This is a genomic window from Paenibacillus sp. NPDC058174 (genome assembly GCF_042883865.1).
Lineage (GTDB): Bacteria > Bacillota > Bacilli > Paenibacillales > Paenibacillaceae > Pristimantibacillus.
This window is the reverse complement of the sequence record NZ_JBHVUY010000004.1, coordinates 1-115,343: the sequence shown is the minus strand read 5'-3', so window position 1 is coordinate 115,343 and position 115,343 is coordinate 1. Positions and strand designations below refer to the sequence as shown.

Annotated in this window: 92 protein-coding genes, 8 tRNA genes, 1 rRNA gene, 1 other RNA gene, 1 pseudogene and 1 other annotated feature; of the genes and pseudogenes, 13 read left to right on the top strand and 90 right to left on the bottom strand. The window is 47.7% G+C overall.

What is annotated here, in order from left to right; genetic code table 11:
* Positions 1–43 precede the first annotated feature (43 nt).
* The 12 genes from ACFVVF_RS19765 to ACFVVF_RS19710 all read right to left on the bottom strand — a co-directional run bounded on the left by ACFVVF_RS19765 (position 44) and on the right by ACFVVF_RS19710 (position 20,118).
* Complete coding sequence (locus ACFVVF_RS19765; RefSeq protein WP_387813398.1) at positions 44–304, bottom strand: HPr family phosphocarrier protein; 261 nt, start codon at positions 302–304, stop codon at positions 44–46.
* Positions 304–2,040, bottom strand: a complete 1,737-nt coding sequence (gene ptsP, locus ACFVVF_RS19760) for a phosphoenolpyruvate--protein phosphotransferase (RefSeq protein WP_387813395.1) — start codon at positions 2,038–2,040, stop codon at positions 304–306. The genes ACFVVF_RS19765 and ptsP overlap by 1 nt, the downstream gene beginning before the upstream one ends.
* 3 nt (positions 2,041–2,043) lie before the next feature.
* Positions 2,044–3,201: a mannitol-1-phosphate 5-dehydrogenase gene (locus tag ACFVVF_RS19755; RefSeq protein WP_387813393.1), complete on the bottom strand. Its 1,158-nt coding sequence runs from the start codon at positions 3,199–3,201 to the stop codon at positions 2,044–2,046.
* Positions 3,198–3,632: a PTS mannitol transporter subunit IIA gene (locus tag ACFVVF_RS19750; protein WP_387813390.1), complete on the bottom strand. Its 435-nt coding sequence runs from the start codon at positions 3,630–3,632 to the stop codon at positions 3,198–3,200. The genes ACFVVF_RS19755 and ACFVVF_RS19750 overlap by 4 nt, the downstream gene beginning before the upstream one ends.
* The gene (locus ACFVVF_RS19745; protein WP_387814276.1) at positions 3,629–5,707 is read right to left on the bottom strand and encodes a BglG family transcription antiterminator; all 2,079 of its coding nucleotides are present in this window, start codon (positions 5,705–5,707) and stop codon (positions 3,629–3,631) included. The genes ACFVVF_RS19750 and ACFVVF_RS19745 overlap by 4 nt, the downstream gene beginning before the upstream one ends.
* 76 nt (positions 5,708–5,783) lie before the next feature.
* Positions 5,784–7,238: a PTS mannitol transporter subunit IIBC gene (locus ACFVVF_RS19740; RefSeq protein WP_387813387.1), complete on the bottom strand. Its 1,455-nt coding sequence runs from the start codon at positions 7,236–7,238 to the stop codon at positions 5,784–5,786.
* A gap of 710 nt (positions 7,239–7,948) precedes the next feature.
* A complete protein-coding gene (locus ACFVVF_RS19735; RefSeq protein WP_387813385.1) occupies positions 7,949–9,100 on the bottom strand; it encodes a response regulator in 1,152 nt (383 codons plus the stop codon).
* A 6-nt stretch (positions 9,101–9,106) separates the two neighbouring features.
* The gene (locus ACFVVF_RS19730) at positions 9,107–10,903 is read right to left on the bottom strand and encodes a sensor histidine kinase (RefSeq protein WP_387813382.1); all 1,797 of its coding nucleotides are present in this window, start codon (positions 10,901–10,903) and stop codon (positions 9,107–9,109) included.
* A gap of 192 nt (positions 10,904–11,095) precedes the next feature.
* The gene (locus ACFVVF_RS19725; protein ID WP_387813379.1) at positions 11,096–11,764 is read right to left on the bottom strand and encodes a response regulator transcription factor; all 669 of its coding nucleotides are present in this window, start codon (positions 11,762–11,764) and stop codon (positions 11,096–11,098) included.
* A gap of 15 nt (positions 11,765–11,779) precedes the next feature.
* A complete protein-coding gene (locus tag ACFVVF_RS19720) occupies positions 11,780–16,807 on the bottom strand; it encodes an AAA family ATPase (RefSeq protein WP_387813376.1) in 5,028 nt (1,675 codons plus the stop codon).
* A gap of 141 nt (positions 16,808–16,948) precedes the next feature.
* The gene (locus ACFVVF_RS19715) at positions 16,949–19,024 is read right to left on the bottom strand and encodes an S-layer homology domain-containing protein (RefSeq protein ID WP_387813374.1); all 2,076 of its coding nucleotides are present in this window, start codon (positions 19,022–19,024) and stop codon (positions 16,949–16,951) included.
* A 155-nt stretch (positions 19,025–19,179) separates the two neighbouring features.
* Positions 19,180–20,118: a GNAT family N-acetyltransferase gene (locus tag ACFVVF_RS19710; protein WP_387813371.1), complete on the bottom strand. Its 939-nt coding sequence runs from the start codon at positions 20,116–20,118 to the stop codon at positions 19,180–19,182.
* A gap of 466 nt (positions 20,119–20,584) precedes the next feature.
* On the opposite strand from ACFVVF_RS19710, the gene ACFVVF_RS19705 reads away from it, so the two are divergent.
* The gene (locus ACFVVF_RS19705) at positions 20,585–21,214 is read left to right on the top strand and encodes a YfbR-like 5'-deoxynucleotidase (protein WP_387813370.1); all 630 of its coding nucleotides are present in this window, start codon (positions 20,585–20,587) and stop codon (positions 21,212–21,214) included.
* A gap of 232 nt (positions 21,215–21,446) precedes the next feature.
* Positions 21,447–21,854 carry a DUF6855 family protein gene (locus ACFVVF_RS19700; RefSeq protein ID WP_387813367.1) on the top strand — a complete coding sequence of 136 codons (408 nt, stop codon included), beginning with the start codon at positions 21,447–21,449 and terminating at the stop codon, positions 21,852–21,854.
* 74 nt (positions 21,855–21,928) lie between these two features.
* Here ACFVVF_RS19700 and ACFVVF_RS19695 read toward each other — a convergent pair whose 3' ends face one another.
* Positions 21,929–23,446 carry an MDR family MFS transporter gene (locus tag ACFVVF_RS19695; RefSeq protein WP_387813364.1) on the bottom strand — a complete coding sequence of 506 codons (1,518 nt, stop codon included), beginning with the start codon at positions 23,444–23,446 and terminating at the stop codon, positions 21,929–21,931.
* A 282-nt stretch (positions 23,447–23,728) separates the two neighbouring features.
* Between ACFVVF_RS19695 and ACFVVF_RS19690 the strand changes: the two genes are divergently transcribed.
* The 5 genes from ACFVVF_RS19690 to ACFVVF_RS19670 all read left to right on the top strand — a co-directional run bounded on the left by ACFVVF_RS19690 (position 23,729) and on the right by ACFVVF_RS19670 (position 28,589).
* Positions 23,729–23,956, top strand: coding sequence for a glycine zipper domain-containing protein (locus tag ACFVVF_RS19690; RefSeq protein ID WP_042168622.1), 228 nt, complete (start codon positions 23,729–23,731; stop codon positions 23,954–23,956).
* 144 nt (positions 23,957–24,100) lie between these two features.
* Positions 24,101–25,849: a sulfatase-like hydrolase/transferase gene (locus ACFVVF_RS19685; RefSeq protein ID WP_387813361.1), complete on the top strand. Its 1,749-nt coding sequence runs from the start codon at positions 24,101–24,103 to the stop codon at positions 25,847–25,849.
* A 216-nt stretch (positions 25,850–26,065) separates the two neighbouring features.
* Positions 26,066–27,421, top strand: coding sequence for an SEC-C metal-binding domain-containing protein (locus tag ACFVVF_RS19680; protein ID WP_387813358.1), 1,356 nt, complete (start codon positions 26,066–26,068; stop codon positions 27,419–27,421).
* A 32-nt stretch (positions 27,422–27,453) separates the two neighbouring features.
* A complete protein-coding gene (locus ACFVVF_RS19675; protein ID WP_387813356.1) occupies positions 27,454–27,906 on the top strand; it encodes an ion transporter in 453 nt (150 codons plus the stop codon).
* Between the two features lie 119 nt (positions 27,907–28,025).
* Positions 28,026–28,589 carry a TetR/AcrR family transcriptional regulator gene (locus ACFVVF_RS19670; RefSeq protein ID WP_387814274.1) on the top strand — a complete coding sequence of 188 codons (564 nt, stop codon included), beginning with the start codon at positions 28,026–28,028 and terminating at the stop codon, positions 28,587–28,589.
* Positions 28,590–28,658: 69 nt separating this feature from the next.
* On the opposite strand, the gene ACFVVF_RS19665 is transcribed toward ACFVVF_RS19670, so the two are convergent.
* From ACFVVF_RS19665 to ACFVVF_RS19620, 10 genes are all read right to left on the bottom strand, one after another.
* On the bottom strand, positions 28,659–28,982 hold the full coding sequence (locus ACFVVF_RS19665; protein ID WP_387813353.1) for a hypothetical protein: 324 nt from the start codon (positions 28,980–28,982) through the stop codon (positions 28,659–28,661).
* 179 nt (positions 28,983–29,161) lie between these two features.
* Entirely contained in the window at positions 29,162–30,493 is a 1,332-nt protein-coding gene (locus tag ACFVVF_RS19660; protein WP_387813350.1) for an aromatic amino acid lyase, read from the bottom strand.
* Between the two features lie 10 nt (positions 30,494–30,503).
* Complete coding sequence (locus ACFVVF_RS19655) at positions 30,504–31,961, bottom strand: aromatic amino acid lyase (RefSeq protein ID WP_387813348.1); 1,458 nt, start codon at positions 31,959–31,961, stop codon at positions 30,504–30,506.
* A gap of 137 nt (positions 31,962–32,098) precedes the next feature.
* Positions 32,099–33,001 carry a glycine betaine ABC transporter substrate-binding protein gene (locus tag ACFVVF_RS19650; RefSeq protein WP_387813345.1) on the bottom strand — a complete coding sequence of 301 codons (903 nt, stop codon included), beginning with the start codon at positions 32,999–33,001 and terminating at the stop codon, positions 32,099–32,101.
* A 343-nt stretch (positions 33,002–33,344) separates the two neighbouring features.
* The gene (locus ACFVVF_RS19645) at positions 33,345–35,570 is read right to left on the bottom strand and encodes a sensor histidine kinase (RefSeq protein WP_387813343.1); all 2,226 of its coding nucleotides are present in this window, start codon (positions 35,568–35,570) and stop codon (positions 33,345–33,347) included.
* Entirely contained in the window at positions 35,548–36,240 is a 693-nt protein-coding gene (locus ACFVVF_RS19640) for a response regulator transcription factor (RefSeq protein WP_387813340.1), read from the bottom strand. Before ACFVVF_RS19640 ends, ACFVVF_RS19645 begins: the two co-directional genes overlap by 23 nt.
* Positions 36,241–36,928: 688 nt before the next feature.
* Entirely contained in the window at positions 36,929–38,065 is a 1,137-nt protein-coding gene (locus tag ACFVVF_RS19635) for an S-layer homology domain-containing protein (protein ID WP_387813337.1), read from the bottom strand.
* A gap of 188 nt (positions 38,066–38,253) precedes the next feature.
* The gene (locus ACFVVF_RS19630) at positions 38,254–41,391 is read right to left on the bottom strand and encodes a discoidin domain-containing protein (RefSeq protein WP_387814272.1); all 3,138 of its coding nucleotides are present in this window, start codon (positions 41,389–41,391) and stop codon (positions 38,254–38,256) included.
* Between the two features lie 707 nt (positions 41,392–42,098).
* Positions 42,099–43,436, bottom strand: a complete 1,338-nt coding sequence (locus ACFVVF_RS19625) for a hypothetical protein (RefSeq protein ID WP_387813334.1) — start codon at positions 43,434–43,436, stop codon at positions 42,099–42,101.
* A gap of 217 nt (positions 43,437–43,653) precedes the next feature.
* Positions 43,654–44,133, bottom strand: a complete 480-nt coding sequence (locus tag ACFVVF_RS19620) for a hypothetical protein (RefSeq protein ID WP_387813331.1) — start codon at positions 44,131–44,133, stop codon at positions 43,654–43,656.
* 60 nt (positions 44,134–44,193) lie between these two features.
* On the opposite strand from ACFVVF_RS19620, the gene ACFVVF_RS19615 reads away from it, so the two are divergent.
* Positions 44,194–44,571 (top strand): collagen-like protein, encoded by a 378-nt coding sequence (locus tag ACFVVF_RS19615; RefSeq protein WP_387813328.1) that lies wholly within the window; start codon positions 44,194–44,196, stop codon positions 44,569–44,571.
* Positions 44,572–44,650: 79 nt separating this feature from the next.
* On the opposite strand, the gene ACFVVF_RS19610 is transcribed toward ACFVVF_RS19615, so the two are convergent.
* The 15 genes and pseudogenes from ACFVVF_RS19610 to ACFVVF_RS19540 form a co-directional block, all read right to left on the bottom strand.
* The gene (locus ACFVVF_RS19610) at positions 44,651–46,555 is read right to left on the bottom strand and encodes a helix-turn-helix domain-containing protein (protein ID WP_387813325.1); all 1,905 of its coding nucleotides are present in this window, start codon (positions 46,553–46,555) and stop codon (positions 44,651–44,653) included.
* 59 nt (positions 46,556–46,614) lie between these two features.
* Positions 46,615–48,447, bottom strand: coding sequence for a glycerophosphoryl diester phosphodiesterase membrane domain-containing protein (locus ACFVVF_RS19605; RefSeq protein ID WP_387813322.1), 1,833 nt, complete (start codon positions 48,445–48,447; stop codon positions 46,615–46,617).
* Positions 48,448–48,549: 102 nt separating this feature from the next.
* Positions 48,550–48,975: a DUF3995 domain-containing protein gene (locus ACFVVF_RS19600; protein ID WP_387813319.1), complete on the bottom strand. Its 426-nt coding sequence runs from the start codon at positions 48,973–48,975 to the stop codon at positions 48,550–48,552.
* An 8-nt stretch (positions 48,976–48,983) separates the two neighbouring features.
* Positions 48,984–49,283: a hypothetical protein gene (locus tag ACFVVF_RS19595; protein WP_387814316.1), complete on the bottom strand. Its 300-nt coding sequence runs from the start codon at positions 49,281–49,283 to the stop codon at positions 48,984–48,986.
* A gap of 99 nt (positions 49,284–49,382) precedes the next feature.
* A pseudogene (locus tag ACFVVF_RS19590) lies at positions 49,383–49,493 on the bottom strand (TetR/AcrR family transcriptional regulator); the annotation flags it as partial.
* A 115-nt stretch (positions 49,494–49,608) separates the two neighbouring features.
* Complete coding sequence (locus ACFVVF_RS19585; RefSeq protein WP_387813316.1) at positions 49,609–49,851, bottom strand: hypothetical protein; 243 nt, start codon at positions 49,849–49,851, stop codon at positions 49,609–49,611.
* A gap of 79 nt (positions 49,852–49,930) precedes the next feature.
* Positions 49,931–50,923 (bottom strand): hypothetical protein, encoded by a 993-nt coding sequence (locus ACFVVF_RS19580; RefSeq protein WP_387813313.1) that lies wholly within the window; start codon positions 50,921–50,923, stop codon positions 49,931–49,933.
* Between the two features lie 224 nt (positions 50,924–51,147).
* Complete coding sequence (locus tag ACFVVF_RS19575; RefSeq protein ID WP_387813310.1) at positions 51,148–52,866, bottom strand: SWIM zinc finger family protein; 1,719 nt, start codon at positions 52,864–52,866, stop codon at positions 51,148–51,150.
* A gap of 165 nt (positions 52,867–53,031) precedes the next feature.
* Complete coding sequence (locus ACFVVF_RS19570; RefSeq protein ID WP_387813307.1) at positions 53,032–53,445, bottom strand: Na+/H+ antiporter subunit G; 414 nt, start codon at positions 53,443–53,445, stop codon at positions 53,032–53,034.
* Positions 53,429–53,710: a Na(+)/H(+) antiporter subunit F1 gene (locus tag ACFVVF_RS19565; protein WP_042168760.1), complete on the bottom strand. Its 282-nt coding sequence runs from the start codon at positions 53,708–53,710 to the stop codon at positions 53,429–53,431. The genes ACFVVF_RS19570 and ACFVVF_RS19565 overlap by 17 nt, the downstream gene beginning before the upstream one ends.
* Positions 53,707–54,186, bottom strand: a complete 480-nt coding sequence (locus tag ACFVVF_RS19560; protein ID WP_387813304.1) for a Na+/H+ antiporter subunit E — start codon at positions 54,184–54,186, stop codon at positions 53,707–53,709. Before ACFVVF_RS19560 ends, ACFVVF_RS19565 begins: the two co-directional genes overlap by 4 nt.
* A gap of 14 nt (positions 54,187–54,200) precedes the next feature.
* Positions 54,201–55,676, bottom strand: coding sequence for a Na+/H+ antiporter subunit D (locus ACFVVF_RS19555; protein ID WP_387813301.1), 1,476 nt, complete (start codon positions 55,674–55,676; stop codon positions 54,201–54,203).
* Complete coding sequence (locus ACFVVF_RS19550) at positions 55,669–56,007, bottom strand: Na(+)/H(+) antiporter subunit C (RefSeq protein ID WP_387813298.1); 339 nt, start codon at positions 56,005–56,007, stop codon at positions 55,669–55,671. Before ACFVVF_RS19550 ends, ACFVVF_RS19555 begins: the two co-directional genes overlap by 8 nt.
* A gap of 1 nt (position 56,008) precedes the next feature.
* A complete protein-coding gene (locus tag ACFVVF_RS19545; protein WP_387813295.1) occupies positions 56,009–56,431 on the bottom strand; it encodes a Na(+)/H(+) antiporter subunit B in 423 nt (140 codons plus the stop codon).
* Positions 56,418–58,829 (bottom strand): Na+/H+ antiporter subunit A, encoded by a 2,412-nt coding sequence (locus tag ACFVVF_RS19540; RefSeq protein WP_387813293.1) that lies wholly within the window; start codon positions 58,827–58,829, stop codon positions 56,418–56,420. The genes ACFVVF_RS19545 and ACFVVF_RS19540 overlap by 14 nt, the downstream gene beginning before the upstream one ends.
* A 124-nt stretch (positions 58,830–58,953) precedes the next feature.
* Between ACFVVF_RS19540 and ACFVVF_RS19535 the strand changes: the two genes are divergently transcribed.
* Entirely contained in the window at positions 58,954–59,640 is a 687-nt protein-coding gene (locus tag ACFVVF_RS19535) for a universal stress protein (RefSeq protein ID WP_387813291.1), read from the top strand.
* Positions 59,641–59,703: 63 nt separating this feature from the next.
* On the opposite strand, the gene ACFVVF_RS19530 is transcribed toward ACFVVF_RS19535, so the two are convergent.
* The gene (locus ACFVVF_RS19530) at positions 59,704–60,267 is read right to left on the bottom strand and encodes a tyrosine-type recombinase/integrase (RefSeq protein ID WP_387813288.1); all 564 of its coding nucleotides are present in this window, start codon (positions 60,265–60,267) and stop codon (positions 59,704–59,706) included.
* Between the two features lie 333 nt (positions 60,268–60,600).
* Between ACFVVF_RS19530 and ACFVVF_RS19525 the strand changes: the two genes are divergently transcribed.
* A complete protein-coding gene (locus ACFVVF_RS19525; RefSeq protein WP_387813285.1) occupies positions 60,601–62,355 on the top strand; it encodes a methyl-accepting chemotaxis protein in 1,755 nt (584 codons plus the stop codon).
* Positions 62,356–62,513: 158 nt separating this feature from the next.
* On the opposite strand, the gene leuA is transcribed toward ACFVVF_RS19525, so the two are convergent.
* The 20 genes from leuA to ACFVVF_RS19425 all read right to left on the bottom strand — a co-directional run bounded on the left by leuA (position 62,514) and on the right by ACFVVF_RS19425 (position 87,160).
* The gene (leuA, locus tag ACFVVF_RS19520) at positions 62,514–64,178 is read right to left on the bottom strand and encodes a 2-isopropylmalate synthase (RefSeq protein ID WP_387813282.1); all 1,665 of its coding nucleotides are present in this window, start codon (positions 64,176–64,178) and stop codon (positions 62,514–62,516) included.
* 75 nt (positions 64,179–64,253) lie between these two features.
* Positions 64,254–64,525: a binding site (T-box leader), on the bottom strand.
* 229 nt (positions 64,526–64,754) lie between these two features.
* Positions 64,755–65,285, bottom strand: coding sequence for a DoxX family protein (locus ACFVVF_RS19515; RefSeq protein ID WP_387814270.1), 531 nt, complete (start codon positions 65,283–65,285; stop codon positions 64,755–64,757).
* 666 nt (positions 65,286–65,951) lie between these two features.
* Complete coding sequence (locus ACFVVF_RS19510; protein WP_387813279.1) at positions 65,952–66,728, bottom strand: HipA domain-containing protein; 777 nt, start codon at positions 66,726–66,728, stop codon at positions 65,952–65,954.
* Positions 66,667–67,083 (bottom strand): hypothetical protein, encoded by a 417-nt coding sequence (locus ACFVVF_RS19505; protein ID WP_387813276.1) that lies wholly within the window; start codon positions 67,081–67,083, stop codon positions 66,667–66,669. Before ACFVVF_RS19505 ends, ACFVVF_RS19510 begins: the two co-directional genes overlap by 62 nt.
* A gap of 167 nt (positions 67,084–67,250) precedes the next feature.
* Positions 67,251–68,171, bottom strand: coding sequence for a ParB/RepB/Spo0J family partition protein (locus tag ACFVVF_RS19500; protein ID WP_387813273.1), 921 nt, complete (start codon positions 68,169–68,171; stop codon positions 67,251–67,253).
* Between the two features lie 25 nt (positions 68,172–68,196).
* Complete coding sequence (locus ACFVVF_RS19495; RefSeq protein WP_387813270.1) at positions 68,197–69,876, bottom strand: ParB N-terminal domain-containing protein; 1,680 nt, start codon at positions 69,874–69,876, stop codon at positions 68,197–68,199.
* Positions 69,877–70,357: 481 nt separating this feature from the next.
* Entirely contained in the window at positions 70,358–71,902 is a 1,545-nt protein-coding gene (locus tag ACFVVF_RS19490; protein ID WP_387813267.1) for a type I restriction-modification system subunit M, read from the bottom strand.
* The gene (locus ACFVVF_RS19485) at positions 71,899–72,492 is read right to left on the bottom strand and encodes a restriction endonuclease subunit S domain-containing protein (RefSeq protein ID WP_387813264.1); all 594 of its coding nucleotides are present in this window, start codon (positions 72,490–72,492) and stop codon (positions 71,899–71,901) included. Before ACFVVF_RS19485 ends, ACFVVF_RS19490 begins: the two co-directional genes overlap by 4 nt.
* 20 nt (positions 72,493–72,512) lie before the next feature.
* Entirely contained in the window at positions 72,513–73,331 is an 819-nt protein-coding gene (locus ACFVVF_RS19480) for a hypothetical protein (protein ID WP_387813261.1), read from the bottom strand.
* A 749-nt stretch (positions 73,332–74,080) separates the two neighbouring features.
* Positions 74,081–74,445, bottom strand: a transfer-messenger RNA (tmRNA) gene (ssrA, locus tag ACFVVF_RS19475).
* Between the two features lie 216 nt (positions 74,446–74,661).
* Positions 74,662–75,144, bottom strand: coding sequence for an SsrA-binding protein SmpB (smpB, locus tag ACFVVF_RS19470; RefSeq protein WP_042168797.1), 483 nt, complete (start codon positions 75,142–75,144; stop codon positions 74,662–74,664).
* 538 nt (positions 75,145–75,682) lie between these two features.
* A complete protein-coding gene (locus ACFVVF_RS19465) occupies positions 75,683–75,883 on the bottom strand; it encodes a cold-shock protein (protein WP_028609190.1) in 201 nt (66 codons plus the stop codon).
* A 276-nt stretch (positions 75,884–76,159) separates the two neighbouring features.
* Positions 76,160–79,216, bottom strand: a complete 3,057-nt coding sequence (rnr, locus tag ACFVVF_RS19460) for a ribonuclease R (RefSeq protein WP_387813257.1) — start codon at positions 79,214–79,216, stop codon at positions 76,160–76,162.
* A gap of 179 nt (positions 79,217–79,395) precedes the next feature.
* On the bottom strand, positions 79,396–79,632 hold the full coding sequence (gene secG / locus ACFVVF_RS19455) for a preprotein translocase subunit SecG (RefSeq protein WP_387814268.1): 237 nt from the start codon (positions 79,630–79,632) through the stop codon (positions 79,396–79,398).
* Positions 79,633–79,904: 272 nt separating this feature from the next.
* Complete coding sequence (gene eno / locus ACFVVF_RS19450) at positions 79,905–81,197, bottom strand: phosphopyruvate hydratase (RefSeq protein WP_387813254.1); 1,293 nt, start codon at positions 81,195–81,197, stop codon at positions 79,905–79,907.
* 43 nt (positions 81,198–81,240) lie between these two features.
* Entirely contained in the window at positions 81,241–82,779 is a 1,539-nt protein-coding gene (gene gpmI / locus ACFVVF_RS19445) for a 2,3-bisphosphoglycerate-independent phosphoglycerate mutase (RefSeq protein WP_387813252.1), read from the bottom strand.
* Complete coding sequence (tpiA, locus tag ACFVVF_RS19440) at positions 82,780–83,535, bottom strand: triose-phosphate isomerase (RefSeq protein ID WP_188889270.1); 756 nt, start codon at positions 83,533–83,535, stop codon at positions 82,780–82,782. It abuts the gene before it with no gap.
* A gap of 55 nt (positions 83,536–83,590) precedes the next feature.
* Positions 83,591–84,772 carry a phosphoglycerate kinase gene (locus ACFVVF_RS19435; RefSeq protein ID WP_387813249.1) on the bottom strand — a complete coding sequence of 394 codons (1,182 nt, stop codon included), beginning with the start codon at positions 84,770–84,772 and terminating at the stop codon, positions 83,591–83,593.
* Between the two features lie 245 nt (positions 84,773–85,017).
* Entirely contained in the window at positions 85,018–86,022 is a 1,005-nt protein-coding gene (gene gap, locus ACFVVF_RS19430; RefSeq protein ID WP_387813246.1) for a type I glyceraldehyde-3-phosphate dehydrogenase, read from the bottom strand.
* A 97-nt stretch (positions 86,023–86,119) separates the two neighbouring features.
* On the bottom strand, positions 86,120–87,160 hold the full coding sequence (locus ACFVVF_RS19425) for a sugar-binding transcriptional regulator (protein ID WP_387813243.1): 1,041 nt from the start codon (positions 87,158–87,160) through the stop codon (positions 86,120–86,122).
* 261 nt (positions 87,161–87,421) lie between these two features.
* On the opposite strand from ACFVVF_RS19425, the gene ACFVVF_RS19420 reads away from it, so the two are divergent.
* Positions 87,422–87,496: transfer RNA gene (locus ACFVVF_RS19420), tRNA-Arg, on the top strand.
* 996 nt (positions 87,497–88,492) lie between these two features.
* Positions 88,493–89,077 (top strand): ATP-dependent Clp endopeptidase proteolytic subunit ClpP, encoded by a 585-nt coding sequence (gene clpP / locus ACFVVF_RS19415; RefSeq protein ID WP_387814266.1) that lies wholly within the window; start codon positions 88,493–88,495, stop codon positions 89,075–89,077.
* A 193-nt stretch (positions 89,078–89,270) separates the two neighbouring features.
* Here the strand turns inward: clpP and ACFVVF_RS19410 are convergent, their stop codons facing one another.
* From ACFVVF_RS19410 to ACFVVF_RS19300, 23 genes are all read right to left on the bottom strand, one after another.
* Positions 89,271–89,540, bottom strand: a complete 270-nt coding sequence (locus ACFVVF_RS19410; protein WP_042168817.1) for an HPr family phosphocarrier protein — start codon at positions 89,538–89,540, stop codon at positions 89,271–89,273.
* 117 nt (positions 89,541–89,657) lie between these two features.
* Complete coding sequence (gene whiA, locus ACFVVF_RS19405) at positions 89,658–90,587, bottom strand: DNA-binding protein WhiA (RefSeq protein ID WP_387813241.1); 930 nt, start codon at positions 90,585–90,587, stop codon at positions 89,658–89,660.
* A gap of 7 nt (positions 90,588–90,594) precedes the next feature.
* Positions 90,595–91,560 carry a gluconeogenesis factor YvcK family protein gene (locus ACFVVF_RS19400; protein ID WP_387813238.1) on the bottom strand — a complete coding sequence of 322 codons (966 nt, stop codon included), beginning with the start codon at positions 91,558–91,560 and terminating at the stop codon, positions 90,595–90,597.
* A 33-nt stretch (positions 91,561–91,593) separates the two neighbouring features.
* Positions 91,594–92,478, bottom strand: coding sequence for an RNase adapter RapZ (gene rapZ / locus ACFVVF_RS19395; protein ID WP_387814264.1), 885 nt, complete (start codon positions 92,476–92,478; stop codon positions 91,594–91,596).
* A gap of 63 nt (positions 92,479–92,541) precedes the next feature.
* Positions 92,542–93,492: an ROK family glucokinase gene (locus tag ACFVVF_RS19390; protein WP_387813235.1), complete on the bottom strand. Its 951-nt coding sequence runs from the start codon at positions 93,490–93,492 to the stop codon at positions 92,542–92,544.
* A gap of 185 nt (positions 93,493–93,677) precedes the next feature.
* The gene (gene trxB / locus ACFVVF_RS19385) at positions 93,678–94,625 is read right to left on the bottom strand and encodes a thioredoxin-disulfide reductase (protein WP_387813232.1); all 948 of its coding nucleotides are present in this window, start codon (positions 94,623–94,625) and stop codon (positions 93,678–93,680) included.
* 248 nt (positions 94,626–94,873) lie between these two features.
* On the bottom strand, positions 94,874–96,652 hold the full coding sequence (locus ACFVVF_RS19380) for a tetratricopeptide repeat protein (RefSeq protein WP_387813229.1): 1,779 nt from the start codon (positions 96,650–96,652) through the stop codon (positions 94,874–94,876).
* A gap of 141 nt (positions 96,653–96,793) precedes the next feature.
* A complete protein-coding gene (locus tag ACFVVF_RS19375; protein WP_387813226.1) occupies positions 96,794–97,744 on the bottom strand; it encodes a ribose-phosphate diphosphokinase in 951 nt (316 codons plus the stop codon).
* A 409-nt stretch (positions 97,745–98,153) separates the two neighbouring features.
* Positions 98,154–98,870 carry a bifunctional phosphoribosyl-AMP cyclohydrolase/phosphoribosyl-ATP diphosphatase HisIE gene (hisIE, locus tag ACFVVF_RS19370; protein WP_387813223.1) on the bottom strand — a complete coding sequence of 239 codons (717 nt, stop codon included), beginning with the start codon at positions 98,868–98,870 and terminating at the stop codon, positions 98,154–98,156.
* A complete protein-coding gene (gene hisF / locus ACFVVF_RS19365; protein WP_387813220.1) occupies positions 98,867–99,625 on the bottom strand; it encodes an imidazole glycerol phosphate synthase subunit HisF in 759 nt (252 codons plus the stop codon). Before hisF ends, hisIE begins: the two co-directional genes overlap by 4 nt.
* Before the next feature lie 1,256 nt (positions 99,626–100,881).
* The gene (hisH, locus tag ACFVVF_RS19360; RefSeq protein ID WP_387813218.1) at positions 100,882–101,502 is read right to left on the bottom strand and encodes an imidazole glycerol phosphate synthase subunit HisH; all 621 of its coding nucleotides are present in this window, start codon (positions 101,500–101,502) and stop codon (positions 100,882–100,884) included.
* A gap of 1 nt (position 101,503) precedes the next feature.
* The gene (gene hisB / locus ACFVVF_RS19355; RefSeq protein ID WP_387813216.1) at positions 101,504–102,103 is read right to left on the bottom strand and encodes an imidazoleglycerol-phosphate dehydratase HisB; all 600 of its coding nucleotides are present in this window, start codon (positions 102,101–102,103) and stop codon (positions 101,504–101,506) included.
* 136 nt (positions 102,104–102,239) lie between these two features.
* On the bottom strand, positions 102,240–103,526 hold the full coding sequence (gene hisD / locus ACFVVF_RS19350) for a histidinol dehydrogenase (RefSeq protein ID WP_387813214.1): 1,287 nt from the start codon (positions 103,524–103,526) through the stop codon (positions 102,240–102,242).
* Positions 103,527–103,666: 140 nt separating this feature from the next.
* Positions 103,667–104,275, bottom strand: coding sequence for an ATP phosphoribosyltransferase (gene hisG / locus ACFVVF_RS19345; protein ID WP_387814262.1), 609 nt, complete (start codon positions 104,273–104,275; stop codon positions 103,667–103,669).
* Between the two features lie 32 nt (positions 104,276–104,307).
* Entirely contained in the window at positions 104,308–105,531 is a 1,224-nt protein-coding gene (locus ACFVVF_RS19340) for an ATP phosphoribosyltransferase regulatory subunit (RefSeq protein WP_387813211.1), read from the bottom strand.
* Positions 105,532–105,772: 241 nt separating this feature from the next.
* Positions 105,773–106,345, bottom strand: coding sequence for an acyltransferase (locus ACFVVF_RS19335; RefSeq protein ID WP_387813208.1), 573 nt, complete (start codon positions 106,343–106,345; stop codon positions 105,773–105,775).
* Positions 106,275–106,952 carry an HAD-IA family hydrolase gene (locus tag ACFVVF_RS19330; protein ID WP_387813206.1) on the bottom strand — a complete coding sequence of 226 codons (678 nt, stop codon included), beginning with the start codon at positions 106,950–106,952 and terminating at the stop codon, positions 106,275–106,277. The genes ACFVVF_RS19335 and ACFVVF_RS19330 overlap by 71 nt, the downstream gene beginning before the upstream one ends.
* A 45-nt stretch (positions 106,953–106,997) precedes the next feature.
* Complete coding sequence (gene lgt / locus ACFVVF_RS19325) at positions 106,998–107,984, bottom strand: prolipoprotein diacylglyceryl transferase (protein WP_387813204.1); 987 nt, start codon at positions 107,982–107,984, stop codon at positions 106,998–107,000.
* A gap of 69 nt (positions 107,985–108,053) precedes the next feature.
* Entirely contained in the window at positions 108,054–108,992 is a 939-nt protein-coding gene (gene hprK / locus ACFVVF_RS19320) for an HPr(Ser) kinase/phosphatase (RefSeq protein WP_387813201.1), read from the bottom strand.
* Between the two features lie 118 nt (positions 108,993–109,110).
* Positions 109,111–110,466: a DUF4179 domain-containing protein gene (locus ACFVVF_RS19315; RefSeq protein WP_387813199.1), complete on the bottom strand. Its 1,356-nt coding sequence runs from the start codon at positions 110,464–110,466 to the stop codon at positions 109,111–109,113.
* Positions 110,411–111,007 carry a sigma-70 family RNA polymerase sigma factor gene (locus ACFVVF_RS19310; protein WP_387813196.1) on the bottom strand — a complete coding sequence of 199 codons (597 nt, stop codon included), beginning with the start codon at positions 111,005–111,007 and terminating at the stop codon, positions 110,411–110,413. Before ACFVVF_RS19310 ends, ACFVVF_RS19315 begins: the two co-directional genes overlap by 56 nt.
* A gap of 132 nt (positions 111,008–111,139) precedes the next feature.
* A complete protein-coding gene (locus ACFVVF_RS19305) occupies positions 111,140–112,261 on the bottom strand; it encodes an ABC transporter ATP-binding protein (protein ID WP_387813194.1) in 1,122 nt (373 codons plus the stop codon).
* 89 nt (positions 112,262–112,350) lie between these two features.
* Positions 112,351–113,505 carry a PucR family transcriptional regulator gene (locus ACFVVF_RS19300; RefSeq protein WP_387813191.1) on the bottom strand — a complete coding sequence of 385 codons (1,155 nt, stop codon included), beginning with the start codon at positions 113,503–113,505 and terminating at the stop codon, positions 112,351–112,353.
* A 238-nt stretch (positions 113,506–113,743) separates the two neighbouring features.
* Between ACFVVF_RS19300 and ssuE the strand changes: the two genes are divergently transcribed.
* Complete coding sequence (gene ssuE, locus ACFVVF_RS19295; protein WP_387813188.1) at positions 113,744–114,292, top strand: NADPH-dependent FMN reductase; 549 nt, start codon at positions 113,744–113,746, stop codon at positions 114,290–114,292.
* Positions 114,293–114,485: 193 nt separating this feature from the next.
* On the opposite strand, the gene ACFVVF_RS19290 is transcribed toward ssuE, so the two are convergent.
* The 8 genes from ACFVVF_RS19290 to ACFVVF_RS19255 form a co-directional block, all read right to left on the bottom strand.
* Positions 114,486–114,561: transfer RNA gene (locus ACFVVF_RS19290), tRNA-Lys, on the bottom strand.
* 14 nt (positions 114,562–114,575) lie between these two features.
* Positions 114,576–114,660 (bottom strand) — tRNA-Tyr (locus ACFVVF_RS19285).
* Positions 114,661–114,671: 11 nt separating this feature from the next.
* Positions 114,672–114,747: transfer RNA gene (locus tag ACFVVF_RS19280), tRNA-Phe, on the bottom strand.
* A gap of 22 nt (positions 114,748–114,769) precedes the next feature.
* Positions 114,770–114,846: transfer RNA gene (locus tag ACFVVF_RS19275), tRNA-Asp, on the bottom strand.
* Between the two features lie 33 nt (positions 114,847–114,879).
* A tRNA-Met gene (locus ACFVVF_RS19270) sits at positions 114,880–114,956 on the bottom strand.
* Positions 114,957–114,981: 25 nt separating this feature from the next.
* Positions 114,982–115,057, bottom strand: a tRNA-Val gene (locus tag ACFVVF_RS19265).
* Between the two features lie 10 nt (positions 115,058–115,067).
* Positions 115,068–115,144, bottom strand: a tRNA-Met gene (locus ACFVVF_RS19260).
* A 104-nt stretch (positions 115,145–115,248) separates the two neighbouring features.
* A 23S ribosomal RNA gene (locus tag ACFVVF_RS19255) occupies positions 115,249–115,343 on the bottom strand; the annotation flags it as partial.

Below are 115,343 nucleotides of genomic sequence, written 5' to 3'. Positions count from 1 at the left end.
AAAAAAACGGCCGCCTCCGAAAGGCAGCCGTTCTCAAAAATGCTTATTCGTGAATTTGGACGAGCAGCGCGCCAATTGCCTGCATCGCTTCTTCCTCACGCTCGCCGTCAATCTCAAGCGTTACTTCATCGTTCATCTTGATGCCCAGCGTCAGCATGCTGAGCGAGCTTTTTCCGTTCGCTTTCTTTCCGTTGCTGAGAACGGTAATTTTACACGGAAATTCGCTGGCCGCCTGCACGATTGTTTTGATCGGGCGAACATGAAGCCCCGTCGGATTGAGTACGGTAAAAGATTTGGTGATCATTATTGATTCTCTCCTTTCAGTAATTCCTGAACGAAAGCCTGTACCTCTTGCTGGCTCCCGAGCGTCAGTGCATGTCTAGCATGCTCCTGCCACTGTGCATAATTCAGACTTGCGATTAACTCTCTAGTTTGCAGCAGGGAACCGGCGCTCATGCTGAATTCATGAAGGCCAAGTCCAAGCAGCAGAGGAACGGAAGCCAGATCGCCTGCCATTTCGCCGCATAATCCGACCCATTTCCCTTCCTGCCGGGCCGCTTCGATAACAAGACGGATCAGACGCAAAATGGATGGATGGCTAGGCTGATACAGATACGAGACCGTCTCGTTCATCCGGTCCGCCGCCATCGTATATTGAATTAAGTCATTTGTACCGATGCTGAAAAAGTCGACATGAGGCGCAAACAAATCAGCGGAGACAGCTGCCGAAGGAATCTCGATCATCATGCCGATCTCGATGCTCTCACTAACCGCAATTCCAGCTTCAATCAACTGCTGCTTCTCTTCGTTCAAGATTCGTTTCGCTTCGAATAGTTCGTCGCGAACGGCAATCATCGGGAACATGATCTTTAGATTGCCGTATTGGCTGGCCCGGAGCAAAGCCCGAAGCTGCGTACGGAACAAGTCATCGCGCTCCAGACAGAGACGCAGCGCCCGCTGGCCGAGAAACGGATTGCTTTCCTTCGGCAGGTCCATGTAAGGAAGCTCTTTATCCCCGCCGATATCCAGCGTGCGGATAACGACCGGTTTTCCTGCCATTTTCTCCAGCACATATTTATAGCTTTGGAACTGTTCTTCTTCAGAAGGCAGCTCCTGACGACCCATGTACAGAAACTCGGTACGGAACAAGCCAATTCCCTCGGCACCGTTATCCAAAGCTTTCTGCACGTCATCCAGTTTGCCAATGTTGGCAGCAAGCTCAACCGTATGCCCATCCTTCGTGACCGAAGGCTTATCGACCCATACGGCCAGCTCTGCTTTTCGCTGATCGTAACGGGCCTTGTTCGCACGGAACTGCTCCAGCGATTCCGCATCCGGGTTAATCCATACTTTGCCTTCAACAGCGTCCATAACGACCAGATCACCGGACTGAATTTCTCGGATGGCTGCACCCGCCCCGACAATCGCCGGAATATCGAGTGACCGTGCCATGATAGCGGAGTGGGAAGTCCGGCTTCCAATCTCCGTTACAAAGCCGCGCACCGCTTCCAGATTCAACTGGGCTGTGTCAGAGGGCGTCAAATCGCGAGCAATAATAATGCATTCCTCTTCATGCTGCGTATGACCGCTTACGGCTACGCCGCGCAGCTGGTCTATAATACGCCCCCGCACATCGCGAATATCGACTGCCCGTTCCCGCAGCATCTCGTCATCCAATTGGCTCAGCATCTCTATGAATGACTGCGATACTTCATAAAGAGCAAACTCTGCATTAACTGCGTCATTTTCTATATTTTCAACGACGACGTCGATCAGCTCAGGATCTTCAAGCAGCAGCAAGTGGCCTTCGAAAATTTCGGCTTTCTCCGCGCCAAGCTTGCGTTCTGTCGCTTCGCGAATACCCTCGATCTGCTCTCTAGCAGCTTCTATCGCTTGATGGAAACGTGCTACTTCCTGCTCGGGCTGCTGAATCGTTGCTTTCTGCGGAATATACTCTTCCAGCTCTATCGTAACGGCTCTTGCGATCGCGATACCCGGCGAAGCCGCAATGCCTTGGAGTTGTGGTTGTAATGGTGTCATCGCTTATGCCTCCTGCCTTTGTTGAAGCGTTTCGTATTGGCGGATGATGGCTGAATAAAGCGGATGCCCCTCCCCAATTCCTGTATAATGAACAACTGTGTGTCCGATCCCATTCTCCGTAATAGCGCGTTGAATTTCAACCGCCTCTGCATCTTCTGCAAAATCGAAGGATAATGCGGCCGCAATCGCCTTGATCAATCCCGGTGTCTCAATGCCAAGCTCATGAGCGAGCAGAATCGGACGAACGAGCCGGTCATTCGGCGACAGCTTGCGGATCGGAGAACGGCCAACGCGCACGACTTCATCCGTCAAGTAAGGGTTGCGGAAGCGGTCCATAATGATGTCGACATATTTGCTGTGCTCCGCTGCATCGAAACCATGCTCGCGAACGAGCACTTGACCTGTTTCCCCTAACACTTCACCAAGTATGGCTACGATTCCTTCATCCTTCATGGCCTCTTGGATCGTCTCATAACCTTGCAAATAACCAAGGTATGCGGCGCTGCAATGTCCCGTATTGACCGTAAACAGCTTACGTTCGATATATGGGCCAAGCTCATCCACATATTTCACATTCGTAATAGCCGGAAAATCCGCCGGAAGCGCCGAGCGGTCGATCACCCATTCGCTGAACGGCTCCACCGTCACTTGCAGCGGATCTTCATGCTGCTGCAGCGGAACAATCCGGTCGACCGCCGCGTCCGGGAAGGCCGCAGCGGACTCCGCACGCTCTCTTAATTCAGGAGACAGCTTGCCCAGCACATGGCCCTTGAGAGCCGTGCTGCCGCCAATCGCATTCTCGCAGGCGATGAAAGGAATAGGCTTCGCTCCGGCTTCAAGACGGAGCTCAATTCCCTTCGCTATGCTGCCTGCCAGATAAGGCAGCGCGCCTAAGCCAACGGCCGTAGTCACGATATCAGCTTCTGCAATGGCCTTCGCTACCTGCTCCTCATCGCGCCCATTAATCGCGGAGACGCCTTTTACAACGAAATCTTCTCCGGCCTCGTTCGCCAGCGTTACCTTATATTCCCCCCGTTCGTTAATAAGCGCTACCCGCTCTTCATTCACATCAACGAACTTAACGTCGTACCCCGACTCCGACAGCAGCAAGCCGATAAAGCCGAGCCCGATATTCCCTGCTCCAAAGTGGACGGCTATCATAGGTCCATCCCCTCTTCGAATATCGCGATCAGCTCCTCTTCGGTTTGTGCCTGGAGAATGCGCGCCATATCCTCTTCTTCCGAGACGAGCACAGCTACGCTGGAGAGCACTTCCATATGCTCATCGCCAACTGCAGCTAGCCCGATGACCAGATTAGCTGTCTCTCCGCCGAAATCAACGCCGCCCGGAATGACAAGGATCGACATGCCCGTCGATTTGATGAAAGGCTTGGAATCATTCGTACCATGCGGCATAGCGAGTCCCGCTCCCAGATAAGTGGAAGACAGATTTTCGCGCTCCAGCATTTTTTCTACATAGGTTGGTTCAACATGTCCCGCATCGACAAGCAATTGGCCAGCCATCCGGATAGCTTCGAATTTATCGGCTACTGCTACGTTAAGTTTAACTTTCTCTCTATTTAAAATGTTCATGTAAGGTCTCTCCCTCTCCATTTGGATTGAATATAGGCTTCTAGCTGCTGGGAAACGTACAGCTTAATGGCATCTGCTTCCGCATCTTCGAGCAAAGCCTCGAACTCCGGCTGCAGCAGCAATACGCTGATTTCACTTAATATTTCGAGTACAGGCCGACTCAGTTGAAGCGGTGCCAGCATGAGCAAGATCCGGCGCACTTCATACTCCCCGCCTGCGCCAAGCCACAACGGCTCTTCCAGACGATAAAGCTTTAAAATGGGTTTGCTAATGTAGTCACTTCGGGTATGGAACAACGCAAGCTGTGTACCGGCTATCGCCTGGCTGCTCGCCTGCTCACGCTCCAGCAGCAGCTTTGCAATTGCCCCAGTACCCTCTGGCTCCAGTTCCGACGCTAGTGGAGCAAGCATTGACGATACGACATCGCTAAGCGGCCCCGGTGAGGCATGAAGCTGATGAACGGCAAACGGCTCCAGCACTTGAATAATCGCTGACGTGTAAGCATTCATCTGCTTCATCCGTTCCCAGCCGCCTGCATCCTCGGGTTTTCCTTGCTCGCCCTTTGCGTCTTCATCTACAGACAGGCTGCCCATAAAGGCGCGCAGCTTTTCCGTCTCCTCGCCCGTCAACAAGGGACTAATTTTAACGTAGCGTCCAGCATCGATAGGCAAATCGACGGTTGAGACGATGAGATCATATTGCATTGGCGGAATTCGTGACGCCTCATACCAGGAATAATTGCCAATTAGTTCAATTCGGGGAAATTGCTTCGCAATTCGCGCAGCGAGCAGCTTGGAAGAACCGATTCCGCTCGTGCAGACGATAATGGCTCTAACCCGCTTGAGCTGATTCAGCCGTTCCATTGATGCGCCAAAATGCATCGCCAGATAGCCAATTTCCTCATCAGGCACGAGCTTGGCAATTGGCAGCTCATCTATAGCTTCCCGGATTGCCGTAAATAGTACGGCGAAATCTTTGCGAATCTGTGCGAGCAGCGGATTGCGGATCGCCTCTCCCCGGCTCAGACGATCCATAGCCGGAGCCAAGTGATTAACCAAGCCTTCCAGCAGAGAATGATCTTGATCGAAGGGCATATTCAGCTTTTCGCCAATGGCATGAATAAGCCGATCAGCAGCTTCTGCCGCCGCTGCCCCATTCTGATGAAGAAGATTTTCCTCCTGCTTAACGGCTTCCGCCATCGCATGGACGAATAGCTCCTGCATCGCTTCGAGCTCTGCCGCCGGCCATTCCCATGGGAAAGCATCAAGGAAGGGCTGCAAGTGCGGCGGCGGCAGATCCGCGGCATCCGCAGCGCCACCGTGACCTTGCTTTCCGGGCTTTCGGCTGGACAACCAGTGGCCGCTTCGCATGCGGGCAACTGCGATAGACAGCTTAAGAAGCAGCCGCATATACGCGCTCTCCGTCAACCGGCGCGGCCACTTCTCCTCCAGCTCCCATAGTATCCGCTCAATGAAGAGAAAATGATCTTTTCCCACCATATGAAGCAGCCTCCTGGATACCGTCCAAGGATTCGAAGAGATGGGACCGGGATCGAATAGATCGGATTCGTCCAAATATTCGCGAACGAGCCATTCGATTAAAGCACGCTTTGCACTTTCCACTCCCTTAATTTCTACCCCATATCCTCTTTTGCGAATAAGCTCAAGCTTATATTTGCTCAATTGCGGATCGATTTCGTCCAAATCACGGCTAATTGTCGGAATGGCGGCACGCATTTCATAGGCGAGCGAGAACAGCTTAATCGGTTCAAAGGCTTCAAGCAGCCGGCATAAAATTAACGTTTTTCGTTCTTCTGGGGCGTATGTGACCGTCTCGAAATGGGCGAGAACCTTATGGAACTGAGCCAGATTATCGTCAGAGCCTTGGATTGCGATCCCTTTTCCAGACTTCGTGGCCAGAAAGAGTCCATAATCCGACAGCAGCCCCTTCATCTCGCTAATATCGCGATGAACGGTTCGCGCGCTTATTTGCACTTCTTCCGCAATCTCATTCGCAGTAGCTTCCTTCCGCTGAAGCAGCACTTCGAGAATTCGCCGCTGCCTGTTCGACACCATCAAGACCGTTCTCCTCCTTCCCGGGAAATGGAGGAAACGCCGACGAAAATTACGTCAGCGCTCCACGATCATTCCGTTAATTTTTGCTCAAGCGTTCAGCCAAGCGATCATACTCGGCACTCTTGAGAAAATCATCAATGGAAATGTGTTCGGCTTCAGGTGCTTTTAGTTTTGCCCTTGCCGTCAATGTTTTATGGGTAATAACAATATCGGCATCCGTCGGAATTTCGCTGATTGCCGTATTAGTCACGGTAACGTCGACGTTTGCTTTTTGCAATTTTTTGCGAAGAATCGAAGCACCCATCGCACTGGAACCCATACCGGCGTCACAGGAGAATACGATTTTCTTCACATCCTCTACAGCCTTCTCAGCGCCGCCTTGCGGAGCTTCAACTGCTGTAGCTGCGGAAGCTGCTGTTCCTTTGGCTTCTGCCTTCATTTGCTGCACTTTCGAAGTCGCTGCATCGAGATCATCTTCAGCCGTCTGCTTGCTGCCCTTCAAGAACGCAGCGGCGACGAGGAAGGATACGACGGTAGCGACAGCAACGCCTGCCAGCATTGGCAGCAAGCCGCCCTTCGGCGTCATCGCGATATAGGCAATAATACTGCCCGGTGAAGGCGTTGCGACCAGACCCGCTCCAAGAAGCGAGAACGTGAACGTGCCTGCAACGCCGCCGGCGATCGCTGCAAGCAGCAAGACCGGTTTCATCAGAATGTAAGGGAAATAAATTTCATGAATACCGCCCAGGAAGTGAATGATGACTGCGCCAGGCGCGGATTGCTTCACCATGCCGCGTCCAAACAGCCAGTACGCGAGCAGAATGCCGAGACCAGGGCCCGGATTGGACTCCAGCATGAAAATAAGCGATTGACCGGTTTTTACCGCCTGATCCATCGCGATCGGTCCCAGCACGCCGTGATTGATCGCATTGTTCAGGAACAAAACTTTGGCCGGCTCAATCAGTATGTTCGCCAGCGGAATCAGATTATGATTCACGAGGAACTCGACGCCGTTCGCCAGCACTTTGCTAATGGCTTCGATGACAGGTCCAATTCCTTTGAAAGCCAGCAATGCAAGAGCACCGCCGATAATACCCGCCGAGAAGTTGTTCACAAGCATTTCGAAGCCGGAACGGATTTTTCCTTCAATCGACTTGTCAAACTTCTTAATTAACCAGCCGCCAAGCGGCCCCATCAGCATAGCGCCCAAGAACATTGGAATGTCAGAGCCTACCACGACACCCATCGTTGCTACAGCACCAACGACCCCGCCGCGCGTGCCGTGCACCATGTTGCCGCCCGTAAAGCCGATAAGCAGCGGCAGCAAATAAGTAATCATCGGTCCTACAAGCGATGCGAAGCTTTCATTCGGCAGCCAGCCTGTCGGGATGAACAGCGCCGTTATTAAGCCCCAGGCAATAAATGCGCCGATATTCGGCATTACCATACCGCTCAGAAACCGTCCAAAAGTCTGAATGGCTACTTTGGCTCCGCCTTGGGAGCCCGTATTTTCACGATTCACTTGACTCATTAATGTGAACCTCCCTCTATATATAGACCGCGACCGATTGACCGTGTCGCTCTTGCTTTATGATAAGTTGAAAGCGATTACAATACAACGAAATGAAAACCATGTTGCGTCATCATGCTTGTTGACAAAATGTTTGTTAACGTCCGGGGCGGCAGACAGCACATACTTTTATAGGCTGGCGGGATAGATAGGAGGTTCCAGTAATTTCAAAGACTGATCCGTCAGTCATTCGTTACATTGTGCAAACGATGCTGGTTTTAGAATGTACAGGTGAAGCCGGTTTTACTCGCTTGAATTGTGTATATTTGTGATAGGCGCAGCCTTAGTATCTATTAACCAAGAATTCAACGTTTGAAAAGGGAATCCAAGCAAATATGTTCGCTCGGCCGTCGTCTGGATAGCTCGCAACTGTCTAACTCTTACTAGTGGGTGAATTTATGATGGTCTATGCCACTGAATGTGGAGGATCAAAATGTAAAAATACATGTTGTCAGACGTTTTATCGCTGATATTACACATCAAAATGCAAAAGTGCAGGCTGATTGGCCTAAAAAGCTGTGCCGGGGCCGAATTCAAGCATTTCAAATGTACTTTTGCATTTTGAAGGGTACTTGGGGCCTTTTGGGGCTCGTCAAAATGCACTTTTGCATTTTGTCCCCCTGTTTAACACCGGGGAGGTGCATAGGAGCATATAAGGGGAGGAGGGTTAGTTATCTGCTGCTGTCAGACATACCGCTGACAAGCGAATCGTAGAGCAGAAGCATTTCCTGTGATGGACGAATACCGAGCTCTCTTTTGAGCAGCTTTACATAATCAGTATATTGGGCTGTCAGCCCCTTCTTGTCTCCGTCTTTCCCGTACTTCTTCATCAGCAGCCCGACGACGGACTCGTCAAGCGGATTCCGCTCGTGAAGCTTCAACAGAAGCTTCGATGCTGCTGTTGTATTCGGCAGAGTCAACAGCGTCTCCGCCAGATTTTTGACAAAGGATGCATACCGTTCAGAGAGACGGTCTGTCTCATGAATCGCCCATACATAGGCTTTGCTGCCAAATAAATCGCCGGTATAGAGCCGTTCGACGACCAGCGCCTCTTCGACATTCTCGGCTCCGATTTTACCCAGCTCGCCTGCCTGGCGTTCAAACTCCTCATAATCGACGACCGCATCGTCCAACTCCAGCACGTATCCGTCATTCTCCGAACGAACCGCTTCACGAAGGCCAACAGGCTCCAGTGACTTCCGCATCTGATAGACGGCCGTGTTGAGATACTTCTCGGCGTTAATGCTGGTCATGCCAGCAAAAATATCCGCCAACAGCCGGGAACGTGAAATCCGCCTGCCCCGGTTCAACAGCAGATAGGCGAACAGCTCGGCGCTTTTACTCGAAATCCATTTCACGCGTCCCTCTTCACTGCGAATATAAAAGTCGCCCAGTGCGGAAATGCTAGTCCGTCTGGCATTTGCCGATGCATGGCCCGAGGCTTCCAGCTGCTGCACTGTTTTCCGGCTCTCCAGCACGCGATGAATCGTCCGCTCCAGCCTCTCTTGCGTGACCGGCTTGACGAGATAATCAAGAACCGACAGCTCGAAGGCTTCCAAGGCGTAATCCTTATGAGAAGTTACGAATACGACCTGTGTCTTGCTGCCTGCCTTGTCCAGCTTTCCTGCAAGCTCCAGCCCGCTTCCGCCCGGCATCGATATATCGACAAAAGCCAGTTCAACATCGGTGTTGTCATTTAAAAATGAAGTCGCCGCCGCAGTATCTGCAAATGTTCCGGCCACTTGGATCTCCTTATATTTGACTAGCATTTTCCGCATGATCAAATGCATGACAGGCTCATCATCGATCAGTATCACTTTCATCGGTTTTCACCTCGCTTTTCTCTCGTTTCCTCCGTCACCGATGGCTCCCGGGAGGGTAAAAATAAAAGTTGTGCCTTGTCCAGGCGAGCTCTCAAAACGCAGACTGCCGCCATGCATACGAAGAAACTCCCGGGTCAATACGAGTCCGAACCGCATTTCGCCCCCTTCTTCTCCGCTTGCAAATCCAGGCTCCTTGAAGAACATCTCATCATGCCGCAGCAGCTCAGCCGTTCTCTCATCAATGCCGATTCCGTTATCGCTAACAGAGACTGTTATTAGTTCTCCCTTCATAACAGCGTCTACCTCGATGCGTCCTCCGATTTCAGTAAACTTGATTGCATTGGACAACAAATTTCGGAAAATAAGATCAAGCATCTCTTTGTCCGCATTCACTGCTAGCCGGTCATCGATGCGCTCAGTGATGCTGATTTTCTTCATCCCTGCTCTGGCCCCGGCGAGCGACAACGCCTGCCTCACGACCTGCTGCAAATTCCAGGATTGCGGACGGAAAGCGACCTCTCCGTTCTGACTGCGATACCATTCCAACAGATTATCTACGAGGTTATGTGTGCCGCGAACCTGCCGCCTGATCTCCTGAAACACTTCAGCCTTCGCTATGTCCGTGTCTGTCGGTTCTTCACCTAGCAGCTCAGTCAAACTGACGAGCAGCGCAATCGGATCACGGATATCGTGAGCCATTACAGTAAATAGCTTGTCTTTAAAAGCATTCAACTGAGAGAGCCGCTGTGACTTCTCGCGCAGCCGCTCTTCATTTTCTTTCAGCTCCGTAATGTCGTTGAACATGAGCATTTTGCCGATTGGGAATGTACCGGTATCGTAAATATAGGTCAAGCTGCAAATATAATGCCGAAGCCGGTCATCCAGTACACGCTGGAGAGCAAAGCGTTCATCCTGATACTCGCGATCCGCGATCCGTTCAACCAGCTCCGGACAAGCCGAGAGCGTGTCCTTGCCGGATGCGGGGAAGCTTTTGGCCCGTCCCAGCTCCGGAAATACGTCTTCTGCGGCACGGTTATGATTGACGATTTGCCCTTCATAGTCCAATAAAATAACGCCGTCACGAATCGTATCGAACATTTTGGCATAGGCAAGAGGGGTTAGCCGAAGCAATCGGATGCGGAAAATGCCCCAAGCATACACAAGTCCAGATACCGCAAAACCAAACGGCGTAAAATCAATCACCTTGCTGAACATATAGCCGATATTGAACAGCATTGGCGCTGCCGCCCCCAGAATGAGAACGAGGATCTGTTTCCGCACAATCGGCATTGCCCGCAGATACATCGGAACAAACAGCAGAATACCAAGCAGCAGAATAGTATAATTGTAGACGGCATGCACCGCGTACCAAGGCCCTTTAACCGTGTTGTACAGAGGCACTGTGCCATTCTCATTCAAGATGTATTCTTCATAAATCCAATGATGCCAATCGTTAGTGAGATGAAGCAGGAACGTCAACGCGGGGACGATAAAGAGCAGCACTGTGAGCCATTTCCGGTGACGAACGGCCAGCCCGGTAAACTGAATCACGAGCAGCAGCCAAAACGCCGAAACGAACGGAATGCCCAAGTATTCGAGCTGCAGCGACAGCTTCACGCCGTTCAGGCTCTCGCTCGTAATTTCGAACGCATAGCCAATCGCGTAGCAGGATGCCGCTACCATCGTATAGATCATCGTCCGCGCCACCTGAAGATGACGTTTCCGATAGGATAGAAAAGATACGAACAACATAATCGCCGTCGCGAAACATAGCAATATCGCCATCCATTGTTTTGTATCCACGACTGCGCCTCCCTTTTTCCGATTCGTCTATCATTCGACAAAATGGTCTAAAATCCTTGTCTGGACTATGATCGCACACAGCAAAAACACCCGAATGATGTAGTCGGGTGTCAAGCTCGTTATTCTTTGCAGCCGACGACAAAGGATGAATCTAAAGTAGAGATTTTGTTAGTTGCCTGAACTTTAACAGCTCTACAACAAATCCTGCAGCCGGATGATCGCGTGCGCCCTGTCGCTAACCTCCATCTTCCCGTACAGGTTGCTTATATAATTCCTTGCCGTTCCTTCCGCGACATGAAGAGCCTCTGCGATCTCGCGGTTGCTGAGACCCCGGATAATAAGCGCGGCGACCTCCTTCTCTCTCTCTGTCAGCTTCACATGAACCGCTTGCAATTGCGATTTAGAGAGGTTTTGCCACTGCTCGAAGTTAGACGTCACTTCATTCAATTTGGCTGCCAGTTTTGCGGCAACGACCGAAGGCAGGACAAATTGTCCGGAAGCAGTATCGCGAATGGAGGCAATCATTTTATCACCCTCCATATCTTTTAAAATGTAGCCTTTCGCACCGGATGCCATTCCTTCGATTATATATTCATCTTCGAGGAAGGTCGTAAGAATGAGCACCGCCGTCTCCGGACAGCTCAGTCTAATCCGCTTCAATGCTTCAATTCCATTCATGACCGGCATTCGGATGTCCATCAGCACCAAGTCCGGGCGAAGCTGCTCCACCAGCTCACAAGCCTCCTGCCCGTTCGTTGCCGTGCCTACTACCGCCATATCCTCTTCCAAATCCAATATAGTCCGAAGCCCTTCACGGGTAAGCATCTGATCATCGGCAACTACAATCGTTATCGGTTTCATCCTATGTCTCCTGTCTTAATTCGAGTAGGGCAATTCTATGGTTAATGTGCAGCCCTCGGAGGGTTTCGTCTGGATTCGAAGGTAGCCGCCTAACTGTTCTGCGCGCTCCTTCATCGTCTGCAGCCCGAAACCCATAACGACTTTGTCCGCTCCAGTTCCGCTGTCCTTCAGATAGAAATAGAGCTTGCTATGATCATGCTGCAAAGAAAACTGAAACGCCTTGCTCCCTCCATGCCGGATGCCATTGGTGAGCCCTTCCTGCAAAGCATGGTAGAGTACTTTTTTATGAGCCAGGGATATAGCAGGAACCTCTTCGATTTCTGCCTCCACAACAACACCAGTGTCGCGTATCAGCTTGTTTATGGCTTGTACAAGATTGAAATCCTGTCCTTCACGCAGCATATGGACTGAACCGCGAATTTCATTCAGACTGTGCCGGATCAAATCTTGAGCGCCCTGCAGCCTTAATACTGCACCTTCCTTATCCTCCTTATGAAGAAGCCGTTTCCCCGCCTCGATCTGCAAAATGGTCGAAGTCAGCCCATGACCCACGACGTCATGGATTTCCTGTGCAATCCGGTTCCGTTCCGCATAGACGGACATCTCCGCTAGAGCGGCGGAAGTCTCGCTCATGGATTGCCGGAGACTTCTCGTCCGCTGCTCCACCTGCTCTTCTAAATTAAGCTTCAGCCTTTGAATACCGGAATATAGCTTTGCATTTTCTATGGAAATGGCGCACTGGGCGCATAAAAGCTTCAACAAGTTCAGCCGTTCCGATGTGAATACGCCCGGGGAAAGATTATTTTCCATATACAGCAGGCAAATCAGCTTATTCTGATGGACGATCGGCAAGCATAACACCGATTTTAGTTTGTTCTCCCGAACGAAATGGTTGCGTATAAACATACCCTCTTCTGTTGCATGATGAAGTACGACTTCCTCTTGTGTTCTTGCCGTATAGCCAACTACCGAAAGAGGCAAAATGTCGGCCGCTTCTTCGAGGGGGATGGTCTCAATATTCAAATTTTCCTCTGTGCCGCAGGCTTCTACTGCCCACGACGAATCATCCTCGAATATAAGCGCGCCGAATTCCGCCCCTGCATTCCGGAGCATAATACGCAAAAGCGTCTTAAGGAGGCTGGACATCTCCATTTCACTAGATAGAGCTTGGGCAGCCATGACAACCGACAGGTAATCAACCTGTTCTATTCCTGAATTAGAATTCAAATTCAGCAGGTACCCGTACTTTTCAGCCATTTGGGATCGCTTGGCTTCCGCTCCCCACTGCCCGTACGCCTCATAAGCCTCCGCCATATAAAACTGAGCCAGCCGGTTCTTGCCGCGGTTTAATCCGAACTTCGCATAGCATTCAGCAATAATAGCACCATTATGAACATGTCCATAAAGACGCGCATCGTCGAGTGCCGCTTCATAGAGCTCCTCCGCCAATGAATCTTTTTGCATCATACGGGCGATCTCGGCTTTTACGATCAGATATTTATGCCGGTAGTTTTCTGGACAAGAGAAAGCATACTTCTTCAATTGAGCCAGGTTTTTGCGCATTCGAGACAGATAGCTCCTCTGCCGCTGCTTGGACACGTTGTCATAGAGCATAGACCAAGTGAGGCTTTGGAACATAATGAACATCGATAAATTTAAATTTTCTTCTTTTAAATCTCGTTGAATGGCCTCAGCAGCATCGAGATGCCGTTCGGCTTCCTCGTAGTTCTCAAAAAAGTAACCAATCATATAGTGATAAGTGCTCGCTGTAATCTGTACAAGCTGCTCTTGATGACCATACGCAGCAAGCGAAGACTCTTCCTTGAATGGATAATCCGGTGTCATATAATCCATTAATGTGGAGCTCAATTTGGCGATAACGCCTGCCTGAATCCATAGCAGACTGCCTCTATGTTTCTCTAAATCCGGAAATATAGAGGCGATCTTGTCATAAACCTCCCGGAGCGGATAGCCATATTGAAGCATTAAACCGCTGCTCACGATGACACTTTGATTACTAAGCCACACATCCCCGGATTCCAGGCTTATTTTCCCAGTATAGGCTACAAGGTTATTAACAAATTGAGGATCGTACTTTCGCCAGCTATCGAAGCAAAGCGAGAACGAGGTTAATGTCTTTGTGTATAGAGCCGGATAAGGCTTGGAAATGGCAAGTGCAAGCATTCCCCAGTCATACGCTGCTTTATGCTGCTGGAATTGAAAGCAGAGCAGCATGGCATAGCCGACACAAGAGATAGAGGATTCTGGAGCAATTCCGTAGTCCAGCGTCATCTCCAGCATCGTCAGAGTAGTAGATACCCAGCCGTTTTTCGCAAACATAAAGCATGCGTTGCCGACATGAACCAGCACGGTCATCGCCGCGTTCAGAGCTTCATCCTCCATTGGCGGCAGATGCAGCAGCGACTCGGGAGAACGGCCCTGCAGCTTTCGCCGCACACGCATCAATTGCATGGCAAGCTTAAGCTTGCTCGGCTGAAAGTGATAGGGGATACCGAGCAGTTCCAGCGCTTTCTGGCCAAGCCGGAGCACCTCTTCGTAATTGTCCTTATTTGATTCCAGTTGAAGCATCAGCGTATAGACAAACACTTTATCGAGCGGAGTTCCCGAACGCTCCAGCAGCATCGCGAACAATTGCTGCGCTGTTTCGTATTGACCGCATAAGTACTCCGACTCCGATCTTTCCTTATAACATTGAAAGACAAGACCGTAATCGTCCTCCCAATCATTTGCATCCAACAATCGGGTGGCCATGCGAAAATAACCCCGTGCCGTTTCGTACGCATTTGCTTGCTTCGCCTTAACGCCGGCCCGTAAATTCAACTCCGCTATTCGCTTCCGCTGTTCTGGATTTTCGCTGCCGATACTCTCCCATGCCTGATTCAGATGGTTAACCGCTTCATATATCTCACCGCCCTGATCAACAATAAGCCAACCGATCCGCCAATGCAGCACGGGACGCTGATCTCGGGTCACCAATTCGAATGCGGCTTGCTGAATGCGGTCATGCTGAAAGCGGTAAAGGCTATTCCCGTCTTCGATTGTCTTCCGCAATAAAGTCTCGAGCACAGCAAGCTCCAATGCATCATGCAACCGGTCTGCCGAGAGTCCGGTTACCGGAATCAATGCGGCTTCATTGAAGCTGCTTCCCAAATAAGCAGCTCTGCTTAACGCGAGCACCGTATCATTTGGCAGGTGCTGCAGTTTAACAGAGAGGTAAGTAGCCATATCATCAGATATATGCATCTCGTTAATACACTGCATGTCCCATTGCCAGCTTCGATTCCCCGGGTGAAACGTCAGATAGCCGTCACTGAACAAATCCTGAAGAAACTGTTTAATAAAGAGCGGACTGCCTGCCATCTTCCGCATAAGAATATCGGCGAGCTGTTGGACAGCACCCGGCTGTGCGTGCATCGTATCCTGCAGCATTTGCAGCAGATCAGGCATCTCTAGCGCCTCAAGCTCAATTTGCTTGATCGCAAGCGGCAACCCCTGGAGCTGAGCTTCGAATCTCCCTGCCGGTTGCTGCGCGTTCACTTCCGTATTCCTCAGTGCTCCGATGACCAGCAAATATTTGGAATTTCGCTGATCACCAAGCAGATGGACAAGATAATGCAGCGAAGCTTCATCAGCCCACTGCAAATCGTCAAAGAACAAAACAAGCGGCCGTCCTCTCTGCGAGAATAACGGTATGAACCGATTGAGAAGCAAATGAAACCGCTGCTGTGCTTCCGCCGGAGCAAGCGGAGGCACAGCCTGCTGCGGGCCGATCAGAAGCTCTAGCCGGGGGACTCGCTCGACCAGCAGCTGCCCATAGCCTTCTAATGCATCCAATATGCGCAGCTTCCATATTTCAGCTTGCAGTTCATTTTCCGTCAGCAGCTGGTCCGTCAATTTGCCGATAACCTCAACCCACATCTCATAGGGAGAAGCAACCTGGCCGGCGTTAAACTTGCTGTCGGCGAAAAAACTGCCCTCCGGCAAAATTTGCTGCAAGGTCTGCTGAACAAAAAAGGTTTTTCCGATCCCGCCATTGCCGCCGACTCTAACCAAAGCGGCCGTCCCATCCGATGCAAGACCAAGCGCTTCATGAAGCAGCTGCTGTTCCTTGTCACGCCCGTACAGCCGATCGCCAAGCTCCCATTTTTCCGGAACATCATGACTCGCAAGCGGGAATGGTTCAATCTCGCCATGCTCTCTCCATAAGCCTAAGCAGCGCTCTAAGTCCGACTTGATGCCAAGAGCACTGACATACCGGGCTTCCGGCATTTTTTCCAAACATTTGCCGATAATATTCGAGATGACGTTCGGCAGATCAGGGTTCCGGCTGCTGGCCGGCTCGGGTGTAAGTGCGATATGGGCATAGATTATATCCGCCGCCCTGTCTCCAGCAAAAGGCAAGCTGCCCGTAAACCATTCATACAGTATAACGCCGAAAGCGTAATAATCACTGCGATAGTCCGCCTCGGTACCTGTTCTGCCCGTCTGTTCTGGCGACAGATAGGCCAGCCGGGAGTCCGTGTTGTTTGCCGGCGGGCCCGCTAGCGATTCTGTCTGCATCACCGAACAATTTCTGAGCTCCAGCAGCTCAGCCAGACCTGTATCGGGATGAATGAGAAATTGATTCGGATTCAATCCATAATGGATAATTCGCTCTTGGTGAACCCGAAAGAGGCAATCTGCAAGGCCCACCGCCATTTCCAGCAGAAATAATAGGGTTGCCTCTCCGCGATCCCGCATTAAGCGGTCCATGGTAACAGCTCCGTTATCTCGAATGAGGAGAACTGGCCGTCCTTTGAACACTTCAAATTGGAACGGTTGAACCGTCCCGCTGCCGTTCAATCGCGTGAGCAGTTCGAACTCTTGACGGAGGCTGTCGATAACAGCCGTACCGGGATATTCATGGCTGGTTGTTTTAGCCAAGAGACGCAGGCCGTCCCGGGCCCTTGTAAGCCGATAGAGACTCACATCCCCATATTTCCCCATGATTTCCTCGGTTTCATATCCCGGCAGCTCGAACATTTGCGCTCTCCTCCAATTGACTCGTTTCGATATATATAAATTCATTATAAGCGATAGAAGACAGGTCCAATGAAATAGATTAAACAAGGCAATGAAAGAAGAGCTCTGCGGTTGTCTCGCAGAGCTCTTCTTTCTATTTGATTATTTCAATGTCTCGAGCAAAGCTTTGATCTGCGGATCCAAGTCCAGAACTCTCAACAGGATCGTAAGCGCTTCGGCTCTAGTAGAATTCACGTTAGGCTGGAACTTGCCATCGGATCGTCCCTGTACAATTCCTGCTGCCGCCGCTGCTTTAATTTGCGCTTCGTTCCAGGAACCGTTCGTATCGGTAAACCCTTTATTTTTGCCGCCAGCTGCCTTGTCCAGATCGACAATCCTGCTGATTATCGCGACAATCTCCGCACGAGTGATGGTCTGGTTTGGCTTAAAGCTTCCATCATTGTAACCGTTAATGATGCCGTTCGAAGCCAGCGCATCGATTGCGGCTTTCGCCCAGTGGCTGCCTGTGTCAGTAAAGCCGGCAGCATGATCAGCTGCTTGAAGATTAAATACCTGTGACACAATCTTAGCAAACTCCGCGCGAGTAATGCTTGCATCCGGACGGAAGCTGCCATCTTCATAGCCGGCTGCAAAGCCCAATTTCGTGAAGAGAATAATGGCGTTCTTGCTCCAATGATTTGCAATGTCGGATAATGAAGCAGGTGCTGAACCGGAATTAGCTTCCGTTACTTTTTTGCTCAAGTCATTTTTCCATTGGTCATATTGGATGCTGCCTTTAAATATCGAGCCTTCTGTTCCAGGCTGTGGAGTTGGCGTTGGTTTTGGAGTAGGTGTAGGAGTAGGAGACGGTGTTGCGACTGGACCGCCACCGTTACTGCCGTTACCGCCATTCCCTCCGCCTGAAGTGGATTCCGCCAGACGTGTAATATGAAACTCATAGGTCTGTACATGGCCGTTCTGTGCAATAATATCCAGGCTGATCGTGTTGATGCCTACTTTCAAGCTGATTGGATTGTTCACAGGCTCTCCATCCAGCTTCAATACAGCAGTTGCCTTACTATCGGTTGGCGTGTAAGTTGCTGATGTAACTGTCACAGAATGGGGTACTGTTGCGTTATAGACATATACGCTTTCGTTCACTGGACGATCCAGTGTAATATCGCTCAATTGAATAAAGCCCAGCCCGGAAGAGTAAACAACTGTAAAGCTTGAAATCGCAGATTGGGAATATCTTTGGCTTACTGCATTATAAGCATAGACTAACCAGTAGTAGGTGCCCTCCGGCAAACTGTCCAACGAATAGGAAGTAGCCGAACCTGCCTCTATAACCGCTGGATCATCGAATGACGGCTTACTATCAATTAGAATTGAATAATCCGTTGCGTCTGGCACGCTGCTCCAGCTTAATGTCAAGGAGCCGTTAACCGAAGTTCCTTTTGCGGGAGAAAGCTGCTCAGGGGAATTTGCCAGCAGAATATCTATTGTGAGGGCAAGCGACTCATAATTAGCATTAGCATTGATCGTGTAGAGGGATGAATCTTCGCTGTCTGGCGTAAAGCGAATGGCTTGCCCCTCTGCAACGGTATTTGCTTCGTCTATGGAATAATTCGTATATGCCTCTCCATCTTGCAGTCCGATCAGCAAATTATATTGATTTGCGTCTAGACTAAACAACGGCGGGTTTTCACCGTTATCGTCTTCATCTTCTTCTAGATTAAACTGAGGGTATTGGAACTGCACCTCACCAGTTGATTCGTACAAGATCACTTGAATCGTTGCATAACTGTTGTCATTATCAATATGATTTACATTCGTCCATTGCACAACAAATTTACGATTTGGCGCCTCCCCGATTGTGGCGTATAAAACCGTTGCGTTATCCACGAGCAGATCTGTAAAGTATGGCGCGATATAGTTGTTAGGCTCTGTAAGCGGAAGCGGTCCATTGTATCTATAATATGAATCTGGATCATGGAACATCAGATAGCCATTCGTTGTCACATAGGCTTCGTCATACTCGTTTCCAAAAAAGCTAAAATCAAAGCCGATTGGCAATGCCTCGGAAACCGCGTCGTCTGTGTCGTTAAAATCTACTTGTTGCCCTTCGTACAACCGATCTGCCATATTTCCTGCCGCATGCGCCATTGGCTGAACAAGCGAGAAAATAATAAACAGCGACAATAATAAGGATAATGATATTTTGTTGCCTTTTCTCATTACACTACCTCCAAAAGAATTAGATGACTATCTACATAAGTATATAGCCCTATTTCTTCCAGCTCTAGTGACCGGTGTCATCAATATTGTCACATGACAAAATAACAATCAGACTTCATTGCAGGGAACAATAACCATTACCTTCGCAAAACACACTACCCCTTAGCCGGAATGCGCATGCTCTGTATCTCTTGCACACCCGAAGCAAATCCCAAATTATAATAGACGGATTCCGCCTTATTGCCCTCCATCACATACAACCTTAGGATGGGATAATGATCTTTAAGGACAGTTAATGCCCTCTTCAGCATTAGAGTAGCCAGCCCTCTCCCCCTATAAGCAGGCAAGACACCAATACTATATACGGCCGCCACATTGTCTTGCAGGCAAAGACGGCAATTCGCGATTAAGCCGCCCGACTCCCGGTCATAGACAAGAGTTGATGCCTGCAGCAATCGTTCATTGGTCAGATTAGGATCCTCATTCGGAATAAAGTCCGCCAAAGAAGCTTTATTCCTTCTTACCGCTTCAAAACCTCCCTTAAAGCTATTAAAATCACAATGGGCGATTTCATCTTCATTGGTAAATCGTTTGCCATTCTTCGCATCATCCTCGATTTGAGGGCTTTGAATGATGACATTTGAATCCCAGTCGAGCTCAAAATAACCGGTAGGGCGCTGCATCCATCGGCATCTGAATTCGTCCGGCCAAAAGCCTGCTCTCGCATATAAAGAAACTTGGTCTGGGAGCACCTCAAACGTTCTAATTGGATTTGTCTTATCAGACCAGTGAATTAAAATCGCTTTCAATTGTTTCAACACTTCGAATTCATGACGAAACGGCGGTATGAAAAACAAATGGTAAATGAGATTAGGAGACATCCTGACCCCGCCGATTTTTGTTTCTCCTTTATAGATCCAGAAAGCGTTGTTCCTGGCCCTGTTATATAGCTCCTCTCTAAAAAATCCATTGTAGCTCGCATTATAATAAATCGAACAATAGATTCCCCACTCATCCACTCCCGCTCTTTGAATCGAATATCCATCCGTTAATTGATAAGTGTGAACAAGCTCCGACCATTCTTTTGTCTCCATCGTTCATTCCCCCTGACGTTTAATTTCATAAAGAAGCTAGAAAAGCAAAAAAGGCTGCAGATGAACATAGCTCATCTGCAGCCTGAAATCTCCTTCGTATGAATAGGCCATTGTTATCCCGGTTATCCTGGTCATAAATCGGCTTCTTCAATACTGACGGCGGAGATTGCGGTGTATGACTAAACTGTTGTTCTTTATCATAAGAGGCAGCGCAGCATAGCAAATCAAGCATTATAAATGCTTCATCTGCCTTTCATTTCACCTCTTATATTCAGTTATTAGATCAACTGATTAAGAACAACCATAATCATTACACCATTCGCTCCTATCGCATTAATTTCCCCTATTTTACCATTCATACAGATTATTTTCAACGAATTACCGACTTTATCATCCCTTAACAAATCGAAGCTATACTCGAACTGTACAGTAGCTTACACAACAACGAAGAAAGGAAATGCATATTATGGGAATTCACACTTACTTTCAATCCTTGAACGATCTCGAACGTATTATCCGCTGCCCTGGAAAATTCAAGTTCGAAGAACATAGCGTATCCGCTCACTCGTGGAAGGTCGTGCAGTATGCCAAAACATTGGCGGATATCGAAGAGAGCAATGGCATCGTCATTGACTGGAAAAAGCTCTATGAGATTACGAGCAGCCATGATTACGGTGAAATATTTATCGGCGATATTAAAACGCCCGTTAAGCATTATTCGATGGAATTGCGCGGTATGCTCCAGAAGGTTGAAGAAGGCATGATTGCTCTCTTTATAGAGGAGAACATTCCAGAGGAATTCAAGCCCATCTTCCGCAGACAGCTTCGCGAGGGCAAGGACGACTCCGTCGAAGGGCTGATTCTTGAAGTAGCCGATAAACTGGATCAAGTGTATGAGGCACTAACGGAATTGCAGAGAGGCAATACCGAGAAGGAATTCGTTGTCATGTACCGCGAGGCGCTCATCAAAATCAAAAAAATCAAGCTGCACTGCGTCGATTATTTTTTAACGCATATTTTGCCTGACATCGTGAAAGAAAGCCCTAATTGCCCCGTTGATATTCAAAAAATAACGAGAGAAGCTTTGGAGCTTTAAGCTTGCGGCTCGTTATGCCCATTCTTTCTAACCCTCCCGTCCCGACCCTGCTTTTCTCATCTACCGAAAACTTCTAAACTCCCTTCAATCTCAGCCCTCCGTTCCTTTCCCTGTCCCTTTCCCTCATCTCTCCTCTCTACATACGGCTTCCCTCCGCTTCCTCATGTCTTTTCTTCACCTCCGTATGCTATCCTATACTGGAGACAAACTAAGAAAAACAAAGGAGCGTCCTATGTCAGCAGATCAAGGTACAAAAGAACATCCATGGAAATTAAAAACGCCTCCTGGAACCTCTGAATACGAAATGTATAAGGATGAAAAGGATGGAAAAGAAATTATCGTGTGCACGGTAGGCAAAACCGTTCTTCATTATGACTATCGCTGTATCGCCGATTTGCATGACATGCTCAAGCAGCATGGAGATTGGATCGAGCTTGGCAGTGCGGACGAGCAGAAGCCCCCCAAAGAAGGTACAGTTGAAGCTTGGGCCCGCTCCTCGGACAATCCGATCGCAGGCTGGTACGGCCTGAAGAAAGGCTTCCGCGGCCGCTTCGGCATGTATGTCCCTCCTTTGATGGAAGCACTAGGCCTTGCAGAGGTTGAGCATAATCCCCGCAACAACCGGATGCGTGCGCTGTAAATTGAATATTCTCCCATAAAATAAACAAAAAACCTTTGCGCCATGCCAAAGGTTTTTTGCCGTATTGCCGTAAGTTATTCAAAGCTTCGCGGAGCTTCTGACTGGCCGCCTTGCGGTACTCTGGCACGGCCTAGCATGAGGATAAAGACGACTGCCAGAATCGGCAGCGCAATACTCCATTGGAACAGAAAGGCGATTGAATCCGCTAAGCCTACAATCATTTTCTGCAGCACATCCTGCGGGAACATTTGACGGACGGCAGGATTAAGCAGCGCCTGAGGATCTCCGAATTTCTCGGCCATGGAAGGGTCCGGAAGCACGGCTGTAATATTTGTCTTCAGTCTGCTCGTCTGAATGACACCAAATATCGTAATGCCAAGCGCGGAGCCAATCGTCCGGAAAAATACGACCATGGAGGTAGCAGCACCCTTATACTCTGGACTGATGCCGTGCAGCGTCGCAATATTAAAGATGACGAATGAAACGCCAATTCCGAGCCCTACAAAAATCATGTACACCGTAACGACCCAGCGATGCGTATCTGCATCAATTGATCCCAAGAGGAACAGCGCGATAATTAGAATCGCTGCAGATACCAGCATAATGCTGCGGAACATAAACTTAGTCGCAAAACGGCCACCAAGCACGGAGCTTGCCACGACCCCGAGCATCATCGGAGTCAGCGTTTGTCCGGCAGAGCTGGCTGAACCTCCATATACGCCCTGTACGAAGATAGGAATATAGGTCGCACCTGAAATCAGAATCGCGCCATACAGGAAGCTGCAAACTTGGCTTGCGGTGAACACTTTGTTTTTGAACAAATGCAGGGATATAACCGGATTCGATACTCTGCTCTCTACGATCAGGAAGATGATCAACAGAACAACGAAAGCAATGAACAATCCGATAATCTGCACCGAATTCCATGCGTATGTTTTGCCGCCAAGCTCCAAGGCGAACATTAGACTCAGAATTGTACCTGCAAGCAGCAGTACACCGCCCCAATCGATCACCTGCTTCTTCGTCTCCCCAGCTTCTCTATAGAACAGTACGATAAACAAAATAGCCGATATGCCGAACGGAATATTAATATAAAAAACCCAGCGCCAATGCCAGTAATCGGTGAAATACGCTCCGGCAAGCGGCCCGAATACACTCGACAAGCCAAATACGGCGCCGAACAATCCGTTCATTCTGCCCCGCTTCTCAATCGGGAAAATGTCAAAAATGACAGCAAAGCATAGCGGCATAATCGCCCCCCCGCCAATACCTTGCAGCGCCCGGAACAGAATAAGCTCCGTCATGCCGTTCGCTATCCCGCACAGGACAGAACCAATTAGAAATATACCGAGACCCAAGAGAAAAAAAGGTTTACGGCCATACATATCCGACAGCTTTCCGAAAATCGGAGTGGTTACGACACTGGCAATCATATAGGCGGAAAACACCCATACTAACTGCTCATAACCCCCAAACTCCCCTACTATTGTAGGCATGGCTGTAGACACGATGGTCTGGTCCAGCGCGGCCATAAACAAGCCAAGCAGCAGGCCGGCTACGGTCCATGTCGTATTGGTTCTCGCTCTATCCATCTGTTGCAGCCCTCTTTCCTGAAGTTTCATCCCATTTGACAGTTTCCGGGTAATAAAAGTCCGAGTTATTTTGCCAAATATGCTCATTAGTATTCCCGTTTGCATTAGACGCATTCAATGTGCCAGAGCTTAGAATAACCATTTTTATATATGAGAAATACGAATTGCTGCATTTATTTATGTAATAGATGAATTTCCCATAACGGATCGGGGCAATATAAATTTCGAAACTGCGCTGCAATGCAGCTGATGTTCACAAAAAAAGAGAGGGAGTGTAAATCGATGACTCAACATGATGACCGGGATCGAATCGATAATGACAACGATACAAGTACTGGAGAAGCTGTAGGAACAGTAGGCGGAGGCGCTGTTGGTGCTGTCGTAGGTTCCGCTCTAGGCCCTGTCGGCACCGTTGTAGGCGGCATCGTAGGCGCAGCGCTGGGCAACAAGGCTGGCGAAAATGTAGATGATGCTAATGATGACGACGATAATGATCACCGCAGAGATTAAAGTATAACGCTGGATAGCGTCGATATTCTTCCAAAAGCAGCACCTCCGACATAACGTTAGAGGTGCTGTTTTTTGTCTCCATTCATTTTCAAATGCACCTCTACATAGCCTAAAGTAAAACCTGGCAGAGGGTGTGTATCCGCTATGAATCAAGCTTCCGGATTGTCACGCAAGCTGGAGAGGCCCAACTTTCTCATTCTAATGGTCGACGAGGAGCGATATCCGCCTGTTTATGAAAGTGAAGAGCTGCGAGCATGGCGCAGACAAAATCTCGTAACCCAGCAGCTGTTGAAGTCTCACAGCCTGGAATTCCATAGGCATTATATAGGAAGCACGGCTTGCTGCCCCAGCCGGGCTACTTTATTTACAGGCCAGTATCCGTCGCTGCATGGCGTCAGTCAGACAGTCGGCATTGCTAAAGAAGCTTTTGATTCCGATATGTTTTGGCTGAACCGGAATACGGTGCCGACAATGGGCCATTATTTTCGCTCAGCGGGCTACAGCACGTACTATAAAGGCAAATGGCATATTTCAAATGAAGATATTATTTCGCCCGGTACTCATAACAGCGTTCCCAGCTACCATCCCCTGACAGGCGTGCCTGATCCGGAGCTGGAGCAGCTATATTTCCATGCGAATCGCTTGGAAGACTTCGGCTTCTCGAATTGGATCGGACCCGATCCCGTAGGCAGAAACCCTCGCAACTCCGCTTCCTCGGCAGCCTTCGGATTAAGCGGTAGGGATGAGGTATATGCTGCAGAGACGGTCCAGCTCATTGAGGCGCTTGACCGTTGGCATTCCCAAGATAACCAGGCACCACCCTGGCTCATCGTCTCTTCCTTCGTGAACCCGCATGATATTACACTCTATGGCGATCTTACAGCCCGGCTGCCTGCTTTCAAATTTGAAATCGATCCGGCAATACCTGCGGTCGCCCCTCCTCCCACTATCCATGAACAGTTGAACACCAAGCCGCGCTGCCAAGCGTCGTATCGCGATATATACCCGAGAGCTTTGCAGCCTATTAGCGACGATGCCTTTTACCGGCAGCTATACTATCAATTGCAGAAAAATGCAGACCAGCAAATGCTCAAAGTATTTGAGGCGCTTACCCGCTCTTCCTTTTACGAGAATACGATCGTTATTTTCACTTCTGATCACGGTGATCTGCTGGGCTCTCACGGTGATTTGCATCAGAAATGGTACTGTGCCTATGAAGAGTTTCTTCACGTCCCGTTAATCATCCATAATAAACATTTGTTCCCGGAGCAAAAGAATACCCGCGCGCTTACTAGTCATCTCGATCTTCTGCCAACGCTGCTGGGATTAGCCCATATTAATCAGGAAGAAGTTCGAAGCCGCTTGCAAACCAGCTTCAGCGAAGCTCGTCCGCTGGTCGGCCGCGACCTTAGCCCGCTTGTCCGGGACAACGGCCAGCCGGCACTAACCGACCAGCCTGTTTACTTCATGACCGATGACGATGTCACACGGGGACAGCATCAGCAAAATCCGCTTGGAGTGCCCTATCCGGCAGTTGTCCAGCCTAATCATATCGAGACTGTTATCGCTCCCCTTTATCATGAGCAGCAACGTCAGCTTTGGAAGTTCTCCCGTTATTTCGACAATGATCAGTTCTGGAGCCAGCCGGGGATCCAGGATGTCACAACCTATCCAATCGGGAACTCAGGCGAGTGGGCAACATCTGCAAAAACACAACCGGTGCCTGATGAGTATGAACTGTATAATTTGACCGATGACCCGCTGGAAACACGTAATCTAGCCCATCCGGGCCATACAACCCCGTATACGTTAAACGTCCAAAACTTGATGATGCGTCTGCTGGAGCAGCAGCGTGAACAGAAACGCTTATACCCTGTTCAACCTACGATATAGAACATAAAGGCGGTCCAGAAGGCTCTACACCGCACATGCCGGGCAGAGCCTTCTTTATGCTATGCAGAATAAGAAACATACAACAGAACCCAATGGTACCATTACTCATATTGTTTTATAATGAAATCATCAGAATACTAACGATATTCATTGTAATAATAAGCAAATGAGATCATTGTAAATAACAGTAAAGCTGAAAATTCGGAGGATTTTACCATGAAAAAGCTAGGACGAAATGATCCTTGCCATTGCGGAAGCGGCTTAAAGTACAAAAAATGTTGTATCGATAAAGACGAGGCCGGAAATGTAATACCACTAACTTCCTCGCAGCCGGCAGTACCTAAAGCTGCTGCTAAATCCATCTGGCTGAACGAGCAGCATGAGCTCATCGCCGATCATTTTGTTCATCAGACAAAACAATTATATTCACAAGAGGAAATTACCCGTCTTCTTAGAATCTGGAATGATTATGCCAGAACAACGGATCCGATTAGCAAGAAAATTGGGGTGTATCCTGCCGCACTCGAGTATATTCTATGCCAGATTCATGGATATGAAGTCACTCAGAGCGCATTGGCTAAAAAATATGAAGTATCCGTCGGTACGTTATCGCAGCGGGTCAACCAAATCTATGACTACTTGGATGAGGTTACGCCTGCAGATCTGGAGCCCGTTCATCAGAATTCCAAAATGGTTCCTAACGCAAGCGTGCAAATGGAAAAGGACCTGCTGAATATTCAGACGCTGCTGCAAGAGCAAAATTTCGAAACAATAGAGGAAGCGAATGACTTTCTTCAACGAAATCTAAACCAAATACCTGCCCGGACAAAAGAAGTCAGCAAAACCGAGCAAGCTGCAGACCTTATTTATGCGGCATGGGAAGAGCCCACTCCCCAGAGACGAGTCAAGCTGGCCCAGGACGCGCTTCTCTTAGACCCTAATAACGTCGATGCTTATAACCTTCTGGCAGAAAGCGCAGCGACTAAGCCGAAAGAAGCGGCTTACTTTTACAAGCAGGCTATGACTATCGCAGAAAAAGATTTCGGAGAAGCTTTTTTCAAGGAATATAAAGGGCACTTCTGGATGTACATGCCCACTCGGCCTTATATGAGAGCTAAAAAAGGCTATGCAGAGGTATGTGTGGAGCTGGATAAATTGCCAGAGGCCATTCAGCATTACCGTGAAATGCTGGAGCTTAATCCGATGGATAATCAGGGAGTCCGAGAGCTGCTGTTGTCCGCCTACATCGAGACGATGGATTGGAACAGCGCGGACAAGCTCATCCAGCAATATGAAGAAGACCATAGTGCAGCCTTTAATTATAGCCGGATTCTGGTCGAACACGCTCTGAACGGCAAGTCGTCCAAGCTGAACAAGCTTATTAAGGATGCAACCGCGCATAATCCCTATGTTCCGCCGTATCTGCTGGGCAAGAAACGGATGCCTCGTCAAGCACCGGAATACATCGGCTATGGTGATGACCGCGAAGCCGTTGTCTATGTGGCGCTAAACCACCACCTCTGGCTCACTCGTCCCGAGCTGCTGCAGCTTCTCCCGGCGGGCCGGAAATAGAACCACTTAATCTAAGTACGAAAGGGTCTGCTATGAGACTAAAATATTTTAAAAAGTGGTATCTCATTTTTTCCTTTATTCTCTCTTTATTTATCGTATTCGTCACCATTCTGGGCTTTACTTCCGTCTCCAAGGAAATTAAAGAGCCGCTCGATGCTGCTGCCCATTACATTCTATGGTTCTACGTTATCGAATTGGTAGCACTGTTCTTTCTCGCTAAAGACGCCCGCACCTTCTTCAAGGAACAGTGGCTCAGCTTATTGGCTGTCGGAACATCGATCTCCGCAACGCAAATTCTCGAAGGCGTCTATGGTATCGGTTCATTAACCGGTCTTAAAGCTCTCAAAGGAATAAAATCCTTTAAATCATTCAAATTGTTTAAAGTAACCAAAGGCGTGAAGCTGGTTAAGTCGTATAAGATCGGCAAAAAAGCTTCCAAAGCGGCTAAAGAAGTAAATGTCTTAGAAAAAAGTGCTAATAGCTAGAATGACCATAAAAAAGACACAACCAGTTTCTGGCCGTGTCTTTTTTTGTTTAATAGGTTATGCTGTAATTCCTCTTCCTTCACTATCCGTGAACTTGCCTGCAATAATCCCACCATCTTATTCGAGATGCCCTGTTGTCACTGATGGATTCAAAAGGCTTCGATCACGTTACGGTTCGGGACATTACGCAGCACGCCGAGATCAATCGAGCCACGTTTTATCTGCATTATGAGGACAAGTTCGATCTTTTGCGAAAAATTGTCGACGGCATGCTGGCTGAATTTGCTGCTGCGTTTCAGCTGCCGCCTGATTTCGAGGTCACTGATTTTGTTCAGGATGCGAATACGCCGCCTGAATCCTTCATTCGCCAGTTCCAGCATATCGCCGAGCATGCTGCATTTTACCGGGTGATGCTTGGCCCGAATGGCCTGCCCGGCTTCTCCTTGCGTATGGAAACCATCATCCGGGAATCCCTATACCGCCGATCCGTAATTGCGCAGCCCAACGACCAACAAGTCACGATGCCGCGGGATATTATCGTCCGGTATGTAACGTCGGCTCATCTGGGAATCATTATGTATTGGCTGGAAAACGACATGCAGTATTCCCCCAAATACATGGCAACCCAGCTCATACGTCTGCATGAGCGTGGCTCGACTCATTTTTTCAAAGGGAATGCTTGATGAAAATAAGTAAAGACCCATAACCTTGTAGGTTAAGGGTCTTTACTGTAAATGATGACTCTGTTTACCCTAGGACTGCTTAGGATAAATTCTTACTTTGCCCACCTGCTCGCCTTTAGGAATGCTTATAATCTCAGAAAAAGGTTCAATGCCTTCAAACGTATCACTGTCAATATAAGAGGACGCTGTCCCAATGATTTCACCTTGCGGATTGTACACGCTAGTTACAACATCGAGATCGCAGTTTAAATTACCAGACATAATCTCACCGATTACTTTAATTTCATCCAACTCCTCAAACTCATTGTATTCGAGGTAAGCCGTCGTATTGATTTCAACCCCATATTTCTGTTCAAGTACTTCTAACTTTTCTACCGATAGACGATTGCTCATAGGTATTCTCCTTTAATTGAGGACTTTAGGTAAACTACCAGTGAAATTCGACAACCTGCTGCTCATACAACTAATAAAATACGACAAAACTTCCATCAATTCCTTCTTGATATACAAACAAAATCCGACATCATGATGCCGGATCTGCATAGCTTGGAATGCGCCTTATTTGAGTTGACCTACGCGTGCAAAGTCAACGGCACCAGATTAAACTTTTCGGCCAAATACTCCTGAAGCTCAGCGGCCAGCTTGGCAGAAGGGCCTGCAATATTGGCGAACAAATCCGGGAACACTGCTGTCACTTGTCTGTCATTGTTGTGAGCCGCTTCCGTCTTTATGACTGCGCTAAAGAGATAAGACAATAAAGACTGATAGGCGCTCAGTGCCTTCATGGCTTTCCTTGCGGCTCCATAACTAAACTCGACATGATCCTCCTGATTCGCTTTGGTAGGAATCGAATCAGCGCTGGCAGGGATGGATAACGTTCGGATGAGTGCTGCTGTTGCCGCTGCAGCTTCCCGGATTGCACCGAGCCTTCCCCCTTCTGACTCCTCCAGCCTGTTGATAAATTCCAGCACATAGTTGGCCTTGTCCGCAATGAGGATAGTAAGCAGGTCCATCGTATAACCTACCTGCGTATTGCTGCAATTACAGCCCATTACCGCTTCGTACCCGTCCTCAGTCTCGAAAAGGAGCGGATTATCGCAAGTGATATTGTTTTCGAAGTTTACGGTATTCAAAATAAGGCTGAAGGCTTTCTCAACCGCCGTATTTACCTGCTCTTTCGAGTCGATATGAATCTCCTGCTCGTGACTCAGAAGACCCTCGATTTTTTGTTCAATATCCAGCAGCTGCTGCATGTTATGACAAGCAAAGATAGCAATAGCCTGCGTCATGGTCGAGCCATTCATTTGAGCAAGCGCTTCTTTGCATTCCAGCGGGAATTCCATCGCCAGACCCAGCGTATTAAAGCACGCTTGCGCAAGCATCTGCTTCCCTTTGTAGAAAACTTCGGCGTCTTCCAATCCGCTAACGACCATCGCATTGTGAGCCAGCGGTCCAAGGTCGCTTAGCCCCGTAGATCCTAACTCACGAATTGCCGGAGAGATACCATGGTTAAAAATATCAAGCATCCGGTCGATCAGCTCCGGCCTCACGCCGGAGTATCCCCGGCTCAGTACGTTCGCACGTATAAGCAGCGAGGCTCTAGTAATAACGGGATTCAAATACTGCCCCACGCCGACTGCATGCGGATAAGGTATCGTTTTATTCCACGCGAGATGCTCTTCTGGCGAGAGTACTGTATCCTTCAGATTGCCAAGCCCCGTATTCACCCCGTATACAACAGGAGCATCCGCCCCAAGCCAGTTCGTAATCTGTGTTCTGCTGCTCTGGCATTTTGCTCTCGCTTCAGGGTCCAAAGCTGCCTTGCCTAGCTCCCCGCGCCCGGCTTTTACAATATGCTCTATTGTTAAGCTATAACCATCGATATAAAAGTCTGCATCGTTCATAACCATCCACCTACCTTAACTGTCCGATCGCATTTTCCACTGCTTGCAGCACGATTCCTTCTGTGACTACTTTCTCCGCAGCCGCCATATCCGGTGAAGCGAAGCGGTTCGCTTTTACCGTCTGTACAAACCTTCTGAATATATGAAGTGCCTGGTTCGAGCCCGCTCCAAACGCGAAGTCCGTCAGCTTAGCCTTGGCCAGATCCATCCCCTGAGCCGCCATATACATCTCGATTCCCAGTATCTTATCAAGCAACGAGATCGCATTTAACGTTTTGAGAGAGGAAGCAAAGGTGGCGCACCTATATTTTTTCGTAATCGGATCATATTGGGCAAAAGCAGCATTCGGAACCGCTAGCAGCTTCAACTCTCCAAGCACACCCGCAGCAGAGGCCTGAATGACCGGAAAGCCATGATTGAAGCCGGGGTTTTCGCCAACAAGATTCATCGGCAGCCCGTATGACAGTTTACTGTCCAGGAGTCTGAAGCTTCTTCTTTCGCTTATATTACCGAGATCAATTAAGCCGATAACTAACAGATTCAATAAGTACCCCAATAGCGGATTTGATTGATGACTGATAGCATTAATCTCATTGTCCAGCTGCTCCTTCAGCCATCTGACGGTGTCCCGGACGCCTCCATGCGTTTGCGGTACAGCCCGAATGCTAATCGCATCCTGACAGCGTGGCCCATTATCTCCGCCGAAAGCTTCACGGCCTCTTTCCGTCGTAAACTCACTTCCCGAGATTAGCCTTCTTACGTTATCCGCTACTTCAATCTGACTCGCATATGGCCTGCCCAGCTCATGCAGCCGCCCGTCGAAGGCCCCTGTCTCCCCGCGGATCGCTTCCAGCTGCATCGCAACACAAATATCTGCGGTTTTTGTTAATCTGGAGGCCTCGAACACTGCATAAATAGCCACAGCTGTAGAAACACAGCATAGACTCGTAATGAAAGCCGCATCTCTAATCGTACAAGAAAGCTTGCTCAGACCCTTCTCCCGGAATAGCTCTCCGACCGTTATCCATTGTCCCTCATAGCGGCAGACCAGCTCCTCTTCGCCGTAAAGAATTAAGAAAAGCTCACTCATAGCCGATAGCTCAGTCCTATTTGCTTCATGCAAGCAGGGTTCGATACGATTGTTTATAAAAAACAAAACTCTATCGGTCCATTCGTCGCGGAGCGCGTCATCATATTTAACAGCATGGTTCAAAAGAAGATACAGGCTCAGCAGGCCTGATCCGGAAGGCAGCAGCTCACCGTCATACCGCACATAATCCCTTATAGCATCTAACAAGTTCCCGTCGGAACTACCAAAAGGACTCTGTTCCGGTTTATGCTGAAATGAATACTTCGAGGCAGGCTGAAGCGGCTTGATGAGGTTTACTGTAATTGCTTCCCCTGCCAGCACCGCATTCATATGTTCTATCGTTAAGTTCGATCCGTTTAATGGTAGTGGGGTACTCATAGACTATACTCCTCTTAATCATCTTCTTGTAAGCTCGCTTAGAATCAACATGCAATGAGTGGCCACACTCAAAAGCAAAAAAAGGCGTCCCTCAGTCATCCATGACCTTTGGGACAACCCCTTCCTGCTGTATTTCATTATTTAATTAGGCCCGAATCTTTCAGGAATTGCTTAGCTACATCTGTATATTCTTTCTTATTGATATCGACTTCGGCATTCAATTTTTGCAGAGTCTTATCATCCAGCTTCGCCGTGATTTTATTCAGAATCGTTGCGATATTCTCATCTTGATCCAATGTTTTTTGACGGATAACCGGCGCTACGTTATAAGGAGGCCACAGCTGTTTGTCGTCCTTCAATACCACCAGATCGGGATTGAGCAGCTCACCGTCCGTTCCGAAAGCAATCGTAGCTTGAGCTTCGTCATTCAGAACTACACGGTACTTAACACCGTAGTCGAAAAGCTTAAGGCTCTTAAATTTGAAATCACCATATACACGGTTCATTCCGAGCAGTCCGTCCTCGCGTTCCTCAAACTCAGGAACAGCTGCGAAGTTGATTTCACCTGCTTTGGCTTGCAGTTCAGAGAGAGTAGTGATGCCGTACTTCTCAGAAGCTGCACGGGAAATAGCAATCGCTTGCGTGTTATTCGCTTGGGAAGGGTCCAGCCAGATCAGGTTGAACTCCTTTTTGTAATAATCGGAGACCCGATCGTAGACCTCTTTCGGATCCGGGAGCGGCTTCTCATTCAGAATGTTCAGCAAGCCCGTGCCCGTATACTCTGGATAAACATCGATATCACCTTTTTTGAGCGCCTCATGAGCGATCAGTGTGCCGCCAAGGTTCAGCTTGCGCTCCACTTTAATCCCTGCATCCTCCAGCGCTAATGAAAACATTTCGCCCAGCAGCAGCGATTCTGTGAAGTTCTTGGAGCCAACGACGACCTTCTTCTTAGACGAGCCGTCTCCGCAGCCAGCAGCAACAGTCGCTAAGGCGATGATTAATAGAAGTACTAGCAAACTCGTTTTGTTCTTTTTCATAGTTACCCCTCCGTAATTACAATTCATTTTTTTTCTAAAACTGCTGCCTGATAAATGTTGAATCAGTTAACAAAGCTATATGTGTAAAGCCATAGATGTCAGAACTAGAAAGAGGATCAACACGCAAATACGTATTGAATTGGAACACCACTCAACAATACAATCTCCCCTTTATTATCATTTAATGATAATTGGTTATTACAATTAATTCTTATAATAGCATTCCGCCTAAACCATGTCAATCATATAAGGTTACTTGGTTTTAAAATTATTTTGAATTGCTTTGCTAGCGGACAAAAGCAAAAATCCACAACCTGATACGGTTGTGGATGAGCTCGCTGCTCTATTCCATTGCCTGTAAAGAAATACTCACCTTAAATAAATCGCCATCGACTTCAATATTGAGCTGGCCCCCATGAAGATCAACGATTGATTTAGCAATAGCCAGTCCTAGGCCAGAACCTTCTGTATGGCGCGAAGAATCTCCCCGCTTGAACCGTTCAAACAGCTCATCGATATTTTCGCTAATCTCATATTTGGATACATTTTTAAACGCAATAATCACTTGATTGCTGACGATCTGTACCGTAATATAAACGCGCGAGTTCTCCAATGAATATTTCAATATATTGCCGATTAAATTATCAAATACACGAAATAGCTTCTGCCCGTCAACAAAGGCATACACCGGCTCTTCCATATTAGGAAGCCGGATTTGAAGGCTGGAATCGTTAATCGTATCATCATATTCCGCCAATGTCTGCTGCAAAAGCTGAACAAGATCAACCTTTTCCTTGTTTAGCTCCACACTGCCGCTAGCCATTTTCGAAACCTCGAACAAGTCATCAATCAGCACCTTTAACCGCTGTGATTTTTGATCAATAATTTCGATATAAGCGATTCTCTCCTCATTCAACAGCTCTCCCTTTTTCAATAGCTCGGTATACGTAATGATAGAGGTTAAAGGCGTTCGAAGGTCATGACTTACATTGGTTATAAGTTCGGTTTTGAGCCGTTCGCTCTTTGCCTGTTCGTTCTGCAGCGTTCTAACACCAGCGTTTAATACATTAATATTTCCAGCTAGTGTTGCCAGTACCGAATTACCCAATACCGGCAGATCCTGTCCTTGAGCTCCAACAGCCAGTTCATTCGCCTTGAAGGCAATACGGTTAAAATATCCAATTCGTTTAGTAAGAAGCAGTATAATTGGAATCCCTACAACTACAAGAAGCAGCAGATACAGAAGAGTAAAATCAGAATCGATTGCCAGCATGATGGATGCAAAGCCTAGACCAAATATGAGCAACAACAATGCAAACAACTGCAATCCCATACTTTTATTCAGAAAAGAATCACTAAGGCTGCGCTTTATTTGCTGTAAGCCTGCCTTTATACGCAGCCCTGATTTATTTAGAAGCCCTCTTTCCCATTCTTTCTTTGCAAATGGCCATTCCTTTAATTGAGCCGCCGTAAAATTTGCCTGTGTTAGGGTTGCAACTACACAAATCGATGCCATTGCCAGGTTAATAAGCATGTTCCAGCCATATTCAAATGGATTACTGAACAGGTAACGGAATTGATCCTTGATCATGAACAGAGACGTCATAGCTCCCAGTCCTGTCAGCACGATAAACACGAATCGCACGTCAATTGGCAGCTTATTGTAATACGGCGCCCATCGTGCAATCCTTGCAGGAACTTCTTTCGCTTTTCTTATACAGATGAAGCATAAAACTAGAGCGAATAGACTTACCAGAGTATACGCCCAAAACGTGATCTGCTCCCGATGATATTTATTATATTCAATTGCAATGGGGCTAGATGGAGACAATCCTACCCCAATCTCTCCTTGAAACGTAACATTTGTCTTCTCTAATTGAGCGTGTCTTGGAATATAGTATGCTCCAGAAGGCTCGACAGGAATGGAATAACTCGTTTTGAATCTCATATTGCTGGCTCTCATTTGGTCTATCGCCGCTTCAATCCCAGCCGCATTCAAATTTGAATAGACTTTGTCGGATACGCTGCTTGTAAAATAATATTGAAACTCCCCTTTCAGTCTTAAAAACTCCGGATAATACTCCTCCCTCCCCTTATACAACGCTTCAAGTTCTTTCTCTTTTTCACCGATGGCCTTAGTCCGGGCATACTCATCGCTTGTGAAAACTTTTTTAATATCCTCGATTTTTTTATCTCGCTCAGCAGTGAGAATATCTACCGCTTCTTGTTTATTTCGTGACGTAGCTTCATCAATTCGAGATCCATAATCGCTATTAAGAGAAATAATTAACTGCGTTATATCTCCTAAGCGATACCGGTAATCATTAATTTCATCTTCAGACACCGTTATAGACTGTTTCGCTTCCTCCAATGTAATAAGGTTAAGCTCAAACATGTTTAAATATTGAGCGAATAAATTAAGTTCGTTTCGAAATTGCGAGGTATGAAAATAATCACGTTGAACGTAATTAGAGCCGAAACTTGATACGATGAAGAGCCCGCTTAGGCCAAAAGCAAACAGAGCGGACCAGACTCCAATACCTAATCTATTTCTCCATTTTGTAGCCAATTCCCCACACCACCTTTAAAAACGTTGGATTTTTCGGATCAATCTCAATTTTCTCCCGAATTTTGCGAATGTGGACGGCTACCGTATTTTCTGCGTTATAGCCAGGCTCTTTCCATACTCGCTCATAGATTTCACTAATCGAGAATACCCGGCCGGCATTCGTCATTAATAATTCGACGATCTTATATTCAATAGGAGTAAGCTTGACCGGCTCTCCATGGACGGTTACTTCTTTTGCCGCTTTGTCTAAGGTAAGCCCTCTCAAATCAATTACTTTCTTAATGCCTTCATACGTGCCCAGAGTCACATATCTTCTCAGTTGGGACTTCACTCGGGCAACGAGCTCCATCGGGTTAAACGGTTTGGTTACATAGTCGTCAGCCCCCATATGGAGGCCTAATATTTTGTCGCTATCCTCGCTTTTTGCGCTCAGCATAAGGATCGGTATGTTTTTCTTCTCGCGAATTTTGTATGTAGCGGCAATTCCGTCAAGTCTAGGCATCATCACATCCATAATAATGAGATGAATCTGATGATCGTTGATGATTTCCAGTGCCTCCATTCCATCCTTGGCTTTCAGCACGGTAATGCCTTCGTTTTTCAAATAAATCTCAATAACGTCCCGTATTTCTTTATCATCATCCACAACGAGCACAAAAAAGTTATCCATCGTTTACTCCTCTTTCCAGAAGTCATCTTTAACTATCTTAATCTTAACCGGAAGATATTAACATCTATTGATAATAATTATGAAGGACTTCTTAATATTTTGGCGGGTTGAAGTTTAATTGCAATAAGAAAACCGCCTCAGGGGAGGCGGTTGGCTAACGAGCAGCAAATCAGAGCACCACACTGCAACTGCAAGCTGGTACTAGAATTAGATGGTACTATTTTAAAATTAATGCTGTGATAAACTTATTTCCAATGGAGTACTGACAATATCTCATACTGAAAGAGAGGGAGAACTTTGAATATAAAAGGTCAAAAAATCTTAATTGCTGTCTTCGCACTAATTATTTCTGTGATCATTCCAATATTAGTTTTGAATGCATTCTTTTTAATATTTCCAGATTTCTATGAACGGGGTTTTTTGACTGGGTTAGGTCAAATGCTCGTATGTGGAATCATCATTTTTGTCCATGCTATACTAATTCCGAGTGTTGTTATTTTTTGTTTTAATAATTTAGTTGTTAAATTTGGAGTGGAGAAAGGAAGTAAACTGCTTATGAAAAGAATTCTACTCCTATTAACTTGTAGTGTAATTATACAAATAGTGTTGAATATCTTAATTGAAAATCCATTTAAAGAGCCTAGGCTCCCTGAGTTTCCGATGTAAATGTATTAATATATTTAAATGCTCACACCCTTTTAATTTCAAAAGTATGAACGCTAGTGAACGGTCCTTCTTTGCCAACTTCCCGGAATTTCAACAAAAAGTAAGTAGCCTTGTACGGTCCTTCTGTTGCAGACATAGACTTATTGCTGCCGTCCTTAAGCTCATTATCAATAAAACTTGAGAACTGATATTTTTCATAAAATTGTTTGCTTTTTTCTACGTCTTGAATTAGCGCATAGATCGTGCTTAATGCAATGTCTTTCACCTTTTCTTGTTCTTGAACCCACACGCTAACCCCATCGATCTCCCCTGATTGAGAGTTCGTTGTAATCGACAGGCTGTAGATAAACCTATGGGTTGAAGAGTCTCTGACAGACCTTGAGGTATTATAGACTCTATGATTAGAATCCTTGCTATACAAGGACTCATTCAATATCAAGGTTTCAAATACGGCATAATACGTAGAATCCAGTCCAGTCTGTCTCAAGCCATCATTAAAATAGTTAACCGCCTGCTGGAGTGACTCTATCGCTTTCGGATTCGTTATCTGTAATTCCTCGGTTTGTGCCAGAAGGAAATTAGGGGATTTTTCTTGCGGTCTTGTTCTCATCGTTTTACTTTCAGTCTTGTCCATTACATTTTTTATAAAAACAATTGCCTCAGCTCTAGTCAGTATACCTTGTCCTTCATAACCTTCAACGGTCGCGGAGGATTTCCCCTTTGACAGCCCTTTATTCAGCAGATAAGAAATCGCATCGTTACCCATAAAATTTACGCCGCGAGTACCCACGATCACCTCTGCCACAGTCTGACGGCTAATCGGAGAGATATAAGCCCATCGCACAGGAAGATTATGCTCAACTGCGACTCTGTAAAAGGGATCCGACCATCGCTGATTTACATTCGTACTCGGTGTAGCAATGCCAAAGGCTCGTATTAAAAGGACAATGAACTCCTCTTCCGTCACGATCCGATCCGGCCTAAACGTATCATCGTCATAGCCTTTGACAATATTTTGTTCGACGCCCCATTGGATCGCTTCATACCCCCAGAACGATGTATCGATATCCTTAAACGTTTTTGCTTGTGCGGTAGCACTGGATGCACCGAGTAAAACAGCAAGCAGTACAACACTCATAAAAAAACTTGCAAACTTCAAAATAACCCTTCCTTTCCATCTTGCTTCTCTCTCTTCAATTTAGCGTACATCAAAATACAAATGTTTCCTTTTTCATTCTAATGGAACCCTCGTACAAACGCTACTGAAATAAAGGCTTGAGTGTATACAAAAGAAAGAGGAAGAAACCGGCAAACGCGCCGGCTCCATCCCCTTCTCGTAGATCCTATTTATACATAAACGTTTAATTCACGAATCGACCACCAGCTTGTAGCCGTCCCAGTCTGCACAAGTTTCAAGTAACGGGCGCTTTGTCCAGCAAACTGCGCAGTTACGACTGGCCCTGAGCCATTACCGCTTGCAATAACTCCGGACCAGTTCATGCCATCATTCGAAACGTATACTTCATACCCGCGAGCGTAATCATTGTCGCTCCCGGTCGAGTCCATCACAATTTTATTAAAGTTTCGAACGGCAGCCATATCAACGATAAGGGTCTGACCCGGCGCCATTGCCGCACCTGTACTCCATCTTGTCGCCATATTGCCGTCAAACAAATTAGCCGCAACATCACCGCTTGAAGGTGTTGATGACGCTGTCCAGCCTGTACGGTCAAGCGCGGTAGTGCCGCCTGCCGAAGGTGTCGTCACCGAAGCCGTGTTGCTGTTTGCCGATACGTTGCCAGCTGCGTCCTTTGCTTTTACCGTATACGTATAAGAAGTAGAAGCTGCTAATCCCGTATCACTATATGCCGCGTGAGTTGTTGTACCTACAAGCGTACCGTTGCGGTAAACCTCGTAACCGGTAACGCCGACATTGTCTGTCGAGGCCGTCCAGCTCAAGTTCACCTGACTCGCTGATGCGGCCGTTGCTGTTAAAGCTTGCGGTGCGCTTGGCGGCTGCGTATCAACAGCTGTGCCTGCCGTACCAAACACATTCAACTCACGTGCTGACCACCAATTCGATACCGTTCCCGTCTGTACGATTCGAATATAACGCGCATTGCGTTCCGTGAAACTTATCGTCAATACCGGCCCCGTACCAACACCAGTTGCTGCCGCACTGCCCCAATTGGAGCCGTCAGTCGAGACATATAGCTCGTAGCCGCGGGCATAATCGTCATTGCTGCCGGTGGAATCGAGTACAACCTTCGAGATCTGATTAACCGCTTTCATATCAACTGTCAATGTCTGTCCGGGCTGCATCGCAGCGCCGGTGCTCCAGCGGGTAGCCATATTCCCGTCGAACAGGTTGGCAGCCGCATCACCGCTCGATGGAGAAGACTCAGCTGTCCAGCCGGAGCGGTTAAGCGCAGTCCCGGTTCCTCCGCCTTGCTGTGTAGTTGCCGTCGCAGCAGCGCTGACAGCAGATACGTTGCCTGCAGCGTCCTTTGCCGCCACAGTATACGTATAGGCTGTTGAAGCAGTCAGTCCAGTATCGTTATACGAAGCCTGAGCTGATGTACCGATAAGAGTACCGTTGCGATAGACATTATAGCCGGTTACACCGACGTTATCCGTCGAAGCTGTCCAGCTCAGATTAATTTGACTGGATGATACCGCTGTCGCCGTCAAGTTCTGCGGTACGCTTGGCGGCTGCGTATCAACAGCGCCGTTGCCTGCGAACTCGGACAACGTCTGACGCATTGCTTCCGCAGGCGAATTCGCATATACTTTTCCGCCGAGGTTGTTAATGATGTGCGTAATTTCGCTGCCGCTTGTGCCGGACAGCCAGATCGTTGTGGCATGATGAATTTTAATACCTGGTGTGTTTGGCACCTCAATTGCGCTATTCAGCTTCACTGCAGCGTCGCGGAAAAAGGAGTAGACGCCAAGACCCCATGCCTCGTGATTTGTAACCGTATCCGCAACCTTATAGGAAGCGTAGCCGTTGACCGTTCCTCCGTTGCTCATCCAGCTCGACTGGTTGGGCACATCATACGGAATTTCCGACTGATAGAAGTACAAGCGACCGTTATTGCCATTCCATATCGTCTGATACTCGTTATGATGCTCGTTGAACAAGCCGTATAGCGTAACATTGTTGCCGTTAACGATGAGGCCGTTCTTAGATACGTTTGTTGTCCATGCCGCTCCTGCTCCATGATCAGCCCGCCACAGCCAGAAATGATCGCCGATCACATCATTGCTGTTAATCTCAATACCAACATCATTTCGTCCAGCAGTTGCGCCCCCTGTTCTCACTGTAATATCATGCAGTGAGACTGGATTAGCTGCATGAGATATAGCGCTGCCTGCTGTGCCGATTTTGACCAGCGTTGCAGAATTGACTGGGCCTGCGTCAATCATCAGACCAGCAAGCTTTACCCCGTCAACATCAGCAACATTGATTGCCGCCGTTCCTTGATCTGGAATAAGCGTCGGCATACCTATTCCAAGAATGACGGTATTCGGGTTGTTGACCTGAATCGCCTGACTCAAGTGATAAACGCCCGGTGTGAACAGCACATGCTTGCCTTGTGCCAGTGCGGCGTTAATAGTCGCAGCAGTGGACTGGTCTGAGCGGGCGATATAGAACTGATCGATCGGAAGCGATTGACCCGGCGTCGAGCCATTCGCCCAGCTGACGCCTTGCGTATTCGTCGTTAGAGATGGCACGAACACGCGGTAGCCACCGGCATTATCTACATAAAGATAAGGCTTCTCCCGCATAACCGGAGTCTTTTCTACTACCGTATAAGGAGGATCAGGGAAGTTGCCAGTTGGCGCATTGTTGTTGCCTACAAACACCATATTCCAGACGCCGTTAGTCCAGTTGCCCCACTGGCTGTTTCGTGAGAACCATTGCTGCTGGGATGCCGGAACGATCGTTCCGTCAACGATCGAGTCGGCGAGAAAGCCCCCGCTCGCCCAGCCTGCGTTCCAGTTATTATCAAAGTCGAACAGATGCAGCTCCCCTTTGATATGCAGGCGGCGCAAAGGTGCAGCTTGCGAAACCGCAATCTGCGTGGTGCCGCTGGAAGGCGTGATCGTCAGGTTCTCCATGCTGCGCCAGAAATTCCGGGTTGCATTGCCGTTATCCCAATCAGCATTCACATTGACGCCGCCGTTAATGTTGACGTCGCCAGGATTTTGACCGAGACCCGCTACATGCGTGTAAAAGCCGACATTGAAATTTACATTATAAGAACCAGGCTTGAATAGAAACGCATACCGGTCGCTGGAGAATTCATTCGACTCCAGTGAAGTGAATGCCGCTCCCGTAACATTCTGAATTTCGGCAGCTGGCGTAGATGGATCAAATACATACACATTCGGGCCAAAAATCGTATTATTAGCCGAGGATGGCGGCAAGGCAGCCTCCGCCTTAGGCGCTGGAACGGTAATCAGCCCTGCAACGATAGCCATAGCCGAAAGTAATGCGATTATTTTATTCGTTTTCTTAATATTCAAACAACTTACCTCCTTATGAATTCTAGTGATTTTGCAAAACCGTGTTACAGTTAGAACAACTACGTGGTCCTGCCCGCTTACCGGTCATTTATCTTTCTCGTCGATCTCCTCCTTCCGTTTGTTCGGTTAGGCTGATCTCCCATGTGTATATCAAGTTGTATTGTAATCGCTTTCATGGAAATTATAGTCCATTTCCCGTTATTCCTGTTATGGGTTAATTTAGGAATTTTGGTTTGTTTTTTATAGTAAAAAGAGACTTATGCCGTTTTCCCCATCAGCAGGAGGAGCGGGTAAGGCCCTTTAGGCCAACGACTACTCCGTTCTGGGAAGGATCAACTTTTGCCCAAATCGAGCCTTCCATGGCTTTTCAATTCGGAATTCCAATATTATTAGTTAGAGAGAAAGGGACGGACGTCAGTAATGGAATCTGGGCTGGAGGAATCACACCGCTCAACATATTTGTTGATTGGGATTCCGATAACCAGTCTGTGGACGATTTCTTTAACAGTATTCAATGGAGAGAGGTTTTTGCGAATTGGGCCGCAGAGGTTAGAGGCAACTATTTGTTGCGAACGGAATCTTTGTTCAATAATCAACATTAATTAAAACCCGCAGCCTTAATGGCTGTGGGTTTTTTAAGAATGATGACCTAGCAAAATATATTAACCCGCAACACTAGCTTCCGAAGGTGCGCCAATCTTGTCTTTTAGAGTCTGACTATTATCCAAAGCAAGTTTCAATAAGCTCGCACTTGTAGGATTCAAGCGTACTTTTGTACCTTTTCCAAACTTTTCGTATAGATTTTTAATATCTATCTCCTCAAAATTAGTCCCTTCATGATTAAGTTTAAATTGGTTCATAGAAAATTGTTTATTGTTAATCAGCAGTAAGAATGATAGCTCATGTCTTAAAGTTACAAGATCAACTGTCGATCCTAAAAACTCTAAGTTTGCCTGGCCTTCTTTTAACCAAGTGCGTAAATCAACAACCTTTTTATGCTTATAAATATTATCAACAGGGTTTCCCGCAGTGTTATGTTCAAACTCAACTTCTCCAAAAATTTCTTCAACCATTTCTCGGTATAAAGCTAGTTCTACATCGAAATTTTTTCCTATGTTTATCTCATTAATCTCTTTTTCTTTTTCAAAAAACTCAAATCCGCCAGAGGGTACGAACTGATGATAACCTGGTCTAACTGCAACATCTTCAGACCTTTTTATAACTAAAACTTGATATTTATCATCTTCGGTCAAATAAACGACCAGCATTTGCACTCCTAGCAGAGAATATCTTCCTTTGCCAGTTACTAAAATTTCCTCTTCCCGCTGAGAGGTATGTATATTATGTCTCATCTTCAAACGATTAAGCATCTGATCTTTGGAGAACCTCAAAAATCTATCTTTATATTTCTTATATGCAAGATATAATTCAAATTCCAAAACATGACTGGTAGCAACATTAAGCTTATATGTAGCCATCTTAGCTACAAATCCAGTAATCTCGCCAGCTGCATTACGCTTCATAGTTGTTAAGACAAAACCCGCTAGATCCGGTCTCTTTATTGTTTTCCCCATTAACCTGTAGTACCTTTTGCTAATACCGCTTAGTTTTATACGATCTTCAATTTCAACACTTTCAAGTTCACCGATATTTTTATAAGAATCAGATATGCTTCCACTTGCAGAATAAACAGCAGTAACATAAGATATGCCAAATAAACTTACAAGATTTTGTTCTCCGTATAATTTTTTAATTACGTTCATTTGCCAAGTTTGAAATTCTTCAGCAGCCAGTGTTTTATAATATCTCTTTCGATTACGATCTATTTTTTGAAAAAAGATTACTTTCGCTAAGTATGTAACAAGTATGTGCAAAGGCTTATAGCCAGATATCTTATCTATTACTTCATTTATAGTTATAAGCACAACACAACCAATTAGAAATGCCCCCAAATAGGGTATAGAGATTAACCAAGTCCAAAACGTATTTAGATAATTCATAGTTGTCTCCTTAGCCTAAAGTCTCATACAATTTAACATATTTTAGCTTTCTGTTTAATAAAAATCAATACAATATCTGTATAAAAATAGCTTTTAGGTATCTTTTGAGTCCTATGCATATATAAATCAAACAAAAAAGACCCGGCTTTGAGAGGCTGAGTCTTTTCTGTTATTAGTTGAGGCGGGTGATAGCTATTACTCCAAGCACAACAACACACTATAGTGTAAAATCAGCAACACCCTTTTTATGAGCATATTTCAGCGTATAGGTTCCTTCTTCTCCGTAGGGCATTGTAGCAATTTTTATACGGGTATAGTCAAGCCTGCTTTCTCTTAACACTCTTTTTACCAGAGCTATACTCCGTTCTTCTTCCGACACGACACAAAATATATTAAGCGCATATTTCTTCGGGTCGGAAATGCATACGCCCATGTCAAAGCCGTCAACACATCCTAAGTCAGCATCTGCTAGAGACAGCTCCAAATATTCCATCACTTTATCTTTTAACCATTGATCGCGCTGACTGCCTTTTGCGCTTTTCAGAGGATATTGGACCACCAACCACAGTTTATTTTCACTCATTTTGAACTCACCAGCCCATATAGAGTTAATATAGCTATCATTATGGTTAATTATAGCAAATAAATTCAAAACAGAATATTCGTGCGCCATCCGCACTATGGTATAAACGCCCATTCCCTTTTCTCCGCTCCTACATACAATGCTTTAGCCCATCAATTAAGGAGTGACAAGATCATGTCATTTTTTCCGCCTTCAGGACCTCCAGGATTCCCTGGATTTCCAGGTCAACCCGGACAGCCAGGACCTCCAGGACCACCAGGACCACCAGGACCTCCAGGACAACCGGGACAGCCGGGAGCTATGGGACCAAGCTCGCCTCCTCCGGCCTTCACCCCGCAGCAGCCTGCGGTTACACCCTTTGCTGTCGATCCCAGGGCGATTGCTGGCTGTTTATTTCGGAATACGTACGTTTGGCTCGTCAATCGGAATCAATTTTGGTTTTACCCGGTTTTCGTAGGCCGCACCTCTGTCGCAGGGTTTCAATGGAACGGAAGGTTCTGGGTATACACCGGATTGAGTCTGCAGTCGATTCAACAATTTCAATGCTTCTAAACAAACGCAGAAAAGCTCCGTTCCGGCAGGAATGGAGCTTTTCCCGAGTTCTCACACTCAACTTTTCTGCAAACAACTTTTACTTATTGCTTTCAACTAGCAAATTTTTGATGATATCCAGCTGTTGTTCCACCGATATCGGATCACTGTAAAGAAATTGATCAAAATCAATATTGTATATCTTACCCGTTTTGCCTGCTGGCGTATGTTGAATTAGCTTTTCTACTTCCTTCAGCTCTTTCTCTGCGCCTTCATTTACAGCGAGGAGTATCCGGTCCCCTATAAAATCAGGAATAACCTCCGCGGATATTTCCCACGTTTCTCCGTTGATGACGTCAGCCTCTACTTTCTCCGTTGGCTTCAAACCGAGATACTTGTAGATGATGTTGCCTCCCAGGTTGGTATCACCATAAACATAAAATGCGCCAGGACGCACATTCAAAATCGAGAAGGTTTCATCAGCACCAATAAGCGGCCTAATTTTCTCCCTGTATTCGGCTACTTTTGCCGCAAATTTCTCATTCCACTGCTTTGCTTCCTCCTGCTTGCCGAGAATATCGCCAAACATTTCGACGTCCTTGACCGGATCATTGTACTGCTCCACAACAATTGTTGGGGCGATTTTGCTCAGCGCTTCGTACCCGCCCTCAAATACCTCCGCAAATGGTCCAGTTGTAACGATCAGATCTGGCTCCAGCGCCAAAATTTTCTCCGCATCAGGCGGAACTCCAACATCTCCAATATCAGATACATCGCTTAACAGCGGGTTTTTCAGAACGAAGCTAGTTGTGCCTACCGGCTTCACCCCAAGCGCCATTAGTTCCCCCAAATGAAATAGACTAACCACTCGCTGAGGCTTCACCGGAATTTCCGTCTGGCCCTTCAAATGCTCGTAGATACGCGTCTCCGCAGTTGTGCTATTCGCAGCAGCAGTATCATCTGTTGAAGCAGGCAAGGCGGTCGGCGTACCTGTATTGCTGCCTGCCTGGCATGCACTGAGTATCAAGGCTGTGCATAATAGCATCATGGCTCCAAACGTTGGTCTTGAAAATCTGAACATTGGTGTATCCCCTTCTCCAAGTAGTTGATAATAAATCTCATTCTCATTATGAGAAAGGCCCTTAGGAGATACAATAGGCGAATTTAACAAACGGAATGGATTATACTGAACCGATTGCCGATTGTCCTCGCGATACTGAAGCGGTGAGCTGCCGGTATGCTTCTTGAACAGGCGGCTGAAATAATAGACATCCGTATAGCCAACGCTGCTCGCTATTTCTTGAATTCGAGCCTCTGATCGCAGCAAGTATTGCTTCGATTTGTGGATACGGATATGAATCAGATATTCAATTGGACCTAATCCGATCTGGCTTTTGAACAAACGGAACAGGTAGCTTGCGCTGCAGTTGTACATGCCGGCCAGTTCCTCAACGGTAATCGGCTTGCTGTATTGCTCATGAATATACTGAATCGCTTCGGTTACGATATTAGGCTTACTGTTTTGCGCTGTTACCGTGCGGATTTGCCGCATGACCTCATACACAAATGGAAGAAAGACAGACTGCGCCTGCAGCTTGTCAATCGGAGATGATTGCTGCCATAGATGATTCATCGTTTGACATTTTTCCTGCAAAGGCAGCAGCGCATAAGGAGTGAATGCATAGGACATATGGAAAAAGCTTTCTTGCTCTTCCAGCGAAGCGCACTCGGCTTTATACAGGATCAAGTAGCAGCCAAAGTCATTACCCAGCGGCGTAAAGACCAGCTCTGCTCCCTTCCCTCCGTGCAAAATGTGAAGTCCTCGGGCCGAGTGGACCGTTCCCGATAAACTAACTCTTGCCTCTCCGTGGGTAGTAACTAGAAAAAAGCTGGTGTGCGCCACATAACGATCAGGCAACGTCCCATTGTCCGTACGATATTGTTGAATGTCCAGTAGTTTAGAAGCAGTTCGGCTCCACCGTTCGATATGGGCTTCCCAATCCATACTTTCTTCTCCTCTCCCTGTATCGGCAGCTAGAAATAGTTTAGCAGCCTGTGCTCCCATCAAAAACTCAAACTATTAAGCCACTGAGTCAATGCCGAAAGCGGCCCCATTCTAACTTCTTCTTCAACAGAAATCGCATCCTCGGGGTAGTCTGTTATGATACCATCGACACCCATACTGAAGAATCGTCCCATGCTGTCTGTGCTGTTCACAGTCCAGACATAAAGCGGCTTGTGATGCCGTTTGGCCGAAGCGATGACCGATTCCTTAACCATATATTCTTCCATCACGACAAAATCAGCGTTAATCTGCCCCATATCCGGGACACCAGCGAACATAATATACCCGACCTTAAGCTCAGGTGCCGCGGCTTTGACTTGCTGCACAATTTCATAATCCAGCGACTGCACAACACATTCTTGTTCAAAATGATTCTCGCGGACGATCCGGATAAAGGTATCCACCAGATTTTTTTCCATGCCATGTGTTTTGATTTCAATGTTGAGCTTGATTTTGCCTCTAGCCATATTCATTACTTCCGCCAGACTGCTGATTCGTCCTGTGAGGTCACCCTGCTTCACTTCCAGCTCCCGCAATTCATCCATGGTCAGGTCGTACACCTGTGCATGGGTACCTGTCAGACGCTTCAAACTGGTATCATGTATGACGGCAAGGTCACCGTCCTTCGTTTCTAATATGTCGATTTCCGCAAAATCCGCCTTCGCCTCAATAGCACCCTGTATGGCTTCAACCGTATTCTCCGGCCCCTTAGAAACGTATCCCCGATGGGCCATAATCTCGACCTTATTATCCGCTATCTGCACTTCATTAAAGGCAGGCAGCAGAGCAAGCGCCGCTGCAAGAACGGTAATGGAGCCCAGAACGATAATCTTCCTTTTATGCTTATGCAGCAGTCCTTTCCCCGTGAAAAGATCTTTCAAGCCTCTGGACTCCGGAAGCTGCAGCACAGCATGGCTCGGGTCCGCTTTCACCATGTAAAGCCGAGTAATCGCGGCCATATAAAGCGGCATAGAAAATAATGTGGCCAGATAGAAGGATAGTAAGGCACTCTTCAAAGCTACGATCCGTACAACGCCAGCAAATACCGTCTGCCGCTCCCATAGCGTGTATAGAAGACCAACAGCTCCCACAATAACGACAGCCAGCAAAAGGACAACGAGCAAATACAACAGCAACACCGACAACATGACGACTGATATGCGGATATGTCTTTTTTTGAGAAGTGCCGCACTTTTTCTCGCCGCCTTCCGAAAGCCCTTCACCCCTTCGATCACCACAAAATGAAGCAAGAAGGTCCAGCGAACATTAAAGAACAAAATAACCCCCAATGCGCCGATTAGCAGCAGCGTTCCTTTTCCTGTTTTCACCAGCTCGCCCGTAATAAAATTCGGAATGTCCAGGGAAGGCAGCAGCGAAGAGCCAAGTCCTGCACCAAGCGGAAGAAACAACAGCAGATACGCTGCCATCCCGAGAAAGCCATATTTGAACAGGGACGGAAGATAGGAAAGCGACTGTAAAAAAGCCGAAACCAGCCCGATCCGCTGCCTTTTGTGACCGTAATATGACAAGATAATTAGAACCGAGAATTCTATAAAAATGAGCAAGGTGGCGGTAGGAATCAGAATCAGCATGCATAATAGGCCATACTTGCTCATCGCAAATTGCAGCAGCTCGTAGTTGGTAGCTCCGGCAAACCCGCCTAAGCGGAGAAAGCCGCGAAATATCGAGGAAATAGCCGGAATAAATATAAATAACGTCAGCGTCTTATACAGAAGCTCGAATATTAGAATTTCCCGGTATGAAAAAGTAAGAATCCGAAAAATATCGGTAATCTGCTTATGTATGGGAACCTTTGAAGCCTTGTTCGTCATTGGACACCTGCTTATTAAAGAATTATCCATGAACCAGCAGAATACAAACTGGCAGGTCGAATTATTCTTTATTTTAGCAAAAGATCAAAGAACATTGTAATATCAACTGTTTACAACGAAAATCAAACCTATGCCGATAAAGAGACATAATGGGGAATACAATAATGTGTCCCATTTGGCAAACGAGGTTTCTTTCTGTTTCTTAAAGAAGCCAATCCAGCGAAAATCTCCAACGGTTCGCAGGAGGAATACGCCTGATAGCATCCAGCCTCCATATCGAAACAACCACTCGGGGAATATCAGCCTTTCCATGACTTCTCCAAGCTCTATCACAAACAAACCCGCTAAAGCCAATGCCCCCGCTACTACGCTTGTGGCTATTTTCGTCGGTTGAAACTTTATGTTTGAACCATCACTTGGAATCGCCGCCAGAAGCCCTCTGCGCCCGCCTGCCACCCAGTACAGATGAATTCCGCTCAATACAAACAGAATGCTGCCTATAATCCCAGCGATAACACCCGCCATCATATCACCCCTTATATCCCCAATAATTGCGATCGCAGCATGCTAATATGAAGATTTAGTTCCTCAGCTTCAACTTGACTCTGTTTGAATCGTTCATACCATCCCAAATAATAATGATATAAAATATGAGATTTTTGCTCGGCAGCTACGGAATCCATTCCAGCTTTTCTAAACAGTGCCGCAGCATAGCTCATTCTCGTTTGCTCTATCATCTCGAGCATGGAATGAAAGGCAGGAGCCTCCTCACTCAGCTTTCTTAAATAAAACAAAAAATCGCCTTTTCGTGTCACAGAGAACATCTGAATCAGCATTTTCGTAATTTGATCCTCAGCCTTCTCAGGCTCGGATGAGTTAAGGATAACTTGTTGTGTCGATAATTCGACCCACCGTTCTATCATCTGTGCTATAAACTCATTCCGGTTTTTGAAATACCAATAGAAGCTGCTCTTACTGCAGCCTAGCTCTGTCGCCATTTTTTCAATGACTAAGCCCTTTACTCCGCTTTCTGCAAATTGCCGCATCCCTAGTTCAATCCATTGAAGTTCCGTTACAATAACTTTCGGAATCCTGCTCGCCCCTTTTCTGTACGATATCGTCTAGAAAGAGTTTAGTCTACTTATTGGAACGTTGCAATATCTATACGTTAGCGTCCATAAAATCTTTCCCTTTCTTTTTCCACACAAAAAAGCCAGCCTCCTGCGGCTGGCTTTGATGTTCCTGCTTATTGCTTATTATATAGTTGCTTATCCAGCTCTCTGAACCGCTCGTTGTGAGAAGAAACATAAGCCATTCCGGGCGCTTCCGGATATTCGTCAACTCATATATGATAGCTTTCTGCCTATTGGTAATTTCTATCTTTTGTCCTTTAAGCAGATTCACAGAATCGCTCCTAGGTATATATTCCAATTCCAAATTACAAGACAGTAGCTATACCAGATTTGAGCGAGAAGCGATTGAACTATTGTATTTTAATCAAAGTAAATTTTGGAGGTGCCCATGCTTCTGGAAAATCAGCTTTAATCGTCTGTAATAATAGTGAAGTCAGATTAAAACTAGGCTTAACTTCTACTAATATAGATTCTGACCAGATAGCGATGATCGTCACTTCACTGGAATTAATAATTGACTTCCAGATCTTAACGAGAAGATCGTGAATACTCGCATAGGTTAACTCTGAATACGTAATGGGGTATAATCTTCTTCCCATAAGACTCTTTCCTTCTAATAGTAAACGATTAGCCAAAGTTCCCTTATGATCTTTAGTTCCAGAATTTACTGTCTTTAAATATTTAGCTTTAGAAAGATACCCTGAACCTTTAACACCGCTTTGGTACTCGTCTTGGTATTCCTTTGACTCCAAGAGATTTGCCCACATATACATAGATAAATCTTCAAACCTGCAAAGTTGTATATTTCTGCCTTGAAGATCCATTATAGAGGTTAAGGTTTCAGTATCTATTCTAAGTTTGTTAGATACTCTAGAGATAGCGTTTATTGGAGTGGCTTCAAAATAAAAATCAGGAAAATGGCCTTTACTTAAAACTTCTAACTTTTCAATTTTAGACTCCACAGATCTATAGTTGTTACAAAGCTGATAAAGCTCTGGATTTATTTTCTCTATTATTTTTGAAACTTGAGAAATTCTTTGTACATTGATCCCTTTGGAGATCGCATACATCTTTAAATCATAGGTAGAAAAACCTTCTTTGGCCCCTCCTATGATTTCGTTAATTTTATTCAGGTATCTTTTCCTTAGACTCTCGGTGAGGAAATAGAAGCTCTGCATCCGCATCTCTGACAATTTTATCGGCGTGAACATCATCCTTCTAAACTCATCAAATACGATTTTCAAATCAGCTCCCAAACCAAAGTTAGGGTCCAATTGCAATTTTCTTATTGGTATGTCATCAGGATAAAATTCGCTTTCTCCGAGGCTATCTATATGAGTCATATGGCAGCTCCCCTTTGTTTCACATCACTCAATATCCAATAAATTCCTATTAAGGATTCACCATTACTAGTAAATAATCCTCCCTATAGATGACTGAAAAAGAAAACTCCACAACCTCATGCGGTCGTGGAGTTATATGGTGGAGACGAGCAAGCTCGAACCCCTGTCCGAACACAACTTAACACAGGCTCTATAAAACTTTCGATCAGACGTCTGGAGAAGTTTTAGATTCTTCTAATTTTTTGCAGCTCGTCCAAGAGAGCAGGCCTATTCCGATAAGTGAGACACAACTGCTCAATGATTCTTTCCGCATGGTCTCCTCCGCCTGCCTTGATGAGGTGACGAATAATTCCACATACTTTACGGTACTCATTTCGATTCGAAGACTGGGCCGTTTGCTCCGATATAAACTGCGTAAACAATAGAAAAACTTCTTCTGCATGCTCACTGAGGAGATGAGGGTAGTAGTCTAATAAAGTCCGTTTGTACTTACCAACATACATCAGCAGTCTTAGCGTCTGTTTTTCTTCAACAAGAATTCGAGTGTATAAGGAAGAAATACTCCAACCGCCATCATTATTAAGTGCTAGTTCATCTAATAGTCCCTCGTAGCCAGCTTCCCATTCATCCCTGCTATATAATTGTTTTAATCGCAAGTAATAGCTATGCTCACCCGATAATAAAAATTCTTTTGCAAGTTCAATTTGTTGGTCCACTTGATGAGTAAGCTCATAAATTTCATAACGGTACTTTTTCCATTGATCAACAAGGCCCCTATAACCTTTACGCGTATCTTGTCGTTCTCCTTGCTCGATCAGCTCCAGCGCTTTGTCAAATTGGAGATTTTGGATTGCGCTCTCAATTGCCATTTTGCGAAAAGCCGTAATGTGGAGATGATCTTCTAAAAACAATAAGGCCTGACTGTCGCCTTCAAGCCTTTGAATGACTTGATATCGAAGCGCTGCTGCTTCCTCCGCAAAATAGGAACCGTATGAAGATTGGTTTCTCTCATGGCTCTCCAATTCTCCAATCAGCTTGCTCCACAAATCCTTTTCCGCTGCATTCGTTATTAAGCAAGCCGCGCTTTTCAGGAGAGACAACTGCCACTCATTCCAGCCCTCCAGGCTTTCATGAAGCACTTCTTTCAAGAGCAGTTGAAACAGAGCGGGGCGAGCCTTGGCGGAACCTTTTTCAAGCTGGCTAGCCGCAAGATGTATAATATGCAAGCATTCCTGGATTAAATCGCCCACATAGCCATTAGAATCATCACAAGACTGCAATAGATTCACCAATTCATGCAACACACAAAAGCTAATTTCAGCGGCACGAAGGTGACGGCCGTTTTCTAGCTGCTCCTCTGCCTTCTCCAATATTTGACTAGCACCCGCTATGGCGGAGTAAACATTACGATACGCAACAAAGCCATGACGATCCGAATATTGCTTAATCGAAGAACGAATGATTTTTTTATATTGATTTAACCCCTCTTTACTATCGGCATCTATGAATTTTAAAGAGAGTGCTTGCTTTACTTCCTCAATATCATCATAAAAATCAACGAGCATCGTGATCAGCTCATCCTTACTGAGCTTAGACAATTGGTCAGCGATATTCATTTTAGGAGCAGGCTTGTTTTTAGGGGAAGACTGCGTCTTTTCCTCACTGAAATATTCGTCTCTGATTTCCAAAAGCACAGCTGCTGCATGCTTGCATACAGGGCCTTTATCATAGGGACATTCACACCATATTTCATTGACTTCACCACGTGAATCAAGCTCAATCTCCACTTCGTAGAGCTCACTGCCCTCAACTTCAGCATGATAAACCCGCGGCTTAATTTCTTCTATAGAAAGGATATGGCCGTTTGCCCGATAGGCTTCCCCTCGCTCAAGAATTATGGGATCGATCCTATCCTCAATCTGTTTCAGCTTGATGCCAATCACCCTGCTTTCTTTGATTGTCTACCCCTATACTAACTAGCAGAACAAGAGTTGGGCAATGGCTATATTTTGAAATGAACCTCTGCAAAAATAGAAAAACTGCACCTCCAATTGCTAGACGCGTCTAACAATCGGGGTGCAGCTCACAACTTAGAAAGGAATGCTTTTTCATTTCGTCTGTAAATTAACGACTTCAGCTTTATCTTCTACCTCGACCTCGACAATCTCATTCTCCCTATAATAGTCCTGCAATTCATCCTGGACGCTCTGCTCGGCTAACGGCACCTTGTCACGGTAAGCGGCCCGAGTGATCACATGGGCGGCTACTGGAGCTGTCAAAAATACGAAGAAGATACCCAAAATAAGGCGGATGCTGAAGAAACCGTCTGATATGATGAAATACAGCAAAGTTCCAAGCAAAGCGCACAGTACACCAAGCGTAGAGCTTTTAGAGGCTGCATGAGATCTGGTGTACACATCGGGCAGCCGTACAATCCCGATTGCGCTGATCAAGCTGAAAATAGCTCCGATGAGAATGAGGACGGCTCCGACTACTTCACCTATTTCATCGCTTGCGTTCAATAACAACACCTCTTTCAATAAATCTGGCAAAGGCAACCGTTCCGATAAATGAAAGGATCCCGATCAGCAAGATGAGGTCAAAAAAGGCATGCGTGTGCAACAGCACAGAGAATACGGCAGTACTGGCAATCAAATTAATACCGATGGAATCCAGCGCTTGAACGCGGTCTGCACTGGATGGCCCTTTAATAATCCGATACAAATTGGCTAGTATGGCCAGCGTTAGGATACATAAGGCAATGACCAGCACCGTCTTGAATATCATTTTCTCGTCACATCCTTTATCGCTTTTTCAAAGACAGATTTAGATTTCAGTACAGAGTCCATGGATTCGGGCATGTTCAGACCGTGAATATACAGCACCTTTGAATCCGGGCTTACCTCCATAATGACTGAACCTGGCGTTAAGCAAATTAGTAAGGATAGAAGCGTAACCTCGAGATCTCCCTCCAAATCGGTCTCGACCTTGAAAATTCCCGGTTTCACATCGATTTTAGGACGGAGTACGTGCTTCATAACCATCATTGCAGAAATATTCAGCTCATGAATAAACAGAATGAACAGCTTGCCGACTGCGATTAGCGTAAACAGATAAAACGGTTTTTTAAAGAACCGACGGATGCACATGAGAATAAACAGACCAACAAGGTAACCGCTGATAAAGTTTAATATGCTCATTTCCTCTTGCAGAAACATCCACAAGTAGGCGATGAATATGTTGAGTAGCACCTGAACGGGCATGGTTGTTCCCCCCTTTATTCAAACACGGCTTGAATATATAAGCTTGGATTCAACAATTGTTCCGCAGCTTGGTCTACGTAACCCGTAATCGCCTCAGCGCCGATTCCCATAGCAACACTAGCCACCGTCAACAGAGCGATCGGAAACAACAAGCCTTTCGTCGTTCCCTTCTCCTCATCTTCATTCAGAATCGTTTCGCCCCAGAAAGCGTTCATAAACAATTTGATCATCGAATACAGGATAAACAAGCTGGCCAGCAACCCGATTCCTCCAAGCCAATAATAACCGGACTCAAAAACGCCTTGCGTCGTAAATACTTTACCAAGGAAGCCGCTTAACGGCGGAATCCCAACCATAGACAATGCTGCAACGAAGAACATCCAGCCTAATTGGGGGTGAAGACGAATCAAGCCGCTGATTTTCCGCAAATCGCTTGTACCCGTCAGATGAACAATCGTTCCCCCGATCATAAATATAAGCGCCTTAATCAGAATGTCGTGAAGTAAATAATAAATGGAGCCCGCTATGCCAGTCGTTGTAAAAGAAACCAGGCCAGCCATTATAAAGCCCACACTTATAATCACATTGTAGGTTAAAATTTTTCGCAGATCCCAGAACCCGATCGCTCCCAATCCGCCTAAGATCATCGTAATGGCGGCTAGTATGCCGATAAACAGATGCGTGATCTGCGGTTCATGGTAAAAGATGAGCGTAAACATTCTGAAAATCGCGTAAATCCCTACCTTAGTGAGCAGCGCAGCAAAAATGGCAGCGATTGCTGTTGGCGGCACGCTATAAGATCCTGGAAGCCAGAAGAAGAGCAGCAAGCCCGCCTTCATGGCGAACACGATCAAGAATAATAAGGCGACGGTCGTAATTAACCCGTCCTGACCAATCTCTGCGATCCGCATCGATAAATGAGCGAGGTTCAATGTACCCGTCATCGAATACAAATAGGCAATGCCGATCAAGAAGAATGCCGAAGCAATAATGTTTGTGAAAATATACTTCAGCGACTCACGAAGCTGCCTCTGTGTCCCCCCCAATGTGATAAGCACATAGGAAGCAACGAGAAACAATTCGAAAAAGACATATAAATTGAACAAATCCCCGGTCAAGAACGAACCATTGACACCCGTAATCAAAAACAAAAATAGAGGATAGAAATACAGCTTTTCTTGTTTGCGGCCAATCGATGAAAAGGCGTAGATTAAGCAGCCTACTGCGACAATTGAAGTAGCCAAGAGCAGCAAGGCGCTAAACATGTCACCCACAAAGCTAATGCCGTAAGGCGCTTCCCAGCCGCCCAGCTGTATCGACTGAATACCGCCTTCTTTGATCCAATTCATCAATAGAACGGCAATGACACCAGTGGCTAACAAGGCAGCCAGGCTAAGAATCCGCTGAAGCATTATATTTTTCTGGAATATAATAAGCACCATACCCGTCAGCAAAGGAATGATAACCGGTGCGATCAACAAATTATTCATTCTCATTTCCCCTTAATTGCTCCATGTCATCCGTCCCGAAGCTTTTATAGGAACGGTAACTTAGAACGAGTACTACTGCTGTCACGGCAAAATTAATGACGATCGCAGTTAATATCAAGGCTTGAGGAATCGCGTCCGCAAAGCCTGCGGCCTTCTCTCCCAGCAGCGGGGCGCTTCCCCGCTTCAGCCCGCCGGAATTAATGATCAGCAAATTGACGGAATGACCCATAATTGACGCTCCAAGCACAATCCGCAGCAGCTGCTTCGACAGAATCAAATAGGTTCCAATGGATACTAGAATACCAACGAGTATGACCATTAATGTCTCCATATTAACGATCCTCACTTATGCTTAGAATAATATTGACTGCGGTGCCTATGACAGCGAGAGCAACTCCAGTATCGAAAATTAGAGCAGATGCGAGCTCGGTTTTTCCGAAGATCGGCAAATTATAATAGCCGAAGGACTGTGTTAAAAAAGGTTTGCCGAAGATGACGCCCGCCATTCCAGTGCCGATCGCAATCAGCACGCCAATCGCCGCAAGCTTTTTGAAGTCCACCCGGATATTTTCCCTGACCTTATCCACTCCGAAAGAAAGATAAAGCAGGACAATCGCCGATGACATGCTGAGTCCCCCAATGAATCCCCCGCCCGGATGATGATGACCGTTCATAAACAAATAGATCGAAAAGGTCAATATGATCACGGCAGCTACCCGGGTTACGCTTTTCAATATCACATCATTCGTTTTCATGTTGTTCCCTCCCTTTGGAACGCTGATGAACCAGTATATAGACACCTAGCCCTGCAACAGCCAATACGGATATTTCCAGCATCGTATCGAAGCCGCGGAAGTCCACTAATATCGCGTTGACAATATTTTTGGCGCCCGCCAGCTTGTAGGAATTTTCGAAAAACGAGGTAATCGGCTCAAACAATTTATGTCCGTTGGCGGACAATGCGAGCAGCGTCACTGTTAACCCCATCGCGATCGATATGATCAGGTTCGTCAGCTTGAAAGGAATGCGTTCGATCCCTTTCTTCAGCTTCGGCAGATGGTAGAAGCACAGCAGGAACAACAGCGTACTCACGGTCTCCACCACCATTTGCGTCAAGGCAAGGTCTGGAGCTCTGAAGATTACGAAGAACATTGCAACCATATAGCCTAACGCACCGAGTGCAACGATAGCCACGATCCGATTGCCGGCAAGTAAGACCGTACCAGCGGCAATTACCATCCCGAGCACAAGTCCGACATCAAAGATGCTAATGGCTGCATCATTGGAGAAATCGAACCGGAAACCATAGAGCAGCAGAAGCGAACTTATCAAGACAATAACAAAGAATGCAAACGTGTAGAGCAGATAATGTCTCAACGAGCCTGTCATATACCGATTGGTTAGAGATGCCGAGAGCCTCTCTGTACCGGATAAGCCCTGATTGTACCAATGATTCAACGTTAATCCTTGCGGGTAATTACGCATTGCCTGGATCCATCGCTTCGATGATTTGAAGAGCAGGAAACCGATAACAATGACACCGATTGTCATGATAAGTTCTATATTGAGCCCATGCCATGGGCTGATTTTCAGATCGTATGGAGATGGCGTCATCGCTGGCAAAATCGCCGTTAATGCCGGGGTAAGTATATACTTGCCCAATACATTCGGGAAGAAGAAAATGAGTATAACGAGCACTGCCAAAATAGCTGGTGAAATCAGCATTCCCCAAGGCGCTTCGTGCACTTTTCGGGTCAATTTTTCAGGACGATATTGTCCGCCAAAGGTTTTGAATATAAAAATCATGCAATAGACAAAAGTAAATATGCTGGCTACCCAAGCAATGATCGGGAACAGGATACCAATGCTGCCTAAACCGAAAATTCCGGCTTTGGACACATCATTCACCGCTGCAAAGAACATTTCCTTGCTCAAAAATCCGTTAAACGGCGGCAGTCCCGCCATAGATAAACCGCCAATTAAAGCGATCGTAAATGTAATCGGCATAACTTGCATCAAACCGCCTAAATAGCGGATATCCCGCCGCCCTGTCTCATGGTCAAGAATACCGACAACCATAAACAAGCTGCCTTTAAAGGTCGAGTGATTAAACAGATGGAACAAGGCAGCAAAGGCAGCTACCGTAAAGACCGTGCCGCTCTCGCCAGGTCCAAAGTAGACGGCCAAAGAGCCGACGCCCAGCAAGCACATGATTAATCCCAATTGGCTAATTGTAGAATAAGCTAACATTGCCTTTAGATCGGTCTGTCTTAGCGCCGTCAGGGAACCATAAAGCAGCGTAATGATACCAATCCCGGCCACAAGCCAGAACCACACCGAGCTGCCTCCAAAGATTGGAGTCATACGCGCCACTACATAAATACCCGCCTTGACCATTGTAGCCGAGTGCAGGTAGCTGCTAACCGGAGTTGGAGCCTCCATCGCGTCCGGCAGCCAGATACCAAATGGAAATTGCGCCGATTTCGTAAATGCTCCCAGCAGAATGCACAGCATCGCAGGAATAAACAATACATGGCTTTGCAGAACTTCCAGGTTCGCAATCATTTCACGAATGCTGTACGTATCCGCCATCATGATCATCATAATAAACCCGGCTAACATGCCGAATCCGCCAAGCACCGTAATCAATAGCGCCTTGAGGGCACCTTGGCGAGAGCTCTTCCGCTCGTACCAATAGGAGATTAACAAGAAGGAAGAAACGCTGGTCAACTCCCAGAATCCATACAGGACTAAGAGGTTATCGGAGAAGACTACCCCCAGCATAGCGCCCATGAACATAAGCAAGTAAATATAGAAGTTATGGAGCGCCTCTCGGGCTTTAGACATATAAAATATAGAATACACAATGACCAAGCTGCCGACACCGCTGATGAGGAGACCGAACAACAGACTGAGGCCATCCACATAGGAGACAATATTCAAATCAAGGGACGGAATCCAAGGCAACGGGTATTTGTAGGTGTCACCAGCCGACACACTAGGTATATACTGTAACAAAAAGATAAAAATAGATAAGGGTACAAGTAAAACGAACCAGCCCGTATGAACGATGCGATTGAAATACTTATATAGGAAGGGAACAACTATTGCACTGATCAACGGGAGAAAAATAAAGGTATAGAACGTAATCAAGCGTACTCCTCCTTATTCACGACTTCTGTTTCCGTATCTACAGGTTGACTCTTCTCGCAACATCAACTATAGTCTTACATAGTTTATGGAGTCCTAATACAAACATTGAGGTGAGATTTTTAAAGTGATTAACGTATATAATGAGAGCATTCTTGTTTGCGTTTATTATGGTCCCAATAGTGAAAGACTAATCAAACGTGGCTGTGCAATCGCTAATATAATGAAAGCTCCGCTGTATATATTGACCATTGACCCAAAACCATTCGATGAACTGGATGCTGAGAAGTTATTTTATATCGAACAATGGAAAGAATATGCCCATTCTAACGCTACGGCTCAATTTATTATGAAGGATAATGAAAGCCGCCCTGTCTCTAAAGTCATTGCAGAAGTAGCTAGGGATAACAACATTACACAGATCATTCTTGGCCAGACAGCGCACAGCCGATGGGAGCAAATTACGAAGGGATCCATCATTAATACTTTGGTGCGCGAGATCCCCTTTGTTGATCTGCATATCGTTTCCGTTGCCCGTTATATTCGGGATGAAGAAGGCAATTATCAAAAGGGAATTCGTGCCTATTTGGTCAAAGACGGTAAACAATATCAGCTAAGCTTCAGTCACGGAAAAGATACAGAATATGAAGGCATTTTCTTCAAAGAAGTGGATACCGATTTCGATAACGGGATTTTCCGTTTTATGAAAGATGCTTCAACTTTACATGTTCTCGTAATTGACGGGGTTGTTACTGAACTAACAAATGTAGATATCAATACAGCTTTGGGTCTGGACGACTCTTTAAATAAATAAAAGTAGCCTTCTCCGCATATTTCAAGCGGAGATTTTTTTTGTTATTTTCAAAACACAGATCATTTATAAATTAACATCCACTTTAATGACCCGCTTCTCGGTCTTGTCAATTCCCAGATACTTTAGCGTCTCTGCCGTGGAATGATGATGCAAGATCGATTTTAAGATGGAGATGGCAACTCCTCTGTAGTACGCATGGTAGCCAAAAGTCTTCCGAAGCGTATGGGTGCCGATTTTCTCCGATATGCCTACCTCCCTTGCCGAGTGGTTAATAATCCGGTACGCCTGCTGACGGGTGATAGGACGACAATCCTTTTTGGATTTAAACAAATAATCCTCAGGCTTCCAATCTTCACTTGATAAATACTCGTTTAGTATCTCCGCGATCTTATGGTTTAAGTAATAGGCCTTTTCCTCTCCTGTCTTTTCATCCTTAATATAAAGGAACTGCTTGGCATTCTGGCCATCCCAAACGTCCTGTACAGTAAGACTGAGCAAATCAAGAAGACTAATCCCGGTGTTAATGCCCAATACAAAAAGCAGCAGATCCCTTACGGAGTGTTTTCTCAACTCCTCTTTCATCGCTTCTATGGTTTTGACGTCCCGAATTGGATTAACAAATTGCACAGAGAATCCCTCCGAATAATGTTACTTAATTTAAGGGTATCAGATATTAAGTAACATCACAATTAAAAATTCAGTTAATTTAAGAAAAAAATTTGACGAAAAGCATGCATAATGCTGCATAAGAAGCTTTCAATTGAACATGATACCCAGTCAGGCAATAACCTAGTCAGCAAGCTGCGATACACTGCTCGCAATTTGTACAGTTGACGATATTTGTCGACAACTACCAAAGGAAATTGTAGGATAATGGAATGGAGCATATCATGCAACATTTGAAGTTAGTGTCGATTGACAATCAGGGGAACTAGGAGACCTAGGGAGAGGAACAGCTTCATGCTAAAACTTAAAAACCGCCTGGCAGTAAAATTATCCATTAGCATTCTGGTGCTGCTTATCATTTTGTCCGCCACTTTCATTTACATGCAAGTCCAGAACACCAAGAAGGCTAGCAATGAAACAATCGGCAACTTTAGTATTCACGTTGCCGAAGCCTATGCGCAGCGATTTGACTTAAACGCTTACAAACAATTTCTGAAGGATCCTACGGAGAATGATCTGTATTGGAGCATTCGCGCAGAGATAGATGGATTCCGTTCGCAAATCGGCGCGCAGTATGTATACACCTTTATGATCGACGACGAAGGGAAATCTATTCTGCTCATTGACGGCCAGCCGCGAGGATCGGATTCCGCATCGCCGATTGGGGAAATCACCGATGTGCCCACTGCCTCTGTTGGGGCGTTGCTGAGCGGACAATCATCGAAGACGGATGTGATCCGCAATCCCGAGTACGGAGATTATATTTCTTCCTATACGCCTCTTCGCGACTCCGATGGAACGGTTATCGGTATGCTAGGGATCGATACCAGTGTATCCGTTGCAGCCACGATTCATCAGGAAATCATGAAGAATAGCATCCCCTTATTTATACTCATGGGAAGCTTAACCTTGCTTATCTTTATTCTGATCGCATGGTTCATGTCCTATTCTCTGCGGCCTTTGCGTCTTATCGTAGGCAGTGCGGAAGCAACCGCCCGCGGCGATCTTGCAGAAGCGAAAGCGCTCCTGCTCTCTAGAAACGTGAAGTCCAGTGATGAGATCGGACAGGCATATTCCGCTATGAACAAAATGCTAGAGCGGCTGGGAGGCACCCTTGGAGATGTCCTCGGCAATATTAAGGAAACGACGGATGATCTCGTCCATTCCACCGAGCAGTTCAGCTTGGAGGTACAACAACTGGTCTCCTTAAACCAGCAGCTTGAGCAATCCATGACGGAACTGGCAGATGGAGCCCAGCACCAGCGTATCGCGTCCAAAGACAGCGCAAAATCGATGGAGGAGATTACGCTTGCCATCCAGCGGGTGTCCGAGGCTTCCGCCGATGTATCCAATGCTTCTGGTGAAGCATTAGATACGGTAGAGCACGGGCGCAGCTCCATCCACGGATTGAAGGAGCAAGTCGCTTTCATGTCCCAGGTCGTTAAGCAGACAACGGTGTCTGTACAAGCGCTGAATACTTACATGCTAGAGATCGAGCCTGCCCTCCAATCCATTGCCAGCATTGCCGACCTCACAAAGCTGCTTGCGCTTAACGCTTCAATAGAAGCAGCTAGAGCTGGCGAGCACGGTTCGGGCTTTGCCGTCGTTGCAGGGGAAGTGCGCAAGCTAGCGGAGGCCTCTTCGGTTTCCACGGCGCATATTACTTCGCTTCTGCAGCAAATCCAGCAGGAATCCGCACAAATCGGAGCATGGATGCTGAAGGAAAGTGATGAGATGGCGAGGAGCGAAGAGCTATTCCATCAAGTCGAATCGCTGTTCAACCATACGGCTGACCGGTTCCTGATCGTCAACGGCCAGATTCAAGATATAACGGCAGCCGCCGAGGAGATATCGGCCGGCTCTGAGGAAGTCGCGGCATCTGTCGAGCAAATTTCTCAAATCTCCGTAATGGCTGCAGAAAACGCGAAAGCGGTCCAATCGATGTCAGCCAAACAGCTGAAGGCCACGGAACGCATTGCTGATACGACCAAGCAGCTAGAGACCCGAACGACCGGCCTGGAAGAAGCGGTGCTGAAATTTAAGCTGTAGTGCTACTACGGCTATCAAGTTGAAAAGCATAAGAAAAGCAAAAACCCCGGCCTTAAGAAGGTCGGGGTTTTACTTATTGGTGGGGGCGAACTGTGATTGTACAAAACCGCAATTCGCCGGGGGTATTGAATAGTGTTGTTTGTTAGTATTAGATCAGCTTACTCGCCGATCAGATGATTTACAGCGCTGAACAGCGCTTTGACCGAGGATACCATGATGTCAGCGTCGATGCCGCAGCCCCAATAGGAAGTTCCGTTCGTCGCTTTAATGCCGATATAGGATACAGCCTGCGATTTCGAACCAATTTCGAGCGCATGCTCGGTGTACAACAAATCGGAATAATCAAAGCCCAGCTCGGTTTGCAGCGCATTGCTGATAGCATCCAGCCTGCCGTTGCCGTTACCCGTAATTTCTTTCGTCTCGCCGCCGACGCGAATGGTCACGATCGTCTCGAACTCATTATCGTCTTCCTTGATCCGATACTTGACGAACTCTACAGGCGTGCGCAGATTCACGTATTCGCTCTTGAAAATGTCGTAAATTTCTTCCGGCATCAGCTCTTTTTGCTGATGATCGGATACGTTCTTCACAACATAACCGAAATGCTCACGCATTTTTGCCGGAAGATCCAGGCCGTATTTCTGATGCAGCACGTAACCGATACCGCCTTTGCCAGATTGGCTGTTAATGCGGATAATATCGCCCTCATACTGTCTGCCGATGTCTTTCGGATCGATAAGCAAATACGGAACGGACCAGTGCTGGCGCTCTTTCTCCTCGCGCCATTTCATGCCTTTGGCAATCGCATCCTGGTGGGAACCAGAGAAAGCTGTGAAGACAAGCTCGCCGCCGTACGGATGACGCTCGCTTACGCGCATCTTCGTCAACCGCTCATACACAGCCAGAATCTCCGGCAGGTTGTCGAAATTCAGCTTCGGATCAACGCCGTGCGAATACATGTTCAGAGCAAGCGTAACGACGTCGACATTACCCGTACGCTCGCCGTTGCCGAACAGCGTACCTTCTACGCGCTGCGCACCGGCCAGCATACCGAGCTCAGCATCTGCCACGCCTGTGCCCCGGTCATTATGCGGGTGTACGGACAAAATGACATTGTCGCGATAGCTCAAGTTCTCGCTCATATATTCAATCTGGCTAGCGTAAACATGCGGCATCGACATGGATACCGTTGCCGGCAGGTTAATGATCACCGGATTTTCCGCTGTCGGCTGCCACACATCCAATACTTTGTTGCAAATCTCGAGCGCAAACTCGATTTCCGTACCTGTGAAGCTTTCCGGCGAATACTCAAATTGGAAGTTGCCTTCCGTTTCTTCTGCACATTGCTTCACCAGCTTCGCACCGGTTACGGCGATTTCGATAATTTCTTCTTTAGACTTGCGGAATACCTGCTCCCGTTGTGCCAGCGAAGTCGAGTTGTACAGATGCACAACCGCTTTATGAGCGCCTTTCAAGGAGTCAAACGTCTTGCGAATAATATGCTCCCGCGACTGGGTCAGCACTTGAATCGTTACGTCTTCCGGAATCAGGTTTTGCTCAATCAACGTGCGCAGGAAGGTGAATTCCGTCTCCGATGCGGCTGGAAATCCGACTTCGATTTCCTTGAAGCCGATGTCGACGAGAACTTTAAAGTATTCCAGCTTCTCTTCCAGATTCATCGGCACAATCAGCGCCTGGTTGCCGTCACGAAGGTCAACACTGCACCAGATCGGCGCCTCGGTGACGTATTCCTTTTGCGTCCATTTCAGGCTGGTTTGCGGCGGCATATAATATCCTCTGGCATATTTCTCAACATTTTTCATCGGTGGTCTTCCCTTCCTTATGGTCATTATTGTGTGGAATATAAAATAAACAAAAAAAGCCTCTCATCTCCTTAAAACAGAGACGAAAGACTTGAACATCTTACGCGGTACCACTCCGAAATTCATGCTTGTTATAGCATGCACTCTACAGATAGAAATTCGCAGGCTGCAAGCAGCGGCAAATCTCATACCTCCTGATGATAACGGTCAGGAATCCGGCTCCGCCTACTGACTTGTTCAGCGAGCAACTCCAAGGCGAGTTCAAGCTTCTTCCGCGACTGTTTCGCAACGACCAACAGCTCTCTGGACGCATGGAAAGCTTTACTATTCCTCTTCGTAGTCATTAGAAATATAAATACGTTATCTCTATGCTATACTACAACGGCTGTCTTAGCAAGTCCTCTGACGGGCTAAACAGCTAATTTATTTTTGATACCTTACTGGCAACTTCCCGGCATCAAACTAAGCATGCGCAGAATAGGCAGATTTTATAGCGGAAAATCGAAAAACGAACCCCATCGTGTAGATTGCACGAGGAGGTTCGTTTTTTTGCTTAAAGCAAATGAGTTAGTGGGCTTATGCAGTGCCGGCAGGAGTCATTTTCCCGTCCCCACCTAATTTCTTAAACTTGAGTACTTTACGCAATAGCGGGAGCAGGTAGTAGTCCAATCCATACCGTCCTGCGTTTGTGCCTGCAAAGAGCACGATTCCTCCGAGAAGAACAAGCCATGGGTTGGTGTTTAGCGTGCCAGCGAACATGAACATGAAGTTCATTAAGAGTCCGAAGAAGGCTGCTGCAGCCGTCAATCCCCCAAGAATCAACCCAGCCCCTACGAGGAGTTCGCCGAGCGGAATGATAAAGTTAAAGAGCTTTACGTTCGGCATCGCGAAGTGCTCGATGAAGTATACAAAGTTCGGATAAACCAATTCATGAGTCGTTTTATCTGCTATCGGGTTATTGATTGCGTTTGTCAAAAACCCGGCAGCATCGAATCCGCCCGTTAATTTGTGCCAGCCCGCTTCGATCCATTGATAACCGAGATAGACACGAACGAAGACCATAAGCATTGCAACATATTTATTAGTTCTTAGCCATGCTAACATAATAATCATCTCCGATTTTATTGTGATTTTTTTCACATACTATCTTAAAAAGATACCGTAACTTCTTTTTTACTCGATAAATTAGGATTCAAAGAAAGACTAGATCGCTCAAACCAGAAAAGCTTATGAATGTGATTTGCCATGATACATTCTTCCCTTCTTCTTTGTGTTATGTATTGCTTTCTCCTTGCACCTTTAATATAACATACATTAATCGATATGAATGTGAAAAATTTCACAACATTGTGAACGCTCAAAAGAATCGGTATAGTTTGATAATCGTCCAGTTTGGGATCTGATCGGGAGTGCTTCACTCAAGAAAGAAACCACTCTTATTGGCACAACGGGCGCTTCGCCCAAATCGAGCAGAAAAAGATGAGGATAGGCATATAACCGAGGATAGCTTTGCGAAAAGTCACGTCGAAGATTCGCAAATCCACAATTCTTCCCATCCGTCATCGTTCGAAGTTCCAGTCTTTTGCGAAAAAACCGAGTGCGTCCTTGAAAATTTCATTCAAACGACGCAACCTTGCCTATTTCTCGTAGGCAGATGCATAAGAGCGTTCGCTCCCCGATTTGCGCTCCGTCGCCGTGCAGGGTTCTTCACTTTCTCCATTCCTGCCTCATTTCTATCGCAGCAATCCACTGTACCACACTACTTAAATATCTTTAAACAAATAAATACTCATACTTGAGTATTTGCATTCTTAGGATTTTCGAAACTCTCCCAAGTTCTTCATCATGTTGCTCAATAAATTGTAGGACTGAGGCACGATCAAATTGAAGGATAGACTCCAAAGCACGTGCTTGTTTTGAAAAATCTCTATTAAATGGTTTGGCCTTGACATTCCGTAAAGCCACATCTGTAGGCATAGTGAAGGGATAATCCGTTATATCTGATAGTAGACTCAAACCATGATCAAAATATGGACAAAGTCTATAGCCGGTTGATCCATGAATAAAAGCAATATTGTTTAAGTGACGGTCTTCATTTAACAAAAAAGCATCTAGCTCCATCATTATTGAGAAGTAATCTAAAGTGTCCAAATTAATTTCATTACGAAGAAACTCAACAATGAAAAGGATCGAATCACGTGTGCTCTGGTCGCGAATTACATCATCAAATTTAACACCGTAACTTTCTAGAAGCCGATGCAGAGAAATAAGACTCTCTCCTGGGTTGAGGAAATCATCAGAATAACATCCCTGGTAATCACTACCGTAATCTTCTCTCAATATACACTGGCTATAGGGAACTACTAATTGGGGTTGAATATTTGAGCGTTTAATCATTTCGTATGCTACCCATTCGGCCAGACCTTCATAGCCAAATTTATCAGCCTTACCCCATATGTTTCCCATTTTCCATTTCAGTTGATCGCCCTTACTGCTGCTCACAAAAGTTTGACGAAAATCCTTGCTCACTTGCAAAACGGGGATGGACATCAGCACACGTCAACTCCTCACCAGCGAATCGAATCCACACGTAGTCATCATATAATACACCATGTGTTTTTTTAACTATATCGGCTGGTACATAATCACTCAGTCCTAAAGATTGCAGCACTTTATCGATATGATGCCGAGTACGTGGTAAACAACGCGACTCGAAATAATCTAGCACATCACTAACAAGCACTTTTTTCTTACCTGGGAAAGGCAAAAAGACGGGCGACACCTTGTCATCTTGCCAGACCTCAACGTTCTGATTCGAGTAATCTAGTTTAACTTTAGCGATTACTTGATCGTGCTCTAACACCTCAAACTGGGAAGTGGGAGAAATAAATGCTTTATAGTTCATCCTGTCCAACCTCCAACAAATAGAATCATTCAGTTCCATTCTAAGATATTATTTGAAAACTATTATATCATTCAATCTATTTAATCTTTGATTATTTAATAAGTTGTCCGACAACAAAAATAACCGTAGCTCTCTCAAAGGAGTATCACGGTTATTTTTAATTGTTCTTATATTATGGATGCTTTATCGTTTATACAATCTTGCAATTTTGCTTTAATATCAAGAATTATACTACTGTAATCATTTAATATCTCCTGTATCCTTGTTTTTTCATCTACACTACCTGCAGAATTTAATCTCTTAATAAGGTCGTTCGCATTGTTAATATCACTAACATATGCTTTTATTTTGCTTTTGCCTCTGAATCTCTCGATGTACCCGTCTATTTCGTGTAGTGCTTCCGACATTTTCTTATTAGGGTCCTGTAAAAAGAACTTTACTTGCTCATCGCTGGCTTTGTGAATGAATGAATCGCTTTTAAGATCCAAAATTCCTATGAGTCCCTTTTCAATCTTCGACAACATTGTTGTTCTTATCATTTCTAATTTAAAATGTTCTACGAACTCTGGCTTTAACCTAGATAGAGTATTCAACCACTTCATTAAATACGATAGAATAGAAATAGAATATTTATTATTTTTCAAGTTATCTTCAATTTCTGAGTGCGGATAATAATTAAATATTTGTACTCTTAGAGAAACAAATGCACAACTTTTATTCATTTTTCGCGCAAGCTCACTAAATGAGCACTTCTCCCAATATATCCACATATCATACGTATGCTTTGCCCATTCATATACACTCCAATCTGTTTTCCCTCCTTGTACAGAACCAAGCCTTTCTTGTTCTTCTTCTTTGGTCTTTGGAGCTTCTACCAGATATACAGGTATCTTCTTATGCGATAATTTTTTGGCTGCCTCCAATCTTCGATGGCCAGATAAAACAATGTATTGGTCCCCTCTTTGATAGCAAGTTATAGGCACTTCCCACCCCTTTTCTCTAATCACCCGTTGCATCTCATCTGTCTTAATAGCAGTATTCGTTCGTGGGTTTAAAGGGTTAGGAATAACGTCTTTAATATCTGCCATTATAAAACTTGAGGAGAATTCCATATCATAATCCCCCTTTTAATTCAATGCTCTTAGCATTGATGTTATGTATTAACTTATCCATCACGCCCATCAATTGCTTTGCTTCTTTGTGGTCATTCCATTCAATATTTTTAATGGCTTCTAGCGAGTCATCCAATAGCTGATAAATCTTTTCGTTATTACGTTCTTTCTCTGCTAGTGCAATAGTCAATTCAATTTCTGACTGTCGTAATGTTTTTGTTGTGTCCGAAAGAAATGAAAATATCTCTTTAGAAGTAGCCTTGCATACAAAAAACCTATCATTAGCGATTTGACTATTGAAGCATTTATTTTCGTATTTCGTTAACATTTGTTTCCTGATAAATTCTTCGGTCATTGATTCCACATAATCAGGTTGATATTGTACTAATCGCTTAATCCATATTAGGATGTAATCCAGCATAGTAATTGAATACATTCCATTTGTTAATTTATCCTCAATTTCAACGCGTAGATAATATTTATATACACGTATTTTAGCTTCCACCTTTGATTTAGGGAGACCCACTTTTTTTGCGAATTCCGCGTATGATATTCCACCGGCATAGATCCAGCGATCATAAATGTTTTTTGCTATTTCATACGGTGTCCAATCTACCTGGATACTCTGCAATGATCCTAGTCGATCTTTTTCTTCTGCAGTAGTTGCCGGAGGCTCTACAACAAACACTGGGATCTTGTAATGTCCCAATTGTTTTGCGGCGTTCAAGCGACGATGGCCTGCCAATAAAATATAATATTGCCCTCTTTTATAACAGGTTACCGGTTCCTCCCACCCCTTGGATATTAGCGTTTCTTGCAGTTGTTCTGTGTTGACTGCCGAATCCTTTCTTGGATTACTTGGGTTGGCACTGATTAATTCGACTTCAATCCATTCAAAGTTCTTCTTCTCAATATTTTCCACTATGTTTCTATCCTCTCTATCTTCCTCCAGCACAGAAATTTGCATTAGCAACTCCTCGTTCCTATTTGTGATTTTTTGGTTATCTAGCCCACACTTTTTTAAAATTTCATCAATATTCTTTTTTAATTGGATTGCAGGAATATTGCAATGCTCAATTATATTTTCTCTGCTGTAGCCGTTAATTAGCATGAATGAAATCTTTTGTTCCATCTCCGAAAACTCACTTCTGCTTTCTATCTGAAACAACTCGTCCTGATTTTCTTCAGCCGGTACAGTATCAATGATTTGATCATCACCAGAATTCCACTGGTTTTTTGTGGCTGGTTCATGAAGATAAATCGTACGTCTTATCAATAAAAAATTTATCGCTTCTGCAGCCATTCTATAGGAGCAACCTATTGCCTGAGATATGTGGTAAGGTGATCGCCCTATTAAATCTCTTCTTTTTATTTCCAGAATCAGGCTATTCATTTTTTTACTGGGTCGTATATAGTTATAGTGCTGTATTGTAAAATCTATCATCTTGCCCTTTACAAATTTATAGGCGTAACGCCAAAAAAGGTCTTTCCCTTTACTAAAGTCAAATTTGGGGTACGCTTCAATGAGTCCTAAAAACCCTTGCTGTATCAAGTCTTCAAAAAGCCATTTGTCATAGAGCATTCTAACATTAACAAATTTTCTTGCTGTTCTTCTTACGTTTCCTGCATATCTCTCTACGATTTCTTCGATAGTTGATTCCCTACATACAGGCTGATTCAAAGGTTATCCTCCCCTCACCACACGAGTATCTAGGCAGATTATAATTTATAAATCGTCGGAAATCTTGCATTCGGCAAAGGTTCCAATAAGACAACAGTATCTCGATTTTTCCAACATTTTACTACAATTATTTCACCTTAATACTCGTCAAACAGAAGGAGAGAGCAGTGTTTATCCAAAATGCTGTACCAACGTCATACCATTGTCCGCTCCAAGCTTCTTATATCTAAAGATTCGTGTGGTACTGATCGAGGCATTCCAGAAATCATGAAGTTTATCGGAAGCGAAATATCGAGGAACAGCAAAAACCCCAACCTCATGCGGTTGGGGTTCTACATATTGGTGGAGGCGAACCGTGGATATGCAAAACCACAATTCGCCGAAGTGTTATGATTAGGTTGTTTCGAGAGATGACTGTCATCCTCTCTAAAGACTTGTCTTCCTCTCCGTAGGCACTTCGAGCAATCAGCCAGAAACTAATTTAACGATTTTGATAAACGATGCCTAGTTCTTTTAATTTAGATTTTATTTCAGCATCGATCTCTGCTGTTTTTCGATCAATTTCCCCTAGCTGCAGTTCGACAGTTTTAATGTCGATCATCTCTTCCTCTATATCCTTATCGATATACCTCGAAATATTCAAATTATAGTCGTTATCTCTCAACTCATTCAACGTAGCCAGATAGGAATAATGTTCGATTTGTTTCTTGTTAATATAGGTATCGGCAATTTTATTAACATCCAAGTCCCTCAGTTGGTGCTGAGGTCTTCCACTCTCATAATCATGAGAAGCGTCAACAATCAGGATCTTCTCGTTTGTTCCACGACTCTTTTTCATGACGAGGATACATACTGGAATTGTTGTACCATACATAAGGTTAGGGGGCAATCCAATAATCGCATCCACATAATTTTGGTTTTCAACGAGAAAACACCGTATTTTCCCTTCTGAGCCTCCTCTAAACAGTACTCCATGCGGTAATACGGCGGCTAGTGTACCCTCATAATCCAACTGATAAATCATATGCTGAACAAATGCAAGATCAGCCTTCGATTGGGGGGCCAACACACCAAACGAACCAAAACGCTTATCATCTAAAAAATGCGGACCTGCACTCCATTTTGCGCTATAAGGGGGATTAGCCACAACCGCCTCAAAACGTATGTCCATATGCCTAGGCTGCTCCAACGTATCATCGTTACGAATATCAAATCGATCAAACGTAACCCCGTGTAACAACATATTCATTCGGGCTAAATTATAAATCGTACTCATTTTTTCCTGACCGTAAAAATGTCCAACCTTCACTTCCTTCGCAATGCTTAGAAGAAGCGAAGCAGAACCGCAAGTTGGATCATAAACATTCCTTAGTTCGTTTTTCCCTGTCGTTACTATTTTAGCAATGAGTGCAGAAACTTCCGGGGGGGTGTAGAATTCCCCTGCTTTCTTACCTGCGTTCGCTGCAAACCGAGAGATTAGAAATTCATAGGCCTCTCCAAAATGTACCGGGCTTATACTGTCATCTGAGAATAGGATTTCGTGAATGGTTACCATAATGTCAGGGATGAAATTAGATTCCGATTTCAAAAGACGTTCTAATAGGGAAGAGGACATGTCCATATCAATAAATAAATGTTGCAGACTGCGCTCGCTGTCAGCCCCCATTATAGAGCGATTAAAACAATCAATGCCTGACTGAAAACATTCGACATTGAATAAACTTTTCTTTATCTGACTAACCATGGTCGAGAATAAGAACTGAGGTTCAATAACGTATCCTAGAGCCGAAATAAGCTCTTCCCTTAAACCATCATGCATTTCTTCATCTTGCCACGCTTCCTCAAATGAACGTTTATCATGTCGCAGCAAATGACTAACTCGATCTTCGATATTCCGCGATAGGTATCCATAACATATAATTCCCAAGAAGTAATCACGTATAGCTGATTCTTCCAAATATCCGCGCAAATAATCAAGCCGTGACCATAATCGATTAAGAAGTTCGAATCGCTGTGCAGAAATCATCTCAAACCCTCCTGCAGGTAAGACCACAATTGTTGATTAATACTTTTCTCTTCAAGGTAGGTACGCTGCATCAATAATCTTTTTTTATTCAATAAACTTCTATATACATCTCCTATAATCTTCTGTTCCTTAAAAGAAGGTACCACCATAGGTAATGCCCGAAGTTTTTGAATTGAGAGCGCTGCCACGGTTGTTCCTTGCGTCGCTTCACTCAAATATTTTCGGCTCTCAGGAGATTCATTCAAATACCACTCCAGATAAGGAGCATATAATGCTTCATTCACTCTAATAATGGCAAAGTTCGACGGCACGAGCCTACCCATATATTCCAGTCTTACAGTTGCCGCACGGTGTGATATTAAGTTAAGAAGAACCATGTTCTCATCGGTTACAGGCAGTTCTTTTGCCTTGTTTTCCGATACAAGAATTTCTTGAGGTTTATCATGACTTCGATTTTCATTCCCCAAGCTTTCGTTCATTTCTTTCATCGAATAAAGCATTAGCATAACCGAACTTAAGCCCGGTGTAGCCTGTACACGGGATAAGTTAGCTCCTTGTACAACATTCCCGTAATCAGCGAGATTTAACAATCCCCTCACCTCACAATAACTTAAACTTCAATCCTCTTGTATTCGTCAAAATGTTTAGCGATAAAAAGGTTGATATAGGTTTGGAAGTTTCTCTCCGTAAGAATGGATTGGCCTGTCCATTCATAAAGAGACAAGTTCTGAATGAAGGATTCCAGTAACCCCATCTTGTACAATCTAATAATCAGATTTCGTTGTTCACGTTTAGTCCTTGAGGTCGATCCGCTATTTTCCATTATTGTCCTTACTATTCCGAGTAACAGATCTGTAAGTTCTACCCCAATTTCCTCTCCTTTACGTTTGTAACTGCATTCTGAAACGAAGTAGGGCTCGCCCCTGTAGAGGGCATGAGCGTTTAGTTGTTTCTTCAATGAGTTTGCTAAATCAAGCCGTTCATACTCATATGCATGCTCAATATACAGAGCTGCGTTCAACTGAGAGGATTTATCGTATTCTCTGAGCAATCCGTACATGATCCTCTCGGGGAATTTGGTATATACAGTATACTCTGTAATCTCGGCTTTTAATCCGGATCCAAACCGGATTGCGTCTGCTTCGATTTGGTTATAATGATAATGAAGAATATTCAATTGAGCGTACGGTGCAATTTGCACTGCCACTTGGAATAACTTGATGATACCATTGCGCATCTTGGCATCACCCGAATAATCAGTCCAATGAAATGAATATTCGTTATTCAACTCGTGCATCATAATTAATGCATCATTTTTATAAATATCCGTCGGGAAGCAAAGTGCGCCCATCAATTGGACTGCATTATTCTGTTTTCCACTTTCATCAAAGAAAATGGAAAGAGTCGTATTATTCGCGGCAGTTTCCATAGCTCAAACCTTCTCTCTGTACAAAAACGTTGTTTTATGGCATACTTAATTAACAATAAATATTATACACAGGATTCACTCGCAGCGCCTGAGATTGCGCGTGGTCCGCTCTTCTAAAGGGAACTTGCACTGCTTGATGTGCACGTTCCCTTTTTGTTATTGTAAATAATCACCTTATAGTCCCTATCATACACTTATATCAACAATATATCAATTGCTATTTATCGCAATAGCAATTATATTGGATATACTCATTATAAGATCTATAATAAGCAACGAGACTAGTCTGAATTTGTCAAAATAATTAAAGGATTGGGTGAAGGGCAGGACGTAGGAACTCGGTTGCAATTGAAGATTTGAAGGCCTAATATTGCTACGATGATGAGAAAAAATTGGCAGATTAGCGGATACTTAAAACATTTTACTAGTCAAGGTATTGGGCGGTGTAAAAGACTGCAGTTTTTGAGTATGTAGAAGTCATTCTTCGTTTGCAGGTCATAGAAAGTAAACACCCCAACCTCTTGCGGTCGGGGTTTTACATAGTGGGGGCGAGGGGAGTATCCAATTCTTAATTAAATTTACTGACGAAGAAAACTCGACGATGACGTGCTTAGCGGTAGAATGAGATGCCGTGCTCATCCGCTTCGCTCCCTGCGCGCGGAACGTACCCCATTGTCCTCCTTCGGACTGGATCGACCCCCCCTCTTTTCCACGCAAAAAAGCCAGCCTCTTGCGGCTGGCTTTGATGATGGTGGAGGCGAGGGGATTTGAACCCCTGTCCGAAGACAACGCCACACAGGCTTCTACGGGTGTAGTCACAGTTTTGATGTCACCCGAGCAGCGCCCCGTAACCGGCTATGCGTTGGGTCAGCCTGATTATCTTCTTCCGTCGACCCCAGGCGGAGACCGAACGGCGTATCCCACTACATGTTAGCCCCTAGTCTAGTCACATGGGCGATGCTAGGTAGGAGCACGCTCACAGGTTATTAAGCTGCGAAAGCGTAGTTTGTTTGTTGTTTGCCATTTAATAGGCTTTAGCGTTGATGAAGCAGACGACTCCCTGCTACCCGCAACCCGCGCTCGTACTATCCCCGTCGAATCCATAAACGCCCCCAATACGGCATAAACGGCTCCTTAACGCCGATTAGCACATGAAGCCCGGATCTAACGATCTATCGAGCACGAATGCATCATGCAGCCTTAATTGCATGTCTGACTTGTTTCAAACCATCCTTGATTGGTACATACCTAGTATAACACGATTCACGCCCGCTCTGCCGAACTTCTTACTGGCAGGGAGGGAGGATGCTGGAATCCATTCTAAAACCATCTAACGGGCAACCTTCTGCTTCTCACGCAGCGCACGCTGAATGTCGCGTTGTGCGTCGCGTTTGGCAGCCGTGTCACGCTTGTCAAACTGTTTCTTACCTTTACCCAGGCCAATGAGCAGCTTGGCGTAACCGTTGCGCACATATATCTTCAGCGGCACAATGGAGTAGCCTTCCTGCTTGGATTGTCCAAGTAATTTATGAATTTGTTGCTTGTGCAGCAGCAGCTTTCTCGCACGCGTCGGATCAGTCGGGTTATGGCGGTTACCCTGTTCAAACGGGCTGATGTGCATGTTATGAATGAACATCTCACCGTTCCGGATCGTCGCGAACGCATCGCCGATATTGGCCTTGCCCATGCGAAGCGCTTTGATCTCCGTGCCCATAAGCACGATTCCCGCTTCGTACGTATCTTCGATGAAGTAATCATGGGAAGCCTTCTTATTCTGCGCTAATTGCTTGCCGTCGCTTTTCTTGCTTGCCATTGAAATCACCCCTTCGTCGTTACGCCACATGTTCAAGTAAGCGCTGTTAGGAATACATTGTAACAAATAATAAGGGCCTAATGCAACGCCAGTCCCTGCCCGGTAGACAAAATGCAAATATACAGTTTGTTTGGACTAAATTAGCCCATTTTAGCGTTCAAAATGTAAAAGTGCAGGTGAATCCGCGTAATATCGCCCGTTTGGTGCATTTTCACGGTATTCAAATGTATTTTTGCATTTTGAGGCGGAAAATCAGCCATAAAAGCGCAATCAAAATGTACTTTTACATTTTGTTACATGCTGCCTAAGCAAACTGCACCGCTCAGGTGATGCAATCGGATGACTGCATAATACAGAGGACATACAGCCCACTACACAAAGTAAGTAAGAGCAATTCACTGCCCCTACAAACTACAGACTGACTACCCCTGTAATAACCGAGCTGCTCCGCATCTCCAAATCAATCAAGTCAAGTCCTGTCTATACAAAAACCGCCCAGACCAGATGGCCCGGACGGTTCCTCGCAGTTAGTAAGCTATTACAGCTTAACTACGTTTTCTGCTTGTGGTCCACGGTTGCCTTGAACAACGTTGAACTCAACGCGTTGGCCTTCTTCAAGAGTTTTGAAGCCTTCGCCAGTGATTGCGGAGAAGTGTACGAATACATCGTTGCCGCCTTCAACTTCGATAAAGCCAAAACCTTTCTCTGCGTTAAACCATTTAACTGTACCTTGTTGCATGTGTAAAAACCTCCACAAAATAAAATTAATATGCGCCTGTTTCGTTTTTAAACAAAAAATTCACACATTGGAAAAGGTCTCATGACTTTAATGACACCCTTTTCAATATGTGAATTCAGGTTCATATCATCAATTGCTTTGAGTGTACTATACCCAAATTCAAAAAGCAAGCGACAAGCTTAAATATATTTTGCCAGCTTATCCATTACACGGCGCTGCAATCCGGCAGACCCGAGCAGCAACGCCATGTTTGGGGGTAAAGTAAACATCTGGTATTTATTTTCGATTTTTGCGTACGAACGCAGCAGTCGCGTTACCGCCGCCGCCTCCGTTTTTCTTCTTTCTCTTCTTAGTCTTGCCTTCCGCCCCGGAATTATTCACATCAGGCGAAACTTGTTTATTTTTTTCTTGAAGCTGGCCATCCGCCTCCTGCTTCGGCCGGCCTCCGCCTGCAGCGCCAGCGCCTCCTGCTTGGCCGCGCGACCCAGCCGCGCCAGCACCTGCGCCTTTGCCGCCTCTAGCGCCGCCGCTGCGCCCGCGGCCGCCTTGGCCACCGCCGCCGCTCCGGCTGCCGCGGCTGTCACGTCTCTCCGAGCGAGGATCCTCGCCCGTGTCGCCGCCCCAGCTTTTGCTGCCCTCACGGATGGGCAGCCCCCACATATCAACACGCGGCACGCTTTTGCCGCCGCGTACACGCCTGCCTGGCTCCAGCGGCTCCGCCGGCTTGCGCCAAGGCGAGCTCTCCGCCGCTGCGCCTGCGCCAGCAGCGCCGTTCGCGCCCTCAGCTCCAGCGCCTCTGCGCCGGCGCTTGCCGCCCTCGTTCTTGTTCACTTCATCTCTTGCTTCGTTCACTTCTGCAACACCTTTCCCCCGGCCGCCGGATCTCTCATCTCCTGGCATGCCCAATGCTATAAAATCATTATTGCCGCGGCCGCCTTTTCCCTTCGCCGCATCGCCTGACGCGCCAGCGGCTCCTTTGCCGCCTTTGCCACGACGGTCTGCCTTGCCGCCCTTGGCCGGTGCAAGCGCGCCCACGCCGCCTTTGGCGCGGTCACCGCCGCCGCCGCGTTTCCCGCCGCGTCCGCGATCTTCCGATCCGCTGCGGCCAAATCCGCCGCGCTTCTTCGCGCCGCGGCCTGCACCGAAGCCGGCATCGGCTACGCCTTTGAACCCGCTTCGCGGTTTCATATCGACCATCTCGAAATCCATCGTATACTCTTCCATGTTCACGCGAGCCAGACGGATCTTCACTTCATCGCCAATGCGGTACACCTTCGAAGTACGCTCGCCAATCAGCACCATGTGAAGCTCGTGGAAGTGGTAGTAGTCGTCAGTCAAATCGCTTAGACGAATAAGCCCTTCCACCGTATTGTCCAGCTCGACGAACATGCCGAAGCTTGTGACGCTGCTAATAATGCCGTTGAACTCTTCTCCGACCTTATCCAGCATGTATTCGCATTTTTTCAGCCGGTCCGTATCCCGCTCCGCATCAACAGCCAAGCGCTCCCGCTCGGAAGAATGCTGTGCATAGTCCGGCATGCGGGCTGCCAGCGCCTCCTGGCGCTTCTCAGGCAGCGTGCCGCCGTTCTCCAGCACCTCGCGAATGACACGGTGAATGACCAAGTCAGGGTACCGCCGAATTGGCGACGTGAAATGCGTATAGAACTCTGCAGCCAATCCGAAGTGGCCGAGACATTCCGCGTCGTATTTCGCCTGCTTCATCGAACGAAGCATGACGGTCGAGATAACCGTCTCCTCCTTCGTGCCGTGGATCTCCTCCAGCAGTGTCTGCAGCGCACGCGGATGGACGGAATTGCCCTTGCCCTTCACGACATAGCCAAAATTCGACGCAAATTGCATAAAATGAAGGAGCTTCTCCTGATCCGGGTCCTCGTGAATCCGGTACAGAAACGGTACACGCAGCCAATGAAAATGCTCTGCGACCGTCTCGTTCGCCGACAGCATGAACTCCTCGATAATTTGTTCCGCAACAGACCGCTCACGCTTCACGATATCGACGGCTTTCCCTTGCTCATCCACGATCACCTTCGACTCCTGGAAATCGAAATCGATCGCACCGCGCTTCATCCGTTTCTTCCGCAGCTTCATCGCCAGCTCTTCCATCAGCTTGAACATATCAAGCAGATCGGCATAGCGTTCCTTCAGCTCCGTCTCCGGCTCTTCTTCAGTCGCCGTCAACAGCTTGCGCACGTTGGAGTATGTCATCCGCTCTTTCGTCTTAATGACGCTCGTGAACACCTCATGGCGTACCCGCTTCAGCGTCTTCGCATCAAACTCCATCTCACAGGACAAAGTCAATCGGTCTACCTGCGGGTTGAGCGAGCAGATACCGTTCGACAAACGGTGCGGCAGCATCGGAATAACGCGATCCACCAGATAGACGCTGCAGCCGCGCCGGAACGCTTCTTGGTCCAGCTCAGACTTTTCTGTCACATAATAGCCGACATCGGCGATATGAACGCCCAGCAAATAGTTGCCGTTATCCAGCCGTTTCACATGAACCGCGTCGTCCAGATCCTTCGCATCCTCGCCATCGATCGTAACGATGACTTCGTCACGCAAATCCCGGCGTCCCTGCTGAATGATCTCTTCCTCTGTAATCGAATCGGGAGCGGCTTCCGCCTCCGCCATCACCTCGTCCGTAAAGCTTTCCGGCAGCTGATGCTTGCGGATAATCGACAAAATGTCGATTCCGGGATCATTCTTATGTCCCAAAATTTCGATAATTTCTCCTGTTGCCGCCGCACGGCCCTCAGGATACGACACGATTCGCGCTACGACCTTCTGGCCCGTAACCGCTCCTTGAAATTCGCCTCTCGCGATGAAAATATCACGGTTAATCCGCTTATCATCCGGAATAACGAAGCCAAACGACTCATGGTTCTCGAATGTGCCGACCACTTGTACGACAGCACGCTGCACGATTCGTACAACCTCGCCCTCCAGGCGGCCGCCGCTTTCGCTTTGCGAAGTAATACGGACGAGCACGATATCGCCGTTCATCGCGCTTTTCTGATCATTGGCATGTATATAAACGTCAGGGTGGTCCTTCTCGTCAGGCAGCAGAAAAGCAAAGCCCTTCGCGTGCGCCTGCACCTTCCCTCTCAGCAGGTTCATCCGCTCAGGAACACCATAGCGCTCATTGCGCGTCCGGATGACTTTTCCTTCCTCTTCGAGCTGATTAAGCATCTTCAAAAAAAGCTTGAACTCCGCGGCATTCTCAATGCCGAAATGCTGCTCCAGCTCCTGGTAAGTCATCGGCTTATACGCCGTCTCCTGCATAAAATCAAGCAGTTCCTGCTCTTGCATCATAGTTATCCTTTTCACCTCATGCACCGGTAGTTCTATCATGACTTGCATCCATTGCTGCCGGTTGATAGATTATCATATACCATTTAGTATACACGAAATACGGGGTCCGCATCCGCGCATTCTGGAAAATGCAACAAAAAAAAGCAGAAGGCTTCACCTTCCGCTTTCCGGTACAACTTCTACAGTTTCACTACGTATGCAACAACAAGGGACAACACGAAAAATCCGACTGCAAGTCCAATTGTCAGACGTTGCAAGAACAAATCCAGACCGCGTGCTTTCTGTTTACCGAACAAGTGCTCAGCACCGCCGGAGATTGCACCGGACAAGCCAGCGCTTTTGCCCTTTTGCAGCAAAACGACCGTGATCAAGCCGACCGAGAAGACTACGAGCAATATTTTCAAAAAGATTTCCATTTCATCCACCTCCAGCACAGGAGCTCCGTTAAAAACACATAAATCGATTGTAGCATAGCCCATCTATGAATTCAATAGTTTAGATCGCCTGCCTGCTTCATCCATTTTTGCCCTTGCCCCGGCAGCTCTGCTGCGCATCGTAAAATCCTGCAAATTCCGCTGCTCAATAAGAGTTCCGCCCGCATGCCCGTTTTCCTCCCCACGCCAAAAAAAAGAGCATCCCGCAGGATGCTCTTCTCTCTCAAAGACATTCGGGCTGGGCCCGGTCCGTCTTATTTGAAGTTTTTCAGGTTGTAGAATGCAGATTTGCCTGCATATTGAGCTGTCGAACCCAATTGGTCTTCGATGCGAAGCAATTGGTTGTATTTCGCTACGCGGTCCGTACGGGACGGAGCGCCAGTTTTGATTTGACCAGCGTTTGTTGCAACAGCGATGTCAGCGATTGTGCTGTCTTCGCTTTCGCCGGAACGGTGGGAGATAACTGCAGTGTAGCCTGCACGTTTCGCCATTTCGATCGCGTCGAATGTTTCAGTCAGGGAACCGATTTGGTTAACTTTAACCAGGATCGAGTTGCCTACGCCTTTTTCGATACCGTCGGACAGACGCTCAGTGTTCGTTACGAACAAGTCATCGCCAACGAGTTGTACTTTGCCGCCCAGTTTGTCAGTAAGCAGCTTCCAGCCTTCCCAGTCGTCTTCGGAGCAGCCGTCTTCGATTGTAAGGATTGGGTATTTATCAACCCACGAAGCGAGCAGGTCAACGAATTCAGCAGATGTGAACGATTTGCCTTCGCCTTCGAGGTGGTATTTGCCGTCTTTGTAGAACTCAGTCGAAGCAACGTCCATACCGAGGAATACGTCAACGCCTGGCTTGTAGCCTGCGCGCTCGATAGCGGAGATGATTGTTGTGATTGCTTCTTCGTTGGAAGCCAGGTTAGGAGCGAAGCCGCCTTCGTCGCCAACAGCTGTGTTCAGGCCTTTGTCTTTCAGAACCGATTTCAGGTTGTGGAAGATTTCAGCGCCGATGCGAAGAGCTTCTTTGAACGTTGGAGCGCCAACTGGCAGAACCATGAACTCTTGTACGTCAACGTTGTTGTCAGCGTGCTCGCCGCCGTTGATGATGTTCATCATTGGAACTGGCAATGTTTTAGCGTTGAAGCCGCCCAGGTACGTGTACAGGGATACGTTCAGCGCGTCAGCTGCAGCGCGTGCAACAGCCATCGATACAGCCAGAATTGCGTTTGCGCCCAGTTTCGCTTTGTTAGGCGTACCGTCAAGCTCGATCATTTTACGGTCGATTGCCACTTGATCAAGTGCGTCCAGACCGATGATTTCAGGAGCGATGATTGTGTTTACGTTCTCTACTGCTGTGATAACACCTTTACCCAGGTAGCGGCTTTTGTCGCCGTCGCGAAGCTCAACAGCTTCGTAAGCGCCAGTGGATGCGCCGGATGGAACGATAGCGCGGCCTTGGCCGCCGGATTCCAGGGATACTTCTACTTCAACAGTTGGATTCCCGCGGGAATCAAGCACTTCGCGTGCGTATACATCAACGATGATAGACATGAATGAAACACTCCTTTTAAATGTTGGATTTAGTCGTTGGTTATTACTTTTGAACGAGCGACGTTCCGGTCATTTCTGCCGGTTTGGACAGCTGCAGCAGATTAAGTACTGTAGGTGCCAGATCGGCCAAAATGCCGCCTTCGCGAAGCTCTGCTCCCGCACGAGTCACGATGCAAGGAACCGGGTTCGTCGTATGCGCCGTGAAAGGACGGCCATTCTCGTCGAACACCATATCTGCGTTGCCATGGTCAGCTGTAATAATCGCTACACCGCCTTTGGCAAGAACCGCTTCTACCACTTTGCCGAGGCATTCGTCCGTCGCTTCCACCGCTTTGATCGTCGGCTCCAGCATGCCGGAGTGACCCACCATATCAGGGTTAGCAAAGTTCAGAATGATTGCGTCGTGCTTGTCAGCTTCAATCTCGCTGACAGCCGCAGCCGCAACTTCATAAGCGCTCATCTCCGGCTTAAGGTCATAAGTAGCAACCTTTGGAGAAGGAATCAGAACACGGGTTTCACCCGGAAGCTCCGCGTCGCGGCCGCCGCTGAAGAAGAACGTAACATGCGGATACTTCTCCGTCTCGGCGATGCGCAGCTGCTTCTTGCCGTTCTGAACGAGCACTTCGCCCAGCGTGTTGTCGAGATTCTTAGGTGAATACGCAACAAAGCCGCCAACCGTTTCGCTAAACAGCGTCAAGCAGACAAAATACAAGTTTTTCGGCGCTTTATCGCCGCGGTCGAACCCGCGGAAATCTTCGTTCGTAAATACTTGTCCCAATTGAATCGCGCGATCGGGGCGGAAGTTGAAGAAAATAACCGCGTCCTCCGATTCCACGAGACCAACTGGCTTGCCGTCTTCGCCCACGATAACCGTTGGCATAACGAATTCATCATAAACCGAATTTTCATAGGATTCAACTACCGCTTTGATCGGGTCAGTGGACGTTGGACCTTCGCCATAAACCATGGCACGGTACGACTTCTCAACACGCTCCCAGCGCTTGTCGCGGTCCATCGCATAGTAACGGCCTTGAACCGTTGCGACTTGGCCTACGCCAACCTCTTCGATCTTCGCTTGCAGCTGCTCCAGGTAACCTTTAGCGCTATCCGGTGCTACGTCACGGCCGTCCAAGAAGGCATGCACATAAACCTCAGTGAGTCCTTCCTTTTTCGCCAGCTCTAGCAGTGCGAACAAATGCGCGATATGGCTGTGTACGCCGCCGTCAGACACGAGGCCGTACAGATGAAGCTTCTTATTGTTCGCTTTCACATGGCGCACAGCGCCAAGCAGCGTTTCATTGTCGAAAAACTCGCCGTCGCGGATCGATTTGCTGATCCGGGTCAGGTCTTGGTACACGATGCGTCCTGCACCGATGTTCAAATGGCCAACCTCAGAGTTGCCCATTTGGCCTTCCGGCAAGCCTACCGCCTCGCCGCATGCCGTCAACGTCGTATGCGGGTAAGTCGACCAGTAACGATCATAGTTCGGCTTTTTCGCTTGTGCGACCGCGTTGCCCGTCACATCGTCGCGAAGGCCGAAGCCGTCCAAAATAATGAGTGCTACAGGTTTTGGAGCTGCCATTTACTTGGCCCCCTCAACGAGAGCGATGTAGGATGCTGGCTCCAGGCTTGCACCGCCGACGAGAGCGCCGTCGATGTCCGCTTGGCCCATGTATTCCGCAACATTGTTAGGCTTCACGCTGCCGCCGTATTGAATGCGTACTGCGTTTGCAGTCGCTTCGTCATACAGGCCTGCAACGACGCCGCGGATGTAGCCGATTACGTCTTGTGCGTCTTCGGAAGTCGAAGATTTGCCAGTGCCAATCGCCCAGATTGGCTCATAAGCGATAACGACTTCAGCTGCTTGTGCTGCGGACAAACCTTGGAAAGCCGCTTCAGTCTGAACTTTAACGACATCCTTCGTTTGGTTCGCTTCACGCTCTTCAAGATGCTCGCCTACGCAGACGATTGGCGTCAAGCCGTGCTTGAATGCCGCATGCGTCTTTTTGTTGACGATCTCGTCCGTTTCCGCGAAGTAAGCACGACGCTCGGAGTGGCCGATGATCACATACTTCACGCCAAGATCCTTCAGCATAACGCCGCTGATCTCGCCTGTGAATGCACCATTGTCTTCAAAGTGAAGGTTTTGCGCGCCGATCGCGATCGACGTGCCTTTTGCTGCCTCTACCAAAGCCGGAAGCGTTGTGTATGGAGCGCAGATTACGCTTTCTACACCGTCAACCTCTGCTTTGCCTTTTACTTCGGAGAAGAAAGAAACGGCTTCGGATACGGTTTTGAACATTTTCCAGTTGCCTGCAATGATTGGTTTTCTGCTCATCGTATTGCCTCCTAAATTCATTATTCATTCCGGATGAAGCTATATGAAGGTAAGACTATTTATCGTTAAGAGCTACAACGCCAGGAAGCACTTTGCCTTCCATGAACTCGAGGGAAGCGCCGCCGCCTGTCGAGATGAAGTTCATACGGTCAGCCAGGCCGAATTTCTCAGCTGCTGCAGCGGAGTCGCCGCCGCCGATTACCGTATAGCCTTCTGTTTCGGCACAAGCATTTGCTACAGCTTGCGTGCCGTGCGAGAATGGCTCGATTTCGAATACGCCCATTGGTCCGTTCCAAACAACCAGCTTGGAGTTTTTGATAACGTCAGCGTAAATTTCACGCGTTTTCGGACCGATGTCGATGCCTTCCCAGTCTGCAGGAATGCTGTCGATGCTAACGATTTTTGTGTTCGCGTTTTTGCTGAAATCGTCAGCTACTACGATGTCGACAGGAATCAGGAAGTTTTTGCCCAGCTTTTTCGCTTTCTCGATGAACTCAAGCGCCAGATCCAGCTTGGAGTTGTCAACGAGCGATTGGCCGATTTCATGGCCTTGTGCTTTGAAGAACGTGTAGGACAAGCCGCCGCCGATGATGATGTTGTCGGCAATCTCGATCATTTTGTTGATAACATCGATTTTGTCCTTAACTTTAGAACCGCCTACGATCGCCGTGAATGGACGCTCAGGGTTGTTCAGTGCTTTGCCCAGTACATCCAGCTCTCTTTCCATCAGAAGGCCGGATACGGCCGGCAGGTGGTGTGCAATGCCTTCTGTCGATGCATGCGCACGGTGAGCGGCGCCAAATGCGTCGTTGACATACAGGTCAGCCAGATCAGCAAAAGCTTGTGCCAGCTGCGAATCGTTTTTCTCTTCGCCTTCGTTGAAACGAACGTTTTCAAGCAGCAATACGTCGCCTTCGTTCAAAGCCGCGATTTGCGCTTTAACCGCTTCGCCTGTGGACTCGGAAGCTTTCGCAACCGGTTTGCCCAGCAGCTCGGAGAGGCGTTCTGCAGCAGGAGTCAGACGAAGCTCTTCCACAACTTGACCATTTGGACGGCCCAGGTGGCTTGCCAAAATGACTTTTGCGCCTTTTTCGATCAGGAAGTTGATTGTCGGAAGCGTCTCGCGGATCCGTTTGTCATCAGTAATTTTGCCATCTTCGAGCGGCACGTTGAAATCTACGCGAACAAATACGCGTTTGCCGGATACTTCTACGTCACGAACACTTTTCTTATTCATATCGTATACCCTCCTGATTGGTTGCTTATTCGGTCGAACCTGTTAAGTAAGGACAAGGAATGGACACCGAGATTATAAAGCGGCAAATGCGCAGGCATAGAAACGGCGTTCCTTCATGAAGAAGGAACGCCGTTTGCTTCGCCCCTCGCGTTACCGGGAGCGCTGCAGACTAAGCGCATCCCGGATCATTGAATGATCCGGGATGCAAGCGTTCCTTGCAATTAGGGGAACAAGCTCCCTTAGTCTTACAGACCTTTGCTTGCGATGTAAGCAGCGAGATCAACTACGCGGTTCGAGTAGCCCCACTCGTTGTCATACCAGGAAACGACTTTAACCATGTTGCCTTCAACAACCATAGTCGACAGAGCGTCGATTGTGGAGGAAGCAGGGTCGCCGTTGTAGTCGCTCGATACGAGCGGCAGTTCGTTGTAGTTCAAGATGCCTTTAAGCGAAGTTTCGGAAGCTTCTTTGAATGCTGCGTTAACTTCTTCAACTGTAACGTCAACTTTCAGTTCAGCAACCAGATCTGTTACGGAAACGTTAGGTGTAGGAACACGCATAGCCATACCGTTCAGTTTGCCTTTCAGTTCTGGCAGAACCAGCGATACTGCTTTTGCTGCGCCAGTCGAGGAAGGAATGATGTTTTCTGCAGCAGCACGAGCGCGGCGCAGGTCTTTATGTGGAACGTCCAGTACTGCTTGGTCATTCGTGTACGAGTGAACAGTCGTCATCATGCCTTTAACGATGCCGAATTTGTCATTCAGTACTTTAGCGAATGGCGCCAGGCAGTTAGTCGTACAAGAAGCGTTCGAGATAACTGTGTGAGCAGCTGGATCGTATTTGTCTTCGTTAACGCCGATTACAACTGTGATGTCTTCGTTAGTAGCAGGAGCGGAGATGATAACTTTCTTCGCGCCGCCTTTCAAGTGAAGCTCAGCTTTTTCTTTAGCTGTGAAGATACCTGTGGATTCAACAACGATTTCCGCGCCTACGGAAGCCCAAGGAAGGTTCTCAGGGTTACGCTCAGCGAAAACTTTGATTTCGCGGCCGTTAACTACGATTGCGCCTTCTTTAGCTTCTACCGTTGCGTCAAGCACGCCATGCGTTGTGTCATATTTCAGCAGGTGAGCCAGTGTTTTTGTGTCAGTCAGATCGTTTACTGCTACCACTTCTACTTCAGGGTTGCTCAGGGACGCGCGAAATACGTTACGGCCGATACGGCCAAATCCGTTAATACCAACTTTAACCATTGTTATTTCCTCCTAAATGTTTTTTAAGGGCTAAATGTATTTTCAAAACGTTCTGCAGCTATCCCAGGTGACCGCCACAAACCGTTAAGACACAAATTTACTTCGACTGTTCTTGCTCGATAATCGATACGATTTCCAGCGCTGCCGCTTCGTCTACGACTAACACGTCGTTGTGGCCGAAACGCATCACCGCTGCGATCGCTTCACCTTTGCTTTTGCCGCCGGCGACACCGATAACAACCTCAGTCTTCACAATATCATCCAAACGTAATCCTACCGTCTGCATTTGATGCACAACCCGTCCCTCGCGGTCAAAATAGTACCCGAATGCCTCCGCCAGCGCTCCGTCTCTCGTCATCGCATCCAGCAGCTCCGGCTTCAGCCTTCGCCTGCGGGCCATCACTTTGGCATCTCCGATGCCATGCACGACGATTCGTGAGCTTCGAATGACATCGACAATCTCGCGAATGTTGGGCTCTTGCATAATCGAGGCATACGCCTCTTCGCCCAAATGATCCGGTACATGCAGCAGCCGGTAATTGGCACCGGTGCGCTTTGCCATTGTTGAGGCGATTGTGTTTGCTTGGTAGTCGAGACTTTCGCCGAGGCCGCCTCTTGCCGGTACGAACCAGTTCGTCTTCAGCGGAGCTGAAGTTGTCAACTGATTAGCTACCTGCTCAATCGTAGTTCCGCCGGTTACAGCCACTACATCTCCGGGCTCCATAACCTTGCGAAGCACTTGGCATGCAGCTCGTCCAAGCTCCCGTTTCGTTTGCGCGGACTGTTCCGAGTCCCCAGCCACTACAATGACTTGCGGCAAACCGAAAGCGGTCTGAATCTTTTCTTGCAGTTCGGATAAGCCGAACATCGTCGTGTAGAAAGGCTCCAATTGCTCTAGAAGCTCTCGGCCCGCCTCACTTATCCGCATTCCCGTGGGGTGAATCTCTAGCAAGCCTTGCGATTTCAGAAAATCGGTCTCCGCACGCAGCACCCGTTCCGTCATCGATAATGACGAAGCCAAGGTCCGCCTGCCAATCAGATCAGACAGCTGAACCTGATTCAAGATGGAGTACCGCTTCCGCATCACTTCGAGCAAATCCGGGAGAAGCTGCTGCTGCAGTTCAATAATCTGGCGCATCCTCTATTATTCACTCCATCGGCTCACTGCGTTTTGGAACGGTGATGAGCATTTTGTTTATATAGGACGTTGGACTCAATATGTCCCGCATGCTCATTTTAAGTCCCACCTTTATTTTAGCTAAAAGTTTTAACGTTAGCAAGCGAACATTTGAACGTGAAAACGGTTACCGCCACCATTTTCTCAAATTTATTTTTCTCAGAGCTCTTGATTTCCCGACCAGAATATCATATACTAAATTTTGCTGTTCCATTTATATGTGCGCCCGTGGTCCAATGGATATGACGTAGGCCTCCGGAGCCTGAGATCTAGGTTCGATTCCTAGCGGGCGCGCCATACTACTTATGAATGCTAACCGCCCTCCCGGGGCGGTTTTTTTGCATCTGTATATTTGTGTATCTTAGCCGTATTACGGCGGTTATGCGGCTTGTCCTTCTTTGCTAGTGAGTCTAACCTATCCTCCCCTGTCCCTAATACCCTCTAGCCTGTTCAACAACCTGCTCTGCACATGCCGCAAATGTTATGCTTAGTATCCATCAACATTTCCACTATCTCAAGTTTTTGCATCACCATCCCATTTGCTCATATATCTCCTTATCACATCTTTACCCTCTAACACTGTCATCGTAACTGCGTATTTATGGAGCTGCTGCCCGTCAAAATGTAAAAGTGCATTTTGATTTGCTCAAATCCGCTGTTTCAGCCCCTCAAAATGCAAAAATACATTTTGTTTACCCGATTTAGCTCGATTTCGGCGAAATACGCCTCTTTCAAATGCACTTTTGCATTTTGAACGCCATTTTAGAGGAAATCAGGCTTTTCAAACTGCACTTTTACATTTTGATTTGTTTTGAATGGGGAATCACCCCCATTAAAAGGTTTTATCGGCACCTAAATGAATTATTGAAGCTGCGCCACTCCGATCTCCGCTTTGCCTCGCAACAACACAACAAACCACAGGTTACTCCAACCGCTCTCTAGACTGGAACATTTGGTGCAGCATTTGAGCAATGGTTTTTTCCGAACCCGCCACTCCTGGCCTAAGGTCAGCGATCACTATTTAAATCAATGTTTTACACCACTGCCTGCCATAACTCCCGGTACTCGGGTTTCCTAAGATGACGACACTTATTGCTCCTGAAGCACTTTAATGTTCCAACGATAAACTGGCCCGTTTCATTTACTCGTAATGGTCATAAAACCATCAAACCGCGCCAATTCAGCGTCCAAAAACAATGGTTTGACTATCTTTGACTTTTGAAATGCAATCCGCTATTATGGGATTACGGCAACATCATCTTTGTAATTATCGAGGAGGGACTTACGTTGGACATGAATTTCGTTCCTATGGTTATTGAGCAAAACAATCGCGGAGAACGCGCTTATGACATTTATTCGCGGCTTCTGAAGGATCGCATCATCTTCCTCGGCACTGGCGTTAATGATGTCGTGGCCAACTCGATCATCGCGCAATTGCTGTTCCTGGCGGCTGACGATCCCGAGAAAGATATTTCCCTTTACATTAACAGCCCTGGCGGTTCGATTACGGCAGGTATGGCTATCTATGATACGATGCAATACATTAAACCGGATGTATCGACGATCTGCGTCGGCATGGCCGCTTCGATGGGCGCTTTCCTGCTGACGGCTGGCGCGAAGGGCAAACGCTATGCGCTGCCGAACAGTGAAGTCATGATCCACCAGCCGCTTGGCGGCGCAGAAGGCCAAGCGAGCGATATCGAAATCCGCGCCCGCCGCATTCTGAAAATGCGCGACAAGCTCAACGGCATTCTGGCTGAACGTTCCGGCCAGCCGCTCGAGCGCATCGAGCGCGACACCGACCGTGACTACTTCATGAGCGCGGCAGAAGCAACGGAATACGGACTCGTCGACAAAGTCATCGAGAAAGTACAATAATTTGCAACGCATACCGAAAAAGGCGGCACCCAGCAATGGGCGCCGCCTTTTTTTCCTATATATCGAGTCTCGGCCAGCACGGGCCGTCAATTTCAGTCATTTTTCGCAAAAATAAAAAAAGACTGCCTTAGTCTTTACAGACTTCAGCGACAGCCCCTTTAAATTCTTAGTAAAATTCAACGAAAACAAGCGATTATTGGTTCTCGAGCTCTTCTTTGCTGACGAGTGCGACTAAAGCGTTTACAGCCTGCTCGGCATCGGAACCTTCCGCGCTAATGAATACTTCAGTACCGGAACTAATCGCCAAGCTCATAATTCCCATAATCGATTTGGCATTCACTTTTTTGTCGTCTTTCTCAACAAATACTTCTGAGGAAAATTTGTTCGCTTCTTGAACGAAAAGTGCTGCTGGTCTAGCATGTAGTCCCGTCTTAAGACGAACGACAACCGGAAGCCTTGTCATGGAAACCATACCCCCTATATCATAATCAAATAAAGCATCTACATTCACATGTCATGTAATGAAGCCGTTTTGTACATCATTATATCATTATACCAAAGGATGCACTAGGATAAAAGTTCACCCATTGCGTATTTTTTCTGCCATCTCATCAATTTTTCGTAAACGATGATTGACGCCGGACTTGCTGACATTGCCCTTGAGCAGCTCGCCGACCTCTTTCAGGTTCATATCGGGATGCTGGAGACGAATCTCCGCCACTTCCTTCAATTTATCGGGAAGATTGTTCAGACCGATTTCCTTCTGGAGCAGCTTAATATTATCGATCTGCCGAACCGCCGCGCCAATCGTCTTGTTCAGGTTCGCGGTTTCGCAATTCACGATCCGGTTGACCGAATTACGCATGTCGCGCATGATGCGAACGTCTTCGAACTTGAACAAGGCCTGGTGAGCGCCGATAATGTTCAACAGCTCAATAATTTTCTCGCCCTCTTTGATGTAGAAAATAAAGCCCTTCTTCCGCTCGATGCATCGTGCATTCAGCTCGAACTTATTTGCCAGATCGACAAGGGCATTGCAATGCTCCTCGTACATCGACGAAATTTCCAGATGGTAAGATGAACCCTCCGGATTGTTAACCGAGCCGCCGGCTAGAAAAGCTCCGCGCAAGTAAGAGCGTTTGCAGCAAGGCTTACGAATAATGTCTTTATTAATGCCCAAATTGAAGACGAATCCTTCAGAAACGATCCGAAGCTCGCTCAAAATTTCTTGTACCCTTGACGGAATACGGACAATGTACACGTTATTTTTTTTGAGCCTCATTTTTTTACGGACGAGAAGCTCGGTATGCACTTCATAATGCTTCTTCAGCAGCGAGTAAATCCGCCGCGCGATAGCCGCATTTTCCGTAGAGATGTCCAGAACGACCTTGCGGCTGGATACACTGACAGAACCGTTCATTCGGATGAGTGCCGACAGCTCCGCTCGCTCGCAGCAGGCGTCCGCCTCAACCAAAGTTAGTTCTTTTTTTGTTTGCGCCGCAAATGACATCGTTTTTTCACCTCTTCCTAAGCATCCAGTTTTCCACTAGCTTATAAATATGATGGCTCAAACGCTCCGCATCATGCCTCAGGAATGTCCGGAACAGGACAAGCCGGTCGGCAATAACCTCGTAGCCTCTATTCGTTACTTCATCCAGATCCAGATGAACCGCCTTGGCGCCCATCTCTGCATATTTGTCTTCGACCTGAGGCGGAATCTCGCCATCATTCACGATAACATAGTCGAAAAGATGATGGCCGATATGCTCATAGATCGCATCCAGATGATCGCTTACCGTGTAGTTGTCGGTCTCGCCCGGCTGCGTCATCACGTTGCAGACAAACAGCTTCACCGCTTCAGAGTCGCAGATTGCTTGCGCGAGCTTCGGCACGAGCAGATTCGGAATGATGCTCGTGTACAGGCTTCCGGGACCGATTAGAATCGCATCGGCCTGCTCAATCGCTTCCACCGCTTCCGCCAACGGCTCTACGTCACTTGGCTCCACGAAGACGCGTTTAATGACTTTGCCCGATTTCGGAATGACTGATTCGCCTTCTACAATCGTGCCATCGGTCATTTCTGCCTTCAGTACAATTGCTTGATCCGCTGCAGGCAGAACTCTCCCCCGCACCGCAAGCACTTTGCTCAACTCGCGAATGCCGGTAACAAAGTCGCCAGCAATATCGGTCATTGCCGCCAGCATAAGATTGCCCAGACTATGTCCAGCCAATCCCGTGCCGTTGTTGAACCGGTACTGTAGCACTTCCGTCAGAAGCGGCTCCGCATCCGCAAGCGCCATCAGCACGTTTCGGATATCGCCTGGAGGCGGCATCTGCAGCTCGCTGCGCAGGATGCCGGAGCTGCCGCCGTCATCGGCAACCGTTACGATTGCCGTAATATCGAGCGGCTTCTCCTTCAATCCGCGGAGCATAACCGACAGGCCGGTTCCTCCGCCGATGACGACAATTTTGGGCCGCCTCATTATTTTATGCCTGCTCTGCATCACATCACCTCGTCAATGCTTATCTCTGTCGGCATCGCGATGGCTGACACGAACACGCTCCGTATCGCTGCTGCCGAGCACTCTTCCCAAATATTCAGCAATGGCTACCGAACGGTGCTTGCCCCCGGTACAGCCAATTCCAATGACAACCTGGCTTTTGCCTTCCTTATGATATAAAGGAATAAGAAATTGAAGCATATCCACCAGCTTTGTCAGAAACGCCTGCGTCTCGGGCCATTTCATCACATACTCGTAAACCTCAGGCGTTTGCCCGGTATTAGGACGCAGATGCTCAATATAATGCGGGTTCGGCAGAAAACGAACGTCATAAATGAGATCGGCGTCAATTGGAATGCCGTATTTGAAGCCGAAAGACGTCACATTGATTTGAAGACTGTTTTGCTCCAGATTCGTAAACCGGGACACAATCCGCTCTTTCAGCAAAGCCGGCTTAATGCTGCTCGTATCGATCACCAGCGAAGCGGAGCCCTTCAGGTCCTCCAGCATGCGGCGTTCCATTCGAATACCTTCCAGCGGCATGCCCTCCGGGTTCAGCGGATGACGGCGACGGCTTTCTTTGTAACGCTGAACGAGCACTTCATCCTTCGCATCGAGGAACAAGATCTCGCAGCTGATCGTAAAATGATCTTTGATGAAATTCAATGATTCCGATAATGCGGTAAAAAACTCGCGGCCTCTCAAATCGATAACAAGCGCGACTTTTCCGATTTTACCGTTCGACTGCTCGATCAGCTCCGCAAACTTCGGAATGAGCACCGGAGGCAAATTATCGACACAGAAGAAACCGAGATCTTCCAGGCTTTGTACGGCTATGGTCTTTCCCGCTCCCGACATCCCTGTAATAATGACCAGCTTCGACATCGCTCCCGCTTCCATAACTTCCTCCTCTTGACCCGCTGCGCTTGCTGCAATCAACGGGGTCGTCTGCTGCATCTGCTGCTACGCGCGCAGAATAAGTCCTGCCGCGCCTACTACGCCGGCGTTGTTGCCAAGCGTTGCCGCTACGATTTTCACGCCGTCTTTTGCTTCGTTTTGCGTATATTTCTCGAATACTTCACGGATTTGATCGAATAGGAAATCACCGGCTTTGGATACGCCGCCGCCGATAATAAAGCATTCCGGGTTCAATACGACAGCGAGAACCGCCATCGAACGGCCCAAATAGTAAGCGGCGCGGTTAACGATACGTGCAGCCACTTCGTCGCCCGCTTTGGCAGCATCGATAACGTCTTTCGCCATAATATTTTCAACGAGGGACAACGTCGTACGGTCTCCACGCTCCACCGCGTCTTTCGCCATGCGAATAATGCCAGTTGCCGAAGATACGGTCTCCAGGCAGCCCATCTTGCCGCAGCCGCATTGGATCGCTTCCAGATCAGGCACGATTGCAATATGCCCAAGCTCGCCTGCCATGCCGGCAAAGCCCTCGACGATTTTCCCGCCGATAATAATGCCGCCGCCTACACCAGTTCCCAGCGTATAGCAGACGCAGTTGTCAATGCCTTTGCCAGCTCCAGCCCATGCTTCGCCAAGCGCCGCTACGTTAGCGTCGTTATTCACAAGCACCTTAACTTGAAGCGTGTCTTCCAAATAATCCTTCAAATTTACGTCGCGAATCTTCAGGTTCGGAGCGAATTTAACATAGCCCCGGGGAATATCGAGGAAGCCTGCGATACCCACGCCAACGCCTTCCACTTGCTCCCAGTTATATGACGATTCTTCCACAATATTCTTGGCATATTGCGCAATATTTTGAAGGATCACATCTGTGCCTTTTGCTGTTTCCGTCGGCCCTTCGTACGTCTGCAGCAGCTCGCCTTCCTGATTGCAAATTCCGACTTTAATGGCGGTTCCGCCTACATCGACACCAACGTAAATCTTCTCAGACATTACTAGTCCACCTCATTAATAGGTTATCTTCTCTGTATCCAACTATAAGCGAACGCACTTGTTCGGTCAAGACAACGTGCTGCCAGCCTGCGGCGCGTATTGCCGCGGCTCCTTCATATAAAGAGCCCTGTCCGCAGGAATTGCAGTTCCCGCGAAAAGGGCTCGAAAGGCAAGCTCCAAATCTTTTACAAAGACTGACTCCAGTCTTGCGTAATGTGGCCTTCCAGATACCGTTCACAGTCCAGAGCTGCCATACAGCCGCTGCCCGCAGCCGTAATCGCTTGGCGATACTTGCTGTCCTGTACGTCGCCGCAAGCGAATACGCCTGGTACGTTCGTCTCGGAGGTTCCTGGCTTCACTTTAATGTAGCCGTGATCATCCGTATCGATTTGTCCATCCAGAAATTTCGTATTCGGCGTGTGGCCGATAGCGATGAAAATCCCGTCGGTCTCAATAACTTCTTCTTGGCCGGATTCGTTATCGCGGACTTTAAGGCCCGTTACACCCATGCCGTTAGCCACAACTTCAAGCGGCGTGCGGTTCAGGCTCCAGCTAATTTTTTCATTGTCTTTAGCGCGATCCTGCATGATTTTGGAAGCTCTCAGTTCTTCACGACGGTTGACCAGTTCAACGTTCGTCGCAAAGCGAGTCAGGAAGCTTGCTTCCTCCATAGCGGAGTCGCCGCCGCCCACGACGATGATCTTTTTCCCGCGGAAAAAGAATCCGTCACAGGTTGCGCATGTGCTTACGCCGCGTCCTACGTTATCTTTCTCGCCCGGAATGCCGAGGTACTTCGCCGATGCGCCGGTCGAGATAATGAGCGTCTCGCTGACGAATTCGCCTTTGCCTTCCACCTGCAGCTTGAAAGGACGCTCTGACATGTCCACGCTGTTTACCCAGCCTGTAATGAACTCGGCGCCAAAACGCTCCGCTTGCTTGCGCATGTTCGCCATCAGATCGGGACCCATGATGCCCTCAGGGAAGCCCGGGAAGTTCTCGACCTCTGTTGTCGTTGTCAGCTGGCCGCCTGGCTCAGGACCTTCGATAACAAGAGGATTCATGTTCGCGCGTGCCAGATAGATCGCTGCAGTCAGGCCGGCAGGGCCTGTACCAATAATAATGGATTTGTACATGTTGGGTTTACCTCCGTTTATATGGATGCTCAATGACTGCCGCTGTGCCGCCATATCGTCCTTCCGATCGCCATTGCCCCCGAATGGTTTGAACAAAGTCCCCTATGGGGACCATTCGTGGACAAAAGCGAACGCTGTCGCTTCTCCAGGACGATATGGCCGCTTCGCTTCATCATGGCCAGTTCTAATAAAAAGTCGTTCAACCCTCATGAACTGAGGGGGGTGAGAGTGGGGCGAGATTAGACTTGCTATACCAGCAAGTCGGAATCAGAGTCGCTGGCCGATTGGACATCCGCAATGGAGAAAACGGAGCTGAGCGACTTCATTTTTTCCTTGATGCCGCAAACTTCATCGATTTTCTTCACGTTCTTGCTTACCGTTGCAATGGAAGTGTTGTACCGCTGCGACACCTCGTGGTAAGAGATCGTACGGCGATGCATTTTGGCCGTTAGATATTCTAGTGCAGCTGCCCAGCCTTCAACCTTGGTCAGCTTCGGCACGTCGGGATAGACCCGGGACAAAAACTCGACCCACAGCGTCATCAAGTCATGCTGTTGCACGAGATCGTAATGCTTGTTCATGCGAACGAGCGCCGTCTCCACGACGTCCTGCCACTTCTGTTCCCATACCGGCAGCCTGGAAGGAACCCGGTTCGGCTCGATGACGGTCGATTTGCCCTCAAGCACCGCTTGAAGAGGCTCTTGAACGCCAATCGTGCGAAGAACGAAGATCGCAATCCGCTTCAAGTAATCGTCCTCGTCCTTCTCCAGCAGGAAGGAGCGAAGCACATCCTTCACTTCGTTATCGGCAATCATGCCAAGCGCTTGAATGACCTGAAGCTTCGTATGCTGATCGCCGTGGCGCAGCGCCCAGAAGAACGAGGAACGCACGAGCGGATCCCGCTTCATATGGTCAGGCAAGCCCTCGGAAGCATTTTCCCACAGCTTGAACTGCTCCTCGAACGGCAGATGGTAATGATAGCTGATCGAAGCGTTATGCTCGCCGCCTTTGACAAGCTCCAGCTGTTCCATATAGTAGCGAGGGATGCCCGAATCCGGGTCCAGCTTCGCCGCTTGCTTCCACAAGCGCTCCGCCTCCGTATAGCGCCCGATATTGCAGGCCGCTACCGCCGCATAGTGATACAAGCACGGGTCCTGCGGCAGCGAAGTATCCTTCAGCAGCCGGGTGAAATGGCGGTAAGCAGACTCATGTTCTCCTAAGATGCCCATAGTTGTAGCCAGTTTAAACACATGCTCCTGGTGGAACGGCATGGTCTTAACCAGCATCTCCACCAGCGGCGCCAGCTGCTCGGTATCGCTTTTGTGCTGATAGAAAATCGCCAGATTGCACAGGGCATGCAAATTCCCCGGCTCGATTTCTAAAGCTTCACGGATCGTATCCATCGCTTTGTCGAACAAGCCCATGTAGTAGAACGCCAGCGCCAGGTTGTTGCGTGCCGCAAGGAATTCAGGCTGCGCATCAATAATCTGCTCTAAAATCCGCACCGCCTCGGCAAACTTGCCCTCTTCCAGCAGCATGCGCGCCTGATCATGCTCGACCATCCCTTCACGGGACTTGATGCTCGTAAGACGGGTGGGACGCTCCAGCTCGAAGTGGAGCAGATCCATCATCTCTTCGGCTTCGTCCAGAAACTGGCCGTCCATATCTTCTTCCAGATAATGCACAAGCGCGCCTTCGGCCGCCTCGTAAAGCTCCATATTGGCGTAGTTGTTCGCCATATAAAAATGACATTCCGTCATTGTCGGATCTAGTTCATCGACGATCCAATTCAGAATGCGATTGGACTCCTCGTAATTGCCCATTTCAGATAAAATACCTGCCATATTGCAATGGTTAACCGGATTGTCCGGCTCGTATTCCACAGCTCTCCGGAAATACTTGAGTGCCTTGTCATAGTGGTAACGGTCCAGTGATCGTACCGCCCTCTCGAAAAAAAACGTCGCGTCCCATTGTATCGGTATAATTTTCGTTGGCTGTTCCAAGGCAGCTCGTTTCTTCTCCTTCACCGGCAAGGCACCTCCCGATCTTCTGATTTTCTACGATTATACCATAGCAACGCCTATCCTAACACGAAAGAATATGTGGGAAAATCGCGGACGTTATAATAACCGCCCGCGATTTTCCGTTAATTGCTATTCAATTCGGCGTTATACGCCGGCATTTTTGAAGAGGGTGCTGATTGAACCGCCTTCGATAATAATTCTTGTTGCTTCTGCAAGAAGCGGTGCAACCGAGAGTACCGTAAAGCGGTCCGGACGGTTATCCGGCAGCAGAATGGAGTCGGTTACGACGACTTCTTTAATATTGGGATGATCCAAACGCTCAATCGCATTGCCGGAAAATAACGGATGAGTTGCGCATACATACACGTCTTCCGCACCGCGTTCCTTCAAGCTTTCCACTACGTTTACGATCGTGTTGCCCGTATCGATCAAGTCTTCGATAATGATTGGCGTCTGCCCTTTAACGTCGCCGATTACGTGCGTAATGGACGATTCGTTATGCGCAGGACGTTTTTTAATCATGATGGCAAACGAAGTATCGAGGTAGTTGGCAAGCTTCTCAGCTGTGGAAGCTCGTCCCGCATCCGGAGAAACGACAACCGGGTTCTTGATGTTCTTCGATTTCAGGTAGTCGCTGAGCAAATCCAGCGCTGTCATATGATCTACCGGAATATTGAAGAAGCCTTGAATAGCCGGTGCATGCAGGTCAATCGTGAGGACCCGGTTCGCGCCGACCGTCGTCAGCACATCTGCCACCATTTTGGCCGAAATCGGCTCGCGCGGCGCAGCTTTCCGTTCCTGACGGGCATACCCGTAGTACGGCATAATGATGTTAATCGTTTTGGCGGATGCCCGTTTTGCCGCATCAATCATAACAAGCAGTTCTACGAAATGCTCATTGATCGGATGAGAAAAAGATTGAACAAGGAATACGTCACAGTTCCGAATCGTTTCTTCGTAGTGAACGTACACTTCCCCGCTCTTAAAACGGGACATTTTGATAGCGCCGAGTGTCAACCCTAAGTCCTCGGCGATCTTTTGAGCCAAAACCGGATTAGACGAACCCGAGAAAATACGCAACTTGTCGCTTAACATGATACCCTCCTGAGCGTTTTAAAACCAATTAATAAAATTTGACATGACGTCGAGCTTTTGGCATGGGCTGGTACCCTCTGCAAAAGCTTGCTTGCGCCGGCTGTTTTCGGCATCGCGGCAAGCCGGCCGCCTTGATAAAATGCTGCGTCTCCCCTACAAGACGCCAGCCATTTCGTCTTTACTATACCATTATACATTGTATTTACGATATTTCAAAAATCAGCTATTGGCAATTTTCGACTCTTTATCGTCAGTAACCGGACAAAACCGACATCTTTCAACACCGGACGCTCGTATGATCAGCGTATTGTCCGATTTATGCGGGGGAGACAGTGGAAAAGCCGGTCGGCATTAGCTGGCTCCGGTGGAGCCCGCTTCTGCCAATCGGCTTAATGGCCGGCAGCGGCCATTAGCCGCCTGCCTGCTCACGTTTCATTGCATTGTTGGAGGCCGGCTTGCCATGGCGTCCGTTCAGCTCCCGCATCACGTCATCCAGCGGAAGTCCGCGTTCACGCAGCAATACGAGAAGGTGGAACAACAGGTCGCTGGCCTCGGAACGGAGCTCGTCGTTATCGCCGTTTTTCGCTGCGATGATGACCTCCGTCGCTTCCTCGCCTACTTTTTTCAATATTTTATCGAGACCCTTCTCGAACAAATACGTCGTGTAAGCTCCCTCCGGGCGCTCCGCATAACGCTCTGCGATTACCCCTTCGAGATTGCCGAGAATTGCGAAACGGTCCGCTTCTTCGCTCTGCTGGCTGGCAGCATCCGCACCCTGCACCTCAATATCGTTAAAGAAACAGCTGTACTTGCCAGTGTGACATGCCGGTCCAACTTGGTCAACCTTCACAAGCAGCGTGTCGGCGTCGCAGTCATATGACATCGAGCGGATGCGCTGCGTGTGGCCGCTTGTTGCACCCTTGTTCCACAGCTCATTCCGCGAGCGACTCCAGAACCAGGTCACGCCGTTCTCCGCAGACAACCGCAGCGACTCCGCATTCATATAAGCGAGCATAAGCACTTCCTTGCTCTGAGCATCTTGAACGATGGCCGGGACGAGGCCGTCCTCGTTCCATTTGATCAAGGACGCAAGCTCCTGCAGTTTCAATTGATCTTGGTCGGTCATCGAACCTCCACGCCTTTCTGCCGCAGGTCGTCTTTTACCTCGCGGATTGTCATTTCTTTATAGTGGAAAATCGTTGCTGCGAGCGCCGCATCGGCATGCGCCTGCTGGAACACGTCGCCGAAGTGCTCAATCTTGCCCGCTCCGCCGGAAGCGATAACCGGAATGCCCACCGAATCGGAAATGGCCTGCGTCAGCTTCAAGTCGAAGCCGTCCTTCGTGCCGTCCGCGTCCATGCTGGTAAGCAAAATTTCGCCTGCGCCCAGCTTTTCAACCTCGCGCGCCCATTCCAGTACCTTGATCCCGGTCTCTTTCCGGCCGCCGTGCGTGAATACTTCCCATTCGCCCCATGCTTCGTTGTATTTCGCGTCAATGGCGACAACGATGCATTGCGAGCCGAACTTGCGGGCGCCGTCGCGAACGAGCGACGGATTCAGAATCGCGGCTGTGTTGATCGCGATCTTGTCAGCGCCTGCCCGCAGCAGTCTCTTCATATCGTCGACATGAGAGATGCCGCCCCCAACCGTGAACGGAATCGTAATTTCGCCTGCCGTCCGCTTCACGACTTCAATCATCGTCGCACGGCCTTCGACCGAGGCGGAAATATCGAGGAATACGAGCTCATCGGCTCCTTCGCGGTCATAGGTGGACGCCAGTTCAACCGGATCCCCTGCATCACGCAGGTTGACGAAGTTTACGCCCTTCACTACACGTCCGTCCTTCACGTCCAGACACGGAATAATACGTTTGGCCAGCATATTGCACTCTCCTCCCTCTTGGTTGAAGCAGCGCTATGTAGCGCTGCTTTGGATGTTCTTTATGAAATTGTAAGCGATAGTGATTCGCTGGAGGCCAACGATTGCTTGCTTGAGTTGGGCTTCGCAGCGAAGTTAGTTTCGTTATTTGGCGAAGCTGCTTCGCTGTAACCCAACAATTGATCGAGTTGGGCTCTGCAGCGAAGTTAGTTTGACTAATTTGCGAAGTTGGTTCGTTATTCTGCTGCTTTAGTGCAAGGAGCAAGTACGTTAACGAAGTTAGTTTCCTTATTAGCGACTTTAGTTCGCCAAATCATGTACAACACGTAGGAATGCTGCCATCAGCCGCAGCGCTCAATGTCTGGAGCGAAGCTGGTTCGCTATTTTGCGAAGCCAATTTCGTTATTGGCCTCGAAAAGGAAGGCTTATCTCCATTTAGCGAAGCTAGCTTCGCTTTTCGTGAACCTAGGTTCGCCAACTGCGAAATTCCCTTCGCTCCGCCAAAGTAACTCCTTCGCATTAGCTCTTGCAACGAACTTCTCTTCGCTAATTTGCGAAGCTGCTTCGCTGGAGATCAATAATTGCTCCAGTTAAGCTCCGTAGCGAAGTTAGTTTCACTAATTTGCGAAGTTGATTCGTTATTCTGCTGCTTTAGTGCAAGGAGCAAGTACGTTAGCGAAGTTAGTTTCCTTATTAGCGGCTATGGTTCGCATAATCTGAAACACGTAGGGTATAGGCATCAGCCACAGCATTTAATGTCCGCAGCGAAGCTGGTTCGCTATTTTGCGAAGCCAATTTCGCTATTGGACTCGAAAAGGAAGGCTAATCTCCATTTAGCGAAGCTGGCTTCGCTTTTCGTTAACCTAGGTTCGCCAACTGCGAAATTCCCTTCGCTCCGCCAAAGTAACTCCTTCGCATTAGCTCTTACAACGAACTTCTCTTCGCTAATTTGCGAAGCTGCTTCGCTGGAAGCCAACAATTGCTCGAATTAACCTCCATAGCGAAGTTAGTTTCCTTATTATGCGAAGTTGGTCCGTTGGAGGCCAATTATTGCTGGAGCTGAGCTCCGCAGCGAAGTTAGTTTCACTAATTTGCGAAGTTGGTTCGTAATCGGCGACCTAGAGAATGAGCAGCTATAGGAACGAAGTTAGTTTCACTATTTAGCGAAGTTAGCTCGTTAGTCGGCGCTTCAGATGAAGCAGCTACGAGAGTGGTATTTAGCTTCATCTACCTCATGCCAAGCCGAGAGATCAATAATACTAGCTCTTCACCGGAACGCCCGCCAGGGCAAGGAAATTGCCCAGCAATTGCATGCCAAGCTCGCCGCTTTTTTCCGGGTGGAACTGCATGCCGTACACGTTGCCGCGGCCGACGATTGCCGTTACTTGCTGGTAGTAGTCGGTCGTCGCGAGCAGGTCGGAGGCTTGCTCCGGCTTCGCGTGGAACGAGTGGACGAAATAGACATGCCCCTCTTCCAACCCTTTGAACAGCGGGCTTTCGCTTTGTTCAAAGCTCAGCTTGTTCCAGCCCATATGCGGGATCTTGTAGTCACCTTGGAAGCGGATGACCTTGCCCGGGAGCAGTGACAAACCTTCGTTGATGCCATGCTCCTCGCTTTGGCTGAAGAGCAGCTGCATGCCAAGGCAGATGCCCAGCAGCGGCTTGCCGGAAGCGGCATACGCTGTCGTTACCGCATCCATGCCCGTCTCGCGCAAATTGTCCATAGCGTCGCCAAATGCGCCAACGCCCGGGAGGATCGCTCCGTCCGCGGCAGCGATAACGGCAGGATCGGCTGTAATGACGGCCTCATAGCCAAGTCTCTCTACGGCCTTGCTTACGCTGTGCAGGTTGCCCATGCCGTAGTCGATAATTGCGATCATCCTACAGTACCCCTTTCGTCGAAGGCACTCCTTGTACGCGTGGATCGATAATTGACGCTTCGTCGATTGCCCGGCCGAGCGCTTTAAAGACCGCTTCGATCATATGGTGCGTGTTCTGGCCGTAGTGTACGATGACGTGAAGCGTGATGCGGGCTTCAAGCGCCAGCTTCCACAGGAATTCATGCACCAGTTCAGTGGAGAAGCTGCCTACTTGGGCCGAAGGATATTCCGCACGGTATTCAAAATGCGGGCGGTTGCTCACATCAACAATAACCTGGGCGAGCGCTTCGTCCATCGGTACAAAAACACTTGCATAGCGCTTAATGCCGCGTTTGTCGCCAAGCGCTTCGCGCAGTGTCTGTCCAAGGCAAATTCCGATATCCTCAACCGTGTGGTGATCGTCAATATCAATGTCGCCGCGAGCTTCGACTTGCAGATCGAATTGCCCGTGCTTCGCAAACAGATCCAGCATGTGGTTCAGAAAAGGAACGTCTGTCTCCAGTTTCACTTCGCCCGTACCGTCTACTGCAAACGCCAGCTTAATATCTGTCTCATTGGTCTTGCGCGCAATCTCAGCCTTCCGCTGAATAAGCTCAGTCATTATTCCATCCTTCTTTCCATTTATAGTTCAACACTCGCCTACAGAGGCTTCCTTCTAATGCCTGCAGGACGGCTGCTCAAACGCATCGCATCCAACATAGAATGTGTCGATTCAAACAACAGTCCTCTTCCCGCTCTTACTGGCCCTCTTGCTCCAAACGGATCTCAATCGCCCGGGCATGCGCCTCAAGCCCCTCATGCCGCGCCAGCGTCATAATTTTGCCGCCATTCGTCAGCAGCGCTTGCTTGCTGTAATAGATCAGGCTCGATTTCTTCAAGAAGTCATCCACGTTGACTGGCGAAGAGAATCGCGCCGTGCCGTTCGTTGGAATGATGTGGTTCGGGCCTGCAAAATAATCCCCTACTGGTTCAGAGCTGTACGGTCCGAGGAAAATCGCGCCTGCATTCTCGATCAAGCCAAGCAGGCTCATCGGATCTGCTGTCAGCACTTCCAAATGCTCGGGAGCCAGCCGGTTGACGACGTCGATTCCCGCTTCTAGCGATTCGACGATCAAGATCGCGCCATAGCTGTCGATCGATGCGCGGGCAATCGCCTCACGCGGCAGCGTCGCCAGTTGGCGCTCCACTTCAGCGGCAACTGCTTGCCCCAGTGACTCCGACGGCGTCACAAGAATCGCAGATGCCATCTCATCATGCTCGGCCTGCGACAGCAAGTCGGCCGCAATGTACGACGCATTCGCCGCTTCATCAGCGAGCACGACGATCTCGCTTGGCCCGGCGATGCTGTCGATATCGACAGCGCCGAATACGGCGCGCTTCGCCAGCGCCACATAAATATTGCCCGGTCCGCAAATTTTATCGACCGGAGTGATCGATGCCGTGCCGTATGCCAATGCGGCAATCGCTTGCGCGCCGCCGACCCGGTACATCTCCTTGACGCCCGCTTCAGCGGCGGCTACGAGAATATACGGGTCGATCCCTTCCTTGCCGCCAGTAGACGGCGGCGTTACCATCACGATCTCCGGCACGCCAGCCACCTGTGCCGGAATGACGTTCATCAGCACGGACGACGGATACGCCGCTTTGCCACCGGGCACATAGACGCCGACCCGCTTCAGCGGGCGGAGAATTTGCCCCAGCATCGTCCCGTCCGGCTGCAAGTCCATCCACGAGTTGCGAAGCTGCTTCTCGTGGAATACCCGAATGTTCACGGCTGCCTCACGGATAGCCGTAAGAAAATCAGCGTCTACCTTGTCATACGCCGCTTCAATTTCTTGCTGCGTCACTCGCAGCGACGAAGCTTCCAGACGAACACGGTCATGCTCCTCCGTGTAACGGAGCAATGCCGCATCGCCCTCCGTCCGAACATCCTCCACAATTCGGCGAACCGCTTCATTTTGCGCAGGCGATCCATACTCCACCTCGCGCTGCAGTCCAAATTGCTCCGGTTTCATAATACGCATAGCCTTTAATCCCCCTATCACCGCAGCCTGATTCCTCAGTTTCAATCCTTAAGAAGGAAACCCGCTCAACCGAGCCAGCCGCATCATCATATACTTAAAACCCTTTCACATCCGACTCTTCATTCACCCTATAGGAAGGGTTATACCTTCGCAGCAATCGTAGTTTGAAGCCGGTCACAGAGGCTTTGAATCGCATCATTTTTCATCCGGTAGCTGACGCGGTTCGCAATGAGACGGCTCGTAATGCCGAAAATCTCTTCCATCTCAACCAGACCGTTTTCCCGCAGCGTCTGCCCCGTTTCCACCATATCGACGATACGGTCCGCTAGCCCGATCAATGGCGCAAGCTCGATAGAGCCGTTGAGCTTGATCACCTCAACCTGCTGGCCGCGTTCGCGGAAATAAGCCGAAGCAACAGACGGATATTTTGTCGCTACACGAGGATTGATTACGGGTTTCCAGTCCGGAAGCCCGATCACCGACATCCGGCATTTCGCAATGCCCAGATCCAGCAGCTCGTAGACATCCTTGTTCTCCTCCATCAGAACGTCCTTGCCGACAATCCCGATATCAGCCACGCCGTATTCCACGTAAGTAGGAACGTCTACCGGCTTCGCCATAATAAACTCCATTCCCGCTTCCGGGAGCTCAATAATCAGCTTGCGCGTATCGTCAAAATCGCTCGGAATCGGCAGTCCTGCTTCCCGAAACAACTTCGATGCCTGCTTGTAGATCCGTCCCTTCGGCATTGCCACCTTCAAAATCTCTTTCCCTGCTCCGCTCACGCCCGGCTGCCTCCTGTCCGTTCAATGCCGGCGATGTAGAACGCCCGCTCCGTAAATGTATTGCCTTTATATGAAAAAGCGCCTTCTGACACTTTGCCTGCTTCCTCTGCACTCATCCGCTCCGTCACGACCGATTGTCCTTCGCCGCGAAGACGCTGCGCTTCTGCAAGCGCCTCGGCACGCCCGTCTGTATCGTAGCCGATCAGCACACGCGGCGCTGATGCCGCCGTATCATCCTGGTCGCCAAGCAGCTCCAGAATGCGCGTCGTCTTGATCGCGAAGCCCGTCGCCGGCGTCGGACGCCCGAATTGGCCAAGCAGATTGTCATAACGGCCGCCGCTGACGACCGGGAAGCCCAAATCCGCCGCATAGCCTTCGAATGTCATGCCTGTGTAGTAAGAGAAATCACCGATCATCGTCAGATCGATCAATACATGCTCGCAGACGCCGTAGGCTTTCAGCACATCCCAAATCTCGCACAAATGACGAATGGATGCCTGTGCTGTCTCATCCGTCGTAAGCTCCAGCGCTTGGTCGCAAATTTCCTGGCCGCCGCGCAGTCGCAGAATGCTCTCCAGCTCACGCTGCACCGGCTCCGCCAGCGACAGCTTGCGCAGTTGATCACGATAGCCGACATAATCGCGGCCAAGCAGGCAAGCCTTCAATTGCTCCTGCGCATCCTCACGGCCAGACAACGTTTGCCCGAACAAGCCGTTCAGGAAGCCCATGTGGCCGATGGCGATTTTAAACCGTTCCACGCCTGCCGCTTTCAAGGAAGCAATTGCAAGTGCAACGACCTCGGCATCCGCCTCAGCCGAAGCATCGCCAACAAGCTCAACACCCGTCTGAAAAAACTCCGCTTCCCGGCCCGCTTCCTCTTCAATGGAACGGAAAATGTTCGCATGATAGGACAAACGGAGCGGAAATGGCTGTTCCTTCAGCAAAGAAGATACGACGCGCGCGATTGGCGCCGTCATATCGGAGCGCAGCACAAGCGTTGTTCCGCGGTTGTTCAGAAGCTTGAAAAGCTTCTGATCCGATGTAGAGCTTGCTACGCCAACCGTATCGTAATACTCAATCGTTGGCGTAATGATTTGCTCATAGCCCCAGCCTCCCATGCAGGCCAATACGTCGCGCTCAATTTGACGCAGCTTGGCTACGGCGCTCGGGAGGTAATCTTTAACGCCAATCGGCTTTTCAAATACCTTTGGTTTCGACATTTTGAATTCACCCTCAAATGCTTTAGTATGTTAAAGTTTTAAATTGCTAATAACATAAAGTATTTATCGATATTAGCATGAAGCGATCGCATTCGTCAAGGCTATCCGCCTGCTGGTCAGAGGATTTCATTTGCCCCGATGCCATGATACATACATCCTAACAAACCTCACCCCCCGCAGAATCAAAATCCGCAGAGGGTGAGGTCATTCCTATCCTATTCTGTTCAGGCATTAATCCGTATTAAACCTGAACTTCCTTCTCTTCGCTTCTGCCCGGCGAGCGTTTAATCTCGCGCATCGGATTGCCGCCGACGAACGTATAGGCCGGTACATCTTTATGAACGACCGAGCCAGCAGCTACAACTGCATGATCGCCAATCGTCACGCCCGGCAAAATCGTCGTATTAGCGCCAATCATTACATTGGCTCCAATACGCACACGGCCAAGCCGATACTCGCGGATCAAATATTCATGCGTCAGTATCGTCGTATTATAGCCGATAATGCTATTGTCACCGACCTCAATCTTCTCGGGGAAAAATACATCGACCATCACCATCAGCGCGAAGGCAGTATACTTGCCGACCTTCATTCCGAGTATGCGGCGATAGATCCAGTTCTTCACCGGCAGAATCGGACAATAGCGGGCAATTTGGATAAAAATAAAGTTGCGTACCGCCTTGAAGCGGCTAACCGTCGAGTATACCTGCCATAGCGCGTTTGGCCCTTCTACCGGATAAATCTCAACGTCCCGCAAGCTTCTCCCGCTCCAATCCGGCAAAAGCGTACAGCTCCCGCATGTCGTCAATGACATGCTTCGCTCCGCTCTCCCGCAGCTTTTCCGCTCCTTTAAGCGACCAGGCAACGCCAACCGATACGACGCCAGCCGCGTTGGCCGACTGCATATCGACAGGACTGTCACCAACCATGATGGCATCCCCGGGCTCTACGCCCAGCTTGTCCAGCGCCAGCAGCACCGGCTCAGGATGCGGCTTCGCATTTTTCACATCATCGATCGTTACGATCGCATCAGGAACAATGTAGTCATACAGCCCGACGAACTTTAAGCTTTTCTCTGTGCTGAACCGCATTTTCGTCGTCACAATACCGATGCGAACCCCTTGCTGCTGAAGATGGTTCATCACTTCGGCAACATAGGCAAAAGGCTTGACCAGCTCATTATGCAGCCTGGCATTCACTTCGCGGTACGCCGCAATCAGATGATCGACTTGCTCCAGTCCGGAGAAGATCTTCATCTGGTCAGACAACGTCAAGCCCATGCTGGGAATAATATGCTCCCGTGAAAATCCTTCCGGGACGACGCCCTTCAATGCCTCCAGAAACGAGCGGATGATTAGCTCATTGGTGTCTACTATAGTCCCGTCCAGATCGAACAGCATCGTACGTACAGGTTTAATCACGTTTGCTTTCACTCCTACTTGTCTGAAATACGCTTTTACAGCCCGTTACCCTTCCGTCTTCGGCGTGCCATCAAGCTCTGCTGCCGCTGCGCTTTCAGATGCCGATGGCGTTTTTTCCTTCGTCGATACGATCGGATCGGAATAACGTGCCGAAGCGGCTCCTGTTACTCTGCGAATGATGATAAATGCGATGGCCGCGATAATGAGACCAATTGCCAGCAGCTGCGAAATTCGTATATTGCCGTAAGCCGGATCGAGGTAACCTTGCTCGAACACCACGGTCATTGGCGTCCACAGGCCGTTAACGAGGGAAGCCAGCCATGCCGGACCTTGGAACGCCAAGCTGTCTGTACGCAATGCTTCAATGAAGAAGCGGCCGATGGAATACCAGATGAAGTAGCTCGCTACCAGCTCGCCTGCGCGCAAAAACTTTTGACGGCGCAAAATAAACAGAATGGCGATACCCACCAGACTCCAGATCGATTCATACAGGAATGCGGGGTGATGGTAAATGCCTTCCCCATTAATATTCATCTGATTGACGATAAAATTCGGCAAATGCAGCGTATCGCGGAGGAAGCTTTCTTCTACCACACCGCCATATGCCTCCTGGTTCATGAAGTTGCCCCAGCGTCCGATCATTTGACCAGCAAGCAAGGACGGCGCACAAATATCGACCAGCCGCCAGAAGCTATAGCCTTTATAGCGGAAATAGAAATAACCGCATATGAAAGCCCCGATCAACGCGCCATAAATCGCGATGCCGCCGTTCCATATTTTGAAGACATCCATCAAATTGTTTTTGTAATCATCCCATTTGAACGCTACATAATAGATACGGGCGCCAATAACAGCGGAAGGTACGCCTAACAGCAGCAAATCCATAAAGAAATCAGGCTTGATCCCGAAGCGCTTGCCCTCTTGAACAGCGAGCAGCAGGCCGACAAGAGCGGCTGTACCTAGAATAATGCCGTACCAGCGCACATCAATCGATCCAATTGAAAAAGCGATGGGATTAATCATCATACTCATGAGTTATAAGCTCCTTTTCTTATCGCTTGGAATGGGTTCCTTCAGCCAAGCTTCACAGGCACGATCGAATCAATCGTAGTCATCCGCATCTTCAGCAATCGTCTCCGTCAGCTTGTTCGTAAATTGCAGAGCGGCGTTGTAGCCCATCCGCTTCAAGCGGAAGTTCATCGCGGCCACTTCGATAATAACAGCCAAGTTGCGGCCTGGTCTAACCGGTACCGTAACGAGCGTCACATCCGTGTCGATAATGCGTGTTTTCTCCTCATCCAGCCCCAGACGGTCATATTGCTTGTCCTGCTGCCAGTTCTCCAGCTTAATGACAAGCGAGATACGCTTCGTGTTGCGTACCGCTCCTGCGCCGAACAGTGTCATGACATTAATAATTCCGAGACCGCGGATCTCCAGCAGGTGCCGGATGAGCTCCGGTGCGCTGCCGTGCAGCTGATTGTCCGACGTCTGGCGAATTTCGACGGCATCATCGGCTACTAGCCGATGTCCGCGCTTCACCAGCTCCAGCGCCGTCTCGCTTTTACCGATGCCGCTTCCCCCGGTAATAAGCATCCCCACGCCATATACGTCTACGAGTACACCGTGAATCGTCGCTGTAGGCGCAAGCTTTTTCTCCAAGAAATCGGTAATTCGGCTGAACAAAATCGTTGTCGCTGTATTGCTGCGAAGCACGGGGATTTGTGCAGAGTTTGAATGCTCAATCAGCTCAGCAGGCGCTTCCAATCCCCTTGTTATAATGATGCAAGGCGTATCATCGTGGCAGAGCTGCGCCAGCCGATACTTGCGCTCCTCCGTCGACAGTGTGCTCAGAAACGTTAATTCCGTTTTTCCGAGGAGCTGAACGCGTTCGCTGGGATGATAGTCGAAATACCCGGCCATCTCGAGACCCGGGCGATACAGATCGTCTACCGTAATTGAACGCTTCAAGCCGTCTTCTCCGGATATGATTTCTAGCGAGAAATGCTGAACCAGCTGTGATACCTTTACTTTCTTAGCCATCGTACGGCCTCCTCATCTAACCGCTATATGTCCGTATGTAAGTGGATTTCCAATGACTTCATCGTAAAGGAAAAAAGCGCCGAACGCAACGTTTGACCGCTGCACGGCGCCAAAAGCTTTATTTTAGTTCAATGTGAATCGGCTCCAACACATACCCCGGATATTGATATACGTCAAAAGTAAGCGGCTGTACATAGTCAGCAACCGGAATCTCGTAGTAAGCCTCTGCATCCGATCCTGTCTCGGTTGGACGCCATGAATACTGGGTCCCTTCTTTGTCGAGCAGCTTATAGGTCTTATCGGAAGCATCCCGGAACGTTGCCCCGTAATTAAAAAACCAAAATCCATAACCGGTTTCCGTCTCATCAAGATCTGAGAAAGATACCGTGAGACTTCCGCCTGCCGCGCTCTTTAATTGAAACCGGCTATCCGGTGTTTCTAGCGTCTCTCCTGTCTCTGTATTAATGACAAACTTCTTGTTTCGCTCCGACATCAGCAGACCGTCGGCAACGAAATACAGCTTTTTCGGCTTTTCGAAATAGTTGCTTTGAAAATGAATCGTCATCCCCTCGTCCAGCATGCCAAATCCGCCTTTTGTATCCCATCGCCTGCCTTTCTCGTCGACAAGAGCCAGCTTAATAAAGCCATTCGACTTCTTCACGTTTGAGGGATCGGTTTCCACATCGATACTGATCTGCAAAGGTGTAATAATCGCTTTCTTCAATGTAAAATGCTGCCCGCCGACCTCCAAATCTTTATGGAGAGGAATGATCTCCTTAAGATTCTCGAAACGGCTATGATCGACAGGAATATCGACAGCTAACCATTGTCCTTCCAGATTTACTTCCAAATGAATCGTTTGCGGTACGGGATGACCGTCTCCCATCACGATGTCGAACTTGTCGTACATTGCCCCAACCTCTTCATTCTCCGCAAAATGACTCCACCCGATGGAAGCGACAATTTCTTTGCCATGCTCATCTTGAATGACATATTTCTTAACCTGAGTGTTTTTTGTCACACCCGGCCCTGTGCCGGAATAAAGGATAACGACGCGCTGATCATCAGCCATTATGCCGCTGACCGTTAAGGTATATCCGTTCTTGCTGTCCGACTTATTCACAGGCTGAATGAACTCATTGTTTATTGCGCTTTGGAGCGTTGTATCGCTTTCGATCAGCTTCACAAATCCGCTAAAGCCCGGAATGTCGCGCAGCATCGCAGCGAAAGCGGGAGAGACTTTAATAAACGCGGTAAGCAGCATAAAGACGCATATGGCCGATACGAGCATTTGCAGTCCCAGTCTTCGCCGCTTCATTCGTACCAAACGTTTGCCGCCAAGCTTCAAGCCTGTTTTTATCACCGCATCAAGCTCTACATCACTAGGTTCATTTCTCTCATGCTCCAGCTGCTGACGGTCATTCCGCAACGCCTGAAGCACCTCTTCCCAGTCCTTTTCTGCCTCCCTGTTCATGGTCTTCCCCCTTCCCTATCGCTGTTAAGTCGCTTTTCAATAGCTTCAGGCCCTTATGCAGCCAAGTACGCACCGTTCCGTCCGGCTTTTCCAGCAGCTCGGCAATTTCCGTAATGGTCAAATCCCGATAATACTTCAAGACAATGACCATCCGGTATTTCGACGGCAGCCCCTTAATCTGAGCTTCCATGTCGATTCGCTCCGCTACATCCGGCAAATTATTTTTCGTCGGGTCTTCCGTCCAGCCTTGAAGTTCGGAACTAGACGAAACCATCTCCCTGCGCTTCTTTTTCCTTTCATCCATACAGACACGTATTAGAATACGAATCATCCAGGTCGTGAACAGCTTTGGATCAAGCAGCGACCGCCTTTTTGCCCATACTCTGCACACAGTCTCCTGCACAACCTCCATGGCATCCGTCTCGTTCCTCATATATGAATAGGCAATGCCGTAAAGCTGGCGCTTATCGATTTCAATTCGCCGAAATAACGCATCTTCATCGCCTTTCACCGCTGCAGCCGCCCACTCGTCTTTATCCATGCCCTTCCCCCTCTGCGCAACCCCTTGCTGACAATTAGACGCACAACTGGCTCAAACGGTTTTCCTTTTTTTTCGGATAAATGCAAAAAAGGCTGCCCCCCATCGGGAGACAGCCTTGGAATAACGGATGGATTAGTTTTCGAAAATGTTCAGCTCGGACTCTTTGTCGAACAAGTGTACTTTGTTCATGTCCAGAGCCAGTTTAACGCTGGAACCGTCACGCAGTGCGGAACGTCCGTCTACACGTGCGATAACAGTCTCTGTGCCGATACCGTTCAGGTACAGGTACATTTCGTGACCCAGGTTTTCTGCAACCTCGATGTTCGCGTTAACGATTGTGTTCGGGGATGCTTCCAGGAATACAGGCTCTTCGTGAAGATCCTCTGGACGAATGCCCAGAATAACTTCTTTGCCTACATAACCTTTGGAACGAAGAACAGCTGCTTTACCTTCTGGAATCGCAACGTCTACGCCAGTCGCTTTGAATTTCAAAGCTCCGCCTTGCTCAGCAACTGTGCCGCTGATGAAGTTCATCGAAGGCGCGCCGATAAAGCCAGCTACGAAAATGTTAACAGGGTGGTTGTAAAGCTCTTCCGGAGAAGCTGTTTGTTGAATGAAGCCGTCTTTCATAACAACGATACGGTCACCCATCGTCATTGCTTCGATCTGGTCATGCGTTACGTAGATTGTCGTAGTTTCCAGACGTTTAGTCAGCTTGGAAATTTCCGCACGCATTTGACCACGAAGTTTAGCATCCAAGTTGGAGAGCGGCTCATCCATCAAGAATACTTGCGGCTCACGCACGATTGCGCGTCCCAAAGCGACACGTTGGCGTTGACCGCCGGAGAGTGCTTTTGGTTTACGGTCAAGCAAGTGCTCAATATCGAGAATTTTAGCGGCTTCACGAACGCGTTTGTCGATGTCCGCTTTTTTGAATTTACGAAGTTTAAGGCCGAAAGCCATGTTTTGATATACGTTCATGTGCGGGTACAACGCGTAGGATTGGAATACCATCGCGATGTCGCGGTCTTTAGGAGCTACGTCATTTACAAGACGGTCGCCGATGAACAATTTACCTTCGGAAATCTCTTCAAGTCCTGCGATCATACGCAGTGTTGTCGATTTACCGCAACCGGATGGACCAACCAATACGAGAAACTCTTTGTCTTTGATATCAAGGTTAACGTCAGTTACCGATGCTTTGTCGGAACCCGGGTATTTTTTGTAAATGCCTTCTAAGCGTACGCCTGCCATGTGATTTTTCCCCCTAAAAGAAATTTCGTTATGCTTATATCTTATCCCACAGCCCAGTATGCTGACTATGCACAAACTGTACAAAAAAACTAATTTCTTTTCGTAACTTTGTACAATAGTAAAATGATTTTAACCAATACGGCATCTCTAAACTGCCTGACATCAAGGCCTGTCTCCTGCTTCAGCTTATCCAGCCGGTAAAGCAGCGTATTGCGGTGAATGTACAGTTTCTTGGCCGTCTCGCTGACATTGCAATCGAGCGCAAAGAACGCTTCCAGCGTAGCAAGCATCTCCGCTTCAACGAACAATTCGCTTCTCTTGAGCGAATGCTCCAAATAACGCGAGCGCTGTACCTCCGGGATGGCGTTAAGCAATCTCTCCAGCTGCAGCATCCACGGCAGATGGATATTGGTGCCGACGTGAAATTTCCGGCCCAGATTAATCGTTTCACGAAGAAGTGCAGTCGTCTCTACGACGCCCTTCGCTGGACTTGTCGGGTGGGCGACAGCAAGATGGCACTCGCCGATCCATTCGCTTGCGAGCATTTCATGCAGGCCATGGCAAATGGAAGCCAGACTGTCCTCAACCGTCTCTTCATCCTCGTCATCAGCCAATTCGGAATCGGCATCCCTCAGAAGGGAAGCAGGCCCCCAGATGAGCCATTCTTGATTTTTAAGAGGAATGAGTAAAATATCGTCAGCCAGGAAGGAGCGAAGCAGCTTCTCCAGTTCTGAATAAGCAGCTTGCTTCGTCGTATTGGGCTGCTCTGTAATAAGAAGAAAAGGAATCATCTCGGCAAAAAGCTTGCCGCCAGCCGTAAGGCTGTCAGGTATTGAATAAGAAGGCTCTTCCGACTCCAGCTGCTGCTGGATCCATTCACTAAGCTTGAGTGCAAAGTTCTCGCTTTCCGATAAGGAGGCCGCCGGTGCTTTGGCCGTTTGATTGCGCAGGCTTTGCGTGCGAAGCGTCCAGCTAATGAGCTCCAGCTCTCTTTGCTGAAGGCTTGAGCCTTCAATCTCGATGGCTTCAATTGTCTTGTTAGCGCTTCCTACAACGATCCATGTGGTGCCATCCTGCTCAACACGGCTGCCTTCTGCCGCCAATCTGCCGTTATTGTCATCACTGTAAAATACGCGGTCAGCCTTCTGCGTCAACTCTTCCCAATCGGATTGCTGCAAAGTTACCAGACGAACTGGACAGTTCAAAATGTGCTCCAGCGGGTTTAACCATTCTGTCGTGCTCATTTTTGTCTATCTCCTATCTCCAGCCATGAATGATGCCTTTTTTTCGTCATTGTAACATATACCGGCTGGCAATTTCAGCTATTCCGATAATCCGGTGGTTCACATTATCCCCCGACAACGTTAAAATGATAAAGAAACGAAACACTCTGCAAATTCGTTGACGCTTGTGTTAAAAGATGGTAGAGTAAATTCAAAGTTATTATATCGGAATTATATACATTATAAGGAGTGAAGCTATATGTCTAAAGTAGTTATCCTATCCGGAAGCCCGAACCCAGGCTCGCGTTTGTCCGGCATTACGCAATATGTAGAAAGCCATTTGTCCGAGCAGGGCATTTCATTTGACCATGTGGTTGTGGCCTCGCTTCCTGCAGAGGATCTCATCCATGCCAAGTTCGACAGCAAGCCAATTATTGAAGCAGCTGCGAAGGTTGAAGCAGCAGAGGCCGTTATTATTGCAAGCCCTGTCTACAAAGCTTCTTTTACCGGCGTACTCAAAACTTTCCTTGATCTGCTTCCCCAAAAAGGACTCAGCGGCAAATTCGTTACTCCGCTCTTCCTGGGCGGTACAATCGCTCATCTGCTCTCCATCGACTACTCGCTGAAGCCTGTACTGTCCTCGCTTAATGCGAAGCATTTCGGAAGCGGCGTTTATGCGATCGACTCCCAAATCGCCCGTCTGGATTCCGGAGTTGGCGAATCCCAGTTCCAGCTGAATGACGAGCTGAAAGAACGGCTTGATGCTACCATTGCCGAGCTGGTTGAAGAATTGAAACGCAGAGCTTAATTATGAATAGAACAAGGGCTGCCGCATTGGGTCAATATTTGACCTTGCGGCAGCCCTTCTTTAATGAAGAAAAATATAATTGCACTTTTTAATTAGAAGTCATTATAAACATTATTAATACCATAAATAACATAAACAACAAAATAGACATCAAAAAAACCCGCCGTGAAGGCGAGTTCTAAGTTTGAAAAAATGGTGAGCCATGAAGGACTCGAACCTTCGACACCCTGATTAAAAGTCAGGTGCTCTACCAACTGAGCTAATGGCTCTCATGATGAGAAAATGGTGGAGGGCGATGGATTCGAACCACCGAACCTGAAAGGAGCAGATTTACAGTCTGCCGTGTTTAGCCACTTCACTAGCCCTCCGGAATACTAAATGGTGGCTCGGGACGGAATCGAACCGCCGACACGAGGATTTTCAGTCCTCTGCTCTACCGACTGAGCTACCGAGCCTTATGCTGTTTTGAAAAAAAAATGGCGGAGCTGACGGGATTCGAACCCGCGGTCTCCTGCGTGACAGGCAGGCATGTTAGGCCTCTACACCACAGCTCCATGGAATGTACTCGGATAAAGTCCGAATAAGATTGGTTGCGAAGACAGGATTTGAACCTGTGACCTTCGGGTTATGAGCCCGACGAGCTACCGGACTGCTCCACCTCGCGTCGTTAACCAATATAAAAATATAAATGGTGGAGGCTGAGGGGATCGAACCCCCGACCCTCTGCTTGTAAGGCAGATGCTCTCCCAGCTGAGCTAAGCCTCCGATAAAGATATGGTAGCGGCGAAGGGGATCGAACCCCCGACCTCACGGGTATGAACCGTACGCTCTAGCCAGCTGAGCTACACCGCCACGCTTGTCCCACATTTTGTCGCTTGTCTCGCGTGGGAACGAAGACAAGATCAGGAATTTGCGCCCTGAAAACTGGATGCGAATTGAATGAATCACTTTAGCAGTAGGATAAGCCCTCGACCGATTAGTATTCGTCAGCTCCACACATTGCTGTGCTTCCACCCCGAACCTATCAACCTCGTCGTCTTCAAGGGGTCTT

Coding starts and splice junctions, on each gene's coding strand:
- ACFVVF_RS19340 (WP_387813211.1), bottom strand. CDS start 105,531: ATGTCGAAACCAAAGGTATTTGAAAAGCCGATTGGCGTTAAAGATTAC.
- leuA (WP_387813282.1), bottom strand. CDS start 64,178: ATGAAAAATGTTGAGAAATATGCCAGAGGATATTATATGCCGCCGCAA.
- ACFVVF_RS19605 (WP_387813322.1), bottom strand. CDS start 48,447: ATGACGAACAAGGCTTCAAAGGTTCCCATACATAAGCAGATTACCGAT.
- ACFVVF_RS19740 (WP_387813387.1), bottom strand. CDS start 7,238: ATGAGTCAAGTGAATCGTGAAAATACGGGCTCCCAAGGCGGAGCCAAA.
- ACFVVF_RS19555 (WP_387813301.1), bottom strand. CDS start 55,676: ATGAATAATTTGTTGATCGCACCGGTTATCATTCCTTTGCTGACGGGT.
- ACFVVF_RS19695 (WP_387813364.1), bottom strand. CDS start 23,446: ATGGATAGAGCGAGAACCAATACGACATGGACCGTAGCCGGCCTGCTG.
- secG (WP_387814268.1), bottom strand. CDS start 79,632: ATGGAAATCTTTTTGAAAATATTGCTCGTAGTCTTCTCGGTCGGCTTG.
- ACFVVF_RS19675 (WP_387813356.1), top strand. CDS start 27,454: ATGAGACTAAAATATTTTAAAAAGTGGTATCTCATTTTTTCCTTTATT.
- ACFVVF_RS19650 (WP_387813345.1), bottom strand. CDS start 33,001: ATGAAAAAGAACAAAACGAGTTTGCTAGTACTTCTATTAATCATCGCC.
- ACFVVF_RS19745 (WP_387814276.1), bottom strand. CDS start 5,707: ATGGTGTCGAACAGGCAGCGGCGAATTCTCGAAGTGCTGCTTCAGCGG.
- ACFVVF_RS19735 (WP_387813385.1), bottom strand. CDS start 9,100: ATGAAAGTGATACTGATCGATGATGAGCCTGTCATGCATTTGATCATG.
- ACFVVF_RS19310 (WP_387813196.1), bottom strand. CDS start 111,007: ATGGATAAAGACGAGTGGGCGGCTGCAGCGGTGAAAGGCGATGAAGAT.
- ACFVVF_RS19610 (WP_387813325.1), bottom strand. CDS start 46,555: ATGGATTGGGAAGCCCATATCGAACGGTGGAGCCGAACTGCTTCTAAA.
- lgt (WP_387813204.1), bottom strand. CDS start 107,984: ATGAGTATGATGATTAATCCCATCGCTTTTTCAATTGGATCGATTGAT.
- ACFVVF_RS19435 (WP_387813249.1), bottom strand. CDS start 84,772: ATGAATAAGAAAAGTGTTCGTGACGTAGAAGTATCCGGCAAACGCGTA.
- ACFVVF_RS19600 (WP_387813319.1), bottom strand. CDS start 48,975: ATGATGGCGGGTGTTATCGCTGGGATTATAGGCAGCATTCTGTTTGTA.
- hisH (WP_387813218.1), bottom strand. CDS start 101,502: ATGATCGCAATTATCGACTACGGCATGGGCAACCTGCACAGCGTAAGC.
- ACFVVF_RS19550 (WP_387813298.1), bottom strand. CDS start 56,007: ATGGAGACATTAATGGTCATACTCGTTGGTATTCTAGTATCCATTGGA.
- ACFVVF_RS19505 (WP_387813276.1), bottom strand. CDS start 67,083: ATGAACTATAAAGCATTTATTTCTCCCACTTCCCAGTTTGAGGTGTTA.
- ACFVVF_RS19565 (WP_042168760.1), bottom strand. CDS start 53,710: ATGATATTCAAGACGGTGCTGGTCATTGCCTTATGTATCCTAACGCTG.
- ACFVVF_RS19375 (WP_387813226.1), bottom strand. CDS start 97,744: ATGTTAAGCGACAAGTTGCGTATTTTCTCGGGTTCGTCTAATCCGGTT.
- ACFVVF_RS19305 (WP_387813194.1), bottom strand. CDS start 112,261: ATGGCAGGCGTACGCTTAGAAGGCATTTACAAAAAATACCCGGGTTCC.
- ACFVVF_RS19705 (WP_387813370.1), top strand. CDS start 20,585: ATGGGAATTCACACTTACTTTCAATCCTTGAACGATCTCGAACGTATT.
- ACFVVF_RS19580 (WP_387813313.1), bottom strand. CDS start 50,923: ATGACTCATATAGATAGCCTCGGAGAAAGCGAATTTTATCCTGATGAC.
- ACFVVF_RS19560 (WP_387813304.1), bottom strand. CDS start 54,186: ATGCCCGTTCAGGTGCTACTCAACATATTCATCGCCTACTTGTGGATG.
- rnr (WP_387813257.1), bottom strand. CDS start 79,216: ATGATGCAAGAGCAGGAACTGCTTGATTTTATGCAGGAGACGGCGTAT.
- ACFVVF_RS19545 (WP_387813295.1), bottom strand. CDS start 56,431: ATGAAAACGAATGATGTGATATTGAAAAGCGTAACCCGGGTAGCTGCC.
- rapZ (WP_387814264.1), bottom strand. CDS start 92,478: ATGGAAGCGGGAGCGATGTCGAAGCTGGTCATTATTACAGGGATGTCG.
- ACFVVF_RS19410 (WP_042168817.1), bottom strand. CDS start 89,540: ATGACAAGGCTTCCGGTTGTCGTTCGTCTTAAGACGGGACTACATGCT.
- ACFVVF_RS19655 (WP_387813348.1), bottom strand. CDS start 31,961: ATGAGTACCCCACTACCATTAAACGGATCGAACTTAACGATAGAACAT.
- ACFVVF_RS19700 (WP_387813367.1), top strand. CDS start 21,447: ATGTCAGCAGATCAAGGTACAAAAGAACATCCATGGAAATTAAAAACG.
- ACFVVF_RS19480 (WP_387813261.1), bottom strand. CDS start 73,331: ATGGAAACTGCCGCGAATAATACGACTCTTTCCATTTTCTTTGATGAA.
- tpiA (WP_188889270.1), bottom strand. CDS start 83,535: ATGAGCAGAAAACCAATCATTGCAGGCAACTGGAAAATGTTCAAAACC.
- hisD (WP_387813214.1), bottom strand. CDS start 103,526: ATGCGTATTATGAAACCGGAGCAATTTGGACTGCAGCGCGAGGTGGAG.
- ACFVVF_RS19500 (WP_387813273.1), bottom strand. CDS start 68,171: ATGGCAGATATTAAAGACGTTATTCCTAACCCTTTAAACCCACGAACG.
- whiA (WP_387813241.1), bottom strand. CDS start 90,587: ATGTCATTTGCGGCGCAAACAAAAAAAGAACTAACTTTGGTTGAGGCG.
- ACFVVF_RS19765 (WP_387813398.1), bottom strand. CDS start 304: ATGATCACCAAATCTTTTACCGTACTCAATCCGACGGGGCTTCATGTT.
- ACFVVF_RS19425 (WP_387813243.1), bottom strand. CDS start 87,160: ATGCGCCAGATTATTGAACTGCAGCAGCAGCTTCTCCCGGATTTGCTC.
- ACFVVF_RS19315 (WP_387813199.1), bottom strand. CDS start 110,466: ATGAACAGGGAGGCAGAAAAGGACTGGGAAGAGGTGCTTCAGGCGTTG.
- ACFVVF_RS19620 (WP_387813331.1), bottom strand. CDS start 44,133: ATGGGCGTTTATACCATAGTGCGGATGGCGCACGAATATTCTGTTTTG.
- ACFVVF_RS19660 (WP_387813350.1), bottom strand. CDS start 30,493: ATGAACGATGCAGACTTTTATATCGATGGTTATAGCTTAACAATAGAG.
- ACFVVF_RS19625 (WP_387813334.1), bottom strand. CDS start 43,436: ATGAATTATCTAAATACGTTTTGGACTTGGTTAATCTCTATACCCTAT.
- hisG (WP_387814262.1), bottom strand. CDS start 104,275: ATGCCGAAGGGACGGATCTACAAGCAGGCATCGAAGTTGTTTCGGGAA.
- ACFVVF_RS19690 (WP_042168622.1), top strand. CDS start 23,729: ATGACTCAACATGATGACCGGGATCGAATCGATAATGACAACGATACA.
- ACFVVF_RS19755 (WP_387813393.1), bottom strand. CDS start 3,201: ATGATAGCCGTCCACTTTGGAGCAGGGAATATCGGGCTCGGCTTTATC.
- ACFVVF_RS19510 (WP_387813279.1), bottom strand. CDS start 66,728: ATGTCCATCCCCGTTTTGCAAGTGAGCAAGGATTTTCGTCAAACTTTT.
- hisF (WP_387813220.1), bottom strand. CDS start 99,625: ATGCTGGCCAAACGTATTATTCCGTGTCTGGACGTGAAGGACGGACGT.
- ACFVVF_RS19680 (WP_387813358.1), top strand. CDS start 26,066: ATGAAAAAGCTAGGACGAAATGATCCTTGCCATTGCGGAAGCGGCTTA.
- gpmI (WP_387813252.1), bottom strand. CDS start 82,779: ATGGCAGCTCCAAAACCTGTAGCACTCATTATTTTGGACGGCTTCGGC.
- ACFVVF_RS19630 (WP_387814272.1), bottom strand. CDS start 41,391: ATGGCTATCGTTGCAGGGCTGATTACCGTTCCAGCGCCTAAGGCGGAG.
- eno (WP_387813254.1), bottom strand. CDS start 81,197: ATGTCTATCATCGTTGATGTATACGCACGCGAAGTGCTTGATTCCCGC.
- ACFVVF_RS19725 (WP_387813379.1), bottom strand. CDS start 11,764: ATGAAACCGATAACGATTGTAGTTGCCGATGATCAGATGCTTACCCGT.
- ACFVVF_RS19390 (WP_387813235.1), bottom strand. CDS start 93,492: ATGTCTGAGAAGATTTACGTTGGTGTCGATGTAGGCGGAACCGCCATT.
- ACFVVF_RS19400 (WP_387813238.1), bottom strand. CDS start 91,560: ATGAGGCGGCCCAAAATTGTCGTCATCGGCGGAGGAACCGGCCTGTCG.
- ACFVVF_RS19525 (WP_387813285.1), top strand. CDS start 60,601: ATGCTAAAACTTAAAAACCGCCTGGCAGTAAAATTATCCATTAGCATT.
- ssuE (WP_387813188.1), top strand. CDS start 113,744: ATGTCTAAAGTAGTTATCCTATCCGGAAGCCCGAACCCAGGCTCGCGT.
- hisB (WP_387813216.1), bottom strand. CDS start 102,103: ATGACTGAGCTTATTCAGCGGAAGGCTGAGATTGCGCGCAAGACCAAT.
- trxB (WP_387813232.1), bottom strand. CDS start 94,625: ATGTACAAATCCATTATTATTGGTACAGGCCCTGCCGGCCTGACTGCA.
- ptsP (WP_387813395.1), bottom strand. CDS start 2,040: ATGACACCATTACAACCACAACTCCAAGGCATTGCGGCTTCGCCGGGT.
- hprK (WP_387813201.1), bottom strand. CDS start 108,992: ATGGCTAAGAAAGTAAAGGTATCACAGCTGGTTCAGCATTTCTCGCTA.
- ACFVVF_RS19465 (WP_028609190.1), bottom strand. CDS start 75,883: ATGCAACAAGGTACAGTTAAATGGTTTAACGCAGAGAAAGGTTTTGGC.
- smpB (WP_042168797.1), bottom strand. CDS start 75,144: ATGGCAAGCAAGAAAAGCGACGGCAAGCAATTAGCGCAGAATAAGAAG.
- ACFVVF_RS19750 (WP_387813390.1), bottom strand. CDS start 3,632: ATGAACATTTTAAATAGAGAGAAAGTTAAACTTAACGTAGCAGTAGCC.
- ACFVVF_RS19640 (WP_387813340.1), bottom strand. CDS start 36,240: ATGGATAACTTTTTTGTGCTCGTTGTGGATGATGATAAAGAAATACGG.
- ACFVVF_RS19710 (WP_387813371.1), bottom strand. CDS start 20,118: ATGGAGACAAAAGAATGGTCGGAGCTTGTTCACACTTATCAATTAACG.
- ACFVVF_RS19720 (WP_387813376.1), bottom strand. CDS start 16,807: ATGTTCGAGCTGCCGGGATATGAAACCGAGGAAATCATGGGGAAATAT.
- ACFVVF_RS19615 (WP_387813328.1), top strand. CDS start 44,194: ATGTCATTTTTTCCGCCTTCAGGACCTCCAGGATTCCCTGGATTTCCA.
- ACFVVF_RS19715 (WP_387813374.1), bottom strand. CDS start 19,024: ATGAGAAAAGGCAACAAAATATCATTATCCTTATTATTGTCGCTGTTT.
- ACFVVF_RS19595 (WP_387814316.1), bottom strand. CDS start 49,283: ATGCTGATTCAGATGTTCTCTGTGACACGAAAAGGCGATTTTTTGTTT.
- ACFVVF_RS19300 (WP_387813191.1), bottom strand. CDS start 113,505: ATGAGCACGACAGAATGGTTAAACCCGCTGGAGCACATTTTGAACTGT.
- hisIE (WP_387813223.1), bottom strand. CDS start 98,870: ATGACCGACCAAGATCAATTGAAACTGCAGGAGCTTGCGTCCTTGATC.
- gap (WP_387813246.1), bottom strand. CDS start 86,022: ATGGTTAAAGTTGGTATTAACGGATTTGGCCGTATCGGCCGTAACGTA.
- ACFVVF_RS19335 (WP_387813208.1), bottom strand. CDS start 106,345: ATGTCATTGACGACATGCGGGAGCTGTACGCTTTTGCCGGATTGGAGC.
- ACFVVF_RS19685 (WP_387813361.1), top strand. CDS start 24,101: ATGAATCAAGCTTCCGGATTGTCACGCAAGCTGGAGAGGCCCAACTTT.
- ACFVVF_RS19665 (WP_387813353.1), bottom strand. CDS start 28,982: ATGAGCAATCGTCTATCGGTAGAAAAGTTAGAAGTACTTGAACAGAAA.
- clpP (WP_387814266.1), top strand. CDS start 88,493: ATGAATTTCGTTCCTATGGTTATTGAGCAAAACAATCGCGGAGAACGC.
- ACFVVF_RS19490 (WP_387813267.1), bottom strand. CDS start 71,902: ATGATTTCTGCACAGCGATTCGAACTTCTTAATCGATTATGGTCACGG.